The following is a 97,479-nucleotide window of genomic DNA, read 5'->3' on the forward strand; positions in this document are numbered from 1 at the left end:
ACGGCCGAACCATGCAACGAGCGCCCCGCGCTGCGGTTACCCGGCGCTCTTGTATCGTGTGGTTGATACAAGCGAGGAGGTCCGCATGCCGTGGGACAACGTGCTCGGGGTTGCGCTCTTCGCCGGGCTGATCGGCCTGGCGATCCTGATCGTGCTCTGGCCGGGCGAGAAGCACGGAAAGCGCTTGCTCGTGCGCTGGGGCGTCCCCGACCCGGACGAGGCCGAGGTCGCGCTGGCCGTCCGCTACCTGAAGCGGCGCCGGCTCTGGTACCCGTGGCTCTTCCTGGTGATCCCGTCGCTGCTCGACGGCGGCGGGGTGGGCTCGGTCGTGGGTACCCTCCTGCTGGGCGGCCTGATCGCCGAAGTGCTGGCCCAGCGGCCGTCCCGCGCGCCGCGCCGCGAGGCCGACCTGGCCCCGCGCACGCTGTCGGCGATCGCCCCGGCCTGGGTGCTCGTGCTCGGTGTCCTGGCGGCGGCCGGGTCGGTCGCGCACCTCGCCGTGACGGCCCAGTGGAAGCTCCTCGCGTTCGTGGTGGGCACGGTGGTGCTCTGCGCGGCGATCACGGTGCTGGCGGTCCGCCGCCCGGCGGCCGGCGCGGCGCGGGCCGACCTGGCGCTGCGCTGCCGCAGCGCGCGGGTGGCGATCGGCCTGGGCATCGGCGCGGTGACGGCGATCGGCTGGCCCGGCGGCAACCTGGTGTCGTTCCTGGTGGTCATCGCGGGCGTGGCCGCGTTCCTGGCCGTGACGGCCCCGCTGAAACGGCTCCCGGCAGCGGCGTGAAGATCGTCGTCGACACCGAAAACGGGCTGGCACCCTGGCGGCAGGTGCACGACCAGGTGGTCCGCGCGGTGACGACGGGGGCGCTGGCGGAGGGGACGCGCCTGCCGCCGATCCGCCAGCTGGCGAGGGACCTCGGGCTGGCGTCCGGCACGGTGGCGCGCGCGTACCGCGAGCTGGAGGCGGCGGGCTGGGTGACGACGGCCCGCGCCCGCGGCACGGTCGTGACGCTCCCGCCCGGCCGTCCGGCCCCCGCGGCCCTGCTGTTGTCCGCCGCGACCGACTACGCCACCCAGGCCCGTGACCTCGGTGCCGATCTGGAGACGGCCCTCAACGCGGTGCGCGCCGCTTTCGACGCGCCTTGACCTTCAGCTGTCCAGCAGGCGGCCGAGCGCGGCCAGGACGGGTTCCAGGACCTCGACCTCGCGCGAAGTTCCCACGCACTCGGTGATCCCCGCGCCGACGACCTCGAACCGCGCCAGGGCGTCCAGTTCGGACACCAGCCGGGCGATCGTCCAGCCGGCCGGCTCCGGGTAGTTCAGACCGGGGAACTCGCCCGGGTCCAGCACGTCGAGATCCACGTGCACGTACAGCTTTTCCACGCCCGTCAACGCATCCGGTGACGTGCCGGCCAGGCCGCGGTCGACCGCCGCCCGTTCCTCCGGGTCGAACACCCGAGTCCCGAGCAGGGCCACGCTGCCCGGGCACAACGCCGGGTCGGCCGCGAACTCCGGGTCGCCCTCGCCGAACAGCGACCGCAGCACCATCCCGTGGAACGCCCCCGACGGCGACGACTCGGCCGTGTTCAGGTCCGCGTGCGCGTCGAACCACGCGACACCCAGGCCCGCCCCGTGGCGGAACCGGGCCACGCCGATCGGGACCAGCTCGACCCCGCAGTCGCCGCCGACCGTCAGGACCGGGCCGCCCGGCGCCTCCAGGGCCGCCAGCTGCGCCGCGCGGTTCGGCCCGGTCAGCACGGACCGTGACGCGATCCCGGCGTCCACTTCGGATACTTCACGCGTCTGCCGGACGTGGTGCACCGGCCGGCCGAGCACGTGCCCGGCCAGCTCCGCGAGCGCGAGGCACCCGTCCGGCAGCTCGGCCGCCCGCGGTCCCACGGCGCCTTGGCGCTGCGGGACCGCGTTGATCAGCGTCATTCCAGGACGAGGAGGAGATCGCCGCCCTCGACCTGCTGGACGTTCGTGATCGCCAGCCGGCCCACCTTGCCGCCGGCGGACGCGGTGATCGACGCCTCCATCTTCATGGCCTCAATCGTCGCGACCGTCGCGCCGGCCTCGACCGTGTCGCCCTCGGCGACCTGCAGCGTGACGACGCCGGCGAACGGCGCCGCGACCTGCTTCGGGTTGCCCTTCTCCGCCTTCTCGGTCGCCGGGATGTCCGAGGCGATCGAGCGGTCGCGGATCTGGATCGGCCGCAGCTGGCCGTTGAGCGTCGACATCACCGTGCGGACGCCGCGCTCGTCGGCCTCGCCGATCGCCTCCAGCTCGATGAGCAGCCGCACACCCGGCTCGAGGTCGACCGCGTACTCCTCCCCCGGCCGCAGCCCGTAGAAGAAGTCCTTGCTGGGCAGCACGGACGTGTCGCCGTAGGCCTCGCGGTGCGCCTCGAACTCCTTGGTGGGCGCGGGGAACAGCAGGCGGTTGAGCGTCCGGCGCGGGTGCTCCGAAAGCGCCGTACGGTCCTCTTCGGACAGTTCCGCGACCGGCTTGGCCGCCGCGCGGCCCTCCAGGGCCTTGGTGCGGAACGGCTCCGGCCACCCGCCGGGCGGGTCGCCCAGCTCGCCGCGCAGGAAGCCGATCACCGAGTCCGGGATGTCGAACTTGTTCGGCTCCGCCTCGAAGTCGGCCGGTGAGACGCCCGCGCCGACCAGGTGCAGCGCGAGGTCGCCGACGACCTTCGACGACGGCGTCACCTTCACCAGGTGGCCGAGGATCTTGTCGGCGGCGGCGTACATCGCCTCGATGTCCTCGAACCGGTCGCCGAGGCCGAGCGCGATGGCCTGCGTGCGCAGGTTCGACAGCTGCCCGCCGGGGATCTCGTGGTCGTAGACGCGCCCGGTCGGCGACGCCAGCCCGGCCTCGAACGGCGCGTAGATCTTGCGCACGCTCTCCCAGTACGGCTCCAGGTCCCCGATCGCCCGCAGGTCCAGCCCGGTGGTGCGCGCGGAGTGATCGGTGGCCGCCACGATCGACGACAGCGACGGCTGCGACGTCGTGCCCGCCATCGACGACACCGCGCCGTCGACGGCGTCCGCGCCCGCGTTGATCGCCGCGAGGTAGGTGGCCAGCTGGCCGCCCGCGGTGTCGTGGGTGTGGATGTGCACCGGCAGGTCGAACTCCTTGCGCAGCGCGGTGACCAGCTTGGTCGCCGCGGGCGCGCGCAGCAGCCCGGCCATGTCCTTGATCGCCAGGACGTGCGCCCCGGCGCCGACGATCTGCTCCGCCAGCTTGAGGTAGTAGTCGAGCGTGTAGAGCTTCTCGCCCGGGTCGGACAGGTCCGAGGTGTAGCAGAGCGCCACCTCGGCGACCGCGGACCCGGTCTCGCGCACGGCTTCGATGGCCGGGCGCATCTGCTCGACGTCGTTGAGCGCGTCGAAGATCCGGAAGATGTCGATGCCGGTCTTCGTGGCCTCTTCGACGAAGGCGTTCGTCACCTCGGTCGGGTACGGCGTGTACCCGACGGTGTTGCGCCCGCGCAGGAGCATCTGGAGGCAGATGTTCGGCACGGCCTCGCGCAGCGCGGCGAGGCGCTCCCACGGGTCCTCGGCGAGGAACCGCAGTGCGACGTCGTAGGTCGCGCCGCCCCAGCACTCCAGCGACAGCAGTTCGGGCAGCGTGTTCGCGACGACCGGCGCCACCGCCAGGAGGTCCTTCGTGCGGACGCGGGTGGCGAGCAGCGACTGGTGCGCGTCGCGGAACGTCGTGTCGGTGACGCCGATGTGCGGCGACTCCCGCAGCCAGCGCGCGAACCCGGCCGGGCCGAGCTCGACGAGCTTCTGCTTCGACCCCGGCGCCGGCTGGGCGTCCTTCGGGAGCTTCGGCAGCTTGAGCGTGGCGTCCGGCGTCTTCGGGCGCTCGCCGTTCGGCTTGTTGACCGTCTGGTCGGCGAGGTAGGTCAGCAGCCGCGTGCCGCGGTCGGCGGACTGCCGCGCGGTGAGCAGCTCCGGGCGCTCCTCGATGAACGACGTCGTGACGCGCCCGGCGCGGAAGTCCGGGTCGTCGAGGACGGCCTGCAGGAACGGGATGTTCGTCGCGACACCGCGGATCCGGAACTCGGCGACGGCGCGGCGCGCGCGGCCGACGGCGGTCTGGAAGTCCCGCCCGCGGCAGGTGAGCTTGACCAGCAGCGAGTCGAAGTGGGCGCTGATCTCGGTGCCGGAGAAGGCGGTGCCGCCGTCGAGCCGGATGCCCGAGCCGCCCGGCGAGCGGTAGGCGGAGATCATCCCGGTGTCCGGGCGGAAGCCGTTGGCCGGGTCCTCGGTCGTGATGCGGCACTGCAGCGCGGCGCCGCGCAGGTAGATCTTGTCCTGGGACAGGCCGAGGTCGTCGAGGGTCTCGCCGGAGGCGATCCGCAGCTGCGACTGCACGAGGTCGACGTCGGTGACCTCTTCGGTGACCGTGTGCTCGACCTGGATGCGCGGGTTCATCTCGATGAAGACGTGGTTGCCCTGCTTGTCGAGCAGGAACTCGACGGTGCCGGCGTTGCGGTAGCCGATCTGCTTCGCGAACTTGACCGCGTCCGCGCAGATCCGGTCCCGCAGCTCGGGGTCGAGGTTCGGCGCCGGGGCGAGCTCGACGACCTTCTGGTGGCGCCGCTGCACCGAGCAGTCGCGCTCGTAGAGGTGGATGATGTTGCCGACGCCGTCGGCGAGGATCTGCACCTCGATGTGCCGCGGCTCGACGACGGCCTTCTCCAGGAAGACGGTCGGGTCACCGAAGGCGGACTCGGCTTCGCGCGCGGCGGCCTCGATGGACTCGCGCAGCTGGGCGGGGTCCTGGACGCGGCGCATTCCGCGTCCGCCACCGCCGGCGACGGCCTTCACGAAGACCGGGAAGCCCAGCTCCTCGGCCGCGGCGACCAGCGCGTCGACGTCGCTGGAGGGCTCGGACGACCCGAGCACCGGGACGCCGGCCTCGCGCGCGGCCTTGACCGCGCGCGCCTTGTTGCCGGTGAGTTCGAGGATGTCGGCGCTCGGGCCGACGAAGGTGATGCCCGCTTCTTCGCACGCGCGCGCGAGGTCGGGGTTCTCCGACAGGAAGCCGTACCCGGGGTAGACGGCGTCGGCCCCCGCCTTCTTCGCGGCGGCGACGATCTCGTCGACCGAGAGGTACGCGCGCACGGGGTGACCGGGTTCGCCGATCTCGTACGCCTCGTCGGCCTTCAGCCGGTGCAGGGAGTTGCGGTCTTCGTGCGGAAACACGGCGACGGTCCCCGCGCCCAGTTCGTAGCCGGCGCGGAACGCTCGGATCGCGATCTCCCCGCGGTTGGCCACCAGCACCTTGCGGAACATGCCCGGTCCTTCCCATTTGGATCGGTAAGTCAACGCACGTTACCCGGTTCTTCCCGCTCTGCGGGAGTTCAGTCCCGGGTGATGGACATCATGCGCCGCTGGGGGGTTGGCCGGGAGGGCGTCTGGGCAGCTTGTCAGGATCCCGCCGGTGCGTAAAGCAGCCGGTTGGCCGTGCCCTCCGGGACGCCCTTCAGCACGTCCGTCGTCGCGGCCTGAACAAGCGCTTGGTCCACCTGGGCCGGGGTCGATTCCGGGTGCTGGGCGAGGTAGAGCGCCGCCACACCGGCCGCGAACGCCGCCGCCATCGACGTGCCCGACTCGGGCCCCGCGCCGGTGCCGCCCGCGATCGGGCCGGGGACGTCGACACCCGGCGCGTACAGGTCGACGTCCTGGCCGAAGTTCGACGCTTTGTCCGGGTGGTCCTGGGCGTCGGTGGCCGCGACGGTCAGCGCTTCGGCGACCCGGCCCGGGGAGAAGCCGCTCGCGTCCGCCGTCTCGCTGCCCGCCGGGACGGCGATCGGGACCACGGCGGCGAGCCGCTTGACCGCGGCGTCGAGCCGGTCGTTCGGGACCCCGCCGATGCCGAGGACGGCGACCGCGGGCTGCCGCGCGTTCTGCGCGACCCAGTCGATGCCGGCGATGATCTGGTCGGTGGCGCCGCCGCCGTCCTTGTCGAGCACGCGCACGGGCACGATCTGGGCGCCCTTCGCGACGCCGTAGTCCTTGCCCGCGGCGATCCCGGCGAGGCGGGTGCCGTGGCCGTTGGTGTCGGACGTGTCGGAGCCGCCGTTGAGGAAGTCGCGCCCGGGGGCGACGCGGCCCTGGAAGTCGGGGTGGTTCGCGTCGACGCCGCTGTCGATGACGTAGATGGTGACGCCTTCGGCCGCGGTGGCGAAGTGGTACGCGTGGTCGAGCCCGGTGCGCTGGTCGATCCGGTCGAGGCCCCAGCTGGGCGGATCGACCTGCACCCCGCCGTCGGCGACGGCGGGGGTCTGCCCGGCGAGCACGACCGCCACGGCGGCTGCCACTGTCGCTGTCTTCATGATCGTCGTCGTACCCCGGGAGTGCCGGGGCGACAACTCAGGGCTGTCGCTCGATCGGCTGATTCCGCCGGGCCAGCACGACGACGTCGGCGGCCAGCAGCACGAGCGCCACCACGGCGACGACTTGTCCGGCGTAGGTGAGGGACGAGTAGTCGGCCAGCGCGGCGAAGGTCGGCGGCAGCACGGCGACCGGCCCGGCGAGCCCTGTGGCGAGCACCGCGGCCCCGACGGGCCGCAGCACCACGGCGACCACGGGCACGACGACGGCCACCAGGGCGCCGAGCAGGAAGTAGGCGCCGTTGCGACCGGCGCCGTCGGAGTCGTAGGCGGCCAGTTCACCGAGCTGGAACACCCAGCCGGCGGCGACCAGGACCCCCAGAGCGAGGGCCGCCCAGGAGGCCCACCCGGCGATCGGCCCGGCGCGCAGACCACCGTTCCGGCGCAGGGCGGCGAGGGCACAGACCCCGGCGACGGCCCAGGCGAGGTGCGCGAGCATGGCGAAGGTGAACCCGGCGTTGAGTTCGGTGGCCGAGCCGGTGGACAGGGTGAGCGCTTCGCCGATGAAGCGCATGAGCCCGAAGAGAGCGGCCAGGCCGGTCCCGAGGAGAAGGGCGGGGCCGGTCCGCGAGCGGGTCCGCGGAGCGAGGCTGAGGACACCGGCGAGGAACGCGCACGCGGCGACGACACCGACGGAGTACTCCATGCCGGGGCGGTATTGGGCGAGGGTGTAGCTGCCGTAGCGGTAGTCGAGCGGAAGCCCGGCGACGGCGAAGACGGTGCCGGCGATGGCGAGGATCCCGGCGAACCCACCGACGGGATCGATGGCACCGGTTTGCAAGGCGGACGCGGGTGCCGGGTCCGGCGCGGGTTCGGCTGCCGCAGCCGGCTCCGCGGGGATCTCGGCCGGCTCTCGCGCCTCGGCTTCCGCCGCGGGCGCCGGCTCGCTGGTGCCCGCGGCCGCAGCCGGCTCGACCACCGGCCGCGCGGTGGGCTCGGCTGCCTCGTCCGGGACGGGTTTCGCCGCCGGCTCCGCCGCGGCCCGGTATCCAGCCTCCGCCTCTGCCGCGGATTCCGCCGCGCTTCCCGGTCCGGCAGCGCGGTCCGCGCCGGCGGCCGCGGGGCCGGCGGTGCGCGGCTCCGGCTCGGCCGCCACCGGCTCGGGTTCCGTCTCCCGGGCGGGTTCAGGTTCGGCAGAAGCCCCGGGCTCCACCACCGGCACCGGCTCGGCCTCGATCTCCACCCCCACCACCACGTCCCCGGTCGGCCCGGTCACCACCACCTTGCCGCGCCGCACTCCCGACTCCCCCGCCGTCACCGTCAGCTCTGCCCCGCCCGCCACCTCGACCGCCTGGATCCACGCGTGCGACGGGTCGAACCGCACCTCCCGCGCCACCGGTGGCCCCGAAACCCGCAGCGACGCCGATGCCCGGGACCCCGCCGGCGCCGACAGCCGCACCGAAGGCACGTCCACCCGCACCACCGCGAACGACAACGCGTCCGCCGCGGCCGCCGCCACGTGCTCGATGTCCGTGGCCGCCATCGACCGGAGCGCCTCGAACGCCCCCACCGCCACCGGGAGGTTGTCGCTCGCCAGCCGCCGGCGCAGCTCCGCCACCGCCCCCAGTCGCGTGAACGGGTTCTCCGCCGCGATCGCGCCCGCCAGGTCCGGCGGGACCGGGGACGGCTTGATGCGCCGGCGCCGGCTCTTCGCCAGGTACAGCTCGCCCTGCATCTCGATGTCGCGGCTCGGCGTCTGCTTCGGGTTGCGCTCGCGGACGCGGTCGAACAGGTACTCGTACAGCTCGCCCAGCGCGATCCAGCCGTCCTCGTCGCGGTCGGCCTCGCCCGTGCGCAGCCCCTCGACCAACGCCGACGTGAACACCGATGGCTGGGCCGGCTCGTCCGAAGCCAGCGTCGCGCCCTCGAACGCGTACTCGATCGAGTTCGACGCCGTGATCACCGCTCGCCCGCGGCCGCCGCGGAAGCTGTCCAGGACGTTCGCGTCGCCCGACGCCCGGACCGCCACGCCCTGCCCGAACGCCCCGCCGTAGCAGCAGTCCAGCAGCAGCACCACGCTGCGCGAGCGGGTCTGCCGGATGCACTGCTGCACGAACTGGGCGGGCACGGCCGTCGACCGCAACCGGTCGGGGCGGGTGTTGCGCGCCGCGAAGTACAGGCCGCCCGCGTCGTCCTTCAAGCCGTGGCAGGAGAAGTGCAGCAGCAGGACGTCGTCGGGACGCCCTTCCGCGCAGAGGTCCTCGATCTCCGCCTGGACGACGTGCGCGGTCTCGTTGCGGACCACCCGCACGTCGAAGTCGCTGATCGCCCGGTCGGCCAAAACCCCGGCGAGGGCGTCGGCGTCCGCCGCGGGCGAGCCCAGCCGCTGCAGCCCCGCGTTGTCGTACTCGCCGTTGGCGACGATCAACGCCCGCCTCCGCCCGGCCATACCGGTAGGAAACGCCCACGAACCCACTGCGGCAATCAGCCGAACGGGCACACCTGACCGGGTCAGGCCCGGAAAATCGTTTCCTGCCCTTTCAGGCAGACGACCGCGTCGAACGCCGAAGGGACGTCGACCGCCACAGTCATGTGCGCGTGCCGGATGCTCGACGCCGCGGGACGCGCGACCACGCAAGGCGCCTCGGCGGCCAGCACCGCCTCGACACTGCCCTCCGCCGGCGCGTCCAACGCCTGCTCGAACATCCGGAACCCGAGCCGCGCACCTTCGTCGGGGACGAGCCCGGTCGTCGTCCCCGAGACCGCGGTCAACGCGAGCGCGAAGTAGCGATCCCCCAGCTCCGCGGCCAGGTGGGTGCCCGCGGACGGCGCCGTCATGCCGGGCATCGGCGAGAACGGCACGCGCTGGAGGTGTCCGTTGTGGAGCATCAGCACGATCTTCTCGCCGGGGAACCGCCGCCGCAGCAACCGGACGGTGGCCGCCATGTACGTGTCCCGCGACGAACTCTGCGGCTCCGGCGCCTGCCCGGCCATCAGCGCGGCCAGCTCCCGCAGGTACAGGTCGACGCGCAGCGCGCCCTCCGCGTCGTGCGCGGCTTCGGGTGCCAGCGACTCGACATGTCCTTTGAGGACGGTAAGCGCCGTGGTGGCCGCGTCCCGCGCCGCGACGCTCATCTCCTGGTACCGCCCGGGAGCGACCGCACTGCTCACCGAGGCGTACGGCTCGCAGGCCGCCAGCGCCGTGTCCACAAGGGACACATTGGCGGTGTCCACCCGCGTCAGGACTTCGCGGACCGCTCGCAGCGCGGGCACCGGCGAGCCCGCCGAACTCGGCACGTCCAGCCCGCAGAACCGGACGCCACGACCCCGCAGCCAGGTCAGCATCGAGTGGACCTCGGCCGAGTCGCCCAGGCCGAAGGTGAAGCCGTCCTGCGCTATGTCGGCGACGTCACCGGCGCCACCCCTCAGCCACGTGTCGACCAGGCGCCCTTCGGGAAACCCGCCTTCGAACCCGAGCACGGTGAACCCGCGCTCGGTGACGAGGTGCCGCAGCACCTGGTCGCGCAGCACCCCGAACTCGCGGATGTGATGGTTGTTCTCGCCGATGGCGACGACCTCGGCGTCGCCGATCAGGTCGGCGATCTCGGTCACGGCGACGGTTGCTGGCATACTGGGCACACACTAACGCAACAGGAGTAGCAGTTGGCAACCGAGATTTCCGGCACGCGACGGCCGGGCGGACGCACCGAGCGGACCCGCCTCGCCGCCCTGAACGCCACCCTCGAGCTGCTCGGCGAACGCGGGTACGCCGAGCTGACCGTCGAGGCGGTCGCCGAGCGCTCCGGCGTCCACAAGACGACGCTCTACCGCCGCTGGGAGTCCGCCGAAGGCCTGGTCGCCGCCGCCCTGCTGATGGGCACCGAGCAGGAGTGGACGGCGCCGGACACCGGCTCGCTGGAGGGTGACCTGCGCGGGATCAACCTCGAGCTGGTGCACTACTTCACCTCGCCGGGCGAGCGCGAGCTGCCGACGGCGTCGATCTCGGCGGCGTTCCTGTCGGCCCGGGCCGCCGACGCCCTCCGTGAGTTCTACGTGGACCGCCACGCCCGCTCGGCCGTGGTGGTCGACCGGGCCGTCGAACGCGGCGAAGTGCCGCCGGGCACCGATCCGGTCGAGGTCGTGCGGGTGGCGTGCGGCCCGATCTTCTACCGCCTGTTCGTCTCCCGCGAAGGCGTCACACCGCGGGACGCCGGAGTCGCCGCGAAAGCCGCCGCGGCCGCCGCGAAAGCCGGCGTGTTCACCGCAGCCGGCGACTGAACCGCCGTTCCTCCAGCGCGACGCGGCCGTCGTCGATCGTCTCGGTCTGGGTGACGCCGTCGTCGACCCAGCCCTGCCGCGTGTAGAAGGCCTTCGCCCGCTCGTTCGTCGAGAGCACCCACAGGACGGCGCTCTCCCCGGGCAGCTCGTCGACGACCCGGTCGTGCAGCGCCCGGCCGAGGCCCCGCCCCCAGTGTTCCGGCAGCAGGTACAGCGCGAAGAGGCGGCCCGGGCCGAACGCCGCGAACCCCACGACGACGCCGTCCTCCTCGGCGACCAGGACCGGACCGGCGCCGTTCCCGATGTGCCGGGCCCACGACGCGGCGCGCGGCTCGGCCGACAGCCCGGCGAGGAAGTCGGCGGGGATCAGCCCCTCGTACGCCGCCTGCCACGACCGGACGTGGACCTCGCCGATCGCGGGCGCGTCGGCCACCGTCGCTTCACGGATCACGTCTTCTCCAGGTACTCCGCGCGCTCGACGTCGACGACGTCGGCGACCATCTGCGCCAAGCCGTGGTACTTCTTCAGGTCCGGATCCTTCTCGACGATCTCCTGCGCACTGGCCCGCGACGCGGCGATCACGTCCTCGTCGCGCAGCAGCGAGAGCAGCTTGAGCGTGGACCGCTTGCCGGACTGCGCGGCGCCGAGGATGTCGCCTTCGCGACGCAGTTCGAGGTCGAGGCGCGACAGCTCGAAGCCGTCGGTGGTCGACTCGACCGCCGCCAGCCGTTCGCGCGTCGCCGTGCCGTCGAGGGCCTCGGTGACCAGCAGGCACAGCCCCGGCACGCTGCCCCGGCCGACGCGGCCGCGCAGCTGGTGCAGCTGGCTGACGCCGAAGCGGTCGGCGTCCATGATCACCATCGCGGTCGCGTTCGGGACGTTGACGCCGACCTCGATCACCGTGGTGGCCACCAGGACGTCGAGGTCTCCCGCGGAGAACGCCCGCATGACGGCGTCCTTGTCGTCGGGCGGCATCCGGCCGTGCAGCACGCCGATCTTCAGGCCCCGCAACGCGCCGTGCTCCAGTTCGGGGGCGACGTCGAGGACCGCGAGCGGCGGCCGCTTGTCGCTCTTGTCCGACGGCGGTTCGTCGCCGATCCGCGGGCACACGACGTACCCCTGGTGCCCCTTGCCGACCTCTTCGCGCACGCGCTGCCAGATCCGCTCGAACCACGCGGGTTTCTCGGCGACCGGCACGACCGTGGTGGAGATCGGCGACCGCCCGACCGGCATCTCGCGCAGCGCGGAGACCTCCAGGTCGCCGTACACGGTCATCGCGACCGTGCGCGGGATCGGCGTCGCGGTCATGACGAGGACGTGCGGGCTCGTGTCGCCCGCGCCGCGGGTGCGCAGCGCGTCGCGCTGCTCGACGCCGAAGCGGTGCTGCTCGTCGACGACGGCGAGCCCGAGGTCGGCGAACTCGACGTGGTCCTGGATCAGCGCGTGCGTGCCGACGACGATGCCCGCCTCGCCGCTGACGATCTCCAACAGCGACTTCTTGCGCTCCTTCGCGCCCATCGACCCGGTCAGCAGCGTCACGCGGGTGGCGTTCTCCGCGGCACCCAGCTCGCCCGCCTGGCCGAGGTCGCCGAGCATCTCCCGCAGCGACCGCGCGTGCTGGGCGGCGAGGACCTCGGTCGGCGCGAGCATCGCGGCCTGCCGCCCGTTGTCGACGACCTGCAGCATCGCCCGCAGCGCGACGATCGTCTTGCCCGAGCCGACCTCGCCCTGCAGCAGGCGGTTCATCGGGTGCTCGGAGGCGAGGTCCGCGGCGATCTCGTCGCCGATCCCCCGCTGGCCCGCGGTGAGGTCGAAGGGCAGCCGCTTGTCGAACGCGTCCAGGATGCCGCCGCTGACGTGCGGGTTCGCCTTCGCCGGCCGCGAGATGGCCGAGTGCCGCCGCTGCGCGAAGATCAGCTGGACGGCCATGGCCTCGTCCCACTTCAGCCGCTTCTTCGACGCCTCCAGGTGCGCCCAGTTGGCCGGGCGGTGGATGCCGTGGAGCGCGGTGTCGAGGTCGGACAGCTTGTGCAGCCGCCGCAGCTCGGCCGGCATCGGGTCTTCGTCGACCTCCAGGACGTCGAGGACCTGCCGGACGCACTTGGCGATCGACCACGTCGGCATCCCCTGCGCCGCCGGGTAGACCGGGATGATCGCGGCGAGGAAGTCGTCCATGGCCTCGTCGGCGCGGTCGGCTTCGAACAGCTCGTACTCGGGGTTGGTCAGCTGCAGGGTGTCGCGGAAGGCGGACACCTTGCCGGCGAACAGGCCGGTCTTGCCGGGCACCAGGTCCTTCTCGCGCCAAGCCTGGTTGAAGAAGGCACAGGTGAGCCGGCGCTTCCCGTCGGTGATCACCATGTCGAGGATGGTCCCGTTGCGGGACTTCATCCGCCGCTTGCTCACCTTCTCCACGCGCGCCAGCACGGTCGCGTGCTCGCCCAGCTCGAGGCCGGCGATGTCGGTGAGCTCGCCGCGCTCGGCGTAGCGGCGCGGGTAGTGGCGGAGCAGGTCGCTGACCGTCTCGATGCCCAGCGACGTGGCGAGCGCCTTCGCCGTCTTGGCGCCCAGCAGCAGCGGCAGCTTGTCGCGCAGTCCGGCCATCGGCTATTCGACTCCCATCAGCAGCACGGCTTCCGCCTGGCCGCTGGCGTAGCTGGTCAGCTCCACCTCGGGGTGCTCCACCCGCAGCTGCTCCGCGAGCTCCTCGGCGACCCCGGGCGGGGCGTCGGCCCCGCTCAGCACCGTCACCAGCTCCCCGCCGAGCGCCAGCATCCGGTTGAGCACCTTCATCGCGGCCGCGACCAGGTTCGTCTCCGACGCCGGCGCGGGCTCGATGTGCACCACCTCGTCGTCGACCAGGCCGACGACGTCGCCGGACTGGGCCCGGCCCACCCAGGTTAGCGACTCCTCCTGCGCGATCCGCAGTTCGCCACGCCTGGTCGCGGCGGCCGCTTCGGCCATCGCGACGACGTCGTCGTTGGTGCGGCGCCCGGCGTCGTGCACGGCGAGTGCGGCCAGGACCTGCACGGGCGAGACGCACGGGATGACCACGACGTCCCGGTCGGCGGCCATCGCGTGCCCGGCCGCCGTGTCGACCGCCGCGGTCAGCGCGACGCTGCCCGGAAGGACCGTGACGTGCTGCCCGGCGGCTTCGTTGAGCAGGCTGATGACGTCCTCGACGCTGGGGGTTTCGCCTTCGGGCACGGCGAGTACCGGGATGCTTTCGGCGCGCAGCAATTCGGCCAGCTCGCCGCCGTGCACGACGGCCACGACCGTGCGGTCCATCCCGCCGCCAGGCTCGATCGGCGTCGGCGTGAGCAGCGGTTCGACCCGGATCCTGCGCGGGCGCCCCAGCGCGAGCCCGGCTTCGATGGCGGCGCCGATGTCGGCGCAGTGGACGTGCACGGCGTGGCTGCCCGAGCCGTCGCCGGCGACCGTGACGCTGTCGCCGAGGCCGCTCAGCTCCTTGCGCAGGGTCGGCAGGCTCTGCTCGTCGACGCCGTCGAGGAGGTACATGACCTCCCAGGCGAAGGCCTGCTCCTGCGCGGTCGGTACTTCGAGCGCGTGTTCCCGCTCGATCTCGGCGCCGGTGAGGACGCCGACCAGGGCGTCGAGCACGGCGACGAGCCCGCGCGCACCCGCGTCGACCACCCCGGCCTTGGCCAGGGCGGGCAGCTGCAGGGGCGTCTTTTCGAGGGCGTGCGCGGCCTCTTCCGCGGCTTTCCGCGCGACTTCGCCGAGACTGCGCGTGTCGCCGCGCACGGCGAGTGCGACGGCGTGCAGGACGGTCAGGATGGTCCCGGCGACCGGGCGGCTCACGGCGCCGGTGGCGACCTCGTCGGCGTGCCCCAGCGCTTTCGCCAGCCACGCGCCGTCCAGCTCGCCTTCGGCGCGGTCGGCCAGCCCGCGCACGACCTGGGACAGGATCACGCCGGAGTTGCCCTTGGCGGCGGCCACGGCACCGCGGGCGAGGACCTTCAACGCGCCGGCGGCGTCTTCCGGGGTGGCACCGGCCAGTTCCGCGGCCGCGCCGGTCATCGTGAAGAGCATGTTCGAGCCGGTGTCGGAGTCCGCGACGGGGTAGACGTTGATCTCGTCGATGGCCGGCCGCAGGCTCGCCAGGCTGTGCACACAACCCGCCGCCCAGGCCGACACCGCCGCCGCGTCCAGCACCCGCACCCCGTAACCTCCTACCCGGTCCCGGGCAGCGTATCGACCCGGTGCTCGGGGCCTCGACCGCAGTAGTTACTATGGTCGAGTTGCCCAGTGCATCTGGGCTCATTTCTATGACCCAGATCCAAAGGAGTTCGACGTGGCTGCCGTGTGCGACGTCTGTGGCAAGGGACCCGGCTTCGGCAAGTCGGTCTCGCACTCCCACCGCCGTACCAACCGCCGGTGGAACCCGAACATCCAGACCGTCCACGCCAAGGTGGGTGTGTCCCAGCGCAAGCGCCTGAACGTGTGCACCTCGTGCATCAAGGCGGGCAAGGTCGTTCGCGGCTGAGGCGAGAAGAGTTCGAAAATGGCGGGTGCTCCTCGGAGCACCCGCCATTTTCTTTACTTCAGGAAGCCGGTCAGCAAGTCCTTCAGCGTTTCCGGTACCTGCAGCACCCCGTGGTCCTGCCCCGCCAGGGTCTCGTACCGCGCCCCGGGCACTGCCGCGGCCGCCGCCTGGGCACCTGCCTGCAGCTCCTCCGGGCTCGCCCCGCCGCCGATCACCAGCGTCGGGATCGAGATCTTCGCCAGGTGGTCTTCGCGGACCCGGGCGCCCGGGCCGCAGATCGTCAGGTCGTACGGCAGCGTGTGCGCCAGCGCCGTGAACCAGCCCCACACCGGCGCCTGCTTCATCCCCTCGACCATCTCCGCCGGGGTGCCCGCGACCCGCAGGAACGTCGCCACGGCGCCGTCGCGGTCGCCCGCCGCCAGCTGCGCCTGCACCTCGTCCAGGACGTCACCACGCGGGTGTTCCGCGGTCGCGTACGGCGGCTCGTACGCCACCAGCTTGTCGATCGGGAGACCCGCGGCCGCCGCCTCCAGCGCCAGGATCGCGCCCGACGAGTGCCCGAACACCGACGCCGAGCCGCCGGCCTCGGCGATCAGCGCCGCGATGTCCTCGATCTCGCGCTCCATCGCGTACTCGGCCGAGTCGCCGGAGTCACCGCGGCCCCGCCGGTCGTAGGCGATCGTCGTGAAGTCCCCGGAGAGGACCTCGGCCAGGCCCGCGACCGTCGTCCGGTCGTTGAACGCGCCGCCGACCAGGATCACCGGCGCGCCCGACCCGCGCCGCTCGAAGAAGATGGCCGTGCCGTCGGCCGAAGTGACGTTCATGCTTCCTCCAAAGGTTTACCCCTGGTCGGAGCCGTCACGCGGATCCGGACACCGAACCTACGGGAGTTTCCAGTCGACCGGCGCCGCGCCCTGCTGCTCCAGGAGCTGGTTGGCCCGGCTGAACGGCCGTGACCCGAAGAAGCCGTTGTGCGCCGAGAGCGGGCTCGGGTGGGCCGACTCGATGCACGGGACCTCGCCCAGCATCGGCCGCAGGTTGCGCGCGTTGCGGCCCCACAGGATCGCCACCATCGGCTCCGAGCGGGCCGCGAGCGCCTTGATCGCCTGCTCGGTGACCGCTTCCCAGCCCTTGCCCTGGTGCGAGTTCGACTTCCCGGGCTGCACGGTCAGCGACCTGTTGAGCAGCAGCACGCCCTGGTCGGCCCACGGCGTCAGGTCGCCGTTGGACGGCAGCGGGTGGCCGAGGTCGTCGGCGTACTCCTTGTAGATGTTGACCAGGCTCTTCGGGATCGGCCGGACGTCCGCCGCCACCGAGAAGCTCAGGCCCACCGCGTGCCCGGGCGTCGGGTACGGGTCCTGCCCGACGATCAGCACGCGCACGTCGTGGAACGGCTGCTTGAACGCGCGGAGGACGTGCTCCCCCGCCGGCAGGTAGGTCCGGCCCGCGGCGATCTCCGCGCGGAGGAACTCCCCCATCGCGGCGACCTGCGGCGCCACCGGTTCGAGGGCCTCGGCCCAGCCTGCCTCGACGATGTCCTGCAGCGGTCGTGCGGTCACGGCGCGCAAGCCTACCGGGCGTGGCCGACGTCACCCGAGCGGGTCGAGCCGCCTCAGCTCGGTGCGGAACCGCTTCCCGCGTTCGACGTAGGAATCCACCACCATCGCGATGCTTTCCGGCCCGAACGACGTGTTCTCCCGCACCTTCGCCGGCACGCCCAGCGCGATCTCCCCGGTCTTGACGCGGCTGCCGTACGACAGCACCGCGCCCGCGCCGACCATGCCGCCGTCCTCGATGACCGAGCCGTTGAGCACCACCGAGCCCGACGCGATCAGGCAGCCGGTGCCGATCGTCGCGCCCTCGACGTGCACCGCGTGCCCGATCGCCGACGAAGGCCCGAGGATCGTCGGGTGCCGTTCGGTGCAGTGCAGGACGCAGCCGTCCTGGACGTTCGAGCGCTCGCCGAGCTCGATGTAGCCGTGGTCGCCGCGCAGCACGGTCTGCGGCCACACCGACGCGAACGCGCCGATCCGGACGTCGCCGATCACCGTCGCGTCCGGGTGGATGTAGGCGTCGGGGTGGATCGTCGGCTCGAGCGAACCGAGTGCGTAGATCGGCATGCCGCCTCCGGGGTGACTGCGGTTTCACTTCCCGTGCGATTGGATCACGGCATCGCCGCGGACAGGAACGCCAGTACCGGGAGCACGGCCCTCGTGCTCCTCCTCGTCGTGCTGACCTGGCTGCTCAGCCTGCCGGTCGCCTCGCCCGCGCTCGCGAACGGCCTGGCCGGGACGCCGCCGATGGGCTGGAACAGCTGGAACCAGGTCCGCTGCTACGACCTCACGGAAGACGTCGTCAAGAAGGCGGCCGACGCGCTCGCCGACACCGGCTTGCGTGACGCGGGTTACAAGTACGTCGTCGTCGACGACTGCTGGCAGGCCCCCGCCCGTGCCGCCGACGGCTCGCTACAGGCGGACCCGACGCGCTTCCCGCACGGCATCGCCGACCTCGCCGACTACGTCCACTCGCGCGGCCTGCTGTTCGGCATCTACGCCGTGCCCGGCAGCCGGACCTGCGCGATGGCCAACGACGCCTACCCCGCGTCCGGCATCGGCTCACTCGGCCACGAACGCCAGGACGCCGAGACGTTCGACCGCTGGGGCGTCGACTACCTCAAGTACGACTGGTGCAACGCCGACACCGTCGACGGCCTCGACCGGAAAGCCGCGTTCGAGAAGATGCGCGACGAACTGGCCGCGCTGCCCCGCCCGATCGTCTACGCGATCTCCGAATACGGCGTCTCGAGCCCGTGGACCTGGGCGCGGCCGGTGGCGAACCTCTGGCGCACCACCTACGACCTGGTCCCGACCTGGGACTCGGTGCTCGCGACGATCGACCAGCAGGCCGCCGTCGCCGTGCACAGCGGCGGCCCGGGCGGCTGGAACGACCCGGACATGCTGCAGGTCGGCAACGGCACGCTGACCGCCGACGAGGCCCGCGCGCACTTCAGCGTCTGGGCCGTGCTGAACGCGCCGCTGTTCGCCGGCACCGACCCGGCGAAGCTGAGCGACACCGACCTGGCGACCCTCGGCAACCCCGAGGCGATCGCCGTCGACCAGGACTTCGCCGGCGGCCAGGGCCGGCAGCTCGAGGCCGGCCCCGGCTACCAGGTGTGGGGGAAACCGCTTACCGGCGGCGGGTTCGCGGTGGTGCTGCTCAACACCGGCAGCACCACCGCGACCGTCTCCGCGGCGATCCCGGGCGCGTGGCGCGTCCGGGATCTGTGGGCCCACCGGGAAACGGGCACTGCCGTCGGCTCCGTTTCCTCGACCCTGCGGCCGCACGCGGCGGCCCTGCTGAAGCTCACCCCGAGGTGAGGTCCTTGCCGAAGCAGCGGCTTTCGGGCTCGTTCTTGTACACGCCGAAGTTCGGGATCTCGGCGTACCCCGACGACGTGTAGAGCGCGATGGCCTCGGGCTGCTTGGTGCCGGTTTCCAGGACCGCGCGCTTGCGGCCGCACAACGCCGCCGTGCGCTCCAGTTCGGACAGGATCATCCGCGCGAACCCGCGCCCGCGGGCGGAATCGGCGACGTACATCCGCTTGAACTCGGCGTCGCCGTCCCGGAAGTCCGGCGCCGGGCCGTCGTGGGCGCGCCACGCACCGCAGGCGACCGCTTCCTCGCCCTGGTAGCCGATGAGGAACAGGCCCTCCGGCGGGTCGAAGTCCGCCGGGCTCATCGGGGTGGCGTCCTCACTGCCGTAGCGCTCGACGTACACCTGCTGCACCGCGGCCATCAGCTTGGCCGCGTCGGGATGGTCGTAGGGGACCGGAACGATTCTCACGCTTTCCGAGCCTAGATCAGCGCCAGTGCGTCCAGCCGCCTTCTCGCGCAAAAGGCTTGCCGTCCACGGTGATCCCGGAGTCCGCCATCGTGACGACGCCGATCGTGCGCCACCCTTCGGGCAGCTCGGCGAACGGCGGGAAGGTGGCGGCCAGCGCGTGGTCCTCGCCACCGGTCAGGACCCAGTCGAGGGGGTCGGCGCCCAGCGCGGCACCGACTTCGGTGAGCCGGGCGGGGACGTCGAGGTCGGCGGTGCGGACGTCGATGCCGACGCCGGAGGCTTCGCCGATGTGCCCGAGGTCGGCGAGCAGGCCGTCGGAGACGTCGATCATGGCCGTGGCCCCGGCGAGCGCCGCGCGTGGACCGGCTTCGTAGGGCGGTTCCGGGCAGCGCTGGGCGTTGACGACGCCGACCGGGGAGCGGAACCCGCGCCCGAGCACGGCGAGGCCCGCGGCGGCCCAGCCGAGGCGCCCGTTGACGGCGAGGACGTCGCCGGGGCGGGCTCCCGAGCGCGTCACGGGCTCGCGGTCGCCGAGGTCGCCGAGCGCGGTCACGCTGATCACGAGCTGGTCGGCGCGGACCATGTCGCCACCGGAGACGCCCACGCCGGCGCGTCCGGCTTCGGCCCACATGCCGTCCGCGAGGCCGGTGACGACCTCGCGCGGGGTGTCGGGCGGGCAGGCGATCCCGACCAGGACGGTCGTCGGGGTGGCGCCCATGGCGGCGATGTCGGCCAGGTTGACCGCGACGGCCTTGCGCCCGACGTACTCGGGCGGCGACCAGTCGAGCCGGAAGTGGACGCCCTGGACGAGCACGTCGGTGCTGGCGACCACGCGGCCGTCGGGCGCCGCGACGACGGCGGCGTCGTCACCCGGGCCGAGCAGGGTGCCCGGCGGCTGGCGCCGTCCTTCGGTGACGGCGCGGATGAGCGCGAACTCTCCGGTCTCGGCGACCGTTCCGTCGTTCGGTGACACCGGTCACCTCTGCTTTCTCTACCGGGACAAAGATCGATCACCGATAGTCGGATGCCCTATGTTTTTCCGTGAGCTGGCGATACGTTGCTGATGACGTTCCTACCTTGAGCCGATCGATCCCGACGAAAGGGCGCGCCGTGGTCCACGCATACATCCTCATCCAGACCGAGGTCGGCAAGGCGGCCGCGGTGGCTGCCGAGATCTCCAGCATCCCGGGTGTGACCAGCTCGGAGGATGTCACCGGACCGTACGACGTCATCGTCCGCGCGGCCGCCGACAACGTGGACCAGCTCGGCCAGCTCGTCGTCGCGAAGGTGCAGAACGTGGAGGGCATCACGCGGACGCTGACCTGCCCGGTCGTCCACCTCTGACCAGTGGTGTAGTGGTCGGGTGCCTGATTCCGACACCGGTGCCCCGCCCAAGGTGGTCCTCGTCACCGCGGCCGCGCTCGCCGTGGCCTTGGCGGTCGCCGTCGCCGTCTTCGCGCTGACCCAGCGCTCCTCATCCGACGCCGTGGGTCCGCTGCCGTTGGTCCCCGTGCCGGCGCCCGCCGCGGGCGCGCCGGGGTGCACGACGTTGCTCGGGGCGGTGCCGTCCGAACTGAAGTCGAACGGCACGGCGTTGAAGGTGCGCGAGCTGGCCGCACCGGCGCCGCCCGCGACCGTGGCCTGGGGCACGGCCGACCCGCTGGTGCTGCGGTGCGGGCTGAACCGCCCGCCGGAGCTGACGCCGACGGCGGCGTTGCGCCTGGTGAACGGCGTCCAGTGGCTGCAGGTGCCGGGCGAGGGCGCGTCGACGTGGTACGTCGTGGACCGCGAGGTCTACGCGGCGCTGACCGTGCCCGACAGCGCCGGGACGGGCCCGTTGCAGACGATCTCCGACACCGTGGCGGCCAAGCTGCCTGCGCGTCCGTTGCGGTTTTCCTGAGCTTCGGTCAGCGCAAGCCGGTGCCGCGCGCGATGGCCGTGTCGATGAGCGTGGTCAGCAGCGTCGCGTAGTCCAGGCCGGTGACCTCCCACATCTTCGGGTAGGCGGACTTCGTCGTGAAGCCGGGCATGGTGTTGACCTCGTTGATGGTCAGTTCGCCGTCGGCGCCGACGAAGAAGTCGACGCGGGCGAGGCCCTGGCAGTCGAGGGCCTGGAAGGCCTGGACCGCCATCGCGCGGAGCTTCTCGGTGAGGGCGTCGTCGAGCTTGGCCGGGATGTCGAGCTCGGCGTCGTCGCCGAGGTACTTGGTTTCGAAGTCGTACCAAGCGTTTTCGTCCTCGGACAGGACGCGGATCTCGGCGGGCAGCGAGGCTTCGACGTGCCCGTCGGGGAATTCGAGGACCCCGCATTCGACCTCGCGCCCGACGACGGCGGCCTCGACGAGGACCTTGGGGTCGGTGGCGCGGGCGAACTCGATGGCGGCGTCGAGGTCGTCCCAGGTCGTCACGCGGCTGATCCCGACGGACGACCCGGCACGCGACGGCTTGACGAAGACGGGCAGGCCGAGCTTGGCCCGGTCATCGTCGTCCAAAGTGGACTGACCGCGCTTGAGCGCGGCGAAGGTCCCGACCGGAAGTCCTTCGGCGGCCAGGAGTTTCTTCGCGGTTTCCTTGTCCATGGCGGCGGCGCTGGCGAGCACGCCGGGGCCGACGTACGGGATGCCGGCGAGCTCGAGCAGGCCCTGGATGGTGCCGTCCTCGCCGAAGGCGCCGTGCAGCACCGGGAAGACGACGTCCACCTGCGAGAGGAGCTCGCTTTCGCGCCCGGGTTCGACGGCGACGAGCCCCCGGCTGGAGGGATCCCCGGCGAGGACGAGGCTCTTGCCGTCGTCGACGGACGGCAGTTCGCGGCCGCGGATGGCGAGCTGGGCGGAGTCGCCGGTGCCGAGCACCCACCGGCCGTCCCGGGTGATGCCGACCGGGACCGCCTCGAACCGCGCGGGGTCGAGGTTCCCCAGGACGCTGCCGGCGGACAGGCAGGAGATGGTGTGCTCACTGCTGCGCCCACCGAACACGACCGCCACCCGGATCTTCTCGCTCATGGTGAGCCACCGTACCCGGTGACCTCGCGGAACAGCCCAGCCCGGTGCGGCGGGAGGTGCGTGGTGGGCGGTGAACGCAACCGGTGAGGAGGTGGTGCGTCCGATAGGTCGAGGGGGCGGTGGGTTCGGGTTCCGGGGTTGGTTGGTGCTTGGTCTTCGGTGCTTGCGCCCTGGGGTTCGACTGGCGGTCGTCCGTGGTTCGCCGCTCGCGGTTCCCGGGGTTGGTTCTTGCTCCCGGCTCCCGCACTCTGGCTCTCGGCTCACGCGCCTTCGGCTCCCGCGCTGCTGCTTCTCGCGACCGGTTCCATGCTCTCGCCGCCCGCTTCCGGCTCACGCACCTTCGGCTCGCGCGCTGCTTGCTGCTCGCCCCCGCTCCCCCGCGGCCAACTCCGCGCTTCAGCTCCCGCGCTCCCGGCCTCCGCGCCTCCGGCTCTCACGCTCCCGTACTCAGGCTTTCGGCTCACGCGCTGCCGCTCTCGCCGCCTGCTCCCGGCTCTCGGCTCATGCGCCTTCGGCTCGCGCGCTACTTGCTTCTCGCCCCCGCTTCCGTCCCCCGCCCCCGCGCGGCCAGCTCCGCGCTCCCGCGCCTCCGGCTCCCGGCTCCCGGCTCCCGGCTCCCGGCTCCCAGCTCCCGGCTCCCGGCTCCCGGCTCCCGGCTCCCGGCTCCCGGCTCCCGGCTCCCGGCTCCCGGCTCCCGGCGACATGAAGAGTCGTTCACACCATCCCGCACCAGGGTTCCGTCAAAGTCGCAACGGCGGGCAGCTCCGCCGCCGCAGGACGCCGACCGTGCCGCCCCCCTGCCATCCCGCGCACTGAACGACCTTCCACCACAAGCCACCCGCCCGCCACGCCGAGACAGACCCCGCCCTCCCAGGGGGAACCTCCACCGGATTGACCATATCGGCCCCAACCCACCCAAAGCCGCGAAAAGCCACCAACAAGCCCACACTTGTCCACATCACAACGACCCTGTGGACAACCGAAAAAACCTCAGCGCAGCAACGAAACCAACGTCGGCAAAGCCGCCACCAAAGCCTCCCGCGAACACCCCGCATACCCGATCGCCACCCCGTGCGCCGACGGCGTCCCGGCGAAATGCCGCGCCAACCCGTCCAACCGGATCCCCCGCCGCTCGGCCGAAGCGATCACCGACGCCTCCACCGATGCCGACGAAAACGGCACCACCAAGTGCGCCCCCGCGTCATCCCCGCGCACCGGGACCTCCGCCGCCGACAAAGCCCCCGCCAGCAACGTCCGCCTCTCCGCCATCTCGCGGCGCAGCTTCCGCAGGTGCCGGCCCAAATCTCCGTTGCGCGCGAACTCGTACAACACCCGCTGCCCCGCCGGCGACGGACGAGTCCCGGTCGAATCGCGATACGCCAAAACCGCCGACGTGATCGCCTCCGGCGCCACCATCCATCCCGCCCCCAGCGTCGGCGTGAGGATCTTCGACGTCGTCCCCAAATGCGCCACCACGTCCGGCGCCAAAGAAGCCAACATCGGCAACGGCGCCACGTCGAAGCGCAACTCTCCGTCGTAGTCGTCCTCGATGATCAACATCGACGACGACCGCGCCAGCTCCACCAGCGATACCCGCCGCGCCGCCGAAAGCCTGCTGCCCATCGGGTACTGGTGCGCCGGTGAGCAGTACACCGCCCGCGTGCCCGCCGGGATCGCGGAAGGCCGCAACCCCTCGTCATCCACCGGGACGCCCACCACCCGCATGCCCGCCCGGCGGAACGCCTGCACCGCCCGCTGGTACCCCGGCTCCTCGACCGCGACGACGTCCCCGCGCTCCAGTACCGCCGCCGCCAGCTCGACGACCGCCGCCGTCGTGCCGCCCGTCGCCAGCACCGAACCCGCCGCCAGCCCGCGGTGGCGCAGCAAGTGCTCCGACACCGCCGCGCGGTACTCCGGCAGCCCCGCGCGGTGGGCGCGGACCAGGGGATCCGGGTCGGCCGCCGCCCGCCAGGCGCGACGCCAGGCCGCGCGGTCCAGGCCGTCCGCCCACGGTGTGCCCGGGCCGAGGTCGAGAAGCGACGGCGCCGCCGCCTCGGGCGCCGGGACGGCCGGCGCCGGCACCTCCGAGGCCGAAAACGACGGCGGTGTCGTCACGTACGTGCCGGAGCCGTGCCGCCCGGCGATCCAGCCCTCCGCGTGCAGCTGCTCGTACGCCGCCGACGTCACCGTTCGGCTGACGCCGAGGCGGCCGGCCAGCGCCCGCGTCGACGGCAGCCGGTCGCCACCCCGGAGATGGCCTGAAGCGGCCGCTTCGCGCAACGCGTCGGCGAGCTGGACGGCCAGCGGCGTCACCGCCGAACGGTCGAGGCTGACCGGGAGCGCGGTGTCGGCGTGGGTCACGGAACCTCCTCGAGTGGACTTCCCAAGTGTACGAGAAGTGGCCGTTTTCCGATGCCACTGCGCTGGGAGACGCTGGTCGCATGCTGTCCACCACGTCCCGCACCACGCTCGGCCGCAAGAAGCACCGCGCCGTCACCGACCGCTCGGCACTGCACGCCGTCCTCGACGAGGGCCTGATCTGCCACCTCGGCATCGTCCGCGACGGCGCGCCCCTCGTCCTGCCGACCGGCTACGGCCGCGACGGCGACACGCTCTACCTGCACGGCTCCACCGGCGCGTCGAGCCTCCGCACGGCGGCGCAGGACCTCGACGTCTGCGTCACCGTGACGCTCCTCGACGGCATCGTCTACTCGCGCTCGGTGAACAACCACTCGATGAACTACCGCAGCGCGGTGATCTTCGGGAAGGCGACGCCGGTGCTCGACGCCGACGCGAAGATGCACGGCCTCAAGGTGCTCACCGACCACCTCGCGCCGGGCTCGTGGGAGCACGCGCGCGAGGTCAACGCGAAGGAGTTCGCCGCGGTCAGCGTGCTCGCGCTCGACCTCGCGGAGGCGTCGGTGAAGATGCGCGCCGAGGGCCCGGACGACGAGCCCGAGGACCTCGACGCGGACTACGCCTGGGCCGGCGTCCTGCCGGTCCGCACCGTCTTCGGCGCGCCCGAGCCGTCGACCGACCTCTCCCCCGGCTGGACCACGCCGGCGCACGTCACCGAGCGAGCGGCAACCTGACCGTGAACGTCGTCCGGCCCGGCTCCGACGACACTGCGACCGTCCCGCCGTGCGCCGTCACCAGGGACTGGACCACCGACAGCCCGAGCCCGGTGCCGCCGTTGTCGCGGGTGCGCGAGTCGTCGACGCGGAAGAACCGGTCGAAGATCCGCTCCTGATCCGCCGGAGCGATCCCCGGTCCCGCGTCGCTGACCTCGACGACCGCCTCGGCCCCGGAAACCACCACCGAGACGTGCACCGCCGTCCCGGATGGGGTGTGCACGGCGGCGTTGGCCAGCAGGTTGTCGAGCACCTGCCGCAGCCGCAGCGGGTCCGCGGAAACGAACGCCGGCGTGAGCGAAGAGGAAACCGGGTGGTCGGGCCGCCCGGCGGCGAACGCGTCCACCGCGTCGCCGGCCAGCTCCGCCAGGTCGACGCGCTCGGGCCGCAACGGCGTCTCGGCGGCCCGCGCGTCGAGCCGGGCCAGCAGCAGGAGGTCGTCGACGAGCACGCTCATCCGCGCCGTCTCGGAGCGGATCTTCCCCAGGTGCGCTTCCCGTTCCGCCGGCTCGTTCGCCGCGGCGTAGCGGAAGAGGTCGGCGTAGCCGCGGATCGACGTCAGCGGTGTGCGCAGCTCGTGGGAGGCGTCCGCGACGAACCGGCGCAGCCGCTCGTTCGCCTCGGTCTTCGCCGCCAGTGACGTGTCGATGTGGGCCAGCATCACGTTGAACGCCGTCCGCAGCTCCTCGACCTCGGCGCCGCCGCCGGCGCCCGCCGCGCGCACCGGCAGGTCGGCGTTCGCCGTGAGGTCGTGGGACGCGATGTCGTGCGCGGTGCCGGCCATGTCGGCCAGCGGGCGCAGGCCGCGGCTCAGCACCAGCCGTCCGACGACCAGGAGCACGGCCAGCGCGAACGCGAACGCGCCGACCTCGACCCAGATCAGCTGCCGCACCGTGCCGTCGAGGTCCTTCTGCGGAGCGGCCGAAAGCAGCACCGACCCGTTGTCGACCGGGCACGCGCGCACCCGGTACGGCCCGTCTTCGGAGAGGGAGATCGTGCGCGTGACGTCGCCGCCCACCGCGTCGGCGGCGATCTTCGCCAGCTCCTTCGCGTCGCCGGGCAGCTGGCCGCCGGGTTCGGGCGTCGCGACGCCGTCGCGCACCTTGTACAGCGCCGAGTACCACGAGTAGACCGACTGCGGCGAGCCGTGGGTCTCGCGCAGCAGCGGCAGCTGGGTGTTCTGGCTCTTGGACAGCTGCTCGTCGAGCCGCCGGTCGAGGTAGCCGTGCATGATCCCGACCGTCGTGACGCCGACGGCCGCGAACACGACCAGGGCGAGCGCGCCGAGGCCGAGCGTGATCCGGGTGCCCAACCGCGTGCGCTGCCAGGCCCCGTACCACCGGCGGAAGAAGCGCTTCACCGGTTGGCCTGGCGCACGACGTACCCGACTCCGCGCACGGTGTGGATCAGCGGTTCGCCGTCGCCCGCGTCGACCTTGCGCCGCAGGTGCGAGATGACGAGTTCGACCACATTGGACCGGCCGCCGAAGTCGTACTCCCAGACGTGGTCGAGGATCTGCGCCTTCGTCAGCACCGACGGCGACCGGCGCATGAGGTAGCGCAGCAGCTCGTACTCGGTCGGCGTCAGCTCGGCCGCGCGGTCGCCGCGGCGGACCTCGCGGGTGTCCTCGTCCAGCGTCAGGTCCCCGACGCGCAGCACGGCCCCGCGCGTCGGCACCTGGTGCGTGACGCCGGAGCTGCGCCGCAGCACGGCCCGCAGCCGGGCCATCAGCTCCTCGACGGAAAACGGTTTCACGAGGTAGTCGTCACCCCCGCGGGTGAGCCCGGCGACCCGGTCGGCCGTCGCGTCCTTGGCCGTGAGGAACACCACGGGCACCGCGCTGCCGTTCTCCCGGAGGCGGTCGAGCACGGTGAAGCCGTCGAGGTCGGGCAGCATCAGGTCGAGCACGACGATGTCCGGCCCGAACTCGGCGGCCTGGCTCAGCGCGGCCTTCCCGGACCCGGCCGTGACCGCGTGCCAGCCCTCGTACCGGGCGACGGTGGCGACGAGGTCGGCGATGTGCGGCTCGTCGTCGACGACGAGCAGGCGCACGGGTTCGGAGGGCTGCACCACCCCATCTTCTCCCGGCGCACGCGCGCCCGGCGACCGGTGGCGCGGGCCGACAGGAATCCGACAGCCGGTACCCAGACTCGCCACAGGGTCCGTGGCGAGTCTGGCCTTCGTGAACCGAAACCGAAGGGGATCCGTGTGACCACCATGACGCAGACCGCCGAGGCCACGCGCCCGGCGATCCGCCCCCGGATCGCCGCGAAATCCGGCCTCTTCCTCTTCCTGGGCGCCAACGTGGGGGCCGTCACGGCGCTGTTCGCGCAGGCCGGCCTGTCGCAGAACGTGCTGATCAGCATCGGCCGGCTCGCCGGCATGTACGGCGCGCTGGCCATGGCGGTCCAGCTGCTGCTCGTCGCGCGGCTGCCCTGGCTGGACCGGCGGATCGGGATGGACCGGCTCACGACGTGGCACCGCTGGACCGGCTTCACGATCCTGTGGACCCTGCTGGCGCACCTGGTGTTCATCGCGTTCGGCTACGCCGAGGTGTCGAGCAAGGGCGTCGTCGACGAGCTGGTCGAGATGGCCAACACCCTCGAAGGCATCCTGCGGGCGCTCGTCGCGTTCGCCGTGATCCTGATCGTCGGGGCGGTTTCGGCGAAGTTCGCGCGCAAGCGGCTCGCCTACGAGACGTGGCACTTCATCCACCTCTACACCTACGCCGCGGTGCTGCTGGCGTTCACCCACCAGATCGCGCTGGGCCAGTCGTTCGCCGGTTCGGAGACGGCGAAGACCTACTGGTGGACGCTCTGGCTGGGCGCCGGCGCCGCCGTGCTCGCCGGGCGCGTCGTGCTCCCGCTGTGGCGGAACCTGCGCCACCAGCTGCGCGTGACCGCGGTCGTATCCGAGGCCCCGGACGTGGTTTCGGTGTACATGACCGGCAAACACCTCGACAAGATGCCGGCGCGGGCGGGCCAGTTCTTCCTGTGGCGGTTCCTGACGAAGGACCGCTGGTGGCAGGCCAACCCCTTCTCCCTGTCGGCCGCACCCGACGGCCGCACGCTGCGGCTGACCGCCAAGGCGCTGGGCGACTCCAGCGCCGGGCTGCGCAGCCTGAAGGTCGGGACGCGCGTGTTCGCCGAAGGCCCGTACGGCGCGTTCACGACGATCCACCAGCGGCGGCCCAACGCGCTGCTCGTGGCGGGCGGCGTCGGCATCACGCCGATCCGCGCGCTGCTGGAGGACATCGACGGCCACGTCGTCGTGCTCTACCGGGTGCGCACGCAGGCCGACGCGGTGCTGCTGCCCGAGCTGAACGGGCTGGCCAAGGCCCGCGGCGCCGTCATCAGCGTCCTCACGGGACCGGACCAGGCGGTCGGCCCGCGCGGCACGATGCTCGGCCCGGCGAACCTGCACATGATGGTGCCGGACGTGCATGAACGGGACGTGTTCGTCTGCGGCCCGCCGGGGATGACGTCGGCCGTGCTGCGCAGCCTGCGCGAGCTGAAGGTGCCGAAGACCCAGGTCCACGCCGAACGCTTCAGCCTTGCGGCCTAAGGGGATTCTCTCGTGAAGAAGACCATTTTCGTCGTCGCGCTGTCGATCGCGGGGTTCATCGCGGTCTGGCGGTTCGAGCCGGGGCCGGTGCACAACACCGCCGTCGCCGCGCCGCCGCCCAGCGTCGCCGCGCCATCCACCGCCCCGGCTCCCCCGGCGTCTACCGGCGCCGCTCCGTCCACTCCGGACAGTGCGAACGCGACAGTCACCACGCAGGGCACGCCCGAGTCGAGCACCTACGGCACCGTCCAGGTCCAGGTGACGTTCACCGGCGCCCGGATGGTCGCGGTCACGCTGCTGCAGGCCCCGGACGACGGCCGCGCGCTCACCGCGTTGCCGCGCCTGCAGGAAGAAGCGATCAAGGCCCAGAGCGCCGACATCGACACGATCACCGGGGCGACCGAGACGAGCGAGTCCTACAAGACGTCGCTGCGGGCGGCCATCGACGCGCGGGGCAGCAGATGACCACGCGCGTGGAGCAGGTGATGGGCCTGCCGATCTCCCTCGATTTGCGGGACGAAGGCGACTTCGCCGAGATCGTCGACGACGTGTTCGCCTGGTTCCGCGACGTCGACGCGAAGTTCAGCCCCTTCAAGGAGGACAGCGAGGTCAGCCGGTACGACCGCGGCGAGCTGACGGCGGCCGAACTGAGCGACGACCTCCTCGAAGTGCTGGAGCTGTGCGCCTACTACGAGCAGCTGTCCGGCGGCGCGTTCCGCGCGCGGCTGCCCGGCCGCGGCCTCGACCCGTGCGCGGTGGTGAAGGGCTGGGCGGTGCAGCGCGCCGCCGACATGCTCAAGGCCGACGGCGCGACGACGTTCTGCCTCAACGCCGGCGGCGACGTCGTCACCGCCGGCGAGCCGCGGCCCGGACGGCCGTGGCGGGTCGGCGTGCGGCACCCCGAGCAGCCCTTGGCCGTGTGCGCGGTGGTGGAGTCGCGCAACGGCGCCATCGCGACGTCGGCGGCCTACGAGCGCGGCTCGCACATCCTCGACGGCCGGTCGGGCGCGCCGGCGACCGGGCTGCTGAGCGTCACGGTCATGGCCCGCGACCTGGTCACCGCGGACGCGCTGGCGACGGCGGCGTTCGCGATGGGCACCGAGGGCATCACGTGGGCGGCCGACCGGCCGGACTGCGAGATCCTCATCGTCGACGACAGCCGCCGCGTGCACCGGACGGCGGGCCTCGCGCTGGCGTCGTAATCCGGTCGCGCTCGTCCGGGGGCTCGGCCAGACTCGGGAGCAGCCGTCTGCCCGAGGAGAGCCATGCCGTCGTCCGTCCTGCATGTGTCCGTCGACTGCGCCGACCCGTACAAGCTGTGCCAGTTCTGGAGCGAAGTCACCGGAAAACCGGTCCCTGCAGAGGACCAGCCCGGCGACGACGAGTGCGGCATCGCGCTCGAGGGCGGCATCGACATGCTGTTCCTGCGCGTCCCCGAACCGAAGACGGTCAAGAACCGCCTCCACGTGTGCCTCCAGCCGGACGGCCCGCGCGACGACGAGGTGGAGCGCATCCTCGGCCTGGGCGCGACGCTGGTCGACGACCGCCGAAACGCCGACGGCACCGGCTGGGCCGTGCTCGCCGACCCCGAGGGCAACGAGTTCTGCGTCCTGCGCAGCGCGGCCGAACGAGCCGCGACGTCGTGACGGATTCGTTCGCCGTCAACAAGGCCAACTGGGACGAACGCGCGGTGCTGCACGCGGCGTCGCCGGACTACGGCTTCGAGACCTACGTTTCGGATCCGGAGCACCTGAGCGGGGTCGTGCGGTTCGACCGGCCGCGCCTGGGCGACCTCGGCGGGGTGCGCGCGGCGCACCTCCAATGCCACATCGGAACGGACACGGTTTCCCTGTCCCGGCTGGGCGCCTCCGTGACGGGCTTGGACTTCTCCGGCCGGGCGCTGGAAGAAGCGCGGCGGTTCGCGTCCGCCACGAACGCCGAGATCGACTTCCACGAGGCCAACGTCTACGACGCCGTGGAAGTGCTCGGCGCCGGGCGGTTCGACCTGGTCTACACCGGGATCGGCGCGTTGTGCTGGCTGCCCTCGATCGCGGGCTGGGCGGCGGTGGTCGCCGGCCTGCTGCGGCCCGGCGGCCGGCTGTTCGTCCGCGAAGGGCACCCGATGCTGTGGGCGCTCGACGAGACGGCGAACCCGGCGGTGCCGCGGTATCCCTACTTCGAGCACGCCGAACCGCTGGTGTTCGACGAACCCGAGACGTACGTCAAGGTGGAGCGGAAGCTGGAGAACAGCGTCAGCCACTCGTGGAACCACTCGCTGGGCGAGATCATCACGGCACTGCTGGACAACGGCCTGACGCTGACCGGGTTCACCGAGCACGACAGCGTGCCGTGGAACGCGATCCCCGGGCAGATGACGCGGGACGAGGCCACGGACGAGTGGCGGATGACGGACACGCCGTCGCGGGTGGCCGCGAGCTACACGCTCCAGGCCGTCAAGACCGGCTGAATAGGGTGGGCGCATGCCCTTGATCGCGGTCGCCACCCTCGGCGGAACCATCTCCATGGCCCCGGTGCCCGGAGAAAGCGGTGCGGTGCCGCGGCTCGGCGCGGCCGATCTGCTCGGCGGCCTCGGCGACCTGCCGATGGACGTCCTGGCCGAGACGCTGGCCGGCATCGGCAGCGCGTCGCTGGACTTCGCGACGCTGCTGCGGTGCCGCGAGTGGGGGCTGCGGCAGGACGCCGACGGGTTCGTCGTCGTCCAGGGCACGGACACCCTGGAGGAGACGGCCTACTTCCTGGAGCTGACCTGGCCGTCGGACGTCCCGGTCGTGGTCACCGGGGCGATGCGCCACGCGGGGCTGCTCAGCCCGGACGGCCCGGCCAACCTCCGGAACGCGCTGACCGTGGCGGCCGACCCGCGCAGCCGCGGCCGGGGCGTGCTGGTGACGCTGAACGACGACGTCCACGCGGCGCGCTGGGTGCGGAAGGCGCACTCGAGCCACCTGGAAGCGTTTTCGTCGGCGCCGGCGGGTCCGCTCGGCATGGTCGTCGAGCACGCCGTGCACTGGTTCCACCCGTCGCCGCCGCGGCTGCCCGCGCTGGCCGGGACGGACTTTTCGGGGCTGGTCCCGGTGGTCGAAACCGGTCTGGACGACTCGGGGGCGGTGCTCGCGCACGCGGCCACGCAGCCCGATGTGCGCGGGATCGTGGTCGCGGCGACCGGTGTGGGACACGTGTCCGCCGGCACGGCCGACGTGCTCTCGCGGCTGGTCTCCGACCTGCCGGTGGTCGTGGCTTCGCGGACGGGCGCCGGCCCGACGCTGCGGTCGACGTACGGCTTCCACGGCTCGGAGTCGAGCCTGATCGCGATGGGCGCGACGATGGCCGGCTGGCTGGACGCGCGCAAGGCGCGGATCCTGCTGCACGCGCTGCTGGCGTCCGGCGCGGACCGGGCGGCGATCGAGCGCGAGTTCCGCGCCCGCGGCGACCTGGACTGAGTGGTTCAGTCCAGGACCGGGCCGCCCAGCGCGTCCAGGTGGTACGGGCGCATCGCGCGGCCCGCGTCGCGGTAGACGTGCACCGAGATCGCCGGGTCCGGGCCGTCGTTGCGCACCTCGTGGACGTACCCCGGGCCGAACACCCGCGACTGCCCCGCCGAGAGCGCGTGCAGCTCGGTGACCGCGCGGCCGTCCGGCGCGCGGCGGGCCACCGCCTCCGTCAACCGGCCGCTGACCAGCGTGAACGCGCCACTGGCGAACGCGTGGTCGTGCAGGTCGGTGCGCTGGCCGGGCAGCCAGCTCATCAGCCAGACCTCCTGCTGCTCGTCCTTCTCGACGAGCGCCGCGAAGCGCTCTTCGGGGTCGTAGCGCAGCAGGTGCTTCCAGCGGTCGCGGTCGGCGGCGACCTCCAGCGCGACGCGCACCGGGTGGCGCAGCGCGGGGTTTTCGGGACGCAGCAGGGTGTTGTCCGGAACGGCGAACATGAGGGTCCTCACGGGAGAAAAGGGGTGTCGAGCTGGGCCGGGGCGGGGTTCACCGACAACAGCGACACGCGCACATGACGGCGCGAAGGCCCGTGCGGCCCCGCAGCTCAGTCATCTCGTACGCGAACATGGCGACCAGAGTTCCGCATCGCCCCCGGCCCGGTCAAGCCGTCCCAGCTGCCGGGAGATCAGGACCACTCGTGCTTCTGCGACCGGCCCAGCAGCTCCGCGCCCGCCTGCCGCGGGTCGACGCCCTCGTGGCAGACCCGGTGCATCGCGTCGGTGATCGGCATGTCGACACCGACGCTCTGGGCCAGCGCCCGGATCGACGAGCACGACATGACGCCCTCGGCGACCTGCCCGCCCGCCGCCGCCTGCGCCTGTTCGAGCGTCTCGCCGCGGCCGAGGCGCTCGCCGAAGGTCCGGTTGCGCGAAAGCGGCGACGAGCAGGTCGCGACCAGGTCGCCGACGCCGGCGAGCCCGGCGAAGGTCAGCGGGTCGGCGCCCAGCTTCGCGCCGAGGCGGGCCATCTCGGCCAGGCCGCGGGTGATGAGCGTCGCCATCGTGTTGGTGCCCAGGCCCAGGCCCGCGGCCATGCCGGTGCTGAGCGCGATGACGTTCTTGCAGGCACCGCCGAGTTCGCAGCCGACGACATCGGTGTTGGTGTACGGGCGGAAGTAGGAGTTGGCGCAGGCGCGCTGGATCGCGACGGCGCGTTCGTGGTCGGCGCAGGCGAGCACCGCCGCGGCCGGCTGCCCGGCGGCGATCTCCTTGGAGAGGTTGGGCCCGGTGACGACGACGACGTCGCCGGCGTCGATCCCGACGATCTCCCCGATGACCTCGCTCATCCGCTTGAGCGTGCCGAGCTCGACGCCCTTGGCGAGGCTGACGAGGATCGCGTCGGGCGGAAGCAGGGGGCGCCACGCCGAGAGGTTCTCCCGCAGGCTCTGGCTGGGGACGCCCAGCACGACGGCTTGAGCGCCGTCGAGGGCGTTCGCCGGATCGCTGGTGGCGGTGATGTTCTCCGGCAGGCCGACGCCGGGCAGGTAGGCGCTGTTGACGTGCCGCTCGCGGATGTCTTCGGCGACCTGCTCGCGGCGCGCCCACAGGGTGACATCGCGGCCGGCGTCGCCGAGCACCTTCGCGAAGGCGGTGCCCCACGAGCCGGCCCCGAGCACGGTGACCCGCTGGACGTCGGCGCGCATCAGACGGGATCCCCCGGCTTCGCCGACGGCGGTTCTTCGTGGCGGATCTCGCCGAGCAGGCGGGTGACCTCGTCCATCATGACCTTGGTGACCTCGCGCAGCTTCGACGCGCTGCGGGTGTTGCCGCCGCGGTAGGCGGACAGGTCGATCGGGTCGCCGACGGAGTGCGTGATCGTCTTGCGCGGGAAGGGCGTGAACTTCTTGGTGTAGCCGTTGAAGATCTGGTTGGTGCCCCAGCGCGCGATCGGGATGATGGGGACGTCGTTCTGCAGCGCGAGCCGGGCGGCGCCGGTGAAGGACTCCTTCGGCCAGCCGGCGGGGTCCTTGGTGATGGTGCCCTCGGGGTAGATGACGACGATCTTGCCTTCTTCGAGGGCCTGGTGCGCGGCCTTGAGGCTGTCCCCGGCGGCGGCGGACCCGCGCGAGACGGGGATCTGCCCGGACCTGGAGACGATCGGTCCGAGGATCGGCGCGCGCTTCAGGCTCTCCTTGAAGAGGAACCGCGGGACGCGCTTCTGCCGGTGCACGAAGACGGCGTCGACAACGGGGTCGAGGTGCGAGATGTGGTTCATGACGAGCAGCGCGGGCCCTTGCCGCGGAATCTTCTCGGCCCCGACGTAGACCCGCCGGGCAATGCCGGTGAGCGGGTAGAACAGTACGGCGGCCAGCCCCACCCAGAAGCCGCCCTTCTCACGCCGGGCCACGATCTCCTCCTCCACGTCAGCTCCCCCAGATCCTGCCGCGCCGGGGTGAGGGCAGTCCAGGGAGGGTGTCCTTGGCCGGTGATCAGCGGGTGATCGGCAGTGGTCAGGGCCGGGTTCGGGGGCCGCGGGTCGGCTGGGCGCCGCGGGCTGACCGGGCCGGGGCATGGCTCGGCCAGGCAGGTGCCGGGCTCCTCGAAACCTGGCGCCGGGTTCCCGGGGTGGGCGGGGTGGGAGCGGCGCTTCGGCCGGGTGCCTGGTTCATCGCGACCTGGCGCAGGGGTCGCCGGGCCGGACATCGCTCGACGGGCTCAGACTCCGCAGGCGCCGGCTCGGCCGCGCAGGGTCGATGGGCTCTCACTCGCGGCTCCAGCTCGCCGGCCGAGCCGCTCTCCCAGCCATCAGCGCGGCGCCACCGCGCCATGCACCGGCACCGACCGAACCGCGAGGCTTAGCGAGGTCCCATGGCCCGACCAGCCCAAGCACCCAGCCCTCCGGACGAAACCCACGCCACGCACCGCCCATGCCCAACCCAACCGCCGGTCGCAGGCCCAGCCCGTTTTTCCGCGAACCACCCGCCATCCCCCACCAACCAGGCCCACCCTCCCTGGGGGCCACCCCGTCTCGAAGCTACCGCCCCCAACCGACCAAAACCCCGCCGAACCACCCCACCACCCCCGACTTGTCCACAACACCCATCACCTGTGGACAACCCGCCCCTCCCGCCGACACCCACCCGCCATTTCGGGTAAAGATGGACACGTGGACGTGGACCTGGTCGTGCCGATGAAACACCCCCGCGACGGCAAGTCGCGGCTGCGTGGGGCCGTCGCGCCCGAGCGGCACCCTGGGCTTGTCCTCGCGCTGGCCGCTGACACCCTCGCCGCCGTCACCTCGACCGCGCGGGTGCGGCGCGTGCTGCTCGTCGCCGCCGATCCGGCCGCCCTGGCCGAGCTCGGGGAGCTCGGGATCGAGATCGTCGCCGAGCCCGCCGAAAAGTCCCTCAACGCCGCCTTCCGGCACGGTGCCGACCTGCTCCGGCGGGACGATCCGCACGCCGTCGTCGGGGCGCTGCAAGCCGATCTCCCCGCTCTGCGAGCCATCGACCTCACCGACGCCATCGCCGAAAGCGACAACCGGCGGGCCTTCGTCGCCGACCGCCAAGGCACCGGCACCACCCTCCTCCTGTCCGCGCCCGGCGCACCCCTCGATCCCCGCTTCGGCCCCGGATCGGCCCAGCACCACCAAGCCTCCGGCGCCGTCCCGCTCCGGAAAAAACTGCCGAGCCTGCGCAGCGACGTCGATACCCCCGAAGACCTCGCCCACGTCAAAACCCTGGGTGTCGGGAAACACACCGCGGAGCTGTTCACCTGACCTTCACCGCGGCCTGCGCAATTCGGCGGGGCTTGGTGAACAATGGGGTCCGTGAGCACAGAAGACGGCGGCACGCCCGCACAGCGGAGGCGACGGAACCCGGCGAGCGGATCTTCGGAGACGGCGAAGAAGGCGACCACCGCCAAGAAGGTCCCGTCGAAGTCCACCGCGCGCGACACCGCGGCCCGTGCCACCGCCGGCAAGGCCAGGACCCGCAAGACCACCGCCGCCGCGGCCACCCCCGCCACGAACCGGCGCCGCAGCTCCGCGCAGGGCAACCCGCGCGGCCCCGAGGAGTTCCGGGCCGTCCCGTCCGCGCCGCCCGCGGTCACCGCCGCGCCGACCGCCGTCGAGACGCTGCCGGACGACCGGTACTTCAACCGCGAGCTCTCCTGGCAGGACTTCAACGCCCGCGTGCTCGCGCTGGCCGAGGACGAGTCGCAGCCGCTGCTCGAACGGGCGAAGTTCCTCGCCATCTTCGCGTCCAATCTGGACGAGTTCTACATGGTCCGCGTCGCCGGCCTGAAGCGCCGCGACGAGACCGGCCTGCTGGTGCGCAGCGCGGACGGGCTCACCCCGCGCGAACAGCTCGACTACATCGCCAAGCGCAACCAGGACCTGGTCGAGCGGCAGACCGGCGCGTTCGAGAAGCACCTGCGCCCGCAGCTGGCCGAGCACGACATCCACATCGTCGGCTGGGCCGACCTCTCCGGCGCCGACCAGCTCCGGCTGTCCAGCTACTTCTCCGAGCAGATCTTCCCGGTGCTGACGCCGCTGGCCGTCGACCCGGCGCACCCGTTCCCGTACATTTCGGGCCTTTCGCTCAACCTCGCCGTCACGGTCCGCGACCCGGAGGGCGGCACCGAGCGCTTCGCGCGTGTCAAGGTGCCGAGCAACGTGCCACGCCTGATGCGCGTCGAGACCGAGCGCACCAGCCGGACGGCGACGTTCCTGCCCCTCGAAGAGCTCATCGCCGCCCACCTCGGCGAGCTGTTCACCGGCATGGACGTCACCGAGCACCACGTCTTCCGCGTCACCCGCAACGCCGACTTCGAGGTCGACGAAGACCGCGACGAAGACCTCCTGCAGGCCCTCGAGCGCGAGCTGGCCCAGCGCCGGTTCGGCCCGCCGGTGCGCCTCGAGGTCGCGCAGGACATGAGCGAGCACATGCTCGAGCTGCTGCTGCGCGAGCTCGACGTCGACCCGGCGGACGTCGTCGAGGTGCCCGGCCTGCTCGACCTGACCTGCCTGCACCAGCTGTCCAGTGTGGACCGCAAGGAGCTGAAGGACCGGCCGTTCGTGCCGGCGACGCACCCGGCGTTCGGCGAGCGCGAGACGCCGAAGAGCGTTTTCGCGACGCTGCGCGAGGGTGACGTGCTCGTGCACCACCCCTACGACTCGTTCTCCACGAGCGTGCAGCGGTTCATCGAGCAGGCGGCGGCCGACTCGAAGGTCCTCGCGATCAAGCAGACGCTGTACCGGACGTCCGGTGACTCGCCGATCGTCGACGCGCTGATCGACGCCGCCGAGGCGGGCAAGCAGGTCGTCGCGCTGGTCGAGATCAAGGCACGGTTCGACGAGCAGGCCAACATCACCTGGGCGCGCACGCTGGAGCGCGCGGGTGTGCACGTCGTGTACGGCCTGGTCGGGCTGAAGACGCACTGCAAGGTGTCGATGATCGTGCGCCAGGAGGGCTCGACCATCCGCCGCTACTGCCACATCGGCACCGGCAACTACAACCCGAAGACCGCGCGGCTCTACGAGGACATCGGCCTGTTCACCGCCGACCCGAGCATCGGCGCGGACGTCACCGACCTGTTCAACGTGCTCACCGGCTACTCGCGGCAGGACACCTACCGGACGATACTGACGTCGCCGCACGGCATCCGCCGCGGCATCGTGCGCGCGATCGGCGAGGAGATCGAGCTGGCGCGGGCCGGGCAGGACGCCGGGATCCGGATCAAGTGCAACTCGCTGGTCGACGAGCAGGTCATCGACGCGCTCTACCACGCGTCGCAGGCCGGGGTGCGGGTCGAGATCGTGGTGCGCGGGATCTGCACCCTCAAGCCCGGTGTCGAAGGGCTGTCGGAGAACATCCACGTCCGGTCGATCCTCGGCCGGTTCCTGGAGCACTCGCGGATCTTCAACTTCCGCGCCGGCGGCACGCACTGGATCGGCAGCGCGGACATGATGCACCGCAACCTCGACCGGCGGATCGAGGCGCTGGTGCGCGTCAAGGACCCGAAGCTGACCGCGCAGCTCGACGACATCTTCGACTCGGCGCTCGACCCCGCGACGCGGTGCTGGGTGCTGACCGCGAGCGGCGAGTGGTCGCCGTTCCCGGCAGAGGGCTCGCGGGTGCGCGACCACCAGCTCGAACTGGCGAAGCTGCACGGGGCCGCCGGATGACCCACGAGGTACGGGCGGCCGGCGCGGTGCTGTGGCGCGTCGCCGGAGGGGTGACGGAAGTCGCCCTGGTCCACCGCCCGCGGTACGACGACTGGTCGCTGCCGAAGGGAAAACTCGATCCGGGCGAGACGATCGCCGAGGCTGCCGTGCGCGAAGTGCGCGAGGAGACCGGGTTCGACGCGGTCCTGGGCCGCTACCTGGCCCGGACGCGCTACCCGGTGCCCGCGCGCACCGGCCACGGCACCGTGCCGAAGACGGTCGACTACTTCAGCGCCGAAGCCGTGTCCGGCGGGTTCGCCGCGAACGACGAGGTCGACGAGCTGCGCTGGCTCGGCCCGACGGCGGCGGAAAAGCTGCTGACGCGGCCGGAAGACGTGCGGGTGCTGCGCGCTTTCTGCGAGGTGCCGGTGGGCCTGACGACGCTGGTGCTGGTGCGCCACGCGAAGGCGGGCAAGCGGGACGAGTGGACCGGCGACGACGACCTGCGGCCGTTGTCGGAGGCGGGGCTGCGCCAGGCGTCGGCGCTGCGGCGGGTGCTGGGGTTGTTCGGCCCCGACCGCGTGCTGTCGGCGCCGCGGCTGCGCTGCGTGCAGACGGTGCACGGGGTCGCCGAGGACGTCGGCACCGAAGTGCGCCACGAGCCGCTGCTGTCGGAAGAGGGCTACTGGCCGGACCCGGTGCTGGGCGTCGCGCGCCTGCTGGCGCTGGCGGGCGACGGCGGCACCCCGGTGGTGTGCAGCCAGGGCGGCGTGATCCCGGACCTGGTCAGCGCCCTGGCCGACCGCGACGGCGTGGAGCTGGCCGCCGCGCGCGGCGGCGTGGTGCCGAGCAAGAAGGGCTCGTTCTGGGTCCTGTCGTTCCGCCCGCCGACGGCCGAGGACGGCCCGCTCCTCCTGGCGGCCGACTACTACCCGAGCGCCCTGCCGACGCCCTCGCCCAGCCACCGCTGAGGCCCCGCTGTCCCGCGACAGCGTCGTGACAGTCGATCTTGGTGTACTGGTCCCGGGTCCCGCTGGGCTGCGCCGGGCTAGGGGTACGGCGCATCCCGGGCCGGGGGCCCGACTGCCGGCACCGTCGCCAGCAGGGCCTGGATCTCCGGGATGCGGGGGTCGCCGAGGCGCTGGCAGACGCTCAGCGCCTCGGCCCAATGCCGCCGCGCCTCTTCGCCGCGGCCCGTGCGGAGCTTGAGGCGGCCGAGGGTGATGCGGACGTCGATGGTGCCGTAGTCGGCGTTCAGGTCCTTCAGCTCGGCGAGCGCTTCCAGGCCCGCCTTCTCCGCTTCGTCGTACCGGCCGGCCCCTTCGAGCGCTTCGGCGACGTTCCCCAGCGCCAGCGCCGCGTGGTAGCGGTCGCCCAGCCCTTCGAAGGCTTCGTGCGCGGCCTGGGCCGCTTCGGCGGCGTTGTCGTAGTTGCGCAGGCCGATGCGGCTGGCGCTCACGTTCAGCAGGGCGTGCGGCACGAACGTCCGCTGGCCGTGGTCGCGAGCGAGGCGGACCGCCTGCAGGGCGTGGCGCTCGGCCTCGGCGTACTCGGCCCGGACGTAGTACGCGCCGGCCAGGTTGGACAGGATCGCCACGGCCAGCGCCGTCCCGTCGCCCCTTTCCGACGCCGCGCGCGCCTCCTCCAGGGCTTCGAGCGCCTTGTCGGGCTGCAAAGTGCGCAGGTACGCCGAGCCCAGGTTGTTGGCGCTGTACTGCAGGCCGGTGTTGTCGTCGGCGGCGCGGGTGGCGGTGACGGCCGTGCGGGCCGTCGTGATCCAGTCGTCGCGGTCGTGGCGTTCGGCGAAGAACCCGCGCAGCAGCCAGGCGAGCTTCCACGCGTGCGCGGTGAAGCCGTTTTCGGCGGCGATGCCGACGAGCGCGGTGAGGGCCGTGCGTTCGGTCGTGTACCAGGCGATCGTCTGTTCGTGCTGGGTGAACGGGACGGCCGGCAGCGGCGGGGCGTCGAGCGCGATGTCGTCGGTGAGCAGGTCGGGGCGGACGAGCTTGGTCGCTTCGGCGACGCTCGCGAGGTACCAGTCGAGGAGCCGGCGCAGCGCGGCCGTGCGTTCGGCCGCGCTCGACTCGGTTTCGACGAGCTCGGCGGCGTAGACGCGCAGGAGGTCGTGGAACTGGTAGCGGTCGGTGCTGGGCTGGTTGAGCAGGTGCGCGGCGGCGAGCTGGTCGGCCAGTTCGCGGGCTTCCCGCAGGTTCGCGCCGGCGAGCGCGGCGGCCGAGGACAGGCTGAAGCCGTGGCCGGGGTGCAGGCCCAGCAGCCGGAAGAAGCGCGCGGCGGCCGGGCGCAGCGCCTTGTACGACCACGAGAACGCGGCCCGCAGGTCGGTGCCGGCGTCTTGCGGGTCGCGCAGGGTGTCGAGCCGCAGCCGCTGGTCGCGCAGCTCTTCGACGATCCCCGCGAGCGAGACGCCGGAGAACCGCGACGCGCGTTCCCCGGCCAGCGCCAGCGCCAGCGGGAGCCGGCCGCACAGCTGGACGAGCTCGGCGACGGCGTCCGGCTCGGCGGCGAGGCGCTGCGGCCCGACGCTGCCGGCGAGCAGGGCGGCGGCGTCGACGTCGTCGAAGGAGCGCAACGCGATCCGGCGTGCGCCGTCGCGGGCGACGAGGCCGCGCAGCTGGTTGCGGCTGGTCACGACGACGAGGTTGTCCGGCCCGGGCAGGAGCGGGCGGACCTGGTCGGCGTCGCGGGCGTTGTCGAGCAGCATGAGCGTGCGGCTGCCGGCGAGGCGGCTGCGCAGGAGCGCGGAGCGTTCCTCCACTGTGGAAGGCAGGGTTTCGGGCGGGACGCCGAGGGCGCGCAGGAACCCGGCCAGCGCGGCGCCGGGCGTGACCGGCGTGTCCGCGGAGTGCCCGCGCAGGTCGAGGAACAGCTGGCCGCCGGCGAAGCGGTCGCGGACGCGGTGGGACCAGTGCACGGCCAGCGACGTCTTCCCGACCCCGGCCGTCCCTTCGATGACGACGATGCCGGACGCGCCGCCGGGCGGGAGGCGGTCGAGCTCGGCGAGTTCGGGGCCGCGGCCAGTGAAGCCGGCGACGTCGAAGGGCAGCTGGCGCGGCACGGTGTGGACGGCGGGCCCGGCGTCGGCGGCGAGCAGTTCGGCGTGCAGGCGGCGCAGGTCCTCGCCCGGTTCGACGCCCAGTTCGTCGGCCAGCAGAGCCCGCAGCCCGGCGTAGCGGGACAGCGCTTCGGCGCGGCGCCCGGACCGGGCGAGGACGCGCACCAGCCGTTCCCACAACGATTCCCGCAGCGGGTGCTGGGCGACGAGGTCGGTGAGCTCGGCGACGAGCCGGGCGTCGGGGACGAGCCCGGTGTCGAGGTCGATGCGCTGTTCGACGGCAAAAAGGTACCGCTCGGTCAGCAGCGGCGCCCATTCGGCGGCGAGCACGGCGGATCCGACGCCTTCGAGGGGCGTGCCGCCCCAGGCGGCGAGGGCGGCGGTGAGCAGCGCGCGGCGGCGGGTGGGGTCGGTCGAGGCGGCCGCCTGGTCGAGGGTGCGGAGGAAGCGCAGCGCGTCCACCCGGGACGGGTCGACGACCAGCCGGTACCCGTCCGGTTCGGTGACGACGGTGTCTTCGCCGCACAGCCGGCGCAGGCGCATGACGTAGGTCTGGAGGCTGCCGCGGATGTGCGCGGGCGGCGCTTCGCCCCACACCCCGCGCGCGAGGGCGTCGATCGTCACCAGGCGGCCCGCGGACAGGGCGAGCGTCGCGAGCAGCGCGCGTTGCCGGGAGCTGGTCAGCACGACCGGCGAACCGCCGACGAGCGCCTGGAACGGGCCGAGCAGCCGGATGTCGATGGTGGTCGCCCCCAGGTTCGCCGCGCCGCCGGGCACCGCCGGACGCGGACCCCGAGGAACGCAGCGTGGCATCACTCGGCCGGGCGCTCAAGCAACTTTGCGAAATTGGGCGGAACCGGTTGCGGCCCGGGCGGGTGCTCCGAGCGGGTGGTGCACGGATCCCGTTCGGACGGCCGATCTTGGCAGTGGGTAACGCCGGCTGTCCGCGCTCGACGGGCGGCTCGCCTGGGGTGGCGGCGAAGTCGGGTTGGGTGCTCGAAGGGGGCGGCTTGCGGACCGGCCCTCCGGCACCGAGCCAATTCCGTAGGTGGGGGGCGGATCGCTTCTCCCCCACCGGCTCCATCCGGACGCCCGAACCGGCCCCCGCAGGTCCATCGGGCCGCCCGAGCCGGATCGCTTCTCTCCCGCCAGGTTGCCCGGACACCGAGCCGGCCCCGCAGGTCCGCCCGAGTCGGATCGCTTCTCCCCACCGGCTCCATCCGGACACCCGGGCCGGCCCCCGCAGGTTCATCGGGCGGCCCGAGCCGGATCGCTTCTCTCCCGCAAGATTGCCCGGAAGCCGAGCCGATTCCGCGGCCACGGGCCGACCACGGCCGATCGCTTCTCCCCCACCAAGTCCGCAAAACACGGCAGGGCCCCACGCACCGGATGCGTGGGGCCCTGCCGTGAAAGTCCTACGCCCAGCGGGGGTCACCCCCTGGGGGACCCCCGATTTCACGTTACCGCAGGGGTCCGACAGTTTTGGCCGGTCAGCTCTTCTTCGCCGCCGTGGTGCGCCGGGCCGGGGCCTTGGCGGCCGTGGTCTTGCGGGCCGTCGTGGACTTCGCCGCCGTCGTCTTCGCGGCGGTCGTCCGCGCCGCCGCGGGCTTCGCGGCCGTCGTCTTCGCGGCCGTCGTCCGCCCCGCCGTCGCCGCGGGCTTCGGGGCCGCCTTCGCGCGGGTCGTCGTCGCCTTGGCCGGAGCGGCCTTCGCCGCCGTTGCGCGCGTTGTCGTGGCCGCCTTCGGGGCCGCCGTCGCGCGGGTTCGCGTCGTCGTCGAACGCGTCGTCGCCGGCTTGGCCGCCGCCGCCCGCGTGGTCGTCGTCGCGCGGGAAGACGTGGTGGTGGCGCGGGAAGTCGCGCGCTTCACCGGCGTGGCCTTCGGCAGCTTCTTCGCGCCGGAGACGACGTCCTTGAAGGTGGTCCCGGCGCGGAACGCGGGCACGTTGGTCTTCTTGACCTTCACGGCCTCACCGGTGCGCGGGTTGCGCGCGGTGCGAGCGGCACGAGCACGCTTCTCGAACACCCCGAAGCCGGTGATGTTGACCTTTTCACCCTTGTTGACCGTCCGGATGATGATGTCGACCAGACCGTCGACCGCCTCGGAAGCGGCCTTCTTGTCGCCCAGGCGCTCCGTCAGCGCCTCGATCAGCTGGGCCTTGTTGGCCATACCAGTCCTCCAAGAAGGAAGTACTCGTCCACGGCCGCGTCGGGCCGACTAGCGACACGGTATTACCAAGGCAGCACAAATTCCAAACGGTACGCGGAATCTTTCCCTTGCCCCGGGGCGGGTTCCGCCTCGCGGGAGATCCCCGCGAGAGCCGTTCGGTGTGGTATCGCAGCCGACCGCGCAAGGGGCGGAATCCCAAGCACCGCAGGGGATTCCGCCCACGAAAGCCCTACGAAGCGGCGATCGGCGTGGTCGTCGGCTTCCAGGACGGGCGGGCCGACTCGAACGCGTCGATCTCACCGGCATGGCGCAACGTGAGAGCGATGTCGTCGAGACCTTCCAGCAGCCGCCAGCGGACGTAGTCATCGATCTGGAAGGGCGCGGTGAAGTCCTTGGCCCGCACGGTCTTGGTCTCGAGGTCGACCGTGACCTCGGTGCCGGGCTCGTTCTCCAGCAGCTTCCACAGCAGCTCGACGTCGTGCTGCTCGCACTGGGCGGCCACCAGGCCGCCCTTGCCGGAGTTGCCCCGGAAGATGTCGGCGAACCGGGCGGAGATGACGGCCCGGAAGCCGTAGTCCATCAGCGCCCAGACGGCGTGCTCGCGGGACGATCCGGTGCCGAAGTCCGGCCCCGCGACCAGCACGCTGCCCCGCGAGAACGGCTCGGTGTTGAGGATGAAGTCCTGGTCACCGCGCCAGGCGGCGAACAGGCCGTCCTCGAACCCGGTCCGGGTCACCCGCTTGAGGTAGACCGCCGGGATGATCTGGTCGGTGTCCACGTTGGACCGGCGCAGCGGGACGCCGATGCCGGTGTGCTGGGTGAACGGTTCCATGTCGGTAGCTCCTCGGGTGGGTCAGCGGGCGGCGGTCAGCAGGTCTTCCGGCGACGACAGCGTGCCCCGCACGGCCGTCGCGGCGGCGACCAGCGGCGACACGAGGTGCGTCCGGCCGCCCTTGCCCTGCCGGCCCTCGAAGTTGCGGTTCGACGTCGACGCGCTGCGCTCGCCCGGCTTCAGCTGGTCCGGGTTCATGCCCAGGCACATCGAGCAGCCGGCCTGGCGCCACTCCGCGCCCGCCTCGGTGAAGACCTGGTCGAGCCCCTCCTCCTCGGCGGCCTTGCGGACGCGCATCGAGCCGGGAACCACCAGCATCCGGACCGAGTCCGCCACTTTCCGACCGCGCAGCACCTCGGCGGCGGCCCGCAGGTCCTCGATCCGGCCGTTGGTGCAGGAGCCGAGGAAGACGGTGTCCACCGAGATCTCCCGCAGCGGCGTCCCGGGCTTCAGGTCCATATAGGACAGGGCCTTTTCAGCGGCGATGCGGTCGTTCTCGTCCGGGATCTGCTCCGGGTCGGGCACCTCGGCGCCCAGCGGGAGGCCCTGGCCGGGGTTGGTGCCCCAGGTCACGAACGGCGTCAGCTCGCTCGCGTTCAGGTGCACCTCGGCGTCGAACTCGGCACCTTCGTCGGTGCGCAGCTGCCGCCAGTTTTCCACCGCCGCGTCCCAGTCGGCGCCGGCCGGCGCGTGCGGACGGCCCTTCAGGTATGCGAACGTCGTCTCGTCCGGCGCGATCATCCCGGCGCGGGCGCCGGCCTCGATCGACATGTTGCAGACGGTCATCCGCGCCTCCATCGAGAGCGCCTCGATGGCCTGGCCGCGGTACTCCAGGATGTAACCCTGGCCACCGCCGGTGCCGATCTTGGCGATCACCGCGAGGATGATGTCCTTCGCCGTGACGCCGGGCCGCAGCTCGCCGTCGACGGTGATCGCCATCGTCTTGAAGGGACGCAGCGGCAGCGTCTGCGTGGCGAGCACGTGCTCGACCTCGGACGTGCCGATGCCGAAGGCGATGGCGCCGAACGCGCCGTGCGTGGAGGTGTGGCTGTCGCCGCAGACCACGGTCATCCCGGGCTGCGTCAGGCCGAGCTGCGGGCCGATGACGTGCACGATGCCCTGCTCGGCGTCACCCATCGGGTGCAGCCGGACCCCGAACTCCTTGCAGTTGCGGCGAAGGGTGTCGACCTGGGTGCGCGAGACCGGATCGGCGATGGGGAGCTCGATGTCGACGGTCGGGACGTTGTGGTCCTCGGTCGCGATGGTCAGGTCGGGGCGGCGCACCGGCCGCCCGGCCAGCCGGAGGCCGTCGAAGGCCTGTGGGCTGGTCACTTCGTGCAGCAGGTGGAGGTCGATGTAGAGCAGGTCCGGCTCGGCGCCTTCACCTCGGCGCACGAGGTGGCTTTCCCACACCTTCTCCGCCAGCGTGCGGGCCTTGCCGGTCGGACTGGTCATCTCCGGCTCCTTCCACGGTTCGACGTCGGAACTCGGGCGCGCACCTGCGGAACGGATGCGAGCCGCGAAGGAAGGGCGCAGCTCGAGTTCAGGGTTTTCCCAGATGCTGGACTTCCCAAAGTGCGGGACGCTAGTATCGGGTCGTGGGACAGCATAGCGGTATCGGAGTACTGGACAAAGCAGTGGCCGTCCTGCAGGCGGTCGCGGACGACCCCTGCGGCCTCGCGGAACTGTGCACGCGGACGGGCCTGCCCCGGGCCACCGCGCACCGGCTCGCGGTCGGGCTCGAGGTGCACCGGCTGCTGCGCCGTGGTCCGGACGGCCGCTGGCGTCCCGGTACGGCGCTGGCCGAACTGGCCGGCGGTTCGACCGACCCGCTGCTCGACGCGGCGGGCGTGGTGCTGCCGAAACTGCGGGACGTCACGGGCGAAAGCGTGCAGCTCTACCGCCGCGACGGCGTCCAGCGCGTGTGCGTCGCGACGGCGGAACCGCCATCCGGCCTGCGGGACACGGTCCCGGTAGGCTCGCGGCTGCCGATGACGGCCGGCTCGGGCGCGAAGGTCCTCGCCGCGTGGGCGGATCCGCACACCCAGCGCACGATCCTGGCCGACGCGGTCTTCGGCGAGCGGACGCTCCTGGAGGTGCGGCGCCGCGGGTGGGCGCAGAGCGTCGCCGAGCGCGAGCCCGGGGTGGCGAGCATCTCGGCGCCGGTGCGCGATTCCGCGGGCACGGTCGTGGCCGCGGTGTCGGTGTCCGGCCCGATCGAGCGCATCGGCCGCAAGCCGGGCGCGCGCTGGGCCGCGGACCTGCTCGCCGCGGCGGACGCGTTGCAGGAACGCCTGTAACTCCCGTCCCAGGAGTCACAAAGCGTGCTGGAAAGGTCAGGCTTGGCGGGTTTCGAAGCGCGCCACCGTTGGTCGCGGCCGGTGCCGTCGCGTTCCGGGCATGCACCGTTCGGGGGAACCTCGCAAAAACCGCGTATTCGGTGACGGCGGTCACGTCTCTTCCAGGACAGCACCACGGAGGGGGAACGACCATGTTGAACAGAAGGGCATTGGCGATGCTGCGGGCGGTCGGCGCCGGGCGGGCCGAGCTGACGTGCAGCTGCGAACCGGACCTGCGGGTCGACGGGCTGCCGTGCTGCGACCAGGCGACGGCACACGACCTGGCCCGGGCCGGGCTGATCCGGCCGGACCGCGTGGTGGCGGTCGGGCAGTGGGCGCGCGCGGAGCTGACCGACGACGGCCGCTCGGCGCTGGGCGGGACGCTCGCCGCGGCGTGACGCAACCGGCGGCGCCCCTCGCGCGTGTACTCGCAAACCGTGAGGGGACGCCATGAAGATCGTGCCGGGCCTGCTGGGGGCCTGCCTGCTGCTGACCGCGTGTTCGGAGCCCGGTCCGACGACCCCGCCGCCGACGGTCACGGTGACGGCGCCGGCCACCCCACCGACGGTGGACCCGGCGACGCGCAGCTGGCTGGACGGTTTCTGCTCGGCGATCCACGACTACCGGAAGCGCACCAACACCGAAGCGGTCCCGGGAACCTCGGCGCCGGGCTCGGTCGAGGAGGCGCAGCACGCGCTGAGCCGGGAACTGGGCGGTCTCGCGGACCGGACGGGCGAGGTGGTCGACCGCCTGAAGGCGCTCCCGCCGGCGCCGGCGCCGCTGGCCGAGACGGTCCGCGAGGCGTTCATCCGGAAGTACACGACGGCCCACGACCGCGCGCGCGACGCGAAGACGACTTTGGACGGCGCGAAGCCGGGCGACGCGGCTTCACAGGACCCGGCGTGGAATGCGCTGAACCAGGCTCAGCAGGACATCGACGGGACGTACGACCCGGTGGCCCCGCTGGCGGAGTCCCCGGAGCTGCTGACCGCGGCGGCGAGCGCGCCGGGCTGCAAGGCCTGACGGGGCTGCCGCGGCCGGTCAGCGGCGCACGAGTGGTGCCTGCAGCGGCAGCGATCGCGACGAGTCGCCCACCTGCACCGTGAACCCGCCCTTCACCGGCGTCCACGCGTGGCTCCCCGCGTTCCATACCGAAAAGTCGCGCGCGTCCAGCTGGATCGTCACCCGGCGGGACTGCCCCGGCGCCAGCTCCACCCGCGAGAACCCCTTCAGCTGCCGCGGCGGCTCACCCGCGGCCGCCGGGAAGCCCAAGTACAGCTGGGCCACTTCCGCTCCCGCGCGGTGGCCCGTGTTCCGGACCGTGAACGTCGCCGTCGCGCCGTCGCCCGCCGAGCGCACCGACAGCCCCGAGAACGCGAACGTCGTGTACGACAGGCCGTACCCGAACGGGAACAGCGGTTCCTTGCCCTGCGCGTCGAACCAGCGGTAGCCGACCTGCAGCCCCTCCGAGTACTCCGCGACCCCGTTCACGCCCGGGAACCGCGCCGCCGTGTTCGCCGGGGTGTCCGCGTCCGCCGCGGGGAACGTGATCGGCAGCTTCGCCGACGGGTTGACGTCGCCGAACAGCACGCTCGCCACCGCCGCGCCGTCCTGCTGGCCCGGGTACCACGCCTGCAGGATCGCCGGCACCGACGACACCCACGGCATCAGCACCGGGCCGCCACTCTTCACCACGACCACCGTGTGCGGGTTCGCCGCCGCGACCGCCGCCACCAGCGCGTCCTGGTTGCCGTCCAAGGCCAGGCTCGGCCGGTCCTTGCCCTCGGTTTCGTTGTCGCCGACCATCACGACCGCGACCTCGGACCCGGCGGCCAGGGCGGCAGCCCGGGCGGGGTCGCTGCCGTCGTCCGACGCCACCGCGGCCCCCGGTACCCGCGCCCGCAGCCCCGGCAACGGGTCCACAGTGGACGTCGGGATGACGGCGGAGCTGCCTCCGCCGCCGGTCTTGGCCTTGGTGGCGAACGGCCCGATCAGCGCGATCGACTTCACCGCGGGGTCGAGCGGCAGCTGGGCGTGCTCGTTGCGCAGCAGCACCATCCCGCGTTCGGCGAACTGCTTCGCGGCGGCGTCGTGCTGCGCGGTCGACAGCGGGGTGAGCACCGGCGGGTGGTCGAACTGCCCGAACGCGAACATCGTGCGGAACCGCGGCAGCAGCAGCTGGTCGACGCGCTGCTCGCTGACCTGCCCGGCGAGCACGGCCTGCTTCATCTTGCCGCCGTACCAGGTGCCGTCGATCATCTCGAGGTTCATGCCCGCGTTCGCCGAGCCGACGGTGCTGTGCGCGGCACCCCAGTCCGACTGGACGAACCCCTTGAAGCCCCAGTCGTCGCGCAGCTTGGCCTGCAGCAGCGCCGGGTTCTCGCACGTGAAGACGCCGTTGATCTTCGGGTAGGCGCACATGACCGAGCCCGCGTGGCCTTCGGTGACCGCCTGCTCGAAGTGCGGCAGGTAGAGCTCGTTGAGGGTGCGCTCGTCGATGTGCTCGTCGATGCTGTGGCGGTCGGTCTCCTGGTTGTTGGCCGCGTAGTGCTTGACCTCGGCGATGGTGCCGTTCTCCTGGATGCCGCGGATGTCGGCGGCGCCCAGGGCCCCGACGAGCACCGGGTCCTCGCCCATGCCCTCGAACGTCCGGCCGTTGCGCGGGACGCGGGCGATGTTGATGTCGGGCCCTTCGGACACGTTGTGCGCGAGCGCGCGGGTTTCGTCGCCGATCAGGCGGCCGTAGCGGCGCGCGAGATCGGTGTCGAACGTCGACGCGAGCGCCATCGTGGCGGGCAGCGCGGTCGCCGGTTTCTGCGGTTTGTCGTCGGCCGGGCCCATCCCGGCCGGGCCGTTGGCGATCCGGAAGCCGGGGACGCCGAGACGCGGGATGGGCGGGACGAACCGCTGGTGCTGGGCGTCGGGCTGCAGGTGCAGCTGGGAGATCTTCTCGTCGAGGGTCATCGCGGCGACGAGCTCCGCGGCGCGGCGGTCGGGCGACTGGCGGGCGTCGCGCCACGGCTGCGCGTCCGCGACCGCCGTGGCCGGTGCCGCGAGCGACAACCCCAGTACCGCCGCAAGAACGAGCCGGCCGGTGCGCATCGCGGTCTCCCTCGCCGTCGAACGGGATCAACGGCGGACAAGTTAACGCATACGTGACCAGTAAACATAGATTCGATAGTCGTTCACGTACTTGAACGTTGGCGCGGCTCAACCGTTTCCCCGGCTCAAGCGTGGGAGGAGCACGCAGGAGAGGGGCGTGAGTTTGCCGAAGAAAGCACTGATCGGACTAACGGCCGCAGCGACGACGCTCGCTCCGGCGCACGCGGGTGGCCGGGCGGGCTGACCCTCCACAAAGGACACCCCGGGCCGGGCGCGTGCCCCCCAGGCGGCCCGCCCCGGGGACCCGCCCACCCCAGAGGGCGGGTCCGGCCCGGCGGGAGCTGATCACCCCGCCGGGCCGGTCTCAGCGGGCCGCGGCCAGCCGCAGCGCGCGGTAGACGAACTGCTGGTCCCCCAGCCGGTGCCGCAGGTCGCGCTCCAGGCCCGCGATCGGGTACAGGTTCTGCGGCGCCCGTGAGTCCTTGTACTCCACCGACGCGAACCGGCCCAGCACCGACTGCGTCAGGTTCGCCAGGGCCGCCACCTCCTCGCGCCCGAGGTGGGGCGCCGCCTCCACGCGGACCACCCCCGACCACGGCGGGCCGCCCACCGACGGCAGCCGCAGGTACCACGAATGCCGGACCCACGTCGTGCCCATCAGGAACACCGGGGTGCGCTGGTGGGGCTCCAGTCGGCCGACCATCGCGTTGAGCTCGCCCGGCAGGTACGTCGTCTGGTGGCTCTTGATGAACCCCACCGCCCGCGACAGGTGCGTGCGGCCGCTCAGCGGGCCGTCCACCACCAGCAGGTCGGTGCCGACGTGACCGGCGATCGCCTGCCGCGCCGCCGTCGCCGTGTCCAGCTCGGCCTCGGCCAGCTGCTCCTGCAACGCCGACGACAGCACCACCGCCAGCGGCTTGTCCTCCTTGGCCGCGGCGCGGAACGCCCGGTAGACCCCCGCCGGCGTCACGATGTCGGCGGCTTCCTGGGCCACCGTGAACACCCCGCGCCGGACGTCGGTCCCGACGACGTGCGCGCGTCCGTCGCAGCAGCACACCACCCCGGCCGCGTAGGACGCGCACAGCCCGATGGACGCCGAGTTCGTCCCGGCCGGGTCGTCGATCCAGACGCGGGCGTCGATCCGGCGGACGCCGTCGACGAACAACACCGCGTCGGGCGGGGCAACCGGCGATGGGTCGATCGGGACCCATTCGGCCATGGGCACCTCGACTTCGAGCTCGACCTCCGCCCCGGACCGCGCCAGCTCCTCGGCCTCCATCGAGCTGCCGTAGCCCGGGTCCCACGAGTCGACGCTGAAGTGCATCCCGGCCACCGCCGTCATGCGCCCTCCCTGCTGATGTGCGAGCCGGAGCCGTCGCGGGTGACCAGGAACCGGACCGGCACCCGCTCGGCGAGCGCCGGCACGTGCGTGATCACCCCGACCATCCGGGAGCCGGTCGCGGACAGGTTCTCCAATGTGGACGCGACGACGTCGAGGGTGGCCTCGTCCAGGGTGCCGAAGCCCTCGTCGAGGAAGATCGACTCGAGCTTGGTGGCTCCCTCGGCGGCCATCGCGCCCAGCTGCGAGGACAGCGCGAGGGCCAGCGAGAGCGACGCCTGGAACGTCTCGCCGCCGGAGAGCGTCTTCACCGGACGGCGGGCGTCGGCCTCGTTGTGGTCCACCACCAGGAAGTCGCCCTTGTCGTGGGTCAGCTCGAACTGGCCGCCGGACAGCTCCAGCAGCGACGCCGACGCCTCGGCGACGAGCGTGTCCAGCGCCCCGGCGATCAGCCAGCGCGGGAACTTGTCCGAGCGCAGCAGATCCGCGAGCAGCCGCGCGACCTGGGCTTCGGACTCCGCGGCGGCGATGTCGCCGTGCAGGCCCGCCACGTGCGCGACGCGCCGCTTCATCTCCGTGTGGTCGGCTTCGGCACGCGCCCGCGCGGTGGCCAAAGCGACCGGCACGCGATCGCGCACCGGCCCCGCCGGCAGGGCGACGCCGAGCGCGGTGACGTCGTCGACGACCGCGCGTTCGGCCGCTCGCAACGCTTCGGCCGCTTCGCCCTCGGCCGTCGTCGCGACGGCCAGGCGGTCGCGGTGCTCGTTCGCCTGCCCGGCCGCCCAATCCGTCAGCGCGGTCCAGGCGCCGAGGAGGCTGTCGCCGTCGATCGGCGGGGCGCCGAGGCCGACCAGGGGGTCACGCGCCCGGGACAGCCGCTGCCGTTCCGCGTCGACCTGGTCGGCGATGCGCGCCTGGGCCTCGGCGGCTTGTTTCGCGGCGGCGCGGGCGGTCCGCAGGTCCGCGTCCGCCTTCTTCGCGGCCTGCTCGAGTTCGGCGACCTTCGCGAGCTGCTCGGTGACGACCTCGGCGGCGGGCGCGTCCGCCAGGCTCGCGGTCAGTTCGCCGTGGCGGTGCCGCGTGGTCGTGAGCGCGGTGGTCGCCGACTGCTCGGCCAGCGCCGACTCTTGCGCCCGCTTGCGCCGTTGCTCGGCGGCCCGCTCGGCCGAAGCGAGGTCGTCGGCCGCGACGACGGCTTCCTTGCCCGCGGCTTCGGCGGCCGCTTCGAGCGCGGCCAGCGCCGTTCGCCGGTCTTCGAGCGTCGCCGCCGCCCACGCGGTCAGCCGCTGCCAGCCCGCCGGGACGTCGGCGTCGTCGACCGCGGGCGCGCCCAGCTCCACCAGGGGGTCGCGCGCCGCCCGCAGCGCTTCCCTGGCCGCCGCGAACGACTTCTCGACGCCGTCGGCCGCGGTTTGCGCCGCCGCGCGGTCGGCGCGGGCCGCCGCCAGTTCCTGGTCGGCGGCGTGCGCGGCCTCGGCGACGCGGGTGCGGCCGTCGATCGTCGCCGACAGCCACTCGCCCCGTTCGCGCACGGCCGTGACGAGATCGGCGTAGTCCTGCTCGGAAAAAGACGCCTCGACCTTGCGCCGCAGCACCGGCGATTCGGGTGGGCCATCGACGTCCGCGAGCACCGCACGCAGTTCTTCCGCCTGCGCGGCCGCCGCCGCGGCCGAGTCGGCGTCGCGGTCCACGGCCCGCTCCAGCTTGCGCAGCGCGGACTCGGCGGCGGCACGCTCGCGTTCGGCGCGCTCGAGGCGTTCCGCCGCTTCGGCCAGGTGGGCGTGGCCGCCGGCGTCGGGCAGCGTCGCGACTTCCTGCTCGCACACCGGGCACGGGTGCCCGACGGCGAGCCCGGCCCGCAGCGTCAGCGCCTGCCCGGCCCGTTCGGCTTCGGTCACCGCCGTCTTCGCCGCGGCGACTTCGGCGTCGGCGCGGGCGAAGGCGGCTCGCGCCGCTTCGAGCTCCGTGCGGCGCGCGGCCTGCTCGGGCGCGGCTTTCCGTTGCGCGTCGCACACCGTGTAGAGCGTGCGGGCGTCGGACCGGGCCGAGGCGAGCGGGGCGACGTCCGGCTGCGCGGCCAGCGCCGCGCGCGCCTCGGCGTCGGCGGCCTCGGCCGCACGCAGGCGCGTGTCGGCGTCCGCCGTGCGCTTCGCCACCCGCGCAGCTTCCTTCGCCAGGTCACCGAGATCTTCCGGCGGCCGCAGCCCGGCCAGCCGGTCACGCTCCTGGCGGCCGCGGGCCGCTTCGCCGGCCGCGTTCTCGGCCGCCCGCGCGGTCGTGTCCCGCGCGTTGCGGGCCGCCTCGACCGCGGACACGGCTTCCGTGACCGCGGCGGCGGCGGCCGCTTTCGCCTCCGACGCCGCTTTCGCGGCCTTTTCCAGGTCCGGGAGCGCCTTTTCGGCCTCGGCGAGCTCGGTGCGGGCGGCGCGGATCCGTTCCAGTTCACCGCGGGCGGGCGCGGACGCGAGCGCGGCACGGGCCGCCTCGTCCGCCGTTTCGGCCGTCTCCAACCCGGTCCGGGCGGTGGTCACCGCCTCCGCCGCGGTGCGCCGCCGGGTTTCGAGGTCTTCGACGCCTTCGGGGCGTTCCAGCGCGTCGAGGACGCTCAGCTCCTTCGTCAGCGTCGCGACGCGTTGCCGGGCTTCGTCGTGCGCGCGGGTCGCGTCGTCGAGCCCCGGCAGGGCCGCGGTCACGCGCGCGTCCAAGCCGGCCAGCGCCGCCATCCGCGCGGCCAGCTCTTCGACGGCTTCCCCGGTGGCGTCGGCGTAGCTGCCGAGCTGCTCGGTCAGGACGGCGGCACGCTGCTTCTGCTGCTCCGCCGTCACACCGGCGCGGCGGCCGATCCGCTCGTAGACCTCCAGGCCCAGCAGCTTGATGAGGATCTTCTGCCGGTCGGCGGCCTTGGCGTGCAGGAACTCGGCGAAGTCGCCCTGGGGCAGCGCGACGCAGGTGCAGAAGTGCTTGAACGTCAACCCGAGCAGCCGCTCGACGGCCGGGGTGACCTCGGAGTCCGCGGCGACCGGGTCGGCGTCGTCCTCCGGGCCGCCGAGCGCGGTGGGGTCGATGAGCCGTTCCAGGCGCACGTTCTTGACGCTGACCGTGGGTTTCTTCCCGCCGCTGCGCCGGACTTCACGCACGACGTGGTAGCGCGCGCCGCCCGCGTCGAACACCAGCCGCACGGTCGCGCGGTTCGCCGTCGGGGCGAGCGCGGGCGCGACGAGGCCTTCGTGGTCCCAGCGGGCGACGGAACCGTAGAGAGCGAAGGTGAGCGCGTCGATCACAGTGCTCTTGCCGGCCCCGGTCGGCCCGACGAGCGCGAAGTAGTCCGTGTCCGCGAAGCTGACTTCGGTCTTGTCGCGGAACGACGCGAACCCGGTCATCTCCAGCAGTACAGGCCGCATGTCACACCCCGCTCGTCTCTTCGTCGTGCAGCCGCGCGAAGAGCGACTGGACGCGCTTGTCCTCGACCGTGCGTTCTTCGCAGTAACTCGCGAACAGCTCCCCCGGCGAGCGGTCCGCGACCGCGCGGTCGCCGCTCGCCGTCGTCACCGGGGCGGCGAACTCCGGGTCGATGCGGATTTCCAGGGCCTGGGGCAGGGCTTCCTGGATCTCTTCGCGCAGCCCGGCCCTGGTCGCTTCGCGGACGTAGACGCGGAGGTAGTCCTCGCCGAACTCCTCTTTGCGGCCGACGAGCTCCGCCACCGTGCCGTGCACGGTCCGCAGCCGCCGCCCCTGCGTCATCGGGATTTCGGTGATCTTCGCGGGCGTCGTCGGCGTCACCTCGACGGCCAGGACGACGCTCTTGTTGTCCTGCTCGCCGAAGTCGACGGCGAACGGCGAGCCGCTGTAGTGCACCGGGCACGCGGCGGGCAGCGACTGGCGCCGGTGCAGGTGGCCCAGCGCCACGTAGTGCGGGTCGGCGCCGAACGCCGTGGCCGGCACGTGGTATTCGAAGATGGACTGCGCCGCGCGCTCGCCGCCGCCCATCGTCCCGCCGGTCACCGTCAGGTGCGCCATGACGAGGTTCACCGCGCCGGCGGTGAACCCGGTCTTGAGGTGCTCCAGGATGTCGCGCACGCGCTGGTCGTACTCGCCGACGTTGTCCGCCGGGGTCCCGGCGAGCAGCTCGGCCGCGCGGACCGCGTAGCGCTGGGAAAGGAAGGGCAGCACGGCGACGTTGACGCGTTCGCCGGTCGACCGCGCGTCGAACGAGTAGACGCCGCCGTCGTGGACCGGGCGCGGGTCGCCGGTGAGCTGGATGCCCGCCGCCTTGAGCAGCGGCCGGTACGCCTCGAACGTCGCGGCGTGGTCGTGGTTCCCGGCGATGGCGATGACCTCGGCGCCGGTTTCGCGCAGCGCCATCAGGGCCCGCACCACGAGCTCCTGCGCGGCCGCCGACGGCGCCGACGTCTCGTAGAGGTCGCCCGCGACGAGGATCGCGTCGAACTGCTCCTCCCGCGCGATCCGGACGATCTCGCCGAGCACCGCACGCTGCTCGTCCAGGCGGTTGCGGCCCTTGAGCGTCTTGCCGACGTGCCAGTCGGAGGTGTGCAGGAACTTCACGCTTCGTCCTTCCGTTCTTCCGTGCGGTCGGCGGGCGGCGGGCTCAGAACGGCGGCGGGTCGTCGCCGAACGGGTCGCTGCCGCGCGTCGGCAGGCCGGCGAAGGGATCGGACTTCTTCGACGACGCGGTGGTCGCGGGGATCTGCCCGGCCTCGGAAAGCCGCGTGGCCCAGGCCGGGAAGGGGAAGCCGACCGCGATCGGCACCGGGATCTCCGGCTGGCTCACGAACATCGTGCCGGGTGTGGCGAGCGTCGCACGGACCCGCTGGCTGGCCGGGAGGAAGCCGTATTCCGGGCGCGAGGCCTCGGCGGCGTCGAGGCGGCCGACGATCCGCACCGAACTGTTGCTGACGATCCGGCGTTCGACCTCGCTGGCGGTCTGCTGCGCGCCGATGAGGATGACGCCGAGGGAGCGGCCGCGCTCGGCGATGTCCAGCAGCACCTCCTTGATGGGGCTGCTGCCTTCGCGCGGGGCGTACTTGTTCAGCTCGTCCAGCATGGTGAACAGCAGGCCGCCCGGGCCCGCGGCTTCCTTGCGCGCGGTTTCCGCGGCGAGCGTGACGCCGACGACGAACCGCTGCGCGCGCTCGACGAGGTTGTGGATGTCCACGACGGTGACTTGCTGGTTCTCCGTGGACAGCTTGCGCGCGGCGTGATCGGTGAGGTCGCCGCGGATGAGGCCGTTGAGCGCGCGCTGGCTGGACCGCAGGCGCCGGATGAACGCGTTGACCGTGCCGGCGCCGGTGACCGCACCCGCCCAGCTCGCGCGGGTTTCCTCGTCGGTGACGCGCTCGCAGATGACGTCGATGAGCTCGGCGTAGGTGCGGCACAGGACGCCGTCGACGTTCGCGGCGCCGTCCTTGCCCGCGGGGGTGCTGTCGAGCCGCAGGCGGTTCGCGACCTGGTGGATGACCATCGTGTACTGGTTGCGCTCGTCTTCGGCGTCGGCGAAGACGTAGGGCAGCAGGTCGTTGGCGCAGAACTCCGCGATGGTCCACCAGAAGGCGCCGACGCCGGAGGTCCGGCCGGTGACGTAAGGCTTCCCCGTGGTGTCCGACGGCGTCGGCGGGGCGTAGAAGCCGACGGACGCGAAGGGCTCGGCGGGCAGGCCCAGCTTGAGGTATTCGTCCCTGAGCTTCTCGTCGAGCGCGCGGTTCGGGGTGTCGAGGAACAGCAGGTCCTCGCCCTTGACGGAGAAGACGAGGGCCTTGGCGTTGTGGGCGTTCGGCAGGGCGCCGCCGCGGAAGATCGAGTGCAGCAGGAACAACGCGAACGACGTCTTGGTGGCGACGCCGGAGACGCCGGAGATGCTGACGTGCGCGCCACGGGTGCCGTCGAGGAAGTCCATGTTGAGGTAGACGGGTTCGCCGTCCCGCCCCAGGCCGACGGCCACCTGGCGGGTCATGTTGTCGAAGTACAGCGCCTGCGCGCGATCCTCCCCCACGGCCCGCTGGACGACGGCCCCCGGCCGCGGCGGCACGTAGCACTCGGGCTCGACGCGGGTCGTGGCGATCTCGGCGATCTCCTGCACCTGCGCGGGCAGGACGCCGTCGGAGATCAGGAAGACGTCGCTGCCGAAGCTGGCACCCTCGTGCCGCGCGCTCACCTGCGTGACGACGCCGTAGGAGGTGACTTCGCCGAGGCCGGGGAGTTCCCGCCGGGTGACGACGACGTCGTCGAGCTGCAGGTAGGCCTCGGGATCGATGGCCACGTGGAACTGCAGCGGCGTCGAGTCCTCGGTCCCGGCCACCCGGCCGACCACGGTGGTGAGCGTCTCCTGGTCCACGGTTCTCCCTGTCCGCCCGGGTCTTCCTCCCGCGGCAGACTAGCCCGCCGGACCGACAGTCCCGCGCCCAACACGGCGTTGTGCGTGCTGGGTACCGGAGTGGTCACGCTGGGCCGAACGAGTGAGTTCACCCTACGGGGAAGATCTTCAGTCACCGCAGGCCTTTTTCCGTCACTTACCTAGATGGGCGTCCACGGTGACCAGAGCGGCCGAACAGATGTCCGACATCGCACGGTGCACCGGGTCTTCCCGCGGACCCCTACCGGCGCCCGAACATCCGGATCCGGCGTGACGGACGGTCGACCTCGCCAAGTTCGCTGTGAAGCTGGACGGCTCCATCCCCGACACACAGATGTTCGCGGAGGACGCGGTCACCGAACTGGTCATGCGCCCGCTGCAGCGGGCCGGCCGGGATCCGGTCCGGAACGAGAGCGCCTGGCTGTACCGCACGGTGCGAGGTGCGCACGGAAGCCGTCCGGCGGAATGTCCTGCGGCAGGCCGCCGCCCTGCGCACCGTCGCGGTGCCGGTTGCCGCCGCGGTCGAGGGAGATCCCCGGGCAGTGGAACGGCTGCTCGCGGCCATCCGGCCGTTGGTGGTGCGTCCGCGGACGACGTCGCACAGGAAGTGTGCCTGGCGGTGCTCACAGCATTGCCTTCGTACCGCGACCAAGGCTGCCGTTCCCGGCGCACAACCGGGCCGAACCTGTGGCCGAGCTTCCCGACGAGGCCGACGAGGCTGCCGGTCCCGAACTGCAGCGGGAGCTGAACGAGCGGATGTCGCGGTTGCTCGAAGTGTTGCCGGACAAGCAGCGGGAGATCGTGGTGCTGCGCGTGGTCGTCGGCCTGTCGGCCGAGGAGGTTGCCGAAGCCGTGGGGTCCACTCCCGGCGCCGTCCGCGTCGCCCAGCACCGCGCCCTAACGCGGCTGAGGAAGGTCCTGACCGCGCAGGAGGTGATCTGAGTGGGCAGGCGCGAAACCGGGCCCCACCAGGCGGTCGTGGTGGTCGACGTCTCCAGGTACGGGGACGCTCGCCGGACCAGCGGGCACCGGCTGGTCCTGAGGCAGGCGCTGTATCAGGCCCTGCGGCGGGCTTTCGCCGACTCGGGCGTGCCCTGGAAGGACTGCCGGCACGTCGACTGCGGTGACGGCGTGCTGGTCCTGGTGCCGCCCGGAATCCCCGACTGGCCCCGCACACCCGAGAGGTCGTCCACGACGAGTACGGCGTTACGGCCCCGTCGATCCCTTCCGGCTGCCGGAAGCCGCGCAGGTGAAGGCCGCTTTACTGTCGCCACCGACTCCGTTCGCCTTGATCACTTCCGCCTGGTTCCACGGGGAAGTCGTCCGGCGGACACCGTCGATCGGCGCCACCCCGTCGAAGTTGCGGTGGAGGAGACCCACGCGGCGCCCCGGCAAGCCTGATCCGGGGGCCGCCGGCGGACCTGGGAACCCCCGCCGCTGCGCGGGATCGGCCTCGGGCACACGCCGGGAGGCCTCACACCGGCGTGTCGCGCAAAAAGTCGCCCGGAGGGGCCCCGGGTCCTATATGGACGACCACTGTGGACGGCTCCGCCATAGCATTTTGCCTGCTCAGAGCCATGGTCGAGGTCCGGGTTCCATTTCGGGTCGCGTCGCACGGACGTCCCTCGGGAGGCGGAACCAGCGCCCTCGCAAGGAAATATTTCACCCCCCGGTTGGATTTTGTGCGGTATTGGTAATACCGTGTGCAGTGTCGGCCGAGATGGGCCGTGACTAGTAGTTCCACTATGGAGGACTGGAATGACGAACAAGGCCCAGCTGATCGAGGCGCTGTCGGAGCGTCTGGGCGACAAGAAGGTGGCTTCGCAGGCCGTTGACGGTCTGGTGGACATCATCATCCGGACGGTCAACAAGGGCGAAAAGGTCAACATCACCGGCTTCGGGGTGTTCGAGAAGCGTGCCCGTGCGGCCCGCACCGCCCGGAACCCGCGTACCGGTGAGGCCGTGCGCGTCAAGAAGACCAACGTGCCCGCCTTCCGCGCCGGGACCACCTTCAAGGACGTCATCTCCGGCAGCAAGAAGCTGCCCAAGGCCACACCGGTCAAGCGCGCCACCGCCGCGACGACGACCCGCGCGACCGCCACCAAGGCCGCCGCCGCTCCGGCGAAGGCCACCACGACCCGCACCACCCGCGCCGCGGCCGCCAAGCCGGCCACCACGCGCTCGACGACCACGCGGACCCGCGCCACCGCGGCGAAGCCGGCCGCCAAGGCCACCGCGACCAAGGCGGCCCCGAAGACCGCGGCGGCGAAGACCACCGCGGCCAAGGCCACCACCGCGAAGGCGACCACCACGCGCGCCAAGGCCGCCGCCAAGCCGGCCGCGACCAAGACCGCCGCCGCCAAGAAGCCGGCCGCTGCCAAGGCGCCCGCCAAGCGCACGTCGGCTGCCAAGAAGAAGTAGTAACCAGGTTTCACCCCGGAAGGGCCCCGCACCGGCTGGTGCGGGGCCCTTCGGCGTTGCGGGGGCACGCGGAACCGGTCCCGGTCACACGCTCCCCACACGGCCGCTGAAGAGCGGAAGAATTCACCGCTCACGCGCCGAGGACAGCTGTCGCCCGGGTGAGGATTTGCGCAATGCCGCCCGAAGAATCGTTCCGACGGTTGCCGTCCCGCCGAGCGGGTAACCGAACACCACGGAATTGCCCCCGGCAAGGGAGTTGTGATGGCGGCGAACGAGAAGCACGAAGACCCCGAAGCGGAGCTCGCCCGCTCGCGGCAGCACATCGAAGAGGCCAAAGAGGCCGCCCGGGAGGCCGAGCTCACGGACCCCGTCGACGAGCAGGCCGACGAGGCGCTCGAGACGGATCCGCCCTACCACTACGGCGAGCAGGGTTCGACGCCGTCCGGGACCTAGTGCCCGGGTTTCCCCCGCCGTGCGTCCAATCAGGACGGCTGAATCGCGGGAAGTCCCGGGGAAATTGCCGTACCGATCCCCGGGTGGATACACTCCACCTGAGAACGTCGGTCATTGTGCAACTTGTCACACGTCACGTTCCCCGGACGCACATCCAGCTTGAGGAGCATTCCCGTGGCCCAGAAAGTCCTCGTCGAGATCCTGGACGACATCGACGGCAGCACCGCCGCCCAGACCGTTCAGTTCGGCCTCGACGGCGTCACTTACGAGATCGACCTTTCGGACGAGAACGCCGCCTCCCTGCGTGACGAGCTCGCCCGCTACATCGCGGCCGGCCGGCGCATCGGCGGCCGCAAGGTGCGCGTCGCCACCGGGCAGTCGACCACGACGAGCACGACCGACCGCGAGCGCAACCAGCAGATCCGCGCCTGGGCGAACGCGAACGGCTACGAGGTCTCCGAGCGCGGCCGCCTGTCCTCCGAGGTGATCGCGGCCTACGAGCAGGCCCAGGTGGCCGAGACCGAGGCCCCGGCGGCGCCGCGCAAGCGCGCCCCGCGCAAGAAGGTCGCCGCCGCCAAGAAGTAAGCGCGGTGGCCGGTAGATCACTGGGGAGAGATCGAGGCGCGACCCGCCGGCGGCGAGGACGAACCGTCCTCGCCGCCGGCCGAGGCCCCTCACGCGGGTGGAAGTCCCGCACTCATGCGAACCCGACCAGCCCTTCCGGGCGTCGATGTGGTCGCACTGGAACAGCTGCCCGGACGCGGATCGACGGCGTCCGCCACCGGCACCGCCATCAGGCCCGCTGAGATCGCCGCGGACGCCTTGGCACGGATCTTCTTGGTTGCCCCTCGTTCGGCCAGGCACCAACACCTCAGGGTGCATCCTCCGCGGCCCGCCCCGCCGTCCGGGGCACCAACACTTCAGGGCGCATCCTCCGCCGCCCGCCCCGCCGTCCGGGGCACCAACGCCCCAGGACGCGTCCTCCGCGGCCCGTCCCGCCATCCGGGGCACCAACACCTCAGGGCGCACCCTCCGCCGCCCGCCCCGCCATCCCGGGCACCAACCGCCCCAGGGTGCATCCTCCACGGCCCGTCCCGCCGTGCCGAGGCACCAACGCCCCAAGGCGCATCCTCCGCGGCCCGCCTAAGAAAGCCCCCATAACCCGAAGGGCCCCGCACCGAGGTCGGTGCGGGGCCCTTCAGGGATGAAACGGGAGTTACTTCTTCTTGGCAGCCGACGTGCGCTTGGCCGGGGCCTTGGCAGCGGCCGGCTTCTTCGCCGCGGTCGCGGTCTTCGCGGCGGCGGCCGGCTTGGCGGCAGCAGCCTTCGCCCGCGTGGTGGTCGCCTTCGCCGGGGTGGCCTTGGCCGCGGTGGTCTTCGCCGCCGCGGTCTTCGCGGCGGCCGGCTTCGCGGCGGGGGCCTTGGTGGCCGTGGCCTTCGCGGCCGGCTTGGCCGCGGTGGCGCGGGTCCGCGTGGTCGTCGCCGGCTTGGCCGCGGCCGCACGCGTCGTGCGGGTCGTCGTCGCCTTGGCCGGAGCCGCGGTCGCGGCCGCGGTCTTCGTGGCCGTCGCCCGGGTCGCGGTCGCCGTGGCGCGCTTGACCGGGGTGGCCTTCGGCAGCTTCTTCGAACCGGAGATGACGTCCTTGAACGTCGTGCCGGCGCGGAAGGCGGGAACGTTGGTCTTCTTGACCTTCACGGCCTCACCGGTGCGCGGGTTGCGCGCGGTACGAGCGGCGCGAGCGCGCTTCTCGAACACGCCGAAGCCGGTGATGTTGACCTTCTCGCCCTTGTTGACCGTCCGGATGATGATGTCCACCAGACCGTCAACGGCCTGCGCAGCCACCTTCTTGTCGTCGCCCAGACGCTCTGACAGCGCCTCGATCAGCTGGGCCTTGTTCGTCATTCCAGTCCTCCATAGTGGAACTAGCCGTCAGGCCCATCTCGGCCGACGTCACACAGCGTATTACCAGGAGGGCACAAAATCCAAACAGGGGTGACCCTGAACTCCGTTGTGTCGCCTAGGAAGTTCCCGCAGGCCATCGGCGGCTCCGGCACGGGCTCGCCGACGAAACGGCTCTGACCTGCGATTTGGCCTCACGCGAGCGAGCAAAGTCCATATTGGACAGGGTCGGCAGTCGATCAGCTGTTCGATGTCGGTCGCGGAAAACCCCGGGCGGCGCAACGAGGATCGGACGCGGCGCGCCGGGATGTCAGGGCTTCTCGAAGTGCTGGTAGTCGATCGGGGTGTCCCAAGAACCGCCCCAGATCCAGCCACGGGTGGTGAAGGCCTGCTCGGTGGCGTCGCCCGCGTGGATCATGCCGGGCACGGTCTGCGTCCGGTCGACGTACGGTGCGCCGTTGGGCGGGTAAACCGCTCCGCTGCCGGAGATGTAGGGGTTCTGCACGGTGTTGATGTCGATGGCGCGCCCGTAGGAGTGGTTGGACCAGGCGGTGCCGCGGGTGATCGCCCGGCAGTTGAACGCCGACGTGTTGTTCGCGGCCATCGACGCGTCGTCGTCGGAGTCGTACTTCTCCACCGTCTCCATCCGTTCGATGGGGAACCGGCCGAAGTACAGGTCGGCGAAGACGCGGGCGACCTCGGTGGCGCGGTCGGCGTTGACGACCAGCTCGCCCCGGTGCACCGCGCCGTCGAACCCGACGAAGTTCAGGCTTACCAGCCGCAGCTGGTCGGGACCGACCGGGCAGCCCTCGTGCCAGCTGGAACCGAGCCGCTCCGCGGTGACCGGCTTGATGACGGCGACGTAGGCGGTCAGGCCGCTGCCGGCCGGCGCGGCGAGTTCCACGGTCCGGGCCGGGGAAGCCGACGCCGGCACCGTGCCGGCCAAGACCGCGGGCAAGGCGAACACGAGGAGAGCAAGCAATTTCGTTCTCAGGTTCATGAAGGAAACACACTTCCTTTGGTGTCCACTGAAGGGTCGAAAGTTGCCAGCGATGCGCGAATAGCGTCAACGCCCCGAAATCGTTTCGCCCCCCACTGAAGCGTCTTTTGGCGGCCCGGAACCGGCAACCTCTTCGGCGGGCACGCCGTGACCAGGCCCGTCTCGACGGCGGCGGTATGCTCGGTACGGCGCCGTCGGGGATGGGGAGCACGTTGTCGTTCCGGTACTACTTGTACGTCAGTGACAGCAAAGTCGACATGCTGCTCGCGCAGATGGACCCGGCCTTCACCCGCAAGCGCACCACCGAGGTGAGCCTGAACCTGAAGATCTTCGGCGGGAAGCGCGCCTCGGAGGCCCCCGCCGGCGGCGAGCGCACGGCACGGCTGCAGCGGGTGGTGCGTTACCTGGAGGACCACGGCGACCTCGGCACCGTCGATGAGCCCGGCCAGTTCTTTTGGGGGCTGATGCCGCTGCGCTGGGGGCCGTTCCCCGCCGAGCCGACGCTGGCGTACTTCGGCGGCAGCGCCGAGGGCACCGTGGTGGGCCTCGGCGGGTCCGGCAACCACTTCCTCGGCGCCGCGCCCGCGGCCGCGCCGGCCATCCCCCGGTCGCTGACCCCGTCGCTGCTCGCCGGGTTGCGCGCGGACCCCGGGATCGGCGCGCTGGCCGAGACGATCAAACACCCGGACGACGCGCACCACCGCGCCGCTTTGGCCGCCGTGCACCGGGCCAACGAAGCCATGCCGGGGCCGGACCAGAACCTCGAGTTCGTCGCCAAACGCCTGCTGCACGGCCCCAGCCCGACGACCGCGGGAACGCGGGTGCTGCTCGGCAGCCCCTTGTACGTCGCGCTGGTGGACTAGATGTGGTCGCCGGGGGACGTCGTGCTCGGCGTGTACGAGGTCCGCGACGTCGTCACGACCGGCGGGATGGGCCTGGTCTACCGGGTGTGGCACCGCCAGTGGGGCATCGAGCTGGCCGTCAAGACCCCGCGTCAGGAACTGGTTTCCTCCCCCGCCGACGCCGAGCGGTTCGAGGCCGAGGCGGAGGCCTGGGTCGGTCTCGGCACGCATCCGCACTTGGTCAGCTGCGCCTACGTACGCCGGGTCGACGGCACGCCAAGGGTTTTCGCCGAGTGGGTCGACGGCGGCAGTCTCGCCGAAGCCGTGCGCGGTCGCGCGCTCTACCGCGATGGCCACCGCACGGCGGTCCGCCGGATCCTCGACCTGGCCATCCAGTGCGCCTGGGGCCTCGGCCACGCGCACGAGCGAGGCGTGGTCCACCAGGACGTCAAGCCCGCCAACATCATGCTGGACGTCGACGGCGCCGCGAAGGTCACCGACTTCGGCCTCGCCCACGTTCGGGCGCCCGGCGGCACGCCGGCGCCGCTCGTCACGGCCGCCGGCGGGATGACCCCGGAGTACTGCTCGCCCGAACAGGCCAGGGGCGAGCGGCTCGGGCCGGGGACCGACGTGTGGTCGTGGGCGGTGAGCGTGTTCGAGATGTTCGCCGGCGGACCGCCCGCGATGTTCGGGCACGCGGCGGCGAGCGTGTTCGAGCGGTTCCTCGAGTCCGAACCCGGCGACGCGCTCCTCCCGCCGATGCCCCGGGGTGTCGCCGATGTCTTGCGGCGCTGCTTCACCGACGATCCAGAAGCGCGCCCGTCGGACTTCGGCCCGATCGCCGACGAACTGGCCGAGGTCTACCGGGCCGCGGTGGTCGAGCCGTACCCGCGGCAACGGCCGGACGAGGCGCCGCTGCTCGCCGACGGCCTGTCCAACCGCGCGCTTTCCTTGCTGGACCTCGGGCACGCCGAGCGGGCGGACGGGCTCTGGGACGACGCGCTGAGGATCGACCCGCACCACCCGCACGCCACCTACAACCGCGGGCTGCGCCGGTGGCGCGTGGGGACGCAGACCGACCGGCAGCTGGTCGCCGAACTGGAAGCGGTGCGCCTGGGCCACGCCGGCGACCGGACAGCCGACCACCTGCTCACGCTCGTCCACATCGAACGCGGCGACAAGGACGCGGCGCTGCGCCTGCTGCGGGATCTGCCCGACAGCCCCGACACCGAGGCCGCCCACGCCCTGCCGGACCGCCGCGTCACGACGAGGCCCGGCACGGTCTACACGGACCGGAAGAACCCGATCGCCTTGAGCGCCGACGGCCGGGTGGCCGCGGTGACGTTCCTGGACGCGGAGATCGAAGTCTGGTCGCTGCCGGACGAACGGGTGCGGCAGATCCTGACCGGGCACGAAAACCGCGTGCGGTCGGTGTCCTTGAGCGCCGACGGCCGGGTCCTCGGGTCGGTCGACGGGCACGGCCGGGTGCGCGTCTGGGACACGGCGACGGGGGAATGCACCCGCACCGTCGAGCTGCCGCCGGGCGAGGTCGAGGCCGTCGCGGTCAGTCCCGACGGCACCCTCGTGGCCGCGGTCGGCGACGACGGCTCGGTGCGGCTGCTGCGCGACACCGTCGACGTGCTCGGCGGCACCGCAGCGGAACCCGTCGGCGGCCTCGGCTGGGCGATCGCGATCACCGCCGACAACCGGCGGGTGGCCGTCTTCGACGGCAGCGACTGGACGTTGCGGATAGTGGAAGTCAGCACCGGCGCGCTGCTCTGGGAACACGCCCGCCTGCAGGGGAACTGCACGATCAGCCCCTCTGCGCGGTTCGCCCTCTCCGCCACGGAAGCCGGCGAAATGGTGCTGCTGGACCTGACGGCGTTCGAAGCCCGGAACCTCGGCAGCGCCGTGCCGTGGGGCGGCGGCTTCGGCTGGCTGGCCGTCGCCGACGACGGCCGCACCGCGGTGAAGACCTTCGACCTGCTGCTGCAGGGATGGCGCCTCGACGAGGGCCGGTGCACGTTCACCACCACCGTGGAATCGCGCAGCCCGATGACGGTCGCCGCGGACGCCGAGGGCCGCGCGGTGCTGGTCGTCCTCGGCAGCCGCACGCCCCGGACCGTCCACACCACCGCGGTCGTCCACATCCCCGAACCGGGGCCCGCCGCGCCGTGGAGCTACGCCCGTCCGCAGCCGACCGACCGCTTGGCCGGGGACGCGCTGGTGGCCGCGGAGAACCTCGACCTGGCCCGCGACCTCCTGGAAACCGGCCGCCACACCGATGCCCGGCGGCAGCTGGAGCTCGTGCGCGGGATGCCCGCCTACCGCAGGCACCCCGAGCTCCGGACGTTGTGGCGGCGGATCGGCGCGGTCAGCGAACGGACCGCCTTCGCGGGCGTGTGGCCCACGCGTCGCTTCGACGACGTCCTGATCGGCCGGACCGCGGTCACCCGGAACCTGCGCTACGCCTTCGCGGACCACTTCGGCCGCGGCGTGCGCGTCCACGACCTGCGCACGGGTGAGGTGCGGACGGCGCGGGACCAGCACGAGCTCGCCTTGGAGTACGCGATCCCCTGCGCCGACGACCGGCACGTGCTCGCCGAAGACTCCGAGCGCGCCGAAGTGTTGTGGGACCTCAAGACGGCCCGCCTCGCCGGGGTGGTCGTCCGGGACGACGGCGGACAGCCCGTGCTGAAGGTCGAGAACCCCGCGTTCGAGTTCGTGCGCCGGAACGGGATCAGCGTCCTGCGCAACCGGCTGACCGGCCAGGGCGTGCACGGGTGGTCCGTGCACGCCGACGAGCGGGTCGTGCTGTCCGGCGACGTCGCCGTCCTGGTGAAGGACGACGGGCGCACCCGCGTCCTCGATGCCCGCACCCTCACCGCGGTGCGCGAGACGGCCCTGTTCTCCGGCGGGCTCGTCCGCCTCCGGCACACCCACCCGGGCGGCGGGGTCGAGACGACCGGGGCCGGGTCCATCGTGGCCAGTGCCGACGGCCGGGTCGTCGTCGCCACCCGGCAGAGCTTCGACAACCACGGGGACATCGTGCTGGCCGTCGCGGGAGCACCCGAAGCCGTGGTGGACGTGGCCGACGAACGCGTGACGTCGTTGGCGTTGACCGCCGACGGCGACCTCCTGCTCACCGCGGCCACCCGGCAGATCCGGCTGTGGCACGTGCCGACCGGCAACCTGGTCACCGAGATCGAATGCGCCGAGGAGGTCGGCGCGGTCGAGATAGCGGCCGACGGGTGCGCAGCCCTCGCCGTCGTCGGTTTCCGCCACATCCAATGCTGGGAACTGGACTGGGACTACCCGCCGCGCTGAAAAGTCCGGGAAGGACGATCACCGGGCGCACGAAAAAACCCGCCTGACCTGGGTCAGACGGGATTTCGGCGTACCCCCGACCGGGTACGAACAGCATCCACCCGGCCAATCAGCGGTCTGACCTGCAAATATCCGCAACTCTGACGCTCGTCGAGTTCGGCCGGGGCCGACGGGGGCGGTCATGAAGACACCCTCTCGCATTGAGCTCACGCTCGGCGTTCAGTGCTTCTTCACCGGCCTCGTCGCCCTCGGAGCTGCCTTCGCCTCCTATCGGCACGGCCTCCACTTCGCCCTGCGGTTCGGTGCAGACGAAGCGACCGCCTGGATCTGGCCCCTGATCGTCGACGGCCTACTCACCATCGCGACCGTCGAACTCTGGAAAGCCGCGGGGAGCAAGTGGCAGGCCTGGCTCGCCTTCATCTTCGGCATCTCCCTCTCGCTCTGCGCCAACATCGCCTCGGCACCCGAACTGAGCATCTTCGGCATCATGGTCGCCGCTTGCCCACCGCTGGCGCTGCTGCTCTCGGTCGAGCTGCTGAACCGAGCGCTCAAGCGCCGTCGCTCGTCGCCGACGCCGGCTTCCGACGTGCCTCAAGAGTCGACTCCGGATGAGTTGTCCACAGTTCTGGATCACCCGGTGGACAAAACTGCCGAGCAGCGTATGTGGGAGTTCTACGAGGCCGAGTGCCGGCAAGGACGCACCCCGACCGGCGCCGAGCTCGACCGGATCGCCGGCACGCACAACTACGGGCGCCGGGTCCTCCGAAAATGGCGCGCCGCGGACAAGTCACCTCAACCGAAGGACCCGGCCCAGCCGCAGAAGCCAACGGCACAGGCGCTCCAAGAGAAGTAGGAGGCGGCCTTCAGCCATCGCAACGTCGGCAAACCGTGCCAGGGCTCCGAGGCACTCGTGCAGGCTCGGAGCGGCGCAATCCAGTTGCCTGGACATCCCCCACCCGGGTGTTTCACGATTTGGGGATCCCATCTCGTTGCGGCCGCGATACAGGTTCCCTGGAGCGTGCACTCACCGATAGCGCGTCGGATCGGTTCTCTGCCGGCATCGGGGAGGCCAAACGTCGGCGTAGTACGACGCCCCAGCGCCTTCGCGGGACGTTCTGGTCGTAACAGCCGAGACCACCGGATCGACATCGGCACTGCAGCACCCACCGCAGGCCCGGGATCGGCGAATCTCGCGGCCGAGCGCAACTGAGGCGCTATCGCCGTGGGCTACTGATGCAGACACTACGAGCCCGGTGACGGCAGCATCGAAGGAATCACGGAGCGGCCCGAACTGCTGACCGCAACTGGGGAGCCCACCAAGCGTGCGACGGGATCACGATGGGACGAACACGTGCATGGAACGGCCGGGCTGAGTGCGGACGCTACGATCAGTCAACGGGCTGAGCCATCGTTCAATGCTGTGCCTCGACGTGTCCGCGCACTCGAACTGCTGATACCCGAGTGACCTCGGCCACCGATCGGCCGGCACCGGTGTCGGCAGCAGATCTTGCAGGAGGAAGCAGGTGCCCACGGGTCCGGCCAGCGTGGCCCTTGTCGCCGCCGAAGGCAGCGGGAAACGGGTCGATACGGCTCCGGACGGAGTCGGTATCGGAGAACTTTGTCTTCTCTCGTGGCAAGTTCATCCTGCCGAGCGACCGGCAGGGCAGTTCGCCGGTTCAGCCGTCTACCTGGTGAAGGTCAACTACGAATTGCGCCTCCGGCCGGATCTGGCGCCGATGCAGTGGTTCGAGCTGGGTCTGCGGTTCGGCTCGGGTGAGTCGACGGTGGTGGCTGCGGTGCCGCGCACCTCACGCGATCCCCAAAAGGCCGCTTCGTACGCCGTCACCGACTACCTCGAACTGGTCAAAACGGAACCCGGGGGAACCCGAGGCCTGCACCTGCCCGAGATCGACGACTCCATCCGCCTTTACGAGGTTCCCGGTTCGTCGGTCCGGTGGCAGCATCGGTCGGACCACCCGGACGGGGTCGAACCGGGGACGCGATCCGCCTGGTTGGTCCTTCTGGTCCCCGAAGGCCAAGACCGGGTGTCCGTTGAGTTGTCCGTGCGCTACGACCTCAGGACCGGGGAAGACGCGCCGTACCGGCCGATGCAAGAGCCCGCCGAGTTCGTCATCACCCTCCGTCGAGAGGACTTCGAGCCCACGGTGGCCCCGGTCGCCTCCGACCGCCGAGCGGCGCGAGAGAAAAGCGAGCCGTCGGTTTTCGTGTGCTACGCACACGACTCTCCGGAGCACAAGGCGAACGTGCGACGATTCGCCGACCTCCTCATCCACGCCGGCGTCGACGTGCACATCGACCAGTACGATCCCCCGATTCGCAAGGACTGGGCGCACTGGGCCTACGAGCACCTCCGCCGGCGGGACTTCGTCCTCGTCATGGCTTCGGAGATGTGCAAGGCGGTGGGCGACGGCGACGGCGAGCCTGGCCGGCACCTCGGACTGGACTCGGAGTTCAACGCCCTGCGGACCTTGTACCAGCGCAACCCGGAGTGGCGGCAGTACGTTCTTCCCATCGTGCTTCCCGAGTGGACCGAATTCGACCTTCCGCTGTTCCTCGCACCGGCCACGATGGACTACTTCCCCGTGCTCGACTACACGAGTGGAGGCGTAGTGAACCTGCTCCAAACGATGCGGTCGACCGAACGCCGCACCTGGGAGCCCCGCTAATCGTCCCGACCCCGGATCCGGTAGTCGGGGTGGTCCTTGTCCGCGGTGATGCCGAGGTGCAGCGGGCCCGGCGTCAACGTCCGCCCGTCCCAGGCAATCGGCTGTTCGCACAACCGCGCGGCCAGTGCCGCGAGCTCCACCGGGTTCCACGACCCCGGGCGAGCGACGACGAACTCGCGGCCGGTGTAAGCGTGCCACGGCACACCGAGTTCCTTCCGCAGGTTCTCGGGCAGGTTCCACCGGGTGTACAGCGTGCCGACGCGGCCGCCTTTGCTGCCGAGCGTGACGGAGGTTCCGGCGAACAACCAGGACGGCACGGCGCTCCCGACCAGCCGATACACCTTCCGGCCGGGCGCCGCCGGCTGCCGCTCGTCGTCCGGGAGGTGGTGCTCGCCGAACCGGGTGACCGGCCTGCCGAGGTCTCCCATCTCGGCGTGCGAACGGACGACGGCCACATCGACACCGTCCGCAGCCAGGGTGTCGCCCGGCAGGTCGCCCGCCCCGAGCAGGCTGTTCTGGAGTCCGGACCACACCGTCCGAGTGGCCTGTGCCTGCACGAACACCACGATCGGGACTGTCGCCAGATCCCCGGCCACGAGGTCTCCGAGCCGCCGTTCGACTTCATCGCGCGTCACCGCCGCCTGCGGTCCGTACCGGCCGAGTCCCAGAGAGCCGATGGTGCCGGCGTGGAAGTCGGTCAACCCGTCCGCCGCCCGGACCCACCGGCGTTGCCGGTCGCTGTACATCAGCACCCGCCAGTGCTCGAGGTGGTCGGGATCGGCGAGGACTGCCGTCAGCACGAGGACGAACGCGTTTCGTCCGTCGTAGGTCTGCTGGGCTCGCGCACTGATCCCGACAAGCAGTGTCCTGCGGTTCAGCCGGTTCTTCAGGTTTTCGCGGGCCACAGCGATCCGGATTCGCTCATCGAGCACTCCGCAGGACCTCAGGAGATCTCGCAGGGCCGCCCGCGCCGCGTGCTTCTGCGAACCGGCACTCGCCGGACGAGCTCCGGCCGGCAGCACCGCCGGCTCCGTCGCCAGGAACTGAGTCGGCACGCCGCGGTGCGCTAAGAGGCGGCGTAGGTGCGGTTTCGCATCGAAATCCCGCGGCGGTGCGGCGGGGTGGAATTCTGTCTCAACCCACGCGGCAACGAGGGTTTCAGGGTCGGCTGGCAAGTCCAGAGCGGCTAGTTCGGCGGCCCGATTCGGCGTGTCGTGATCGAGGAGCGCCGGACAGTGGCGAGCGATCACTTCGAGCCGTTCGTGCACCACGGTCGGTAGCTCCCCGCCGGCGGGGCGTACGCCGGTCAGCTCGTCCAGCTCGGCGAACATCCGATCGCGCGTCTCCGCGGTGCGGTAGAGACACGCGATGGTCAGCTTCTTGGCGCCCGTCGGGCCGATCGCGGCCGGCGCCAGACCTCCTGCCGGGTACTTCGCTACCCGCGTCGGCAGCTTGATCTCGGCGTCTTCGACGTACTCGAGCGGCTCGACCAGCGGCAAGCGTGCGGTGATGTGGTCGTGCAGACGAGCCATGAAGCGCGGACCGAGTCCGCTGCCGAGCGCGTGAAAGTCTGCTGACTTCAACTTCGGGCGGAAGGTGCCCGACATGCCGCCGTCGGCGTCGGGGGCGTTCAACGGCCTGAGCTGACAAGCAGCCAGGGGCGCCGCGAAGGCCGGGTCGAAGAAGTGGATGTATCGGGCTTCGCTCTCCTCCCAGCGACCGAGCACCGGCAGGTAGGCAATCGGAGCGTCCGGTTCGCGTTCGACCCAGGCGGATCGGTACCACCGGGCCAGTGGATCGAGCCGGGACAGGTGGGCGTCGAAGGCGAGGACGAGGTCGTCGACACCGGGCCGGGTCACCAGCCGCATGGTGACGTTGGCCAGGGAAGCCGCCTTGCCGTTGGTGCTCCGGACGAGATCGCGGTCGTCCCACGCCACCAGCCGGCCCTCGGTGTCCATCCGCAGCCGGATCGCACGGTCGTCCACCTGCATCGGCTCCGCCGCCAGCGATCGGGCGATCTGCCAGGCGGCCACGCGGAAGACCCACGGCGGGGCGAGCGGCGCGCGACCGGGCACGTACTCGACAAAGTCGCCGAACGACCGTTCGCTTTCGGGCTCAGGCAGGAGGTCAGCGAGCACCGGGGTCCCGCCGCCCCGTAGGTGGGATTCCCAGGCACGGACGGCGACCCGGAGCCGGTTGTCCAGCGCGCTGTCCGTGGTCAGCAGGAGCGCCTTGGCACCGGCATCAGTGTCACGTCCACCCAGCTTCTTCTGGCCGAACATCCGCACCGGCTTGCCTGTCGCGGCGACCAGCCCCGCGGTCAACGTGCTGTAGGTCGGCAGCTCGCCGGGCAGATCCGACCATGCCGACGCGAAGCCGTCAGTGAGCGGGTAAGCCGTCACCGAGCCGAGGACGGCGTCGAGGTGTTCACGCGGGACGCGGTAGGCCAGTGTGGTCAGCATGGGTGCTCCGTTCAGGACTTGGCTTCGGCCGCGTAATTGAGGAACGCCTGCAGCGTGTCGCCGTAGTACTCGGTCATGGCTGCTGCCTGGGCCGGGGTCCACGCAGCGCTAAGGCGGTTGATGAGCGAGGCCAGATCGGTTCCCCGGTCGTCCGCGTGGAACGCGCCGTCGACGAGGTGCAAGGTCGCCGAGGTGCCACCGCGCCGCGCTCGGCCGATCAGCTGGACGGCGCCGATCACGATCTCCGCCGCCACCCCGAGCTGGACGCGATCCGGCTGGGACTGGAAGTACGGCGGGCACCGGACGATCTCGTCGAGGAACGTGCCCGCCTCTTGCCGACGGTCGGCCAGCAGCCGGAGTGGATCAGTGGTCGGGCCAGGGTGTTCGGCGAGCGCACGAGCCTGGATGTGCGCCACCAGCTCGGCCGGCTCGTCGATGACCGGGATGGGGCGGACGATCAGCCAGACGGAGCCGAGCGCCGAGCGAGAACCGTCGCCGATGATGTTCACGCCGCGCTGAACGCGAGCCAGCGGAGCGATGAGGATGTCGGCGTGGTCCATCGCGGGGAACCGCTCGAGCTGGTCCGCCGGCAGCTCGCACCAGAGCTTTCCCTCGCTGGGTTCGCTCCGGGGTGGGATCGCCAGGCAGATCCTCGGCGGGTTGACGCCCGAGTCGGCCAGCCCTTGGGCGAGCTCACGCGCCGCGGCATAAGACGTCGTGGCCAGCAACACCCGCTGCCGTTTCGGGTCTTCGCGTCGGAGCCGGTCGAACTCGGGGACCAGGTGGGTGCTCCACAGCCCGGCGGCGATGCGTTGGATCGCGGCTGACCGCTGCGGGCCTTCGCGCCCGGAGACCCGTTCGGGCCGGCGGTCCGCGCCGAGGACCGGAGCCGGCTCGATCCGGACCTCGGCGGGTGTGGTGTCCCGCACCCACCACCGGGGCGTCGTGTGCAGGTGGTGGCGCGGGGCGAGGGGGAAGTAGGAAGTCGCCGAGAGGCCCAGCACGATGCGCCGGGTCTTGGCGTGAGCCAATGCGGTTACGTCACCGAGCGTCACCGTGTAGGTGTGCGGGTCGCCACCGAACGCCGCGGTCGACAGCTTCGCCGGCTGGACACCGGTGTCGTCGAAGTGCTCGGTGAAAGCGAACACCAGCCGGCCCAGCGGGCCGGTCGGGGTCGCTCGCCACCGGCCGTAGGTACCGAGTGCGTCCGCGACCGCCTGAGCGGATTCGACGCCGGCGTCGACGAGTTGCGAGTTGTTGGCCATCAGCCGATGCAGGAAACCGCGGATCCGTTCCAGAATCGCCCTTCGAAGCACCCAGTCGGTGAACTCACGACGGTCGTCGGGCGGCAAGTGGCCGGCCAGGCCGTCCACCGCGCTCCTGGCCTCGGTGATGGCCGTACCCGCATCGCCGCTCCGAACGACGCGGTCCAAGTGCAGGCGAACCCGATCGAAGCCTTCGGGCTCACCCTCGAAAGCCCCGGACTCTCCGGGGAAGAGCGACTCGAACGCGGCCAGCTGGTCCGGGCCGACGTCGTCGACGTCGATCTCGAAGAGGCACGCGGTGAGCCAGTTGTCCCGGCGGCGAGGCACGATCCAGGCTCGTCCCGGACCGGGCTGCCGCCTTCTGCCGCCACGCCGAGCGGGACCGAGCCGTTGGTAGGTCAGGTGGCTGACATAGTTTTCCGACAGGTAGCGGAGGCTGAAGTAGGCGTCGCGCACATTGGCGTCGACCTCGTCGTGCAGAGCACCCAAGGCTCCCGCGAAGTCCGTGTCGAGCCTGCGCAACGGTGTGTTCGTCCTCCGGGCCTCGTCGAGGACCAGTCCGCGACCCGACTGCTCGATCGCCTGCTGCTGGAACTCGTCCACCTCATCGATCACGATGATCTGGCACCGGCGCATGAGCAGTTCCTCTACGCTCAGCCGGTCATTGACACCGTGCCCGTCTTGTACGGGGGTTTGCAGCACGCCGAGCATCAGGTTGACGTGCGAAGTCACGATCACGTCCGCGGTACACGCCGCCCGGGAAGCGCTGAACCGTGCGCATCCGCTCCGCCACGGGCAGGCGAGGCTCTTCTTGTCCGCGTGCGGACGTGGGTCGTGAAGGGTGGCACACGGCTCTCGCCCCGGTATCCAGCCGTCGACCGCGTCTTCGGCAGTGGCGACCGCGGCCAGCGCGCAACCGTAACCGAAGCGATCCCACACCCAATCGGCGGCCGGGCCGACATCCGTGACTGCTTCGGCGACGTCGAACCTGGTACGGGGGGAGGTGAGGGCGACGACCTCACCGGCCGTCGCGAGCGCTGCGGCCGCCGCTTCGATCTGGCGAGCGGCCTTCACCACGTCGGCGTTCGTGGGCAACACGAAGGCGACAACGTGGTGATTGCGCATTGCCCAGCACGCGAAGACCTCGATGAGCACCACCGACTTGCCGAAGCCGGTATAGGCGAGCAGCTCGTTCAGCGACCCTGCGGCGAGGTCGAGCTCGGTGACGACCCCACCCGAGTCCCGGATCTCGGCCTCGAACCGCTGGAAGACCTCGGCCCGGTGATCGCCGTCCACATCCGGATGGGCGTCGAGGGCGTCGGCGAGCGCCCTCAGCTCGGCGAACGGGACCGATCGCCGATCGAGTGGCGGAGAGGTGACGACGACCGGTGGAGTGTGCCCTGCGTCCTGGTGGTGCTCCAGGAGATCGAGGCGGAACGTCGTGTACCGGGTGGTACCGCCATCGCGGGGGACGCTCACTGTCGTCGTGTAGTGACCAGGTTCCGCGGGCTCCAAGGCACGAGGGCGGGCCTCGTGGAGCTCGTCGAGCTCGGCCAGGACGCCGTCGATGAAAGCGGTCAACGACATGCCGACGTCGACGACGATCGTTCCGCCGACACCGGGTTCGTAGTCATCACCGGGCCGGCAGCCGCCGAGCTCTCCGCCGGTGAGCAACCGGTCCAGCAGCTGCCCGGCGGTGTGCGCGTTCGCGAAGTCGTTCGTGCGCCGCTTCAACAACCAGGTGACCCGCACGCGGTCGGCGTCGGACAGCCCGCCGGTGCCGGACCAGCGGGACCAGGTCGTGATGTGGCCGTCGAGCAGGTACAGCACGTGCGCGCGGAGCGCAGCCGGTGTTCCGTCGCCGGTGTCCACCCCGAATAAGTGCGCGGCGAGCCCGATCGCCGCCTTGAGCACGCGCGGACCGACCCTCCGCGCGTTCGCGGCAGTTCCCCGTTCGGTCAAGACTTCTCCTTGAGCTGTCGCAGGACCCGGTTTCGAAAGCTCTTCTCGGTCGTGATCACGACCGAGCGGGGCACGGCCCTCCGCAGGGTCTCGAGCTGGTGTTCGTGGGTCGTCGGCAGCACGATTTCGGCATCCGGCAGGGTCGTCCTGAGGTGGTCGACGAGCCGCCCGACCGACTGGTATTCCTTGAGGTCCGCGCGGTACTCGGTGGACCCGACTTCGACACGCAGGTCGTACCGGTCGAGTTCCGGCCAGAGTTCGACCGAAACACCCGGCCTGTCGAGCGCGTGAAACAGCCGGAGCTCGGCGATGCCGGGTACGACGACGAAACGCCAGACACCGGGGTCCACGCAACGGGCGCCTGCCGCAGGTTGAGGTATCGGTGTTTTGGCCGCCGGCCCCGCATCGATCCGGGTCAGCACCGGCCGATGGCCGGCCGAGCGGCCTTGCCTCACCCGGTACGCCGTGGCGTGCGGCCGATAGCGGCACCGGAGGAGATCTCCGGTGACGGCCATCGGCCACCGGCAGACAGGGCAGGGAAACCACCAGGCCGGACCGTCGGCCGGCTGGTAGAGCTGCTCCGCCGGGATCGAGGAATACCCGAACGGCGCGAGAGCCGCGCCACTCACGCTTCGGGCGTCCATCAGCTCATCGTGGCTGCCGGCGGGGTGCTCGATGAGGAACCGCCTCGAGCGGACGTAATCGTCCTGTCGCCCCGTCGCGGTCATGGCCGCATAGGTCTCCTGGCGGATCTGCTCGGATCGCATCCGCGTCCAGGTCGGGAGCCACTGCTCGTGATCGATCGCGGCACCGAGCGGAGCAGCGTATTCGCACGCCAGGTCGTACGCTTCGCCCGTCAGCTCGCCGCCTTGCAGCAGCACGACCGCGGCGGCCTCCGGGTCCGGACAGTCCATGAGTGCGGGGAGTTCGCCCAGCGGGAGGTGCAACGCCGTGGCCAGGTCTCGCGGCGTCACCGGGCCTCGGCCTGGTCCGTGGACGGCCATCACCACGCCCGTCATGCGGGCGACCTCGCGCATGGCGCCGGGATGCTCGTGCCGCTTGGACCACGCGTAGGCAGCGCGAAGCGAGGCGACGACGATCCGCCGCCACGGCGGCACCGCCTCGAAGGCCTGCACCGGGCGGCTCACGCGGCGACCTGCCGGGCGGAGGGGCACCATCGGGTGAACCCGCAGTCCTGACACGCCCGTCCGGGCTTGGGCGGCGCCTGGCTGCCGGTGAACATCGGCTCCGCGAGCGACTTCACTGCCTGGCGGGCAGCGGTGAGGACACCGGCACCGGCGATGTCCAACCGGGTGAGAACTGGCCCGGCACCGGTGAGCTCCTCCAGTTCGACGCGCAACGGAACACCGTCCTCGGCGAGAACGCCCGCGTCGGACAGCAAAACGGCCAGCGCCAGCTGGGGATAGGCACGGAACAGATCGCCGGTCTGTGATGCACGGGCGGTCTTGGTCTCGCGCACGACCCAACCGGCGGAGTCGCGGTAGAGCAGATCGGTCTTCGCCACGACGACCGCGTTCGCGATGGGGTCGAACGCCACGACGTAAGTCTCGCTGTCGGCCGGGGCGTCGTCAGGGAGACTCTTCAGCGGGCAGATCACGGCATGGTCCCCGATCATCTGGACGGCCATCCGCTGCTCGCGCCCCTCGGGTCCAGCCCAGTCTGCAGCCCAGCGGTCCGGCGATGCGGGCAGTTCGCCGGACTGGCAGGCGCGGCGCGGCAGACGGTCGTGCTGCTGCTCGATCCATTCGTGAACCGCCCGTCCCCGCCTGGCCGCGTCGTTGTCCTCGGCGCCCCAGTCGCGAGGCAGAAACATGTCACCGAGGCGGGTACGCTCCGGGCACTTGGCGTGTTCCCGACCGGACGTCACAGACCACCTGCGCCGGGTATCGCCGGTAACACCCAGGAGGCCGGGAACCGAGGGCACGGCGGGACAGCCGGCCACGAGAGGGCAATAGGCGCATTCGGCACCCGGGCGGTGTTCGACCCCGGCCGGCAGCTCCGCCAAGAGGTCTGCGACCTCTTCGTACCGGTCCATCGCTTCTTCACGGGTGCCGTCGAAGGCCACTCGGACGGATCCGTCGACACAGCCGACCTCCACCACCCGCACACGACGTGGTGCGACGAACCCACCCAGGCGATAAGGCGAGTGGTCGTCCCAGCGACCACCGAGGACCGGGCTCGCCCCGGCCAGCACACCGGCGGCGAAGGTGATCTCCGGCGGGCTGAGCACCTTCGGCGGCCGGCTCACGGACGCTTCCCGGGGCCGCGGTCCGTCGACGGCCACGGGTTCCACCGAACCGGTCTGCAGCACGCGAAGCTCGCGGACTCCGTCTCCCTCGTACCGGCGTCCCAGCACGGTCTCCTCGTAGATCTCCTCTCCTGCCCGGTGCCGCTGCCGTGCCCACGTTCGCGAGACCGGTTGCAGAGCGCAGGGCGCTTCCAGCCGGGCTTCGGCCGCCAGCACCTGGTGTACGGCGTGGGTGACCCAGCGTTCGAGCGCCGGCTCCGGCCTTGTCCGCTCGCACCAGCGCCGGATCGCCGCGGCTTCCTCGAGCCCGTCGAACTCGATGTGGTCGAGGACCTTGCCGACGGCGGACGTGGCGGACTGCGGCTTCACACCCTTCCTCGCGGACGGGGCGATCGTGCGACGGACCTCCGACGCGGCCCGCACCGGGCACCTCTGTTCCGTTTCGCGAAGGGAGCGGTAATCGATTCGAACAAATGTCTGATTACCGATCGGTTCGCTCATTTGAGCAGCGCCAGTCATTTTCTGATTTTCCTCTCGGATCCAGCGACCTCCGACCACCTGCGCAATTGCGGCCGATGGGCGCACGGTAGCCTCTCTCACCGTCCACTCGCTACTGGCAAGATTGTTTCCGAAACGTTCCCCCCGAGAAGGAAACCCTCGATGACAGAAGTTTGCGCAGCTCACGGGCTCTTCATCGGCATCGACCACTACCGGGATCCAGCGTTCGCCGACCTGCAGTTCGCTCGCCGGGACGCCGAAGTACTACATGCCCTGTTCCGCGACACTTTCGACTCGGGCAACGCGGCACTGGTGGCAGATACCGACGCCACAGTGGACAGAATGTTGACAGAAATAGGCAATCTCCGGCAGTCGTCGACCGAATCGGACGTCGTCCTGGTCACGTTCTCGGGCCACGGGACACCCACCCGGGAAATGGCCGGATACGACGCGGTGAGCAATCGGCTGGCCGATACGGCACTGCCCCTGACCACTTTCGTGGGACTCGCGGAGCAGATCCCGGCCCGGCTGCTCATCGTGGTTCTCGACTGCTGCTTCTCGGGCGACGTCCTGACCGAGACGCTGCGCGGGTCGACCGTGGTGGCCCATCAGCCGAAGTACCTCCGGCAACCGGCCGACGAATACATCGCCCGGGCCTCGCAGGCGGGCACCGAGCCGTTGGATCTCGTCCGCGGCCGGGGCAAGGTCGTCCTCGCCGCCTCGGCTCCTGATGAACGCGCGTTCGAGAAGGCCGAGTTCGGCCACGGTGTGCTTACCCATCAACTGATCGAGGGGCTCCTGGGCCGGGGTGGCGTCGCCGACGGTGACAGCGTTTCCGTTCTGAAGCTGGTGCAGGCCGTGCTGGCGTCGGTCGGCTGGCACCGGCACGGGCTCACCGGTGTCCAGCAGAACGCGGGCTTCGAGGGCGCCTTGCGCGACGCGTATCTTCCGGTCTTCAGCCCGGGTGCGCACTACGCCGCCGTCGGCGGCAAGATGCCACCGCGCGCCACGCCGGCGTTGTCCTCGCTCGGTCCGCACGGGGTACCGGAGCCCTTCCAGGAGCTCTGGCGGGAGCAGCTGGGCCGGCTCAACGACGTCCAGCTGGCCGCGATCAACGCCGCCGGGGTGCTTCGAGGCGGTTCGGCCCTGGTCAGCGCGCCCACCGGGAGCGGCAAGACGCTGGTCGGTGAACTGGCTGCGGTGCGGGCCAAGCACGCCGGCGAACGGACGGCGTTCCTGCTGCCCACCCGGGCCCTGGTCAACGAGCAGTACGACCGTTTCCACCAGGAGTACGGCCCGCTGGGCATCAAGGTCGTCCGGGCGACCGGCGATCTCCGTGATCACCTGCCTGACCTGCACCGGGGACAGTACGACATCGCAGTGCTCACCTACGAAAAGTTCGCAGGTTTCGCGGCGAGCCGCCCTGGTCTGCTTCACAGCGTCGGAGTCGTGGTGGTGGACGAGATCCACTCGCTGTTCGACCCGCAGCGCGGGCCCGCACTGGAGGCGCTGCTCACCCGGATGCGCCGCGGAGCCACGCTCGAACCGATGCCGCAACTGATCGGCCTGTCCGCCGTGCTGGGCGACCCGAAAGGACTCGCGGAGTGGCTCGGCGCAACCCCCGTAGTCAGCACCACCCGCGCGGTACCGCTCGTCGAGGGCGTTCTCGATCCCGGCGGGAATTTTCGAGGACGCCGGCACGAGGACGCCACCGAAACCGACGTCGACGAGCCAGGCTGGCTTGCGGTGCCACATGCGGACTCGCCCGAAGAGCGGCTCATCGGCGTCGTCGCGGAGCTGGTGACCGGCGGGAAGCAGGTGATCGTCTTCCGGAGCACCAGGAGCGCGGTCCGGTCCACCGCCGAGCTCCTCGCGCGCAGGCATCCGACGCTGCCGGCCACGGCTGAGATCTCCGCGCTTCCCGTCGGCGACGCCGGGATCGTGCACGATCAGCTGGTCACCTGCCTCAACGGCGGAGTCGCCTTTCACATCGCCGACCTCTCCGACGCGCAGCGACGTGTGATCGAGCAGTCGTTCCGGCGGGCCGACAGCGCGATCCGGGTGGTCGTCGCGACCACGACCCTCGCCCAGGGCGTCAACCTGCCGGCGGATGTCGTGGTGATCAGTGACCTGAAACACCCGGGCGACACGCACTACACGGTGGCGGACTACAAGAACATGGCCGGCCGGGCCGGCCGCCCCGGTCGAGGCGTGGCCGAGGGGCGCGCGGTCATTCTGACCGCCGGCAACGCCGATGCCGAGGAAAAACTGCGGCGGTACGTCACCGCCTCCCCCGAAGCGGGCACGTCCGCCTTGCTGGAACCGAAGACCGACCTCGTCACCCTCCTCGTCGACACGGTCGCAGCCGCCTCGGGTGTCCGCGACCGCTGCGACGATGCCGCGATCCAGTCGTTCCTCGAACGGACGTTGGCGCACCGCCAGGCACGCCGGGCGCGGAAATCTCCGCCGTTCCCGGAGGACCAGGTGTCCGCCGCGCTCGCGGACCTGCGGTCACAGGGCATCTTGCGCGACCGGGACAGTGGTCTCGAACTCACGGCACTCGGCGAGATCGTGGTCCGCAGGAAGATCGCGGTCGCGTCGGTCGCGACGGTGGCCCGCGTACTCGGCGCCGTCGCCGCCGGCGGGCTCACCACCGCAACCCTGCTCTGCGCCGCCCAGCTCACCGGGGAACTCGACGACCCGCGCTTCGCCGGTACTGTTCGCGGGCGAGGGCCGGATGGCGGCGAACTCGGCTCGTGGCTGCGTAAGGCGGGCGCGGCGGCGCCGGTGGTCAGCGAACTCTTCGCGCTGGGCGGCGAGCGCGGGCCCGCCGCCGCTCGCCGCGCGATGGCGAGCGTCTCGTGGATCCGCGGGACCAGCCTCCCCCGGATCGAACAAGGCATCCTCCGCACGTGCGGCGGCACGAACCGCAGGGATCCGGGCCCGGTGCTGCACGCGATGCGCCAGGCAGCGGGCGTGGTGGAAGCGGTCATCGACATCGCGGAGCACGTTGCGTCCGAAGCGGACACCTTGGCTCTTCCCCACGACCTCCCGGCCCGGCAGGAACTCGGCATCGTGGCCGGCCACGTCCCGATCGCCCGCCACGCCGAACTCGAACTGCCGCGGGAGACTTTCTCGGCGTTGCAGCGAGAAGGGCTCATCGATTACACCTCGATCATCGAGGCCGATGACGGACGCGTACTGGAGTGCCTGGCCGGAGACCGAGAACTCCAGCGGATCGTCGTGAACGCGGCGCACACAGCGAAGGGCGAGGCCGACGAGCCTCCGCTGGATGACGTTTTGCCACCGTTCGATGACCTCGGCTGAGCGCGGTCACGGGTGACGATTCGATCAAGTCGGTAACTCCCGCTCGACAACCACCGATCCCTCACCAAGTAACGGACCGTGCCGTCTCAACGGTGCGCGATCGAAGGGGAGGCTCTTGGCAGCGCTGGTCATACTCCTGATCGCAGCGGCCATCGTGACCCTGCTGGTCCGGGTGGCCCTGCGGGCGTCCAATTCCAAGCCACCGCAGACACCGCTGGGGCGTTCGCAGTCCTGGGTTGCCACTCCCCCACCCACGGTTCACGAGCCGCAACTGGCATCGCGCCATGCCCCGGATCCTGTGCCGACGGGGCCGCAGCAGAAGAGCCGGCGCACGAGTACGACCCAGGTTTCCCGGACACCGGCACCTCCCCGGCCCCGCCAAGTCGCGCCACCGGCTCCACGGGCGAGCGCCCAGACCGCGTACCGGTGGATTCCTCCGCGTCAGGACATCGTCGTGGCGGGAACGACACTGCGTGGTGGGCTGCTCTACGTGGGCACCGGCATGCCCGACGCCGCCGGCGTCGCAACCGAGCCCGCCTTGATCGATCCCGGCCTGCCGGCCGACCGGCGCAATCCGGATTGGCCAGGCGAGTCGATGGACTACTGGCCCAGCTACGCCGGTATGTCCCCGCGGGCGCGCGGCGCCTACCTCTCCTGGCTGGCCGGTGGCCGCGCGAACCCGAACGCCTACATCGGCTACGTCTTCCTGTACTTCTACGGTCTCGAACGTCGCTTGCTCACCGAAATACCCAACCTCGACGATGCCGACACCGAGTTCGCGACCCTTGTGGGCGAAGCTCGGCGGCTGCTCGGCATCTACCGCGGCAATCGCTCCTTCCGCGGCTACGCCGAAGGACTGCTCGACGCGGTCGCCCTCCTCGACCCGACCGTGCGGTACGACCGCGCGGCGCCGCCCGTTCCCGAATGGAGCTACGAGCTCCCCACGGACCTCAAAGTCGGATTGGCGCAATTGGCGGTGGACGGGCGTCCGGTCCCGGCGGACTGGGCGTTGTCCTGGTACGGCCACCACCCCGACACCAACCTGCGCACGCCGGCAGTGCGGTGCCCGAACGAGTTCCTGGAGCTGTTCACCCGACGGTACCGCGCGAAGTTCGGCGAGGGCATGGTCGTCAAGCCGAACAAACCGCGCCTCTCCGTGGGCTACTACGCAGCCAGCAGGGGCTTCTACGGCCACGTCACGCTCGAGAACACGAAGCTGCCCGACGTCGGCAAACTGACCGGCCCGATCACCAAGCTGCGCGACATCGTCGAAGGCGTGACCAGCGATCTCGACGCCTACAGCCGCTACCTCGGCCGCAACCCGGACGGCGCAGGCTCACCAGCGGCCATCGCGCTCCTGCCGGAGGGCGTCACCCACAAGCCGAGCCCCGAGACCGAGGCGCTCTGGTCGTGGGCCGCGCAGAGCATCGGCAGCGACGGCCGCGGGGTCACCTCGGCTCACGAGCTGGTCTCGCGGTGGCCCACCAAGACCGGCAAGCTGGCCAAGGCGGACGCCGTCGCAGTGGCTCAGCTGCTCGAACACCGCGGCCTCGGCATCGAGCCCGACGTGCGGTTCGGCGGGAACACGCCGACGCCGACATCGTCGGTCGTCCTGTTCCGACGAGCGGATCCCCCGGTCAGTGCACCCAGTGCCGAGTACGCGGCCGCGCTCGCGATCATCAACCTCGGCATGCTCGTCGCCGCCGCGGACGGCACGGTCAGCGAACCCGAACGGCGTGCGCTGCGGGAACTGGCGATCGACGACCTCGACCTCAGCGAAGACGAGAGACTCCGGCTCGACGCCCACGCCGCACTCGTCCTGACCAAACCGCCCACTCCCGCGGTCCTGCGGCGGCGTCTGGAATCTCTCCCGACGTCGCGCAAGGCCGCGGTCGGGCGGTTGCTCACCACTATCGCGGCGGCAGACGGCCAAGTCACCCCCGACGAGATCCGCACCCTCGAGCGGCTGTTCACCACGCTCGGCCTCGATCCCGGCGGGGTGTACGGAACCCTGCACGCGGCCGCGACGTCGACCGACGAGCTGACCAGCACCCGAATTCCCGGCGCCCAGCGGTCCGGCCGCACCATCCCGTCTCCTTCCCCGAGCCCAGCGGGAGCCTCGGCGCTCGCCCTCGATCCGGAACGACTCGCGCGGACGAGGGCCGAGTCCGTGCGGGTCGCCGCCGAACTCGCCGAAATCTTCGCCGACGACGAACCCGCTCCTCCACCGCCGCCTCCCGCGGACGCGGTGGTCGGAGGCCTGGATTCCGCACACACGCTGCTGTTCCACCGGCTCGTCGGGCAGGACACCTGGAGCCGCGCCGAGTTCGGCGCACTGGCCGCCGAACTGGGGCTGATGCCTGACGGCGCGCTCGAAGTCCTCAACGACGCGGCCTACGACCGCACCGACGAGCCGCTGTGCGAAGGCTCCGACCCCATCGAGATCAACCAGGACATCGTGAAGGACATGCTCGAATGACCACCCCCGCCTCGAAACCCGCCCGCCTGCGCCCCCGCGATCGAGACGCGATCATCTCCTCCCTGCGTTCCGGTGTGGTGCCCCGCGCCGGGTTCCAGCACATCCAGGTAGGACGTGCCGCCGAGGTGTCGGCGATGAGCCAGGAGATCACCCGGATCGCCGACGGCGGTTCCGCGGTCCGCTTCGTGATCGGCGAGTACGGCGCCGGTAAGACGTTCTTCCTCAACCTGGTCCGGTCCATCGCCGCCGAGCGGAAGCTGGTCACAACGTCGGCCGACCTCAGCCCCGACCGTCGCCTGCACGCGAGTGGTGGTCAGGCGCGCTCGCTCTACGCCGAGCTGATGCGCAACATCGCCACCCGCTCCACGCCGGACGGCAACGCCCTGCCCAGCGTCGTCGAACGCTTCGTGACCTCGGCGATCCAGGAAGCCACCAGTGCCGGGACGTCGCCGGCCACCGTGATCGCCGCCCGGCTCGAACAGCTGTCGGAAAGCGTCGGCGGCTATGACTTCGCCCAGGTCATCGCCGCCTACTGGAAAGGCCATGACACTGGCAACGAACAGCTGAAGTCCGACGCGATCCGCTGGCTGCGGGGCGAGTTCGCCACCCGCACCGACGCCCGTGCGGCGCTGGGCGTGCGCACCATCGTCGATGACGCCGGCTTCTACGACCACCTCAAACTCGTCGCCCGATTCGTCCGGCTTGCGGGCTTCTCCGGCCTGCTCGTCTGCCTGGACGAGATGGTCAACCTCTACAAGCTCGCCCACACCGGCGCCCGCAAGTCGAACTACGAGCAGGTGCTGCGGATCGTCAACGACTGCCTCCAGGGCAACGTCGAAGGCCTGGGCTTCTGCTTCGGCGGCACCCCGGAAATGCTGATGGACACCCGCCGCGGCCTCTACAGCTACGAGGCGCTCCGAAGCCGCCTTGCCGAGAACAACTTCGCCGTCGGAGGCCTGGTCGACTACTCCGGGCCCGTCCTGCGGCTGGCGAACCTGACCCCGGAGGACATGCACGTCCTGCTCGAGCGCCTGCGCCACGTCTACGCCGGCGGCGACCCCGCCGCCTACCTAGTCCCGGACGAGGCGCTGGGGGCGTTCATGCAGCACTGCGCGGGCCGGATCGGCGACGCGTACTTCCGCACCCCGCGCAACACCATCAAGGAGTTCGTCAACCTCCTGGCCGTGCTCGACCAGAACCCCGGCGCCGACTGGCGGCAGCTGCTCGGGAACGTCTCGATCGACACCGAAACCAACCCCGACCTCGAGCCGCTGCCCGACGAACTCGACGCCTCGGACCCGAACGGCACCGATGAACTCACCAGCCTCCGCATCTGAAGCCGTCCACTTCGGACTGCTCCACCCCAAGGTCCAGCGGTGGGTGTGGCAGCGAGGGTGGAGCGAGCTGCGCGACGTCCAAGACGCGGCCATTCCTGCCATCCTGGGCGGCGACACTGATGTCTTGATCGGCGCAGCGACCGCCGCGGGCAAGACCGAGGCCGCGTTTCTGCCGATCTGCTCGAAGCTCGTCGACCACGGCGGCCCGGGCATCCAGGCGTTGTACGTCGGGCCGCTCAAGGCGTTGATCAACGACCAGTTCCGGAGAACCGAGGAGCTGTGCGAAGCCCTAGAAATCCCGACTCACCGCTGGCACGGCGATGTCGCCGGCACCCGCAAGCAGGCTCTGCTGCGCAATCCCTCCGGCATCCTGCTGATCACCCCGGAGTCGCTGGAAGCGATGTTCGTCCTCCGCGGGACGCAGATCACGCGGCTGTTCGCGGCCTTGCAGTACGTGGTGGTCGATGAGCTGCACTCGTTCCTGGGAACCGAGCGCGGCGCTCAGCTGCTGTCACAGCTGCACCGCCTCGAAATCGCCGTCAAGCGACGTGTACCCAGAATCGGGCTGTCGGCAACCTTGGGCGACATGTCCCTGGCCGCCGGTCAGCTCCGCCCCGATCACGGAGACCGGGTGACGATCCTCGAATCCGCTGCGACCGGGCAGGAGTTGCGGCTGCAGCTGCGCAGCTACATCGACGAACGACCGGACACCGGCGAAGACTCGGACATGGCCGTGCGCGGCATCGCCGACCACCTGTTCGCGAACCTGCGTGGCCGGACCAACCTGGTGTTCGCCAACGCGCGGTCTCGCGTCGAGTTGTACGCATCTGAGCTCGCCGACCGCAGCGCGGCCGCGGGGGTCCCCAACGAGTTCCACGCCCACCACGGCAATCTCGCCAAAGAGCTCCGCGAAGACGTCGAAGCAATGCTCCGGGACCCGACCAAGCCGGCCACCGCTGTCTGCACGACGACGCTGGAGATGGGCATCGACATCGGCGCCATCGCCCAGGTCGCGCAGATCGGGCCGCCGCCGTCGGTCGCCTCGTTGCGGCAGCGGCTCGGCCGCTCCGGCCGTCGCGACGAGCCGGCGATCCTCCGTGCCTACTGCGCCACTGTGACGATCGACGCCGAGACGTCGCTCCTCGACCGCCTCCAGCTTCCCCTGGTACAGACGATCGCGTCGATCGATCTGCTGCTCGAACGCTGGTGCGAGCCGCCCGAGCCGTCCCGCCTGCACTTGTCCACGCTGATCCAGCAGCTCCTCTCCTTGATCGCCCAACACGGCGGAGCCAAGCCGGCGGAGGCGTATCGGGTGTTGTGCGGACGCGGAAGCCCGTTCTCGGCCGTCACCACAGCACAGTTCGCGGACCTGCTCCGCACACTCGGCGCCAAAGACGTGCTCACCCAAGCCGGCGACGACACACTGCTGCTCGGTGGACGCGGAGAGCCGGCCGTCAACCACTACACGTTCTATGCCGCCTTCCAAACGCCAGAGGAGTACCGCCTCGTCCACGGCGGACGGCAGCTCGGCACCATGCCGATCGACTTCCCCCTGTACGAAGGCCTGTTACTGGTCTTCGCCGGCCAACGATGGCGCGTTGTCTCGGTCCATGAAGAAGACAAAGTCGTCCAGCTGGCGCCCGCGCCCGGCGGCAAGCCCCCGAGCCTCGGCGACTCCGGCGGCGTTGTGCACCGCGAAGTGCGGGCGAAGATGCGCGCGCTCCTTGAGGGCGACCACGCCCCTGCCTACCTCGATGAGAAGTCGCGAGCGCTGCTCGAGCAAGCCCGGCGAGAGTACGCGAACCTCGAACTCGACAGCCGTTCGGTCACTACCGACGGCTCCGACACACTGCTTCTCCCGTGGACCGGCGACCGCCAGCTGCACACGCTCGCCGCGATCCTCAACGCCTCCAGGATGGAGGCCGCAGTCGACGGCGCCGCCCTTCGGCTGGTGGGTACAGCACGAACAGCAGCGCTGACTGCGCTGACCAAGGTGGCCGAGGGGTCTCTCCCTGACCCGCATGAACTCGCCCGGAAAGTCGAGAGCAAAACCATCGAGAAGTTCGACAGCTGGCTGAGCGAAGAGCTGCTGTGCGCTCAATTCGCATCGGCCTCTCTCGATTGCGCGGGAGCGGTCCACGCCGCCAGGCTTATGGTCGCAGGAGGGGGCTGACCGGCAACCTTGCCGGTCATAATGCCGGGACGCCGAGGAGGACGCCAGCCGGACGAAACCGTCGGCAGGTACAGCACCGTCCGGATACGGCACATGGATGTCCGGGCAGCTGTGCCCCGCTATAGGCACGGCCTGGCTGTGAGTACACCGCACCGCCGTCCTGTACCGAACCGTGACCGAGGGGCTCCATGTCAGCAGCGCCTGGGTAGAATCGCGCTTCATTCGCAGCTACACCAGTTCGGAGCGGGCACGGGAATGAGGACAGGACGCATCTCCCTGGTCGTCACCTGCATCTTGGTGGCATCCTTGGGAACGTGGTTCGCCATTGCACAATGGGATGACGCGAACAAGATCGCGACGACCACATCCGCGCTCGGCGCTGTTGCGGCCGTGGGCGTCGCTGTGTGGGCGGCGGTACGCACGCTGGGGACCGGAACCCCGGTCACGGTGTCCAAGACCGGGCGAGCCAGCGCTGCCGCCGGAGGCAAGGCGATCACAGGTATCTCCGGCAAGGCGGAGTCCGTGAGCAGCCCGCTCCGCGCAGAACGGACAGGCGATGCAAAGGCCACCGGGGGCGGGGACGCGGTCACCGGTATCCAACTGTCTTGAGATCGCGGAACTCTACCCGTGGCCAAGGACTCGAGAAGCAGCAGCGTCGTTACGCACAGTGGCGCGGCAACAGCACCAGGCGGATACGCCAGCTCCGGCATCCACTTCGGCGACGTCAACCTGCTGACCGGAGTACCGGTGCGCACGCGGTACCGCGAACAGGTCAAGCGGATCGCACCGCCCCACCTCGTGGGACGGGAAGTCGAACTCGCCGAACTGACCGATTTCTGCCGTTCCCCGGAGACCGCAGGACAGTATGCCTGGTGGCGAGCGCACGCCTGGTCGGGCAAATCGGCGCTGATGTCGTGGTTCGCGCTGCACCACCCGCCTGGCGTCCGGGTGGTGTCCTTCTTCGTCACGGCTCGGCTGGCCGGCCAAAACGATCGAAGCGCGTTCATCGACAACGTCATGGAGCAGTTGCTGACGATCCTCGGCGAGGTGTTGCCGCCTTTCTTGACCGATTCGACACGCGAAGCACACCTCCTGGGTCTGCTCGCCGACGCGGCGGAAGCCTGCCGTCGCCGGCGCGAGCAGTTCGTCCTCCTCGTCGACGGGCTCGACGAAGACCGGGGAGTCCACGACGGCGCGGACTCGCACAGCATCGCGGCCCTGCTCCCCGCCGAGCCTCCCGCCGGGATGCGAGTGGTTGTCGCCGGACGGCCGTATCCGCCCGTCCCCGACGACGTAGCCGCCCATCACCCCTTGTATGACGACGCGATCATCCGTCCGCTGGATCCCGCACCGGAGGCGCGCGCCGCCCAGCGCGAGATGGAGCGCGAGCTGAAGAGACTGGTGCGCGGCACCACCATCGAGCAGGACCTGCTCGGTTTGGTCGCTGCGGCCGGAGGCGGGTTGTCCACGGCGGACTTGGCGGAGCTGACCGGGCAAGCCCCCTGGGAGATCGAAGACCGGCTGCGGACTGTGACCGGCCGGAGTTTCGCCGTGCGCGACAGCCACTTCCACCCAGGCGGGCCGGATGTCTTCCTGTTGGGACACGAACAACTGCAGGTCACGGCCCTGGAGATGCTGGGCGAAGCTCGCGTCGCCGGATACCGGGAGCGCATCCACGCATGGGCCGATGTATTCCTTGGCGCGGGCTGGCCGTCCGGCACGCCGGAGTACCTGTTGCGCGGATACTTTCGCCTGCTCCAAGCAACCGGCGACACGAACCGGATGCTCGCCCACGCTCTCGACCCCGCCCGGCAGGACCGCGTGCTCGATCTGTCGGGTGGCGACGCCGCCGCTTTGACCGACATCGCCGCAGTCCAACGCGCACTCGGCACCGACGCCGAGCCGGACCTGATCACGATGGGCCGCCTGGCCGTTCACCGGGACCACTTACTGGCGCGCAACCGCAACATTCCGGCCGGCCTGCCGGCCGTCTGGGCATTGCTGGGCAAGGACAAGCGAGCCGAGTCACTGGCCGAGTCCATTCCCGTGCCCGAAGCGAAGACCTCCGCACTCCTCTCCATTGCCAGTGCGCTGGTCACTTCCGGCGAACCCGAGCGAGCCGGTGAGCTTCGTGACCGTGCAGAGGGAGTCGCAACGACGATTTCCGATCTCAACGCCCGGGCTCTCGCCGTGAGCTCGGTGGTCGAAGCGATGGTCGCGGCAGGTGATCTCGGGCGAGCCGAAACTCTCGCACGCTCGGTCACGGGTCACCGAAGCTTCACGCAAGGTCCAAGGACAGTGGTCGACGCACTGGTGCGGACCGGCGACGTCGAGCGGGCATACGAGATCGCGCGGTGCATCAGCAACTCCGGAGGTCAAGCACAAGCACTGGCAGCCGTAGCTGAAGCTTGGGTCGAAGCCGGCCGGTTCGACCGTGCGGACGCCGCTGCCCTCTCTGCTGCCGAGCCCGGCGCACAAGGCTACGTGCTGGCGTCGATGGCCAAGAAGACGGCCACTTCACCCGGGCGTGATCGGACACGTCGGCTGCTGGAGCGTGCGGAGACCGCCGCACGGGCAGCCCTCCCCTTCGAGCGCGTCCACGCGCTGACGCGCGTTGCCCATGCTCTGTCGGTGGCTGGCTCGCCCGAGCGAGCGCACGACGTCCTCGACCGCGCCGAATGGGTCGCGTGCTCGGCACCGCTCATGGAGCAAGTGCAACTGTTGCTCGCCGTGCTCCAAACATGGCTCGAACTCGGCGACGTCGAGCAAGCGGAGCGGATCGCCTGTGTCATGGCCGCGCCCAACTCCGAAGCGCGAGCGCTCGCGGCCTCGGTAAGGAAGGAACAAATTCACAAAATCGAGACCCCTGGGAGGATCTCGATCTCCGTGACCGACCTCTTCGGTCACATCGAAGCGCTCGAATTGGTCGCCGATGCCCACGTCAAGGCGGGTGAGGCCGAACGCGCCGAGACGTTCGCCCGCTCCGTATCAGATTTCTTCGGACAGCAACGAGCCCTCGTCGCGACGGTGAACGCACTGGCCGCTCGCGGAGCACTCGAGCGGGCCGAAACGCTCCTGCGATCGGTAGCCTTCATCCCGGGGCGGACTTCCGCGCTGGAGTCGGTTGCCGATGGCATGGCGCGGTCGGGAAAGATCGACCGCGCGAGGGAAATCGCCCGATCGGCCGGTGACCCTCGCGATCAAGCGCAGGTGCTGGTGTCGATCGCCAAGGCCATCGCACTGACGGGCGACCACCGACAGGCCCGCGAAGTCCTTGAACGCAGTGCGGAACTCGCTCGCTCCGTGACCGACTTCGATCGGCAGGCCGAGGAACTGGTGTCCGTCGCGAAGCAGCTGATCTCGGTCCGTATGGAAGCACAAGCCGCAGCGGCTCTCCAACAAGCGGAGTCGGTCGCCCCCCTCATCACTGAACCGGCTGCACAGGAGCAGGTGCTCGTACCGATGGTCGGCGCTCTCCTCGAATTGGGCGAGCACGACCGCGCCGAGGCGGTGGCGCTGTTCGTCAAAGAACCTCACAGTGGCTTGCAGGCGCTGCGGCTGGTGGCCATCGCCCGGGCCGAGGCCGGCGACTTGGCGGGCGCGGAAAAGCTGGCTTTGTCCGTAGGTGATCCCGGGATGCACGTCCTGGTATTGGCTTCCTTCGGGGAGAGCGCCGCGACAGGCGGCGAACGTGTGCAGGCAGCCGACGCCCTCGGCCGTGCCGAGACGGTCGCGCGCTCCGCAAGCGACCCGATGGAGCACGATCTCCAGCTGGCGCAGGTCGTCTCAAGCTGGGCGGCCATCGGTGAGTTCGACCATGCCCAAGCCCTGCTGAACTCGATGTCCGACGACCACGGCCGGATCGAGCAGGCCGCACGGCTGGTCGAAGCCATGGCGAAGGCGGGCGCTTCCGCGCATGCCGAGACGATGGCGCGCTCGATTCCGGACCCGTTCTGGCGAGCCTGGGCACTGACGTCGGTTGCCGCAGAGGCGACAGCTGGGAGAATGGCAGTGCTCGACGAGGCTGTCATCGAAATTGCGGGACTCAAACTTTCCGACATCGACCCCTTCAGCCAGGACGATCTCCTGACCGTCTTGGCGAAGGCCGTGGTCGCCGGAGACGCAGTCGAACTTGTCGACATCTTCCTGCGCACCCTTTATGATGCCAAAACAGAAGTGCAGCTGATGACGCTGGTCGCCGAGGAGTTGGCAAGAGCCGGTGCCAGGGAGCAGGCAGGTGAGTTCCTCGCACGAGCCCACTCGAGAGCCAGCTCGATCGTACACGAACACGACTTGATCAGAGCGCAAAGAGCGCTGGCCAGAACGCTGATCAGCGTCGGCGACCTCGATCAGGCCGAAGCGCTCGCCCGGTCGATGCCAGAGGATCTCCGGCAGGCAGAGACGCTGTCCTCGATCGCGCGGGCATGGGCAGCGGCCAACGAACTTGAACGCGCGGAGGAGATCGCCCGATCCATCGACTCGCGGAGGATCCGCGCGGAAGCTTTGCTTGCGGTGAGCCGACACTGCCCAGGCCCCCGGAAGGCGCTCGCCGTCGCTGACTGCTTGGTCTTCGCAGACTGGTACTACTCGGCCCCGGCACTCATCGAGCACGCCCCGGAATCTTTGGACGTGATCCTCGCCGAGCTGGCGATCGTCCGCAGGGGTGGACCCGAGTTCGTGTGATCAGCGCAAGACATGGCCGGCCGTGGTCGGCCGGGACAGCATCGCACTCGGCGGGAACCCATTTGCATGCAGCGCCAACAACGTCGAGTGCTCATCAGCACGGCCGCCGTTTCGTTGTGCTGCCGGACACGCTGGCAGAAGCGGCGAGAGCGGCACCCCCGCGCGGTAAGCGTCGACTGGCGTTCGTGCACGACGGTCTTGTGCACTCCGCTCCACGCAGCCTGCGATATGCGCGACGAACCGAGTGCCGGCCCAACGTCCAACGGACGAAATGATACGCGGACAGATCTACATGACTGGAGCCGCGACGACCTACTCTCTCTTCCTTATCAACGGCCTCGTACGCTCGATCAAGGCGCTGGACACGCTGGCTCGTCGTCTGCAGTTAAGCCCTCGCGTGCTCAGACGATGTCGAGCCTCGGCGCGGCTGATGCAGCTTCGGCCGCGTCGACGATGGCGTGTGCGTCGGCCGCGTTGGCCACGCGGACAGACATCGCCGGGACCGCACGTTTCGTCGGCTTGGTCGTGTAAACGGACAGGTACTTGGTGGACCGGTTGTAGATCGCCGCCTTGGCCTGGTTCCAGTCGACCTCCAGCATCTGCTTGCGCACGATGCCGACGAAGAGGAACAACAGCCTCCTGCTGGTGCACGCCAGGACGCCGAAGCCCTCGCCTTGCGCACCGGTCAGCGCCAGCACGCGCTCTTCCGGACCGAGGTAGTCACCGAGGAGGTTGACTTCCTTCATGGATCCGACGAGCAGGCCGCTCACCCGGGCGACCGCCTCGGCGACGTCCGGCCGAAGAGTCGGCGTCCGCTGCTGCGCGGGCTCGGCCGGTGGCGGAACCGGGGCCGCAACCCGGCGTTCGGCAGTGTGGAAGGTCCAGCGGCGACCGTCCCAATAGCGGATGAGGGCGTCATCCAGCGGGTCCGGCAGCCATCCGGGTGGACGAACCGGCGCGATCGGAGGCTGGTTCATGCGTCACGCACGCCGTCATCGGAAAGATCGCCGTCAGCCTGAAGCGCCACTCCGGCGAGTGCGGGTGCTTCGTTCGTGATCGCTCCGCGGCCTCGGCTGGACTCCGAGGCTCGCCATTCAACAGCCTCTGCTGCGTCGACGTACTCGAGAACGTGTGCTCCGTCGATGGCCAGCAGGTGTTCTTTTACTTCCGCCGGCGTGGCGTAGAAGAACTCGCGCCGGTGGTTGACCAGGTTGACCCGCTTGGCACTGAGCCGCTGGTGGAGGGCGGTTTCCAACGTTACGGCGTCGTGGGAGAAGACCAAGGCGTGCACGTCGAAGCGGAACGGCACTGACGCGTCACCCAGCTCACGGACCCGGTCCAGTGGGACTTCCCGACGCGTCATCCCGATCTTGACCACCCCTGGGCCGAACGCACCGACGTTGGAGATCACGTACACATGCCCGACCCGGATGTTGGCGGCCTTCAACTCGACGCCGGCGATAGCCTCGTCGATGGCGGTGAGCCGTTCCCGGGCCTGGCTGGCCCCCTCGACGTCGCCGTTCGCCTCGAGCTTGGCGATCGCGGTGCTGTAGTGAGCCCGCTCCTTGGCCAGCCTCGACCGTTCGCGTTCGATCTCCTTCATGACCTTGGCTTCTTCGCGGAGACGTTCGCGCTCGGCGCGTGCTTGCTCCCGCTCTTCCTCGACCTTGACCAGGTAGTCGGAAGTCAGGTCGATCTCGCGGAGCCGGAGCCGGTGGTAGCTGTCGGAGACGGCGATCCGCATCAGGAACCCCAGCCGGCCGATCGTGTCCCGCGTCGTCGTCAGACGCTTCTTGACCGCTTCGCGGGTGTGCGGCTTGACCACGCGGACAGCGTTGTCGGCTTCGGCGTTGTACGCGCGCAACATCAACTTCGCCATGTCGCGTCCGAGCTTCTGCCCCTCCTTGACCGAGCCGTTGACCGCCCAATCGACCTGGCAGGTGACCGCGCTGCCCCTCGCCTCGAGCTTGATCTGCTCGCGCAGCTTCTTCAGCTCGTCCTTGTAGGCGACCGCGTCGTCCAGCGGGTGGACATACTCGTAGACACCGACCTCCTGCAGGAGCGCCAGCTCTCGGGTCTCGACCAGCCGCGACTGCCACCTCCCGGCCTCAGCCTTCAACTGCTCGACTGACGCGCCCAGCGCCCCGGCTTCCTGCTTCGACCTGTCGACAGTCGTCCGCAGCCGCCGAAGGTCCGCTTCCAGACCCGCGGCGTCAGGACCGCGCAACTGGTGGACCCACCCTCGCAACTCCGCGATCGTCGCGTGTGCCGCGCTCAGCTGCTGTTGCAACGCGACGAGGTCCGTGTTCTCCCGGCCACCGAACAGAGCCACCCTGAGCCTTCCGCCGCATCCACTCCCCACGCCGACGTCTCACCGACGCCGTGACCTGAGATCGTCGCGCCGACCGGTCCTGTTACCGACCTTGGATTCAGGCGAAGACCTCGGCGGACAGGTCGGCGGTCCCGAGCGCGCGGACCAAGCGGTACATCAAGCGGCGGGTCACGGCTCCGGGACGTTCGCGGCACTCGGCCGTACTGGCCGTCGTCGCGTTCAGGTAGTCGTCCGCGCTGTACCTCAGCACATCCTCCGGACTGTGTCCCCACGTGTGGTCGACCCGCGTCGAAACCACCTTCAAGAGGTTCGTCATGCCTACCGCGAGCTGCCACTGACCTTGGTATCCGTAAGCCGTGCCGAGCCCGCCGGCCAGCTCGACCAGTCCCCTGACGACCGAGATCGCGTCATCATCGTCCAGGAACTCTTGCACGGTGTCTTTCGCGACAACCCGCTCGAAAGACAGTTTCGAAACGAACAAGGTCAGCGCGCCGTCGTCCGCGATCTCGAGGTCGCACATCGTTCTGACCTCGTCGGAGTCGAGCCACAAGCTCCTCGAGTTGAGGCCGTACGTGTGCCATCCGCGACCGACGGCCCGCGGCTCGTTCTCGCTCAGGATCTGCCAGTACTTGTACCCAGGACCACCCGTGCGAGCACGCACAAGCTCGTCGATCTGCCGGCCCATCAAGTGCTCGGTCAACAGGTCAGGTGGTGCAGCCAGCGGCCGCACGACCGCATACAGCCTCGACTCGACTTCCCGGTTCGGCGGGACGGGATCTCTGGCTATCTCCGCGTCGATCAGGTCCCGTGCCACCACCTGGCGTGTCGACCGCAGGCCGAACAGCCGGACGACCTCGGCGTCGCCGAGACGGTGCTTGGTCGTGTCCCCGCGCCCGTGGTAGCGCCCGTCGACCATGTGCGGCGCCAGCGGGCTGGGCGGCACTTCGACCAGCAGCACACCGCTGCCCGCACTGGCCGGGTCCTCGATCGGGTGACACTGGACGAACAACGGCGGATCGCACCTCGACCTGACGATCTGGTCGACCTGTTCCGGCAGCCCACTGAGCGGAACCGGGGCCACCGAGAAAGTGCCGTTCGCCTTGTTCTCGGCGACGCCGATCACCAACAGGCCTCCGTCGTTGGCAAACGATGCGGCGTCGCGCGCGAACTCCTTCTTTTCGCCGTCGGAGCTACCAACCTGCAGCTTGACGTCGATCCAGTGCCGCTCGCGCACCGTGCCGTCCGCCAGAGCCCGGCGGACGTCGTCGAGCGTGGAAGGGTGCCACCGGGGTACGACCGGTCCGAGGTAGAAGTGCGGTGCCGGAGAGGTCATCTCGCCATTTTCGCAGTTCGTCGGCGCTGCGACGCCGCCTTTGCCGGCTCCACGGGTGTTTCCGCCGGCAGTCGAGCACCTCGAGCACCTCGGTCAGCGATCAACCACGCGCGCAACTCGGCGTGCCGGAACTCGACCCCGACACCCGACAGCCGGACCAGTCCGGCTTCGTACGCCCAATCCAGTAGCTGCGCCGGTCGGGCCGGCAACCGGTTGCGCCACCTGCCCACGACGATCGCCGCGACGTACCGGAACCAAGTCGGGCGAGCGAGCACCAACGCAGCGAGCAGTCCCACCGGCAGCGCCGGCTTGCCGATCAGAGAGGCCAGCACGCCGAACCCGATTCCGCAGATGCTTGCTGCGATCACGTCGAAGCCCAAGCTGAGGCGGACCACCTGCGGCGACAACACCACCGCGACCATGCCGGCCAATGCGGCACTCCCGAGGAGGCACCTCGGCACCGCCCCGGTGAGCAGGAGCCCGCGCCCCATCCGTGTCTGCAGCTGGTGGAGACTCAACGTCGACACCAATACCGGCATGCCCATGCACATGAGCGCCGTAGCGTTCACCATCAACAGGCCGAAAACAGCCAAGACCACCGCCATACCGCCCGGGACGTCGCCGGTCAGCAGCGACGGGTCCTGGACGAACAACGCGACTGCACCGAGTCCCCAGCCGAGGACCGCCTGACCAGCCCACCGATCACCCGCGGCAGTATTCGCCCCGCCGCCGGCCACACGGCGGGCAACGTGATATCGGCGGTGTCCGCCGTGAGCTTTTCACTTGAAAGAGTCATGCGGTGCAGCCATCGCTCTACGTCACCAGGCCGCCAGCCGCGCGCCACAGGGTCAACCTGCCGAATTAATATTAGAATGAATAATGATCTACGATTTCAGCGACTGAGCGCGGAATTCGGTCAGCGCTGAGCAGCGACGCGAAAGCGACGTCCGAAGGATGTGCCTGCGGCGCCACACCACAAAACGACCTGACGAACGCGCCCGGCTTGCCACCCGAGCGCGTTCGGATTCGGCCTCAGCTCCGAAGACCGGCCGTCTCCGCGGTCCCGCCACCACCCGGGAGCGCGGAGCAGCCGACCAGCAACGCGAGCAAACCGGTGATCTCGGTCACCGACTGTCGTCGCTTCGTGAAAACTGACCCCCAGGAGTCTTCCGAAAGTTGACCCCCTCTGAGGTAGGAGGGTGCTGAACGTGGAGGACTGGGCGGAGA

General features: G+C 71.1%; 71 protein-coding genes and 2 pseudogenes. 33 read left to right on the forward strand and 40 right to left on the reverse strand.

Annotation, left to right across the window (positions count from 1 at the left end):
- Positions 1-85: 85 nt before the first annotated feature.
- The gene (locus ACZ7OH_RS20420; protein WP_470282180.1) at positions 86-781 is read left to right on the forward strand and encodes a hypothetical protein; all 696 of its coding nucleotides are present in this window, start codon (positions 86-88) and stop codon (positions 779-781) included.
- Positions 778-1,143, forward strand: a complete 366-nt coding sequence (locus ACZ7OH_RS20425) for a GntR family transcriptional regulator (RefSeq protein WP_470282181.1) — start codon at positions 778-780, stop codon at positions 1,141-1,143. Before ACZ7OH_RS20420 ends, ACZ7OH_RS20425 begins: the two co-directional genes overlap by 4 nt.
- Before the next feature lie 3 nt (positions 1,144-1,146).
- Here ACZ7OH_RS20425 and ACZ7OH_RS20430 read toward each other — a convergent pair whose 3' ends face one another.
- The 5 genes from ACZ7OH_RS20430 to ACZ7OH_RS20450 form a co-directional block, all read right to left on the reverse strand.
- A complete protein-coding gene (locus tag ACZ7OH_RS20430; RefSeq protein ID WP_470282182.1) occupies positions 1,147-1,935 on the reverse strand; it encodes an arginase family protein in 789 nt (262 codons plus the stop codon).
- Positions 1,932-5,309, reverse strand: coding sequence for a pyruvate carboxylase (locus ACZ7OH_RS20435; protein WP_470282183.1), 3,378 nt, complete (start codon positions 5,307-5,309; stop codon positions 1,932-1,934). The genes ACZ7OH_RS20430 and ACZ7OH_RS20435 overlap by 4 nt, the downstream gene beginning before the upstream one ends.
- 134 nt (positions 5,310-5,443) lie before the next feature.
- Positions 5,444-6,352, reverse strand: a complete 909-nt coding sequence (locus ACZ7OH_RS20440; protein ID WP_470282184.1) for a S8 family peptidase — start codon at positions 6,350-6,352, stop codon at positions 5,444-5,446.
- 37 nt (positions 6,353-6,389) lie between these two features.
- A complete protein-coding gene (locus tag ACZ7OH_RS20445) occupies positions 6,390-8,798 on the reverse strand; it encodes a caspase, EACC1-associated type (protein WP_470282185.1) in 2,409 nt (802 codons plus the stop codon).
- A 62-nt stretch (positions 8,799-8,860) separates the two neighbouring features.
- Positions 8,861-9,979, reverse strand: a complete 1,119-nt coding sequence (locus ACZ7OH_RS20450; protein ID WP_470282186.1) for an erythromycin esterase family protein — start codon at positions 9,977-9,979, stop codon at positions 8,861-8,863.
- 33 nt (positions 9,980-10,012) lie between these two features.
- On the opposite strand from ACZ7OH_RS20450, the gene ACZ7OH_RS20455 reads away from it, so the two are divergent.
- Complete coding sequence (locus ACZ7OH_RS20455) at positions 10,013-10,627, forward strand: TetR/AcrR family transcriptional regulator (RefSeq protein ID WP_470282187.1); 615 nt, start codon at positions 10,013-10,015, stop codon at positions 10,625-10,627.
- On the opposite strand, the gene ACZ7OH_RS20460 is transcribed toward ACZ7OH_RS20455, so the two are convergent.
- Genes ACZ7OH_RS20460 through ACZ7OH_RS20470 form a run of 3 tightly spaced genes read right to left on the reverse strand, consistent with a single transcriptional unit; the run spans position 10,608 to position 14,806 of the window.
- Complete coding sequence (locus tag ACZ7OH_RS20460; protein ID WP_470282188.1) at positions 10,608-11,078, reverse strand: GNAT family N-acetyltransferase; 471 nt, start codon at positions 11,076-11,078, stop codon at positions 10,608-10,610. The genes ACZ7OH_RS20455 and ACZ7OH_RS20460 overlap by 20 nt on opposite strands.
- Entirely contained in the window at positions 11,075-13,228 is a 2,154-nt protein-coding gene (gene recG, locus ACZ7OH_RS20465; RefSeq protein WP_470282189.1) for an ATP-dependent DNA helicase RecG, read from the reverse strand. The genes ACZ7OH_RS20460 and recG overlap by 4 nt, the downstream gene beginning before the upstream one ends.
- 3 nt (positions 13,229-13,231) lie before the next feature.
- On the reverse strand, positions 13,232-14,806 hold the full coding sequence (locus tag ACZ7OH_RS20470; protein WP_470282190.1) for a DAK2 domain-containing protein: 1,575 nt from the start codon (positions 14,804-14,806) through the stop codon (positions 13,232-13,234).
- A 133-nt stretch (positions 14,807-14,939) separates the two neighbouring features.
- Here ACZ7OH_RS20470 and rpmB point away from each other — a divergent pair, with 133 nt between their 5' ends.
- Positions 14,940-15,131: a 50S ribosomal protein L28 gene (rpmB, locus tag ACZ7OH_RS20475; RefSeq protein WP_003091970.1), complete on the forward strand. Its 192-nt coding sequence runs from the start codon at positions 14,940-14,942 to the stop codon at positions 15,129-15,131.
- Positions 15,132-15,184: 53 nt separating this feature from the next.
- On the opposite strand, the gene ACZ7OH_RS20480 is transcribed toward rpmB, so the two are convergent.
- Genes ACZ7OH_RS20480 through ACZ7OH_RS20490 form a run of 3 tightly spaced genes read right to left on the reverse strand, consistent with a single transcriptional unit; the run spans position 15,185 to position 17,251 of the window.
- Positions 15,185-15,955, reverse strand: a complete 771-nt coding sequence (locus ACZ7OH_RS20480; protein ID WP_400903374.1) for an alpha/beta fold hydrolase — start codon at positions 15,953-15,955, stop codon at positions 15,185-15,187.
- Between the two features lie 57 nt (positions 15,956-16,012).
- Positions 16,013-16,690 (reverse strand): uracil-DNA glycosylase, encoded by a 678-nt coding sequence (locus ACZ7OH_RS20485; RefSeq protein ID WP_470282191.1) that lies wholly within the window; start codon positions 16,688-16,690, stop codon positions 16,013-16,015.
- A gap of 30 nt (positions 16,691-16,720) precedes the next feature.
- Entirely contained in the window at positions 16,721-17,251 is a 531-nt protein-coding gene (locus tag ACZ7OH_RS20490) for a gamma carbonic anhydrase family protein (protein WP_470282192.1), read from the reverse strand.
- Between the two features lie 93 nt (positions 17,252-17,344).
- On the opposite strand from ACZ7OH_RS20490, the gene ACZ7OH_RS20495 reads away from it, so the two are divergent.
- The gene (locus ACZ7OH_RS20495; RefSeq protein ID WP_470282193.1) at positions 17,345-18,508 is read left to right on the forward strand and encodes a glycoside hydrolase family 27 protein; all 1,164 of its coding nucleotides are present in this window, start codon (positions 17,345-17,347) and stop codon (positions 18,506-18,508) included.
- On the opposite strand, the gene ACZ7OH_RS20500 is transcribed toward ACZ7OH_RS20495, so the two are convergent.
- Positions 18,495-18,974 (reverse strand): GNAT family N-acetyltransferase, encoded by a 480-nt coding sequence (locus ACZ7OH_RS20500; protein ID WP_470282194.1) that lies wholly within the window; start codon positions 18,972-18,974, stop codon positions 18,495-18,497. The genes ACZ7OH_RS20495 and ACZ7OH_RS20500 overlap by 14 nt on opposite strands.
- Positions 18,975-18,990: 16 nt before the next feature.
- Positions 18,991-19,947, reverse strand: a complete 957-nt coding sequence (locus ACZ7OH_RS20505; protein ID WP_400903367.1) for a thiamine-phosphate kinase — start codon at positions 19,945-19,947, stop codon at positions 18,991-18,993.
- Positions 19,948-20,084: 137 nt separating this feature from the next.
- Between ACZ7OH_RS20505 and ACZ7OH_RS20510 the strand changes: the two genes are divergently transcribed.
- Together ACZ7OH_RS20510 and ACZ7OH_RS20515 are read left to right on the forward strand one after the other, a co-directional pair.
- Entirely contained in the window at positions 20,085-20,318 is a 234-nt protein-coding gene (locus ACZ7OH_RS20510; protein ID WP_003091994.1) for an Lrp/AsnC family transcriptional regulator, read from the forward strand.
- A 19-nt stretch (positions 20,319-20,337) separates the two neighbouring features.
- The gene (locus ACZ7OH_RS20515) at positions 20,338-20,874 is read left to right on the forward strand and encodes a DUF3515 domain-containing protein (protein ID WP_470282195.1); all 537 of its coding nucleotides are present in this window, start codon (positions 20,338-20,340) and stop codon (positions 20,872-20,874) included.
- Positions 20,875-20,881: 7 nt separating this feature from the next.
- Here ACZ7OH_RS20515 and ACZ7OH_RS20520 read toward each other — a convergent pair whose 3' ends face one another.
- The gene (locus ACZ7OH_RS20520) at positions 20,882-21,976 is read right to left on the reverse strand and encodes a D-alanine--D-alanine ligase family protein (protein WP_470282196.1); all 1,095 of its coding nucleotides are present in this window, start codon (positions 21,974-21,976) and stop codon (positions 20,882-20,884) included.
- Positions 21,977-22,966: 990 nt separating this feature from the next.
- Positions 22,967-24,337 carry a MocR-like pyridoxine biosynthesis transcription factor PdxR gene (gene pdxR, locus ACZ7OH_RS20525; RefSeq protein WP_470282197.1) on the reverse strand — a complete coding sequence of 457 codons (1,371 nt, stop codon included), beginning with the start codon at positions 24,335-24,337 and terminating at the stop codon, positions 22,967-22,969.
- 80 nt (positions 24,338-24,417) lie between these two features.
- On the opposite strand from pdxR, the gene ACZ7OH_RS20530 reads away from it, so the two are divergent.
- Positions 24,418-25,068: a pyridoxamine 5'-phosphate oxidase family protein gene (locus tag ACZ7OH_RS20530; RefSeq protein ID WP_470282198.1), complete on the forward strand. Its 651-nt coding sequence runs from the start codon at positions 24,418-24,420 to the stop codon at positions 25,066-25,068.
- Here the strand turns inward: ACZ7OH_RS20530 and ACZ7OH_RS20535 are convergent.
- Both ACZ7OH_RS20535 and ACZ7OH_RS20540 read right to left on the reverse strand, forming a co-directional pair.
- Complete coding sequence (locus tag ACZ7OH_RS20535; RefSeq protein ID WP_470282199.1) at positions 25,046-26,467, reverse strand: sensor histidine kinase; 1,422 nt, start codon at positions 26,465-26,467, stop codon at positions 25,046-25,048. The two genes, ACZ7OH_RS20530 and ACZ7OH_RS20535, sit on opposite strands and share 23 nt — an antisense overlap.
- On the reverse strand, positions 26,464-27,177 hold the full coding sequence (locus tag ACZ7OH_RS20540) for a response regulator transcription factor (protein ID WP_470282259.1): 714 nt from the start codon (positions 27,175-27,177) through the stop codon (positions 26,464-26,466). Before ACZ7OH_RS20540 ends, ACZ7OH_RS20535 begins: the two co-directional genes overlap by 4 nt.
- 147 nt (positions 27,178-27,324) lie before the next feature.
- On the opposite strand from ACZ7OH_RS20540, the gene ACZ7OH_RS20545 reads away from it, so the two are divergent.
- From ACZ7OH_RS20545 to ACZ7OH_RS20570, 6 genes are all read left to right on the forward strand, one after another.
- Complete coding sequence (locus tag ACZ7OH_RS20545) at positions 27,325-28,671, forward strand: ferredoxin reductase family protein (RefSeq protein WP_470282260.1); 1,347 nt, start codon at positions 27,325-27,327, stop codon at positions 28,669-28,671.
- Between the two features lie 12 nt (positions 28,672-28,683).
- Complete coding sequence (locus tag ACZ7OH_RS20550; protein WP_470282200.1) at positions 28,684-29,136, forward strand: FMN-binding protein; 453 nt, start codon at positions 28,684-28,686, stop codon at positions 29,134-29,136.
- On the forward strand, positions 29,133-29,873 hold the full coding sequence (locus tag ACZ7OH_RS20555) for an FAD:protein FMN transferase (RefSeq protein WP_470282201.1): 741 nt from the start codon (positions 29,133-29,135) through the stop codon (positions 29,871-29,873). The genes ACZ7OH_RS20550 and ACZ7OH_RS20555 overlap by 4 nt, the downstream gene beginning before the upstream one ends.
- A gap of 63 nt (positions 29,874-29,936) precedes the next feature.
- Positions 29,937-30,317, forward strand: coding sequence for a VOC family protein (locus tag ACZ7OH_RS20560; RefSeq protein ID WP_470282202.1), 381 nt, complete (start codon positions 29,937-29,939; stop codon positions 30,315-30,317).
- Positions 30,314-31,138, forward strand: a complete 825-nt coding sequence (locus ACZ7OH_RS20565) for a class I SAM-dependent methyltransferase (protein WP_470282203.1) — start codon at positions 30,314-30,316, stop codon at positions 31,136-31,138. Before ACZ7OH_RS20560 ends, ACZ7OH_RS20565 begins: the two co-directional genes overlap by 4 nt.
- A 13-nt stretch (positions 31,139-31,151) precedes the next feature.
- Complete coding sequence (locus ACZ7OH_RS20570) at positions 31,152-32,129, forward strand: asparaginase (protein WP_470282204.1); 978 nt, start codon at positions 31,152-31,154, stop codon at positions 32,127-32,129.
- A 5-nt stretch (positions 32,130-32,134) separates the two neighbouring features.
- On the opposite strand, the gene ACZ7OH_RS20575 is transcribed toward ACZ7OH_RS20570, so the two are convergent.
- From ACZ7OH_RS20575 to ACZ7OH_RS20585, 3 genes are all read right to left on the reverse strand, one after another.
- The gene (locus ACZ7OH_RS20575) at positions 32,135-32,614 is read right to left on the reverse strand and encodes a cysteine dioxygenase (protein ID WP_470282205.1); all 480 of its coding nucleotides are present in this window, start codon (positions 32,612-32,614) and stop codon (positions 32,135-32,137) included.
- Positions 32,615-32,802: 188 nt separating this feature from the next.
- On the reverse strand, positions 32,803-33,819 hold the full coding sequence (locus ACZ7OH_RS20580) for an NAD(P)H-dependent glycerol-3-phosphate dehydrogenase (RefSeq protein WP_470282206.1): 1,017 nt from the start codon (positions 33,817-33,819) through the stop codon (positions 32,803-32,805).
- On the reverse strand, positions 33,819-34,538 hold the full coding sequence (locus ACZ7OH_RS20585; RefSeq protein ID WP_470282207.1) for a lysophospholipid acyltransferase family protein: 720 nt from the start codon (positions 34,536-34,538) through the stop codon (positions 33,819-33,821). Before ACZ7OH_RS20585 ends, ACZ7OH_RS20580 begins: the two co-directional genes overlap by 1 nt.
- A 744-nt stretch (positions 34,539-35,282) precedes the next feature.
- On the opposite strand from ACZ7OH_RS20585, the gene cofC reads away from it, so the two are divergent.
- From cofC to ACZ7OH_RS20600, 3 genes are read left to right on the forward strand one after another with little or no spacing between them, the layout of a single operon-like run.
- Positions 35,283-35,894, forward strand: coding sequence for a 2-phospho-L-lactate guanylyltransferase (cofC, locus tag ACZ7OH_RS20590; RefSeq protein ID WP_470282208.1), 612 nt, complete (start codon positions 35,283-35,285; stop codon positions 35,892-35,894).
- A 42-nt stretch (positions 35,895-35,936) separates the two neighbouring features.
- Entirely contained in the window at positions 35,937-38,303 is a 2,367-nt protein-coding gene (locus tag ACZ7OH_RS20595) for an RNA degradosome polyphosphate kinase (protein ID WP_470282209.1), read from the forward strand.
- Positions 38,300-39,253 (forward strand): NUDIX hydrolase, encoded by a 954-nt coding sequence (locus tag ACZ7OH_RS20600; protein WP_470282210.1) that lies wholly within the window; start codon positions 38,300-38,302, stop codon positions 39,251-39,253. Before ACZ7OH_RS20595 ends, ACZ7OH_RS20600 begins: the two co-directional genes overlap by 4 nt.
- A gap of 77 nt (positions 39,254-39,330) precedes the next feature.
- Here ACZ7OH_RS20600 and ACZ7OH_RS20605 read toward each other — a convergent pair whose 3' ends face one another.
- From ACZ7OH_RS20605 to leuC, 4 genes are all read right to left on the reverse strand, one after another.
- Positions 39,331-42,132 (reverse strand): AfsR/SARP family transcriptional regulator, encoded by a 2,802-nt coding sequence (locus ACZ7OH_RS20605; protein WP_470282211.1) that lies wholly within the window; start codon positions 42,130-42,132, stop codon positions 39,331-39,333.
- A 713-nt stretch (positions 42,133-42,845) separates the two neighbouring features.
- Positions 42,846-43,523, reverse strand: coding sequence for an HU family DNA-binding protein (locus ACZ7OH_RS20610; RefSeq protein ID WP_470282212.1), 678 nt, complete (start codon positions 43,521-43,523; stop codon positions 42,846-42,848).
- Positions 43,524-43,752: 229 nt separating this feature from the next.
- Positions 43,753-44,355 (reverse strand): 3-isopropylmalate dehydratase small subunit, encoded by a 603-nt coding sequence (gene leuD, locus ACZ7OH_RS20615; RefSeq protein WP_470282213.1) that lies wholly within the window; start codon positions 44,353-44,355, stop codon positions 43,753-43,755.
- Positions 44,356-44,376: 21 nt separating this feature from the next.
- On the reverse strand, positions 44,377-45,810 hold the full coding sequence (gene leuC / locus ACZ7OH_RS20620) for a 3-isopropylmalate dehydratase large subunit (RefSeq protein WP_400903329.1): 1,434 nt from the start codon (positions 45,808-45,810) through the stop codon (positions 44,377-44,379).
- Between the two features lie 143 nt (positions 45,811-45,953).
- Between leuC and ACZ7OH_RS20625 the strand changes: the two genes are divergently transcribed.
- The 3 genes from ACZ7OH_RS20625 (at position 45,954) to ACZ7OH_RS20635 (ending at position 47,717) form a co-directional block, all read left to right on the forward strand.
- Positions 45,954-46,655: an IclR family transcriptional regulator gene (locus ACZ7OH_RS20625; RefSeq protein WP_051183801.1), complete on the forward strand. Its 702-nt coding sequence runs from the start codon at positions 45,954-45,956 to the stop codon at positions 46,653-46,655.
- Between the two features lie 191 nt (positions 46,656-46,846).
- A complete protein-coding gene (locus tag ACZ7OH_RS20630) occupies positions 46,847-47,092 on the forward strand; it encodes a hypothetical protein (protein ID WP_400903325.1) in 246 nt (81 codons plus the stop codon).
- Positions 47,093-47,144: 52 nt separating this feature from the next.
- Positions 47,145-47,717, forward strand: a complete 573-nt coding sequence (locus tag ACZ7OH_RS20635; protein ID WP_470282214.1) for a hypothetical protein — start codon at positions 47,145-47,147, stop codon at positions 47,715-47,717.
- 18 nt (positions 47,718-47,735) lie between these two features.
- On the opposite strand, the gene ACZ7OH_RS20640 is transcribed toward ACZ7OH_RS20635, so the two are convergent.
- From ACZ7OH_RS20640 to ACZ7OH_RS20660, 5 genes are all read right to left on the reverse strand, one after another.
- On the reverse strand, positions 47,736-49,796 hold the full coding sequence (locus ACZ7OH_RS20640; RefSeq protein ID WP_470282215.1) for a glycoside hydrolase family 3 C-terminal domain-containing protein: 2,061 nt from the start codon (positions 49,794-49,796) through the stop codon (positions 47,736-47,738).
- A 364-nt stretch (positions 49,797-50,160) separates the two neighbouring features.
- Positions 50,161-51,138, reverse strand: coding sequence for a hypothetical protein (locus tag ACZ7OH_RS20645; protein ID WP_470282216.1), 978 nt, complete (start codon positions 51,136-51,138; stop codon positions 50,161-50,163).
- The gene (locus tag ACZ7OH_RS20650; protein ID WP_470282217.1) at positions 51,135-54,536 is read right to left on the reverse strand and encodes an AAA family ATPase; all 3,402 of its coding nucleotides are present in this window, start codon (positions 54,534-54,536) and stop codon (positions 51,135-51,137) included. Before ACZ7OH_RS20650 ends, ACZ7OH_RS20645 begins: the two co-directional genes overlap by 4 nt.
- A 1-nt stretch (position 54,537) precedes the next feature.
- Entirely contained in the window at positions 54,538-55,698 is a 1,161-nt protein-coding gene (locus ACZ7OH_RS20655) for an exonuclease SbcCD subunit D (protein ID WP_470282218.1), read from the reverse strand.
- Between the two features lie 43 nt (positions 55,699-55,741).
- The gene (locus ACZ7OH_RS20660) at positions 55,742-57,484 is read right to left on the reverse strand and encodes an ATP-binding protein (protein ID WP_400903314.1); all 1,743 of its coding nucleotides are present in this window, start codon (positions 57,482-57,484) and stop codon (positions 55,742-55,744) included.
- 506 nt (positions 57,485-57,990) lie between these two features.
- Here ACZ7OH_RS20660 and ACZ7OH_RS20665 point away from each other — a divergent pair.
- The 4 genes and pseudogenes from ACZ7OH_RS20665 (at position 57,991) to ACZ7OH_RS20680 (ending at position 60,961) form a co-directional block, all read left to right on the forward strand.
- Positions 57,991-58,444, forward strand: a pseudogene (locus ACZ7OH_RS20665) (sigma-70 family RNA polymerase sigma factor).
- 816 nt (positions 58,445-59,260) lie between these two features.
- Positions 59,261-59,923, forward strand: coding sequence for an HU family DNA-binding protein (locus ACZ7OH_RS20670; RefSeq protein ID WP_400903309.1), 663 nt, complete (start codon positions 59,261-59,263; stop codon positions 59,921-59,923).
- Positions 59,924-60,184: 261 nt separating this feature from the next.
- Complete coding sequence (locus tag ACZ7OH_RS20675) at positions 60,185-60,376, forward strand: hypothetical protein (RefSeq protein ID WP_470282219.1); 192 nt, start codon at positions 60,185-60,187, stop codon at positions 60,374-60,376.
- A gap of 174 nt (positions 60,377-60,550) precedes the next feature.
- Positions 60,551-60,961, forward strand: coding sequence for a histone-like nucleoid-structuring protein Lsr2 (locus ACZ7OH_RS20680; protein WP_400903304.1), 411 nt, complete (start codon positions 60,551-60,553; stop codon positions 60,959-60,961).
- A gap of 631 nt (positions 60,962-61,592) precedes the next feature.
- On the opposite strand, the gene ACZ7OH_RS20685 is transcribed toward ACZ7OH_RS20680, so the two are convergent.
- On the reverse strand, positions 61,593-62,279 hold the full coding sequence (locus ACZ7OH_RS20685; protein ID WP_470282220.1) for an HU family DNA-binding protein: 687 nt from the start codon (positions 62,277-62,279) through the stop codon (positions 61,593-61,595).
- A 307-nt stretch (positions 62,280-62,586) separates the two neighbouring features.
- Positions 62,587-63,276: a M15 family metallopeptidase gene (locus tag ACZ7OH_RS20690; protein WP_470282221.1), complete on the reverse strand. Its 690-nt coding sequence runs from the start codon at positions 63,274-63,276 to the stop codon at positions 62,587-62,589.
- Between the two features lie 176 nt (positions 63,277-63,452).
- Between ACZ7OH_RS20690 and ACZ7OH_RS20695 the strand changes: the two genes are divergently transcribed.
- The 4 genes from ACZ7OH_RS20695 to ACZ7OH_RS20710 all read left to right on the forward strand — a co-directional run bounded on the left by ACZ7OH_RS20695 (position 63,453) and on the right by ACZ7OH_RS20710 (position 70,132).
- Positions 63,453-64,139, forward strand: a complete 687-nt coding sequence (locus ACZ7OH_RS20695; RefSeq protein ID WP_470282222.1) for a DUF7019 family protein — start codon at positions 63,453-63,455, stop codon at positions 64,137-64,139.
- Positions 64,140-67,445, forward strand: coding sequence for a protein kinase domain-containing protein (locus ACZ7OH_RS20700; RefSeq protein ID WP_470282223.1), 3,306 nt, complete (start codon positions 64,140-64,142; stop codon positions 67,443-67,445).
- Positions 67,446-67,626: 181 nt separating this feature from the next.
- The gene (locus ACZ7OH_RS20705) at positions 67,627-68,298 is read left to right on the forward strand and encodes a DUF2637 domain-containing protein (RefSeq protein ID WP_470282224.1); all 672 of its coding nucleotides are present in this window, start codon (positions 67,627-67,629) and stop codon (positions 68,296-68,298) included.
- Positions 68,299-68,968: 670 nt separating this feature from the next.
- Positions 68,969-70,132, forward strand: a complete 1,164-nt coding sequence (locus ACZ7OH_RS20710) for a toll/interleukin-1 receptor domain-containing protein (RefSeq protein ID WP_470282225.1) — start codon at positions 68,969-68,971, stop codon at positions 70,130-70,132.
- Here ACZ7OH_RS20710 and ACZ7OH_RS20715 read toward each other — a convergent pair.
- The 4 genes from ACZ7OH_RS20715 to ACZ7OH_RS20730 are packed head-to-tail and all read right to left on the reverse strand — an operon-like array spanning position 70,129 to position 78,591.
- Positions 70,129-72,594: an RNaseH domain-containing protein gene (locus tag ACZ7OH_RS20715; RefSeq protein WP_470282226.1), complete on the reverse strand. Its 2,466-nt coding sequence runs from the start codon at positions 72,592-72,594 to the stop codon at positions 70,129-70,131. The genes ACZ7OH_RS20710 and ACZ7OH_RS20715 overlap by 4 nt on opposite strands.
- A gap of 11 nt (positions 72,595-72,605) precedes the next feature.
- Complete coding sequence (locus tag ACZ7OH_RS20720) at positions 72,606-75,821, reverse strand: hypothetical protein (protein WP_470282227.1); 3,216 nt, start codon at positions 75,819-75,821, stop codon at positions 72,606-72,608.
- Positions 75,818-76,969, reverse strand: coding sequence for a restriction endonuclease-related protein (locus tag ACZ7OH_RS20725; RefSeq protein WP_470282228.1), 1,152 nt, complete (start codon positions 76,967-76,969; stop codon positions 75,818-75,820). The genes ACZ7OH_RS20720 and ACZ7OH_RS20725 overlap by 4 nt, the downstream gene beginning before the upstream one ends.
- A complete protein-coding gene (locus tag ACZ7OH_RS20730) occupies positions 76,966-78,591 on the reverse strand; it encodes a PD-(D/E)XK nuclease family protein (RefSeq protein ID WP_470282229.1) in 1,626 nt (541 codons plus the stop codon). Before ACZ7OH_RS20730 ends, ACZ7OH_RS20725 begins: the two co-directional genes overlap by 4 nt.
- Between ACZ7OH_RS20730 and ACZ7OH_RS20735 the strand changes: the two genes are divergently transcribed.
- The 5 genes from ACZ7OH_RS20735 (at position 78,592) to ACZ7OH_RS20755 (ending at position 92,587) form a co-directional block, all read left to right on the forward strand.
- On the forward strand, positions 78,592-81,915 hold the full coding sequence (locus tag ACZ7OH_RS20735) for a DEAD/DEAH box helicase (protein ID WP_470282230.1): 3,324 nt from the start codon (positions 78,592-78,594) through the stop codon (positions 81,913-81,915).
- A gap of 298 nt (positions 81,916-82,213) precedes the next feature.
- Positions 82,214-84,394, forward strand: a complete 2,181-nt coding sequence (locus tag ACZ7OH_RS20740; protein ID WP_470282231.1) for a tellurite resistance TerB family protein — start codon at positions 82,214-82,216, stop codon at positions 84,392-84,394.
- Complete coding sequence (locus tag ACZ7OH_RS20745) at positions 84,391-85,731, forward strand: ATP-binding protein (protein WP_470282232.1); 1,341 nt, start codon at positions 84,391-84,393, stop codon at positions 85,729-85,731. The genes ACZ7OH_RS20740 and ACZ7OH_RS20745 overlap by 4 nt, the downstream gene beginning before the upstream one ends.
- A gap of 43 nt (positions 85,732-85,774) precedes the next feature.
- Entirely contained in the window at positions 85,775-87,904 is a 2,130-nt protein-coding gene (locus ACZ7OH_RS20750) for a DEAD/DEAH box helicase (protein WP_470282233.1), read from the forward strand.
- Between the two features lie 627 nt (positions 87,905-88,531).
- Positions 88,532-92,587 (forward strand): hypothetical protein, encoded by a 4,056-nt coding sequence (locus tag ACZ7OH_RS20755; RefSeq protein WP_470282234.1) that lies wholly within the window; start codon positions 88,532-88,534, stop codon positions 92,585-92,587.
- A gap of 401 nt (positions 92,588-92,988) precedes the next feature.
- Here ACZ7OH_RS20755 and ACZ7OH_RS20760 read toward each other — a convergent pair whose 3' ends face one another.
- From ACZ7OH_RS20760 to ACZ7OH_RS20780, 5 genes and pseudogenes are all read right to left on the reverse strand, one after another.
- Positions 92,989-93,357 (reverse strand): hypothetical protein, encoded by a 369-nt coding sequence (locus tag ACZ7OH_RS20760; protein ID WP_470282261.1) that lies wholly within the window; start codon positions 93,355-93,357, stop codon positions 92,989-92,991.
- Between the two features lie 87 nt (positions 93,358-93,444).
- Positions 93,445-93,564, reverse strand: a pseudogene (locus tag ACZ7OH_RS20765) (DUF2510 domain-containing protein); the annotation flags it as partial.
- A complete protein-coding gene (locus ACZ7OH_RS20770) occupies positions 93,561-94,919 on the reverse strand; it encodes an SNIPE associated domain-containing protein (protein WP_470282235.1) in 1,359 nt (452 codons plus the stop codon). The gene ACZ7OH_RS20770 and the pseudogene ACZ7OH_RS20765, both read right to left, overlap by 4 nt.
- Before the next feature lie 97 nt (positions 94,920-95,016).
- Positions 95,017-96,153, reverse strand: a complete 1,137-nt coding sequence (locus tag ACZ7OH_RS20775) for an AlbA family DNA-binding domain-containing protein (protein ID WP_470282236.1) — start codon at positions 96,151-96,153, stop codon at positions 95,017-95,019.
- A 95-nt stretch (positions 96,154-96,248) separates the two neighbouring features.
- Positions 96,249-96,905, reverse strand: a complete 657-nt coding sequence (locus ACZ7OH_RS20780; protein WP_470282237.1) for a hypothetical protein — start codon at positions 96,903-96,905, stop codon at positions 96,249-96,251.
- Between the last annotated feature and the right edge of the window lie 574 nt (positions 96,906-97,479).

The sequence above is a fragment of the Amycolatopsis sp. NPDC114478 genome (genome assembly GCF_055633805.1).

Bases quoted from the DNA above. Each gene is read 5' to 3' on its own strand.
- ACZ7OH_RS20420 (WP_470282180.1), top strand. From the start codon at position 86: ATGCCGTGGGACAACGTGCTCGGGGTTGCGCTCTTCGCCGGGCTGATC.
- ACZ7OH_RS20430 (WP_470282182.1), bottom strand. From the start codon at position 1,935: ATGACGCTGATCAACGCGGTCCCGCAGCGCCAAGGCGCCGTGGGACCG.
- ACZ7OH_RS20435 (WP_470282183.1), bottom strand. From the start codon at position 5,309: ATGTTCCGCAAGGTGCTGGTGGCCAACCGCGGGGAGATCGCGATCCGA.
- ACZ7OH_RS20440 (WP_470282184.1), bottom strand. From the start codon at position 6,352: ATGAAGACAGCGACAGTGGCAGCCGCCGTGGCGGTCGTGCTCGCCGGG.
- ACZ7OH_RS20445 (WP_470282185.1), bottom strand. From the start codon at position 8,798: ATGGCCGGGCGGAGGCGGGCGTTGATCGTCGCCAACGGCGAGTACGAC.
- ACZ7OH_RS20450 (WP_470282186.1), bottom strand. From the start codon at position 9,979: ATGCCAGCAACCGTCGCCGTGACCGAGATCGCCGACCTGATCGGCGAC.
- recG (WP_470282189.1), bottom strand. From the start codon at position 13,228: ATGGCCGGACTGCGCGACAAGCTGCCGCTGCTGCTGGGCGCCAAGACG.
- ACZ7OH_RS20480 (WP_400903374.1), bottom strand. From the start codon at position 15,955: ATGAACGTCACTTCGGCCGACGGCACGGCCATCTTCTTCGAGCGGCGC.
- ACZ7OH_RS20490 (WP_470282192.1), bottom strand. From the start codon at position 17,251: ATGCCGATCTACGCACTCGGTTCGCTCGAGCCGACGATCCACCCCGAC.
- ACZ7OH_RS20520 (WP_470282196.1), bottom strand. From the start codon at position 21,976: ATGAGCGAGAAGATCCGGGTGGCGGTCGTGTTCGGTGGGCGCAGCAGT.
- ACZ7OH_RS20530 (WP_470282198.1), top strand. From the start codon at position 24,418: ATGCTGTCCACCACGTCCCGCACCACGCTCGGCCGCAAGAAGCACCGC.
- ACZ7OH_RS20545 (WP_470282260.1), top strand. From the start codon at position 27,325: ATGACGCAGACCGCCGAGGCCACGCGCCCGGCGATCCGCCCCCGGATC.
- ACZ7OH_RS20555 (WP_470282201.1), top strand. From the start codon at position 29,133: ATGACCACGCGCGTGGAGCAGGTGATGGGCCTGCCGATCTCCCTCGAT.
- ACZ7OH_RS20560 (WP_470282202.1), top strand. From the start codon at position 29,937: ATGCCGTCGTCCGTCCTGCATGTGTCCGTCGACTGCGCCGACCCGTAC.
- ACZ7OH_RS20570 (WP_470282204.1), top strand. From the start codon at position 31,152: ATGCCCTTGATCGCGGTCGCCACCCTCGGCGGAACCATCTCCATGGCC.
- ACZ7OH_RS20575 (WP_470282205.1), bottom strand. From the start codon at position 32,614: ATGTTCGCCGTTCCGGACAACACCCTGCTGCGTCCCGAAAACCCCGCG.
- ACZ7OH_RS20580 (WP_470282206.1), bottom strand. From the start codon at position 33,819: ATGCGCGCCGACGTCCAGCGGGTCACCGTGCTCGGGGCCGGCTCGTGG.
- ACZ7OH_RS20595 (WP_470282209.1), top strand. From the start codon at position 35,937: ATGGGGTCCGTGAGCACAGAAGACGGCGGCACGCCCGCACAGCGGAGG.
- ACZ7OH_RS20600 (WP_470282210.1), top strand. From the start codon at position 38,300: ATGACCCACGAGGTACGGGCGGCCGGCGCGGTGCTGTGGCGCGTCGCC.
- ACZ7OH_RS20610 (WP_470282212.1), bottom strand. From the start codon at position 43,523: ATGGCCAACAAGGCCCAGCTGATCGAGGCGCTGACGGAGCGCCTGGGC.
- leuD (WP_470282213.1), bottom strand. From the start codon at position 44,355: ATGGAACCGTTCACCCAGCACACCGGCATCGGCGTCCCGCTGCGCCGG.
- leuC (WP_400903329.1), bottom strand. From the start codon at position 45,810: ATGACCAGTCCGACCGGCAAGGCCCGCACGCTGGCGGAGAAGGTGTGG.
- ACZ7OH_RS20630 (WP_400903325.1), top strand. From the start codon at position 46,847: ATGTTGAACAGAAGGGCATTGGCGATGCTGCGGGCGGTCGGCGCCGGG.
- ACZ7OH_RS20635 (WP_470282214.1), top strand. From the start codon at position 47,145: ATGAAGATCGTGCCGGGCCTGCTGGGGGCCTGCCTGCTGCTGACCGCG.
- ACZ7OH_RS20640 (WP_470282215.1), bottom strand. From the start codon at position 49,796: ATGCGCACCGGCCGGCTCGTTCTTGCGGCGGTACTGGGGTTGTCGCTC.
- ACZ7OH_RS20645 (WP_470282216.1), bottom strand. From the start codon at position 51,138: ATGACGGCGGTGGCCGGGATGCACTTCAGCGTCGACTCGTGGGACCCG.
- ACZ7OH_RS20650 (WP_470282217.1), bottom strand. From the start codon at position 54,536: ATGCGGCCTGTACTGCTGGAGATGACCGGGTTCGCGTCGTTCCGCGAC.
- ACZ7OH_RS20670 (WP_400903309.1), top strand. From the start codon at position 59,261: ATGACGAACAAGGCCCAGCTGATCGAGGCGCTGTCGGAGCGTCTGGGC.
- ACZ7OH_RS20675 (WP_470282219.1), top strand. From the start codon at position 60,185: ATGGCGGCGAACGAGAAGCACGAAGACCCCGAAGCGGAGCTCGCCCGC.
- ACZ7OH_RS20685 (WP_470282220.1), bottom strand. From the start codon at position 62,279: ATGACGAACAAGGCCCAGCTGATCGAGGCGCTGTCAGAGCGTCTGGGC.
- ACZ7OH_RS20690 (WP_470282221.1), bottom strand. From the start codon at position 63,276: ATGAACCTGAGAACGAAATTGCTTGCTCTCCTCGTGTTCGCCTTGCCC.
- ACZ7OH_RS20695 (WP_470282222.1), top strand. From the start codon at position 63,453: ATGCTCGGTACGGCGCCGTCGGGGATGGGGAGCACGTTGTCGTTCCGG.
- ACZ7OH_RS20700 (WP_470282223.1), top strand. From the start codon at position 64,140: ATGTGGTCGCCGGGGGACGTCGTGCTCGGCGTGTACGAGGTCCGCGAC.
- ACZ7OH_RS20705 (WP_470282224.1), top strand. From the start codon at position 67,627: ATGAAGACACCCTCTCGCATTGAGCTCACGCTCGGCGTTCAGTGCTTC.
- ACZ7OH_RS20715 (WP_470282226.1), bottom strand. From the start codon at position 72,594: ATGCTGACCACACTGGCCTACCGCGTCCCGCGTGAACACCTCGACGCC.
- ACZ7OH_RS20730 (WP_470282229.1), bottom strand. From the start codon at position 78,591: ATGAGCGAACCGATCGGTAATCAGACATTTGTTCGAATCGATTACCGC.
- ACZ7OH_RS20745 (WP_470282232.1), top strand. From the start codon at position 84,391: ATGACCACCCCCGCCTCGAAACCCGCCCGCCTGCGCCCCCGCGATCGA.